This window comes from Mycolicibacter heraklionensis, assembly GCF_001021505.1.
Taxonomy (GTDB): Bacteria; Actinomycetota; Actinomycetes; order Mycobacteriales; family Mycobacteriaceae; genus Mycobacterium; species Mycobacterium heraklionense.
In genome coordinates, this window is the sequence record NZ_LDPO01000017.1 from 1 (window position 1) to 113112 (window position 113112).

Here is a 113112-nt window from a genome sequence, read left to right on the forward strand (position 1 = left end):
CCACCATTGCCGCCCAGATCATCCAGGCTCACCCCACCCGCGCCACCGCCACCACCGGCGCCACCGGTGCCACCCACACCACCAGCACCACCCACACCACCGATACCCAACACCCACCCGGCCGCGCCACCGGCACCACCATTGCCACCCAAGCCACCGACCAGGCCATCACCACCAGCGGTGCCATTGAGCGCCCCCACCACCCCATCAACACCCGCTACACCCGCGGCACCGACCGCGCCCGCACCCCCAGCACCCCCCGCACCACCGAACCCCAACAGGCTGACCACATCACCACCGGCACCACCATTACCGCCGGCCAGCAACGCATCAACCGAGGCCCCACCCGCACCACCGGCGCCACCATCACCGAACAACCAACCACCCACACCACCAGCGCCACCATCACCACCCTCAACACCGGCACCACCGGCGCCACCATTGCCGAACATGCCCGCAGCGCCACCCACACCACCCACACCACCAGCGACCCCGGCCACCCCCGCAGCACCGACACCACCATCACCAAACAAAAACCCGCCATCACCCAGATTGCCGAACCACCCCAACGACCCGAACAACGAGTCATTGGCCCCGGTGAACCCATCAACACCGTTACCGATCAACTCCCGACCGAACAAGTCCACAAACGGCTGGTTGATCAAGTCCAAAAACTGCTGATTACCAGCAATAAAATCCTGCGTCAGGTCATACAGCGGCAGATACAGATCCTCGTGATAGAACGACGCCACCGCCACATCGAACTGCTCAAACGCATCAACAATGAACCCACCATCAGCCGCACCCGGCTCCGCCCACCCCACCCACAACGCCGAACCCGGATCCGACAACTCCGACCAAAACACCGGATCCAACAAATCAAAACCATCCGCCGACGCCACCGGCACCGACCCCACCCCAAACCCCAAAAACGCCGCCACAACACTCGACGCCCCCACCACACGCCGACCACGAGGCGAACGAACAGCGTCACCGCACACGTGCTGGCCCTGCGATCGACCATTGCTCTTGCTGTTGCGCTGACGAGTCACGTCGTACCTGCTCCCGGATGGCGTGTCCTCTACCTGAGGATGCGGAAAGATTCCGCGAAGACGGAAGTTACCGACGAGTACTGGAGCCCGCCACTCGAAACGGGAGAGAAGTGTCCTGCCGTGGAAAAAACATGACCGAAATAGCCCTAAAAGACCAGGTCGCGTTCACTTGGCAAATGAAGTCCATCACAATAGACCGCAAAAGTGAGGTTTATCATAGGTTTACTAACGGAATCATCGATTTGCCCTAAGAGGTGCCGGGCACGCAGGTAGTCAATCCTTCGACGGAAGCGTAATGGGGTAGACACCGGCCGCCACACCCGGTAAGTGGTTCGCGACTTTTTTCCACTTCTCTGTCATCTCCGCCACCACGGGTTTCAGGCGGCGCTCCAGCCAAAAGGTGACGTTTCGGCCGGTCGCTGCCCCGCCGACCAGATAGCCGACTAGCACGCCCAGGCGCCGCCCACACACGACTCTCAGGTCCGATGGGCCCCGCCCCGACGTAGGTGGGTCGAAGACGGCTCGAGGGCAGGCCGATCGCGTGCCCCTTGATGCGAAAGCCCGCCAAAGCCCCTAAGGTGTCTGCGCCACGACGTCGGGAAGGCCATCGCCCACGTCCCGTCGTGTCAGCGGTTCGTCACCATCGCGTGCAGCTCGTCGAGAGACCACGGCGAAAAGCGCTGGTGATCGCGATACCCCAGCACCGCGGGGACCGGCCGCTCGAAACGGCCCAGGAAGCCTCCCGAAGCCAGGAACACCGACCCGCTCACCCCGACAGACAAGTCACTGGCCAGGTAGGCGTACAGCGGGGCGACGTAATCGGCGGGGGCCGGGTCCAGCGACGCCCGCATGCTGACCTCATCCAACAGGCCCCTGGCGTTCAGGTCACGGATGTGTTTCTCATACTCATCGCCGGTGGACAACCGTGTCTTCGCGCCGGGACAGACGACGTTCGCCCGCACCCCGTAGGGCGCGAGCTCGGCGGCCACCGCCACCGTCAGGCCATTAATCGCACCCTTGCCGGCGGGATAACCGGTACCGCCGTAATCGCCCAGGAATGCCACCGAACCGCTGTTGACGATCGAGCCGCGGCGTTGCTCGGCCATGATCGGGGCGGCCGCCCGGCACGTCTGAAAAGCCGTGCCCAAATGTGCGTCGAGCAGGTTCTGGAATTGCTCGGTGGAGACCGACAGGATCGAGGAGCCGGGCGGCTCGGCGACGCCGGCGCAGTTGATCAGCACATCGACGCTGCCGTACTCGTCCCGGCAGGCCTGGACCAGCGCCACGGCGGTCGCCTCGACATGGGCGGCGCCGGCCAGACCGATCGCCCGCCCACCCGAGCCGGTGATCACCTCGACGGTGTCGTCCACCGCATCCGGGTCCCGGCCATTCACCACCACCCCGGCTCCGGACGCCGCCAGCAATTCAGCCACCGCTCGGCCGATGCCCCGGCTGCCGCCGACCACGACGGCGGCCCGTCCCGCGAGCGAGTCCGGCACGCGGTCGCCGGTCACTCGCCCTTCTGCTTATCCAGCACGGCCGCCACGTTGGCCTTCTTGTCCTCCGACTTACCCTCGGCGGCGGCCTTGTTGCGCTTGGCTATTACCTTTTCCACCACGGCATTCAGCCCTGATCCGCGCGGGAAACCGACGTAGTGGGTGATGAAGATGGCCATCTCGCGCAGCTCGTCCTCGGTAAGCTCGCCGTTGTGCAGCGCGGCGTTGACCTGGATCTCGGCCAGGTCCTTCTCCCCGACTGCGGTCACCACCGTCAGCGTCATCAGGCGCTTGTCGCGCATGGAAAGCCCCGGGCGGCTCCAGATTCGGCCGAACAAGTGATCGGCGGTCAGCGCGAAGTACTCACCCGGCATGTCGGGCATCTCCCAGGCATAGACCTCGTTCATCTTGGCCAGCCCGGTACGGCGCAGTTCGTCCATCAGATCTCTCCTAGTCCTTGGAGTGCGGAACGCCCAGGCCGGCGGCGAGTTCGGCCAGCGCAACCCGGGCAAGCGGAAGGTCGACACCGGTAGCCTGGCCCAATCCCAGTGCCAGGCTGAGGTCTTTCTCCCCAAGCCCGCGCGTGTGGGTGAAGGCGTTGTACAGGAAGTGGTCGGGCGCCAGCGGTGCGGTCGAGTCCAGCAGCATGATCGCGCCGGGACCACCGGTGAGCGCATCGGTGTGACGCACCACCCGGCCCAGCGCCTGCAGGTCGAGTCCGGCCGCCTCGGCCAACTTCATGGCTTCACCGGCCGCTGCATAGGCGGTGAACGTCAACATGTTGCGCGCCAACTTCATTCGCGTTCCGGCGCCAGGTTCCCCGGCGTGGATCACCAATGATGCCCACCGCTTGAATGCCGGCTTGATCTGCTCGTAGACGGCGCGATCGGCGCCGACCATGGTTGCCAGTTGGCCCTTCTCGGCCGCCCCGGCACCACCGCTGACCGGTGCGTCGACGACGTGAATGCCCTGGCCCTTGAGTTCCTCGGCCAGCTCAGCGGCCGTGGTATCGGCGATCGTCGAGTGGATCGCGATGACGGTGCCCGGCTTGGCCGTGGGAACCAGTTCGGCGACCACCTGGCGGACCTGGGCGTCGTCGAGCACCGTGATGCTGATGATATCGGCGCTCGCACCGACCTCGGCAACGCTGCCGGCGACACCGGCCCCGGCCTCAGCCAGTGGCGTCATCGCCTCGGTCCGCAGGTCGAAAATCGTTACGCCGCCAGGCCAGTCGACCAAACGCTTGGCCATCGGCGCACCCATGTTTCCCAGACCGATGTAGCCCAGGCGGGGAGCTTCCTCGGACGTGCTCATGAGCGGATGATCTGTCCGCCGTCGACGTTGAAGATCTGGCCGGTGATCCACGACGCCTGGTCTGACAGTAGGAACAAGCACATCGGGACGAGATCTTCCGGCGTGCCCATGCGGGCCAACGGCAGCTGCTGCACCATCTGCTTCACGATGGCCTGCGGGGTGGTGACCCGGTTGGCCTCGGTGTCGATCGGCCCGGGCGCGATCGCATTGATCCGGATGTTGCGCCAGCCCAGTTCGCGGGAGAGCTGCTGGGTCAGGCCATTGACCCCGACCTTGGCCAGACCGTAGAAATTTGAGTACACCCATGCCGCGGTGGAGGATTGGTTGACGATCGCGCCACCACCGCGCTTGGTCATGTGCTCGTAAACCGCCCGGGTGCAGATCAGTGCGCCGTCGAGATTCACTCGCATGAACTTCTCGTAGTAGTCCCATGGCACGGTCAGCAGGCCGTCGAGCTTCATCCCACCGAAGATCGCGGCGTTGTTGACCAGGTAGTCGATTCCGCCGAACTCGGCGACGGCCGCATCCGCCATGGCCTGCGCCGACTCGAGGTCTGAGACGTCGACCGGCACCGCGATCGCCTTGCCGCCGTCAGCGACGATCTGGTCGGCGACGGTCTTGGCGCCATCGATGTTGATGTCAGCGACCACCACCGCGGCGCCGTCGGCGGCCAGAGCCTGGGCGTAGGCCTGCCCGATCCCGCCACCGGAGCCGGTGACGATAGCCACCTTGCCGTCGAATTGACCCATCTGTTTGTTCTCCTTGATCCGGTGATTGTCCTCAGTTGGCTGCTGTCGCAATGGCTTTGATTTCCAGGTACTCCTCGAACCCGGCGATGCCCATCTCGCGGCCGTTGCCGGACTGCTTGTACCCGCCGAACGGCATATCCGCGGCGTACCAGACTCCGCCGTTGACGTTGACGGTGCCGGCCCGCAGCCGCGCCGCGACCCCCGCTGCCCGCTCGGGGTCGGCGCCGTAGACGGTGCCGGACAGCCCGTAGGGCGAGTCGTTGGCGATGCGCACCGCGTCGTCGTCGCCGTCATGCGGGATCACGGTGAGCACGGGCCCGAAGATCTCCTCGCGGGCCACCCGCGCCTCATTGGTCAGCCCGGAGATCACCGTGGGTTCGATGAAGAAACCGGCGGGCTGGTCAGCCGGGCGACCACCACCGCACGCGAACTCGCCGCCCTCGGCGATCGCCAGATCCAGGTAGCTCTGCACCCGGTCGCGCTGGCGCGCCGAGATCACCGGGCCGCAGATGGTGCCGGGCTTGGACGGGTCGCCGGGCTTGATCGAGCCCATGGTGCCGGCGGCGATGGCGACCGCCTCGTCGTAGCGGGCTCGCGGCACCACCAGCCGGGTGGTGATCGCGCAGCCCTGCCCGGCGTGCAGGCAGACCGAGAACCCGGCGACCGAGCAGGCCGCGGCCAGGTCGGCGTCGTCGAGCACCAGGAAGGCGGACTTGCCCCCCAGCTCCAGGAACACCTTCTTGATGGTGGCGGCGGCGTCCGCCATCACGCTGCGGCCGGTGGCGGTCGAGCCGGTGAACGAAACCAAGTCCACCCGAGGGTCTTTAGCCAGCATGGCGCCCAGCGCATGGTCGGTCGAGGTGACGATGTTGACCACGCCCGGTGGAATGTCGGTGTGTTCGGCGATCAGCTCGCCGAGCACCGCGGCGACCCATGGGGTGTCGGGTGCGGGCTTGAGCACGACGGTGTTGCCGGCGGCCAGCGCCGGGCCTAGCTTGGCCAGGTTGATCTGGTGCGGAAAGTTCCACGGGGTGATGGCGCCCACGACGCCCACCGCCTCCCGCACCACCGAGCGCCGAGTGGGAATGCCCATTGGCGAGGCAAGGCCGAGATCCTGTGTCCACTCGTAGTTTTCGGCGGTGTCCGCGGCGAAACTGAGGTCGTTGATCGGCCCTTCCAACTGCGCCCCGGCGGTCAGCATCCGGGGCGCGCCCACGTCGGCGATGGTCAGATCGCGAAGCTCCTCGACATGCTCGCGCATCGCGTCACGCAGCTGACGTACGCAGCGCACCCGCAGTTCGGTGTTGGTCGACCAGCCGGTCTCATCGAAGGCCCGCCGCGCCGCGCCGATGGCGCGATCCATGTCGGCGGTGTCGGCATTGGCCGCTTCACCGAGCACCTCTTCGGTGGCCGGGTTGACGGTGGCGAAGCCGCCGGCTCCGCCCGAGGTCAGCTTGCCGTCGATAAGCAGCCGGCTCACGCCGTCGGCCAGTAACGCCATCAGTCACTCCCAGAGCTTGGTCGCAGTCCCCCGTGAAGAAACACTGCGAAAATGGACACTTGTCCGTTATCACCGGCTCGAACCCTAGACCCACAGTCGGCGCCCCCGCAACCCTCCCAGCCTGAAACCCTTGTTTCCCTGGGGACTTGCCTAACAAATCCACCTTCAGCTACGTTGGACACGTGTCCAGCGAATCGGTGGCGGCAGTCACAGTGACTGATCCGGCCCCACGCAACCGGCGCCAGGAGGAGACCTTCCGCAAGGTGCTGCGTGCCGGCGTCGAGATGCTGCGGGAAACGTCCTACGCAGACTTGACCGTCCGCGCGGTCGCCGCGCGCGCCAAGGTCGCCCCGGCCACCGCCTACACCTACTTCTCGTCCAAGAACCATCTGATCGCCGAGGTGTACCTGGACCTGGTGCGCCAGGTCCCGTACTTCACCGACGTCAACGAGCCGATGCCGAGTCGGGTCAACCAGGCACTACGGCACCTGGCACTGGTGGTCGCCGACGAACCTGAGGTCGCCGCGGCCTGCACGGCGGCGCTGCTCAGCGGCAACAGCGACCCAGCGGTCCGCGCGGTGCGCGATCGGATCGGCGCGGAGATCCACCGCCGCATCACCTCGGCGTTCGGCCCGGACGCGGAGCCGGAGAAGGTCTCCGCCCTGGAGATGACCTTCTTCGGCGCTCTGGTCAACGCCGGCAGCGGCGCCTTCACCTACCACCAGATCACCGATCGGCTGGCCTACGTGGTCAGCCTGATCCTGGAATCAGGAGCATCGCGATGAGCCTGCAGACGGCCCCACCGGGCCTCAACCCGTACGACTACGACTTCCACGAGGACCCGTTCCCGTATTACCGGCGGCTACGCGACGAGGCCCCGGTCTATCACAACGAAGAGCTCAACTTCTGGGCGATCTCGCGCCACCAGGATGTGCTGCACGGGTTCCGCAACAGCGAAGCGCTGTCCAACCGGGACGGGGTGTCCCTGGACCCGGTCTCCCGCGGCCCGCATGCCCAGCTGGTGATGTCGTTCCTGGCCATGGATGACCCACAGCATCTGCGGCTTCGCACCCTGGTGTCCAAGGGCTTCACCCCGCGCCGGATCCGCGAGCTCGAACCGCAGGTGGTGCGGCTGGCGCGCCAGCACCTGCACAACGCGATCCAGCCCGGCGCCGACGGCACCTGCTCGTTCGACTTCATCAACGACTTCGCCGGCAAGCTGCCGATGGACGTCATCTCCGAGCTGATGGGCGTGCCGGAGGCCGACCGGGCGCGGATCCGGGAGCTGGCCGACGGGGTGCTGCACCGCGAGGACGGCGTGACAGATGTCCCGCAGTCGGCGATTCAGGCGTCGATGGACCTGATGACCTACTACAACGAGATGATCGCCGGCTTCAAGAAGAACCCGGCCGACAATCTGACCTCGGCGCTGCTGGAGACCGAGGTCGACGGGGACCGGCTCGGCGACCAGGAGATTCTGGCGTTCTTGTTCCTGATGGTGATTGCCGGCAACGAAACCACCACCAAGCTGCTGGGCAGTTCCATCTACTGGGGCCACCGCAACCGCGACCAGCTGGCGCCGCTGTACGCCGACCGCTCCAGGATCCCGCTGTGGGTCGAGGAGACACTGCGCTACGACACCCCCAGCCAGATCCTGGCGCGCACCGTCGCGCAGGACTACACCCTGCATGGCACCACCATCCCGGCCGACTCGGTGGTACTGCTGCTGCCCGGTTCCGGAAACCGCGACGAGCGGGTCTTCGATGACCCCGACGCGTTCCAGATCGGACGCGACATCGGCTCCAAGCTGCTCAGTTTCGGCAGCGGCGCGCACTTCTGCCTCGGCGCGCACCTGGCCCGGATGGAGGCCCGGGTGGCGCTCGACGAACTGTTCAGCCGGATCAGCGACTACCAGGTCGACGAGGCCAATGCCGTGCGGGTGCATTCATCCAACGTGCGCGGCTTCGCCAACCTCCCGATCACCGTCAAGGAGGCATAAATGCCACGTTTTGACCCATCACCGGCCCGGCGGCCCGCCATCGTGGCGGGCGCGTCCTCGGGTATCGGCGCCGCCACCGCAGAGGAGTTGGCGCGCCGCGGATTCCCGGTCGCGCTCGGCGCGCGGCGCACCGACCGGCTCACCGACCTGGTCAGCAAGATCCGTGACAACGGCGGCGAAGCGGTGGCATTCAGCCTGGACGTGACCGACGCCGACTCCGTCAAATCCTTTGTGGCGCAGAGTATCGACGCGCTGGGCGAGATCGAGTTGCTGGTCTCCGGTGCTGGCGACATGAACCCCGGACGCATTCACGAGCTGCCCACCGAGGCGTTCAACGATCAGATCCAGGTCCATCTGATCGGCGCCAACCGGCTGGCCACCGCGGTGCTGCCGGACATGGTCGCCCGCCAGCGCGGGGACGTGATCTTCGTCGGCTCCGATGTGGCGTTGCAGCAGCGCCCGCATATGGGCGCCTACGGCGCGGCCAAAGCCGCGCTGGTCGCGATGGTGCGCAACCTGCGAATGGAGTTGGAAGGCACCGGGGTACGCGCCTCCATCGTCCACCCCGGTCCGACCCTGACCGAGATGGGCTGGAAGCTGTCGGCCGAGCAGGTGGGGCCGATGCTGGAGGACTGGGCCAAATGGGGTCAGGCTCGGCACAGCTACTTTCTTCGTCCGCAAGACCTGGCTCGCGCCATCGCGTTCGTCGCCGAGACTCCGCGCGGCGCACACATCGTCGACATGGAGGTGCAGCCCGAGGCCCCGCTGCGCGACACCGCCTCCGATCGCCAACACCTGCAATTGGGTGAGGAAGGAATGCCGTCATGAGCGTCACGACTGAGGTTCCCCGGGTCTCCGGGGGCGAGGCCGAGCACGGCCACCTCGAGGAGTTCCGCACCGACCCGATCGCGTTGATGCAGCGCGTGCGCGACGAGTGCGGCGACGTCGGCTGGTTCGACCTTGCCGGCCGCAAGGTGGTGCTGCTGACCGGCGCCGAAGCCAACGAGTTCTTCTTCCGGTCCTCCGACGACGACCTCGATCAGGCCGCGGCCTACCCGTTCATGACCCCGATCTTCGGCAACGGCGTGGTGTTCGATGCGTCGCCGGAACGGCGTGCGGAGATGTTGCACAACACCGCCCTTCGCGGCGAGCACATGAAACGGCACGCCAGCACCATCGAGCACGAGGTGCGGCAGATGATCGCAGGCTGGGGCGATGAGGGCGAGATCGACCTGTTGGAGTTCTTCGCCGAGCTGACCATCTATACCTCGACGGCCTGCCTGATCGGCAAGAAGTTCCGCGACGAGCTGGACGGCCGGTTCGCCGCGGCCTACTACGATCTGGAGAACGGCACCGATCCCCTGTGCTACGTGGATCCGTACCTGCCGATCGAGAGCTTCCGCCGCCGCGACGAGGCCCGCGTCAAGCTGGTCGAACTGGTGCAGGGCATCATGAACGGCCGAATCGCCAACCCGGAGACCGACAAGCGGCGCCGGGACATGATCGACGTGATGGTGACGATCCCCGACGATAACGGCAACCCGCGGTTCTCCGCGGACGAGATCACCGGGATGATCATCTCGCTGATGTTCGCCGGACATCACACCAGCTCGGGGACTTCCGCATGGACGCTGATCGAGCTGTTGCGCCATCCGGACGCCCAGGCCGCGGTAATCAAGGAGCTCGACGAGCTCTATGCCGACGGCGACGAGGTGAGTTTCCATGCGCTGCGCCAGATCCCGAATCTGGAGAACGTACTCAAGGAGACGCTGCGACTGCACCCGCCGCTGATCGTCCTGATGCGGGTGGCCCAGGACGAGTTCGAGGTCTGCGGCTACCCGATCCACAAGGGAGACATGGTGGCGGCCTCACCGGCGGTCTCCAACCGGATCCCGGAAGACTTCCCTGAGCCGAACGCCTTCGTGCCGGAGCGCTACAACGAGCCGCGCGAGGAAGACGTCATCCACCGCTGGACGTGGATCCCGTTCGGCGCCGGCCGGCACCGCTGCGTGGGGGCGGCGTTCGCCACCATGCAGATCAAGGCGATCTTCTCGGTCCTGCTGCGCGAGTACGAGTTCGAGATGGCACAGCCACCCGAGACCTACCGCAATGACCATTCCAAGATGGTCGTGCAGCTGGCCCGGCCGGCCAAAGTCCGCTACCGCCGGCGCAGCAAGTAGGGAATCGGCAAATGGGTAGCTACAGGGTGAAGGTGGACCTGGACCTGTGCCAGGGCCACGCCATGTGTGAGCTGGAGGCACCCGACTACTTCCAGGTGCCCAAGCACGGCAAGGTCGAGATCCTCGACTCCGAGCCGCCCGACTCCGACCGCCGCCAGATCGAGTTGGCGGTGCGGTCCTGCCCGACCCGAGCTCTGTCCATCGAAGAGAAACAGGATTGAACCATGCCCTCTTTTCCCCGCGAACAACTCGAAGAATGGGTCGAGCGCTGGCTGCAGGCCAATCGCGACGCCGAAGCGGCCGGCGACTGGCGGCCACTGGCTGACTTCTACGCCGACGACGCCACCTACGGCTGGAATATCGGCCCCAAAGAGGACGTCATGTGCGTCGGGATCGACGAGATCCGCGACATCGCCCTGGGACTGGAGATGGAGGGGCTGGACAACTGGCAGTACCCGTACCAAAAGGTGCTCATCGACGACAAGCAGGGCGAGATCGTCGGCTTCTGGAAGCAGGTCGCGACCGACGCCGACGGTGCCCAGTCGGAGATCTACGGTATCGGCGGCAGCTGGTTTCGACTGAACGCCGAGGCCAAGATCGAATGGCAGCGTGACTTCTTCGACTTCGGTCACGTCCAGAAGCTCTACCTGGATCTGATGACCGCCGGCAAGCTCTCCAGCGGAATGCAGAAGCGCATCGAGCGCAGCCTGGCCGGCGAGAAGCTCCCCGGCTACTACCCGCTGGGCAAGTCTCCGGTTCCCCTCTGGTAGCACACAACTCACTTCCAGGAGAACTCGTGGCCATACGCGTCGCCCTGATCGGCACCGGCAATGCCGGGCGCATCGCCCTGCGCGGGCTGATCACCAATCCCGCCTATGAGCTCACCGGCGTGTGGGTCTCGACAGCAGCCAAGGTGGGCCAAGATGCCGGCGAGCTCGCCGGTCTCGACGTCCACACCGGCATCGCCGCCACCGACGACTTCGAGGCGATCATCGCCGCCTTGCCCGAGGCCGCGGTCTACTGCGCGATGGGCGACACCCGGCTGCCCAACGCGCTCAAGGACGTCTGCCGACTGTTGGCCGCCGGCATCAACGTCATTGGGACCGCCCCGGGCGTGCTGCAATATCCCTGGGGTGTCATCCCGGATAAGTTCATCGCGCCTATCGAAGACGCGGCCCGACAGGGCAATTCGACGGTCTACGTCAACGGTGTCGATCCCGGCTTCGTGACCGATCTGGTGCCGCTGGCATTCGCCAGCACCTGCGAGCGCATCGAGCAGATCCGCTGCCTGGAGATCGCCGACTACGCGACCTACGACGGGGCCGAAGTCATGTTCGACGTGATGGGCTTCGGTAATTCCCTCGACGAGGTGCCGATGCTGTTGCAGCCCGGCATCTTGAGCATCGCGTGGGGTGCGACGATCCGCGAGCTGGCCGCCGGCCTGGGGGTGACGTTGGATGCCATCACCGACGCCAGCGAACGCGAACCCGCCCCGGAGGCCTTCGATATCGCCGCCGGACATATCCCCCAGGGCGGTGTCGCCGCACTCAAATTCGAGATCAACGGCATCGTCGACGGCAAGCCGCTGATCGTGGTCGAGCACGTCACCCGGCTGCGCAGCGACCTGCGGCCGGACTGGGCGCAGCCGGCACAGCCGGGTGGCTCCTATCGGCTGGAGATCACCGGCGAACCGTCCTACGCCGTCGATATCTGCCCGACCAGCCGGCACGGTGATCACAACTACGCCGCGATCGCCGTTGGTGTGGGCCGTGTCGTCAACGCGATTCCTGCCGTGGTCGCAGCACCGGCGGGCATCGTCACGACCCTCGATCTGCCGTTGGTCGGCGCGCCTGCCGTCATCGCGGGAACCGGCGACTGAGGCACCGAAGACAACCACCATTGGACTGAAAGGCGGAATGCGGATGGGGCGTGTAGACGGAAAGGTAGCTCTGATCAGCGGGGGCGCACGCGGCATGGGCGCGGCGGACGCCCGGATGTTGGTCGGCGAGGGCGCCAAAGTGGTCATCGGCGACGTGCTGGACACCGAAGGCGCAGCGCTCGCGGCGGAACTCGGTGACGCCGCGCGGTATGTGCATCTCGACGTCCGGGACCCGGAGCAGTGGACTGCCGCGGTGACAACCGCGGTTGAGACGTTCGGGAAGCTGAACGTATTGGTCAACAACGCCGGGACCGTCGCGCTGGGGCCGCTGCGCAAGTTCGATCTGGACCAGTGGCACAACGTCATCGACGTGAACCTCAACGGCACATTCCTGGGAATGCGGGCCTCCATCGATTCGATGATCGCCGCCGGCGGCGGGTCCATCATCAATGTGTCCTCGATCGAGGGTCTGCGCGGGGCGCCGATGGTGCACCCCTACGTGGCCTCGAAATGGGCGGTGCGCGGACTGACGAAATCCGCCGCTCTCGAACTGGCGCGCCACAACATTCGGGTCAACTCGCTGCACCCCGGTTTCATCCGTACCCCGATGACCGAGCATCTGCCCGAGGACATGGTGACGATCCCGCTGGGCCGGCCCGGCACATCCGAGGAAGTCGCCACCTTTGTGGTGTTTTTGGCCAGTGACGAGTCCTCCTACGCCACGGGCTCGGAGTTCGTCATGGACGGCGGTCTGGTCACCGATGTTCCGCACAAGACCGGTTGACACCTGGTCATACACCTAGCCATCATGTGTATGTCCGAGCGAGGTTCGTGTTCCAGCGACAACCAAAGGTGTTCGTCTTGACATCAACGCAATCAGCTTGTCCGTTCGGTTCAGGTTTCGACTTCACCGACCCGGATGTCCTGCTGCACGGCATGCCGATCACCGAGTTCGCCGAGCTGCGCAAGACGGCACCGGTCTGGTGGAACGAACAGCCGTCGCACAGCAACATCTTTGATGACGGCGGCTACTGGGTCATCAGCAAACACCAACACATCAAAGAGATCTCACGCGACAACGACGTGTGGTCGACCAATGCCAAGGGTGCGGTCATGCGGCTGCCCGACGGCATCACCGCCGACCAGTTGGACTTGACCAAAGCGTTGTTGATCAACCACGACCCGCCCGAGCACACTCGGCTGCGCAAGTTGGTGTCGCGGCTGTTCACGCCGCGGTCCGTCGCTGCGCTGGAGGAGAAACTGGCCCAGTCCGCCCGCGAGATCGTCGCCGCGGCGGCCGAGAAGGACAGCGGCAATTTCGTCGACGACATCGCGATGCGACTACCGCTCTTGGCGATCGCTGACCTGCTCGGGGTTCCCGAGGCCGATCGGGAGAAGCTGTTTCACTGGACCAACTCGATCATGAACACCGATGACCCGGATTTCGACTCCGATCCGGCGATGGCCAACGCCGAGTTGATGGGCTATGCCTACACCATGGCCGAGCAGCGGCGGCGCTGCCCGGCCGACGACATCGTCACCCGCCTCGTCCAGGCTGACATCGACGGCGAATCGCTCGGCGAAACCGAGTTCGCGTTCTTCGTCATCCTGCTGGCGGTGGCGGGCAACGAGACCACCCGCAACGCCATGACGCACGGCATCAACGCGTTCGCGGAGAACCCCGATCAGTGGGAGCTCTACAAGCGGCAGCGGCCCGAGACCGCTGTCGACGAGATCGTGCGCTGGGCGACCCCGGTGCACTGCTTCCAGCGCACCGCCAAGGTCGACACCGAGATCGGCGGGGTGGCCATCGGCAAAGGGCAGCGGGTCGGGTTGTTCTACAGCTCGGCCAACTACGACGAAGAGGTCTTCGACCGGCCGTTCAGTTTCGACATCCTGCGCGACCCCAACCCGCACCTGGCGTTCGGCGGGCAGGGCACCCACTACTGCATCGGCGCCAACTTGGCCCGGATGGAGATCCGGCTGATTTTCGACGAAATCGCCAACCAGCTCCCGGATATCGCGAAGCTGGCCGAGCCACAACGACTGCGGTCCGGCTGGATCAACGGTGTCAAGGATCTGCAGGTCGCCTACCACGGCTGAGCCGTCGGCGGCGCGGCCAGGCGGTGTGGGCGCAGGGGTTCGAAAGAACCTTCCCGCCGCCCGGTAGCGGGCTATAGGCTCCGAGCAGGGGACTGCCGGACGTCCGGAAATTCAAGAGGAAAGCAGGTTTGCGGTGAAGACAAAGGGTGCGTTGCTCTGGGAGTTCAACAAACCGTGGTCGGTCGAGGAGATCGAGATCGGTGACCCCCAGAAAGACGAGGTCAAGATTCAGATGGAGGCGGCGGGCATGTGCCACTCCGACCACCACCTGATGACCGGCAGCATCCCCATGGCCGGCTTCCCGGTCCTCGGCGGACACGAGGGCGCCGGCATCGTCACCGAAGTCGGCCCCGGGGTAGAGAACATCGCCCCCGGCGACCACGTGGTGCTGTCCTTCATCCCGTCCTGCGGCAGCTGTCCGACCTGTCAGTCCGGACTGCGTAACCTGTGCGACCTGGGCGCCGGACTGCTCAACGGGGTGGCCGTCAGCGACGGCACCTTCCGCGTCACCGCCCGCGGCGAGGGCGTCTACCCGATGACACTGCTCGGTACTTTCTCGCCGTGGATGGTGGTGCACAAGTCCTCGGTGGTGAAGATCGACCCGTCGATTCCGTTCGAGGTGGCGTGCTTGGTCGGCTGCGGTGTCACCACCGGCTACGGGTCCGCTGTCCGCAGCGCCGACATCCGCCCGGGCGAGGACGTCGCGATCGTCGGTGTCGGCGGGGTGGGTATGTCGGCATTGCAGGGCGCGGTCAACGCCGGCGCCCGCAACATCTTCGTCATCGACCCGGTGGACTGGAAGCGCGACCAGGCGCTGAAGTTCGGTGCCACCCACGTCTACCCGGACATCTTCGCCGCGATGGGCGGCATGATGGAGGTCACCGCCGGCCTGATGGCCCGCAAGGTGATCGTCACCGTCGGCGAGGTGCACGGCGCCGACGTCGACAACTACATGATCTTGACCGCCAAGGGCGGCACCTGCGTGCTCACCGCGATGGGGTCCATGCTGGAGAACCAGGTCACGCTCAACCTGGCGATGCTGACGTTGCTGCAGAAGAACCTGCAGGGCACCATCTTCGGCGGCGGAAACCCGCAGTACGACATCCCCCAGCTGCTGTCGATGTACAAGGTCGGCAAGCTGAACCTCGATGACATGGTGACCCGCCAGTACAAGCTGGAGCAGATCAACGAGGGCTATCAGGACATGCTGGACGGCAAGAACATTCGCGGCATCATCCGCTACACCGACGCGGACCGCTAGCGCGGCGGAGCCGGGCGAAGCGGGTCCGCGTTACAGCACAGCGGATCGCTAGCGCGGCGGAGCCGCGTGCCGGTTGGCTCTGCGCTGAGGGCGAAGAAGTGCGAGAAGCACCCGCCCTCAGCGCAGAGTCAACGAAAGATTAGGCGGGCCGGAACACCAGACTGGCCTTGAGCTTGGTCTTGTTGCCGACCATGCCCAGAAAGTTCCCTTCCACGGCGAACTGTTTACGGGTGACGGTGGTCTCGGTGGTCAGTCGTACACCGCCGTCGTCGAGTGGTGACACCTCGACCTTCAGCGGCAACGGTCCGGTGATGCCCTTGACGGTCAGTTCGGCGTCCAGCCGCGCGACATCGCCGCCGGCCGGCTCCCCACCGCTGACCACGACGGTGATGTCGGGGTAATGGTCGGTGTTGAAGAAGTTCGATCGGCGCAGGTCGTGGTCACGGGTGCCCAAGCCGGTGTTGATCGAGGCGGCCTTGATATCGACCCTGCCGGACACCGTCTTGTCGTCCTTGATCTCGCCGCTGCCGGTGAATTCGGTGAACGCGCCCCGAACTTTCAGCGCGCCCCACATGGTCCCGTTCTCGAATCGGATGCTGGACTGCCCAGGATCCAGATTCCAGGTTCCGACCGCCTTAGGACTGCTGAGAAATGTTGCGACAGATGACATCTCATCTCCTCCGCCTCCGGCGTGGCAAGCCCGCACGATGGGTATCAGCTCGTCCTCGATAATACGCAGCAGCGCCCGTTTAATCTGGCACTCGGCGCATATGCTGAACCCCATGACCACCGTGTTCACCAAAATCATCAACCGGGAGCTGCCGGGTCGGTTCGTCTACGAGGACGACGACGTCGTCGCCTTCTTGACCATCGAGCCGATGACCCAGGGCCACACGCTGGTGGTGCCCCGCGCCGAGCTCGACCAGTGGCAGGACATCGACGGCGCCGTCTTCGCCCAGGTGATGGCGGTGGCGCAGAAGATCGGCAAAGCGGTGTGCCGAGCGTTCGACACCGAGCGCGCGGGCGTGATCATCGCCGGCCTGGAAGTTCCACACCTGCATGTCCACGTCTTTCCGACCCGCAGCCTGTCCGACTTCGGCTTCGCCGGTGTGGATCGCAACCCGTCAGCGGAATCGCTGGACGAGGCGCAGGCCAAGATCAAGGCCGCCCTGGCCGAACTAGGCTGAGGCTCAGACGATCTCAGCGGGCAGCTCGGCGGAGCGAGCCGAGGTGTCGGCAAGACGCGGCAGCGAGACCCGGAACGTGCACCCCTGACCCGGCGGAGAGCTGACGGTCACGGAGCCGTGGTGCGCCCGGGTCAGCGAGTCAACGATCGACAGCCCCAATCCGGTGCCACCGCTGGCCCGCGCCCGCGACGAGTCGGTCCGGAAGAACCGCTCGAAAACCCGCTCCACATCCTGCTCGCTCATTCCGGGGCCCTGGTCGACGACCTCGAGGATCGCGTCGTCGCCCTCCGTGCCGACCCGCACGGTGATCGCGGTCCCGTCCGGAGTGTGTTGCAGCGCATTGGAGACCAGATTGCTCAGCACCTGCCGCAGCCGGGCTTCGTCGCCGAGCACCTCCGGGGTTCCCGGGCCGTCGAAGACCTCGAGTTCGACGGCGCGATTCGGTGCGGTGGCCCGGGCGTCGTGCACCGCGTCGGTGGCCAACACCAACAGGTCGACCCAGTGCCGCTCCAGCGGACGCTGAGCATCGGTTCTGGCCAACAGCAGCAGGTCCTCGACGAGCAGACCCATCCGGCGGGCTTCGCTTTCGATGCGCGACATCAGCAACTCCACATCGCGGGCCGCACCCTGCCGGTACAGCTCGGCGAAGCCGCGAATCGTGGTCAGCGGGGTGCGCAGCTCGTGGCTGGCATCGGTGATGAACCGCCGCATCCGCTCTTCGGAGATGCGTGCGCTCTCGGCCGAGGCCGCCGAGGAGGCCACCGCCTCCTGGATCTGCGCCAACATGCCGTTGAGCGCCAACGTGAGCCGTCCGACTTCGGTACGTGGATCACGTTCAGGCACACGGCTGTCCAACTGACCGGCGGCGATGGCCGCCGCGGTCCGTTCGACCTCGGCCAGCGGCCGCAGGCTGCGGTTGACCACCACATAGCCGGCGGCGCCCAGTACCAACAGCACCCCGACGCCGATCGTCACCCGCCACCAGGCCAGGTAGCGCAGCGTGGCCCGGGGATCGGACAGGTCCCTGGCGACGGTGATCAGCCTGCCGTTCTCGCCGTGCACCGACAACGCCCGCCACTGCACGCCCGACCCGTCGACCGAGCCGATCGTGATCGGCACCGATCCCACGTCGTTGTCCGGCGGCAGCAACGGCTCGGCGTTCTGGTCATTGACGACGGTCCAGATGCTGCCGTCGGGGTCGACGTCGCGGACGTAGAAGCTGGTCGGCGGCCGACCGGGATTGGGGTCCTCCCCCTCCCTCGACGGCAGCCGCCCGCGCTGTTCCAGGGCCCAGCCGTGGGCGGCGTCGATGAGCGTGGCGTCGATCCTGCCGATCAGGCGGTGCCGCAAAATCGTGGTCACGGCGTAGCCCTGCGCCAGCAACCCGATGGCAACCATGGCCAGGGTCGCAGCGACCAGGCTGACTTTCAGCGGCAAGATGTCCCGAAGGGGTTTGACCATCCCCATGTGCGTCGACCTATAACCCGTTTCCGGCCTTCACCGGCCACAGTCGTTCGTCGCGGTTTGCTCTCATCGCGGCTCGCGCAACACATAACCCACCCCGCGCAGCGTGTGCAGGAGGCGCTTTTCGCCGGTGTCGATCTTGCGCCGGAGGTAGGAGACATAGGACTCCACCACGTTCACGTCGCCGCCGAAGTCGTAGCGCCAGACGTGGTCGAGGATCTTCGGCTTGCTCAGTACCGTGCCGGCATTGATCACAAAGTACCGCAGCAAGGTGAACTCGGTGGGCGACAACGACACCGGTTGGCCGGACTTCCACACTTCGTGGGTGTCCTCGTCGAGTTCGATGTCGGCGAACGTCAGCCGCGAGTTGCGCGGTTCCTGGGCGCCCTTGCCCGCCCGACGCAGGATGACGCGCAGCCGGGCCACCACCTCCTCCAAGCTGAACGGCTTGGTCACGTAGTCGTCGCCGCCCAGCGTCAGCCCGGTGATCTTGTCCTGCAGTGAGTCGCGGGCGGTCAAGAACAGCGCCGGCGCGTCGATGCCGTCGGCGCGCAGCCGGCGCAGCACCCCGAATCCGTCCATGCCCGGCATCATCACGTCGAGGATCACCGCGTCCGGCCGGACCTCACGCGCGCGGTCCAGCGCCGCCGGCCCGCTGGAGGCGGTGTAGACCTCGAAACCCTGGAATTTCAGGCTGACCGACAACAGTTCGACGATGTTTGTCTCGTCATCGACGACGAGAACTCGGGCCTCCGGTGCGGCGTCTTGCGCGGCTGTTGCTCCCATAGCGTCAATTCCCTCGCGGCCTGGTGAAAATGACCTGGATATTGGCTGTACGTTTGTTGTCAATCAAACTAGCTGATACCCGCTCCGAACGACCCCTAGACTGGCCTGGTGAGCCTGGTCAAACAGCTGATTGCCGTGTCCACCGCTCCGGCGCGCATCGGTCTGTCGATCGCCGACGCCAGTCTCGGCGTCGCCACGACGGCGCTCGGGCTGGCTCGCCAGGCCCTCGGCGAGGCCGGTAAGCAGGGCTCGAACAGCTCCATGGCGCACATGCTGGGCTTGGACGACACCATCGCCCGAGCCAACCGGCTGGCCAAGTTGATGGACGACGACGCACCGCTGGGGCGTGCGCTGGCACCGGGCGGCCCGGTAGACCGGCTGCTGGCTCCGGGCGGCCTGGTCGACCAGCTGACCGGACCAGGCGGGGTCGTTGACCGGCTCACCGCCGAGGGCGGCGGGCTGCAGCGGGCCCTGCAGCCCGGCGGCCTGGTCGATCAGCTGACCGACGAAGACGGGCTGATCGAACGACTGCTGTCCGAGGACGGGTTGGCCGACCGGTTGCTGTCCGAGGGCGGGCTGATCGACAAGCTGACGGCCCGTAACGGGCCCCTGGAGCAGCTCGCCGGTCTCGCCGACACCCTGGGGCGGCTGGCCCCCGGCATGGAGGCTCTGGAGCCGGCGATCGAGACCCTGCAGGAAGCGGTGATCGCGCTGACCCTGGTGGTCAATCCGCTGAGCAACATCGCCGAACGCATCCCGCTGCTGCCGCGCCGGTCCAGCCGGCGCTCTTCGCCGCGGACGGTGCGCTCCCAACGGGTGATCGACCAGGATCCGACCGATCCGCAGAGTTGAGGCCGCTGGCCGCTAAGCTGGCAGCGCTAGATCCGCCTCCTTAGCTCAGTGGCAGAGCAGCGCTCTTGTAAAGCGCAGGTCGTCAGTTCAATCCTGACAGGGGGCTCCACCACTGACCAAGCGCTGACTAGTCGCGAGTCAGGTACTCCAGCACCACGCGGGTGAAGGCGTCCTTGGCCTCGATCATGGTCCAGTGCCCGCAGTTGGGGAACACGTGCACCTCGGCGTTGGGGATAGTCCGCATCGGGATCAGCGCCATGTCCAGCGGGCTCACCCGGTCGTCGCGGCCCCAGGTGACCAGTGTCGGCGCCTTCAGCCGGTGCATCATCGCCCACGGCAGCGGCCCCTTGGACGCCTGCATCATCTTCACCATGCCTGCGAAGGCTTCCTTGCCGTACATCCGCCGGGCGCTGGCCAGGGTGTCGGGGTCGGTGGCCAGTGCCCACCGCTCCTCGATCAGTTCTTCGGTGATCACCGACGGGTCGTAGACCATCGAGTGCAGCCAGCGCACCAGTGCGTCGCGGCTGGGGTTGTCGACGAAGTCCTGCAGCAACCGGATGCCCTCGGCCGGTCCCGGGCTGAGCAGGTTGGTGCCGATGCCGCCGATGGTCACCAGCCTGCTCACCTTGTCGGGGTTGCCGATCGCGTAGCCGATGCCGACGCCGCCGCCCATCGAGTTGCCCACGATGCTGAACTGGTCCAGCCCCAGCGCTTCGGCGAAGGCCGGCACCGCGCCGAACGCGGTCACCATGGGATGCCCGCCGAAGTCGTCGCTGACCCCGAACCCCGGGAATTCCAGCACCAGGCAGCGGAAGTGCTCGGCGAAGGCGGGCAGCACGCCACGGTAGTTGCGCCATCCGGTCACACCCGGCCCAGAGCCGTGCAGCATCAGCAGCGTCGGTCCGTCACCGGCTTCGTGGTAGCGCAGGACCCCTTGCTCGGTGGTCACCTCGCGCAGGGTCTCGTCGTGGCTCAACTCGGCCGGCATGTGTCTCCTCAAAGATCCCGAAACTCTTTAGACACGCTAACGCCGGACGCTGCCCGTCGCGGTGCCGGGGTCGGGGTCGGGGTCGGGGTCGGTACCTTGCCCGCGCTGGCCCCGCCGTCGACGGCCAGCTCGGCTCCGGTCATATACGCCGAGGCGTCCGAGGCCAAGAAGGCGACCACGTCGGCGACTTCGGAGGGCATTCCGATGCGGGTCAGCGGCGCTGCCGGATGCCGGCCCGGGCCGGGCCGGATGCCCAGATGCGCGACCATCGGGGTGTCGATCATGCCGGGATGCACCGAGTTGACTCGAATTCCGTAGGGCCCCAACTCGATTGCAGCGACCTTTGTCATGCCGCGCAGCCCCCACTTCGATGCCCCGTAGGCGCTGTAGCCGGCCAGGCCCTGCAACCCGGCCTGCGACGACACATTGATCACCGACCCTCCGCCGCTCGCCCGCATCGGCTCCACCACCGCCTTGACGCCCAGAAACGCCCCGATGAGGTTGACCCGCAGCATCGCCTTGAAGCCGGCGGCGGACTGCTCGACGAGCGGAACCGACTGGCAGATAGCGGCATTGTTGACCAGTACGTCCAGGCGCCCGAACTCGCTGACCGCCGTCTCGACCACGGTCTCCCACCCGGCCTCGTCCCCGACGTCGTGCCGCACGAACCGGGCCCCGAGTTCGGTGGCCACACGCTCCCCCTCCTCCAGCACATCGGTCAGCACCACTTGAGCGCCCAGCGAGGTGAACAGCCGGGCCTCAGCGGCGCCCTGCCCGCGCGCCGCCCCGGTGATGATCGCGACTTTGCCCTTCAGATCCACCAACGTCATCTCCTCAGACCGTCTTCACGTCGAGGCCGGTGATCAGGACTTCACTGAGCCGGCGGGGGATTTCGGTGAGCGTCGCGGTCACCACGATCTGGCGCGGCAGGTTCACATACTTGCGGCGCCGCTCGACGGCATCGGCGACCGCGTTGGCCACGAACACCGGATCCAGTGCTTCCCGCGGCTGCATCCGCCACCGCTCGAAGCGCTCGATCACCCGACGCGTCGGGCCGAATTCACGGATGTTGTCGATCATGTCGGTCTTGACCGACCCGAGCTGAACCAGCGTGGTGCCGACCGGGGTACCGCGCAGTTCCTGGCGCAGTCCGTGGGTGAACTGGCTCAGACCGGCCTTCGAGGTGCCGTACAGGGTGAGGCCCGGCGTGATGCTCAGCGCGCCCATCGACGACACGTTGACGATGTGGCCCCGACCGCGAGACACCAGCCGCGGCATGAGCGAACGGCTCAGCTCCATCGGCGCAGCCAGGTTGACCTGCAACACTTCTCGCACCGACTGCGCCGAGGTGTCGGGCAGCAGACCGACGTGGTCCAGGCCGGCGTTGTTGATCAGCACGTCCACCGGCCCGTCGGATTCCACCCGCTCGATCAAGGTCTCCACGGCCGCGGGGTCGGACAGGTCGGTCGGGTAGGCCTTGCCGTCGAGCTCCTTGGCCAGGATCTCCAGGGCCGCACCATCGCGTGCCACCAGCGCGACGTCGGCGCCGCGCTCGGCTGCCACCTGGGCGATGCTCCTGCCCAGACCACGGCTGGCGCCGGTGATCAAGACCCGAGCGTTCCTCAGTTGCATGGTGATCCTTCCGGTAGGGCCGCACGGAGCACCGCGCAGACGTCGTCGCTGGCCTGAGCGGCGAAGGGCAGATGGTCCGCCAGGTTGAAGAAGCCGTGGAAGCCCTGCTCGTAGCGCGTGACGCTGGCCGCAACACCCGCGTCCTCAAGTCGCCGGGCGTACTCCTCGCCCTCGGAACACAGTGGGTCCAATGCGCCGGTGACGACGTGGGCCGGCGGCAGGCCGGTGAAGTCGCCGAGGATCGGTGAGGCCAGCACGTCGGTTCGGTCGCCGTCGCGGCCCAGGTACTGCTCGGTGAACCACTGCATGTGGGCCGCGGTGAGGGTCCCGTTGGGGGCAGGTCGGTCACCGGATGCCGGCGCTTGCTTGCGTCGCTGGTCGACGACGGGATAGATGAGCAACTGGAACGCGATCGCCGGCCCGCCGCGGTCCCGGGCGAGCATGGCGACCACCGCGGCGAGGTTGCCTCCGGCGCTGTCACCGGCGACCACCAACCGCGCCGGATCGCCGCCGAGCTCGGCGAGGTGGGCGGCCACCCACTGCGTGGCCGCCCAGGCGTCATCGATCGCGGCGGGGAACGGCGATTCGGGCGCCAGCCGGTAGTCGACCGACACCACGATCGCCCCGACGCCGTTGGCGAGCCGGCGACAGCAGGAGTCGTGCGAGTCGAGGTCGCACAGCACGAAGCCGCCGCCGTGGAAGTAGACCAGCACCGGCAGCTTCTCGCGGGGCGTGCCCGGGTCGAGGGGGAAGTAGATGCGCACCTGCATCGGGCCGGCGGGGCCGGGTATGTGGCGCTCGTCGACCCAGCCCACCGGGACGGGTCTGGCCGGGCGCCGGCTGGCTTTCAGGCTGGCCCGCACCTGGACCGCGTTGCCGTCACCGGCCGCGATGGATGCGAAGGCCGCGCTCATCCGGTCGGCCAGCTCGGTCTGCATCGAGGCGATATCGCTCACGCAGCGCAACGTAGGACGTCGGCGCCGCCGGCAAATCCCGATGTCCCACTGTGTGAGACAACGTGTCGGGCCGGGCACACCGCAGGCATAGAAGTGAACCGGACCACATCACTGCGATAGCGAGTGGAGCGACATATGCGGCGCCTGACCGGCGAGGACAACAGCTTTCTGGCGTGGGAGAACGCCGCTCAACCGCAGCACACCATCAAGGTGATGGTGCTCGACCCGAGCCAGGGACACAGCCAGCAGCCACTCACCTTCGATGCGGTCCGGGCCATGGTTCCGGCCCTGGTCGAGCGGGTCGAGCCGCTGCAGTGGCAGCTGCTGATGCCCCGGTTGCGGCTCGGCCGGCCCTGGTGGGTGGCCCGGCCTCACATCGACGTCGATCACCACGTCCAGCGGGTCACCCTCGCCGCGCCCGGTGGTGATCACGAACTGGCGACCGCGATCGACGCGATCTTCCACGACCGGCTCGATCGCAGCCGCCCGGCCTGGCAACTGTTCTACGTCGACGGCCTGGCCGACGGCAGGATCGCGTTGATCTGGAAGATCCACCATGCCGTCGCCGACGGGACGGCTTCGCTGCGCATCCTGGAGGCCCTCTGCGGCACGGACATGACCGCGTCGAATCCCCGGCGCGACGAGCGGCGGCCGGCGCCGTGGCACTGGCTGCCGATGGTGGCGCGCCATCAGCTCGCCGCAGCGGTCGGCCTGCCGCGGGTGGTGGCCCGCACCGTCGCGGTGAGCCGGGTCATCCTGGCGCGCCGCCGCGCCGGTAAGCCGGGCTACGCCGCCGCGTTTGCCGCACCCGGGGCTCGCTTCAACGCGCCGCTGACCGCGGAGCGACGCTTTGCCTTCCGCGGCTGCGACATGACCGTCATCAAGCAGGTCGCTCGGGCCTGCGGCGTGACGGTCAACGACGTGTTCCTCGCGGTCTGCAGTGGGGCGTTGCGCGGCTACCTCGACCGGCACGGCGAACTGACCGAGGAAGCCCTCACCGCGGTGGTGCCGGTGTCGATGCGCCCGCCGGAGGGCGACCCCTGGGGCAACAAGGTGGCCCGGTGGAACGTCGCGCTGGCCACCGACATCGCCGATCCGCTTGAGCGGCTGACCGCGATCGCCGCGGCGACTCGGACCGCCCGCGAGGTCCAGGCCGAACGCGACCTATGGCTGCAGCACGACTGGATGGAGTACTGGCCGCTGTTCTGGTTCTACTCGCGCGCCCTGCCGCTGATCGGTGAGCGAACCACCCACCGGCCGACGTTCAGCCTGATCGCGTCGAATATGCGAGGGCCACAACAGCTTTGCTTCGGCGGTGCGCCGGTCGAACGATTGATCTCATCAGGCCCGCTGGTGTTCCCGATGGGGTTGAACTTCACCGGGTGGAGCTACGAGGGCCAGCTGACGATCGGGGTGCTGAGCTGTGCGGCGCACCTGCCCGACCCCTGGCAGATCGCCGACGGCCTGCCCGCGGCACTGGCCGAGCTGGCGAGTGCGGCCTCAGCGGTCGAGGTCGTCGAGCAGTCGCAGTGCCAGCCGGCATCCGGTGTGGACGTCACGCCACAAGCGGGCGACCGGGTCTGAGGCGTCCAGCGCGTGGCCGCGGCTGCTGCCCAGCACGCGGTCGGCGGCGTCACGCGCCCGGACGGCGGCCTGGCGCTGCGCCCGCGCCGCGGCCCGCGGGTCCTGGGACAGCGACGCGACGATCTGCAGCGTGGCCGCGTCGATATCGGCGGCAGCCCGGGCCGCCTGCCGGGTCGACACCGTCAGGTCGTCGGCCTCCGCGCTGCCGTAGGAGGCGGCCAGCTTCTCCCGAACCTGGGCGACGTGCGCCTGCCACAGCCCGTCGGCGGCACCGGCCACCGCGGCGGCTGCGGCCGCACCGGTGACCACGACGGCACCGTCGTCGCGCGTCGCGAAGACCCGCTCACCGGCGATCGGCAGCGCCGAGACCGCCACGTCGGCCAGACCGGCCGCGGACATGCCGGCCGGTGTGGAGGGCGCCGACACCGTCACGTCGGCGCGTGGAACCAGCACCAGACGGTCACCGTCTGCGGGCAGCAGCAGCCAGTCCGCGGTGTCGGCGCCGGTGACGTCGCACCAGCGCCCGTTCAGCCGCTCATCCTCCAGCCGGCCGCCCGGGCCGAAGCCCACCGCCACCCCCTCACCACCCTCGACACCCCAGATGTCGGCCGCGTTGGCCATGGCGGCGCGCCAACCTTGCGACCCGTCGCGGGCGGCCAGGGCCGCCACCTCCGCGACGAATTCCTCGACGGACATCGCCTGGCCGCCGCATCGCCTGGGCTGCCGCATCGCACCCATGGATATCTCCTCGCTGACGCAGGCCCAGCACCACAATGAATGCTAACGACGAAGGGCGGTGCGGATGGCCGAGAACGTCTCGGCGGCGGTACGGCCGCTGCTGCCGGCGATCGCCGCGGCCGCCGCAACGGTCGACCGGGACGGTGCGGTGGCATCCGATACCGTCGCGGCCCTGCGCGATGCGGGCGTGTTCGCGCTGCTGCAACCCGAGGACTTCGGCGGGCACCAGTCGGAACCGGAAACCTATCTGACTGTTGCGCAAGCGATCTCGGCGGCCTGCACCTCGACCGGATGGCTGGCCGCGGCGCTGGCGGTCAACTCCTGGCACCTGGCCTTGTTCGACGTTGCGGCCCAGCGAGATGTCTGGGGTGACGATCCGGGCGCGCTGATCTGTTCGGCCTACGCTCCCACCGGCCGCCTGGAGCGGGTGGGCGACGGTTTCCGGCTGTCGGGGCGGTGGAGCCGCTGCGCGGGGGTGCAGCACACCTCGTGGCTTATCGCCGGCGCGCTGGTGGTCGGGGCGGACGGCGCCGCGGAGGACTTCACGGTGGCACTGGTGCCCCGCGAGCACTACACCGTCGAACCGACCTGGAACAGCTTGGGGCTGCGCGGGATCGGCGCACACGACGTGGTGGTGTCCGGTGCTCCGGTACCGGCCCGGCACTGCTTCGGCTGGGTCAGTGACGCACAGCGGGCCACACTTGCACCGCTGTACCGCCTCCCCCAGCCCACGCTGTACACCCACGCCGGCACCGCACCGCTGCTCGGCGCCGCCGCAGCGGTGCTCGACGCACACCGCGATCAGATGACCAACCCGCTGGGTGAACTCGCCATGGCCGCTGCGGGACTGGAGGTGTCCACGCTGCAGATCCATCGCAACCTGGCCGATCTCGGCGAATGCGCTCGGGCGGGCACCGTCCCCGACGCCGAGCTGATGCTGCGGGCACGCCGCGACCAGGTGCTGGCATTCGAGCGGGCGATGCAGGCGGTCAAGCGCTGCGTCGAGCAGGCCGGCGCCGCTGCGGATGCCCGGCTGGACCGGGTCTGGCGCGACATGCAGACCGCGCGGCTACATGCCGCCAACGACGTCGAGCGGGTGTTGACCGCGGTGGGACAGTTCGCCTTCGGGCTGCCCGTCGACGACCTCATCCTGTGAGGCGGTCAGACCCAGGCGTCGGCGGAGATGGTGCGCAACACCCGCGACAGCATGCTGTCGGTCTCGGCCTCGCGCTGCTGACCGTCGGCCGGGGTGGAACCGCTCAACTCGTGGGAGATCCGGCCCGCGGCGCGCATGACGAACGGCGCGGTGCGCTGCAGCCGGTGCATCGGGACCGCGCCCGTCAGCGACAAGCCGGCGATCAGACCCTCGCCCGCTCGGATCGGCGCGGCGACACTGGACAGGCCGACCGCCAGTTCCTCGGTGTCGTAGGCCAGCCCGTGCCGGCTGCGGATCCGAGCCAGTTCGCGGTGCAGGGTGGCCCGGTCGCCGATGGTGGCCCGGGTCCGTTTGGGCAGCCGGTCGCCGACGAGCGCATCCACATCCTCGGCCGGCAGTTGCGCCAGCAGCGCCTTGCCCAGCGCGCTCGCGTACGCCGGCGTGCGTCCAGCCACCCGGGTCGGTACCAGTGCGCCGCCGTCGCCGGCGACCTTGTCGAGGTAGACCACATCGGCGCCGAGCAGCACCCCGAGGTGCACCACCAGCCTGGTGTCAGAGTGCAGGCGAGCCAGGGTCGGCGAGGCCACGCCCCGCAGTTCGGCATGCTCGACGATCTGCGACACCGGCAACGGTGAGGAGGCCATGCCGTAGCCGTCGGGCCGATGCCGCACCAGACCGGCCGACTCCAGCTGGGTCAGGATTCGATGCACCGACGATCGCGGCAGCCCGGTGCGGGCCACCACCTGGTCGAGGCGCAGCCGTTTGCCGGGCTCGTCGAACAGGTTGATGATCAGCGCCACCCGCGCCACCATCGACGTCGCGTCCATACGAGGGCATTATCCGCGCGACGTCACTGCCCCATCACGTATTTCACGGTGGGTCCCGCGGTCCAGCCGCCGTCGACGGCGATCTCCGCGCCGGTGATGTAGGCGGCCTCGTCGGACAGCAGGAAGCTGACGGCACCGGTGATCTCCTCGGGCAGGCCCACGCGGCCCATCGGGGTGTTCGGATAGTGCCCCTCCCCGGGCTGGATGCCGATCTGTGCGGTCATCGGGGTGTAGGTCATGCCGGGATGCACCGAGTTGACCCGGATCTTCTCGCCGGCCAGTTCGACCGCCGCGATCTTCGACAGGCCGCGCACTCCCCACTTGGAGGCGCCGTACCCGGCGGTCAGCGCCAGGCCCATCAGCCCGGCGGCCGACGAGATGTTGACGATCGAGCCGCCACCGGCGACCCGCAGCGGCGCGATGACGGCTTGGATGCCGTTGAACACCCCCACCAGGTTGACCTCCAGCACGCTGCGGAAGTGCGCGACGGGCTCGTGCTCGACGAGTTGCCCGGTCGCCACACCGGCGTTGTTGACCAGCCCGGTCAGCCCGCCGAACTCGGTGACCGCCGACTGCACCGCGGCTTCCCAGTCGGCCGGGTCGGTGACGTCGAGGTGGACATAGCGCCCGGCGTCGCCGAGTTCGGCGGCGAGCCGTGCCCCGTCGTCGTCGAGGAGGTCGCCGACCACCACCCGGCCACCGCCGGCCACGACGTGCTGAGCGAACGCGGCACCCAGGCCGCGTGCACCGCCGGTGATGAGGACGACTTTGCCCGCCAGTCGGGCCGTGTTGGTGAGCATGGCCATAGCTTCGGGGCGCGAGCGCCGCACGTCACAGCCTGTCCCACCCAGCGGGACAGCCGGTGGGTGGGGCCGGTGAGGCTTCCTAGCATCGCCGGTCATGGAGACGAACGTGGATGTGGTGGTGGTCGGGGCGGGCTTCGCCGGCCTCTACGCGCTGCACCGCCTGCGCGGTGACGGGTTGAGCGTGCGGGTGTTCGAGGCCGCCGACGGCGTGGGTGGAGTCTGGTACTGGAACCGCTACCCCGGCGCCCGCTGCGACGTCGAAAGCGTGGACTACTCCTACTCCTTCGACTCCCAGCTGGAGCAGGACTGGGACTGGACCGAGAAGTACGCCACCGGGCCGGAGATCCTGCGCTACCTCAATCACGTCGCCGACCGCTTCGACCTGCGACGCGACATCTCGTTCGGGACGCGGGTGACCAGCATGGTCCTCGACGAGGCCACCTTGGCCTGGCAGGTCCGCACCGACACGGGCGAGGTGGTGACCGCCCGGTTCTGCGTGCTCGCGGTCGGGCCGCTGTCCAATGCCAATATCCCGGCGATCGACGGGCTGGAGTCGTTCGCCGGCGAGACCTATCACACGGCGCATTGGCCGCACGGCGGCGTGGACTTCACCGGCAAGCGGGTCGGGGTGATCGGCACCGGTTCCTCGGGCATTCAGGTGATCCCGCCGATCGCCGCGCAGGCGAGCCGCTTGGAGGTGTTTCAGCGCACCGCCAACTACAGCATTCCGGCCGGGAACACGCCGCTGGACGAGGCCACCCGCACGGCGCAGAAGGCCGGCTACCCCGAACGCCGGAGGCTGTCGCGGGCCAGCGGCGGCGGCTCGCCGCATGAGCCGCACCCGTGCTCGGCGCTTGAGCTGAGCGCCGAGGAGCGCGACGCCGCCTACGAGCGCCGCTGGCAACTCGGCGGGGTGCTGTTCTCCAAGACCTTCCCCGATCAGCTGGTCACACTGGCGGCCAACGACACGGCACGCCTGTTCTGGGAGAACAAGATTCGCGCGATCGTCGATGACCCGGAGACCGCGGAGCTGCTGATCCCCAAGGACCATCCGATCGGCGCCAAGCGAATCTGCACCGACGACAACTACTTTGAGACCTTCAACCGCGACCACGTGCATCTGGTGAACCTGCGCACCACCCCGATCGAGCGGATCGACGAACGCGGCATCTGCACCACCGAGGCGCACCACGACCTGGACGTCCTGGTCTTCGCGACCGGCTTCGACGCCATGACCGGGTCGGTCGCCAAGATCGACATCGTCGGGCGCGAAGGCGTGACACTCAACGACGCCTGGGCCGGTGGGCCACTCACCTACCTGGGGTTGAGCGTCCCGGGATTCCCCAACCTGTTCAACATGACCGGCCCGGGCAGTCCGTCGGTGCTGGCCAACATGGTGTTGCACTCCGAACTGCATGTCGACTGGGTTGCCGAGGCGATCGCCTACCTGGACGCGCACGGCGCGGCCGCCTTGGAGGCCCGCCCCGACGCGGCCGCCGACTGGGGCGCCGAGTGCGCGCAGCGGGCAGCAGAAACCCTGATGACGCAGGCGAATTCGTGGTATCTGGGCGCCAACATCGCCGGTCGGCCGCGCGTTTTCATGCCGTTCGTCGGCGGCTTCGGCACCTACGGCGCGATCATCGCCGACGTGGCCGCCGCGGGCTACAAGGGTTTCGACATAGTCGGAACCAGGTAGCCGGACCACCCCTCAAGCGTCACGGCCAGAGCTTCCCCCGACACCACTCCGCGGCAGCGGCCGCAGCGAGGTCGACGGTGCGCGAGTGCATCCCGTTCCACCAGTGCAGCTCGACGTCCGTGCCGCGTGCGCGGTGCGACCGGGCCAGGCGGTGGGTGAGCCAGAAGGGCGCCACCTCATCGAACCGGCCGGCATCGACGCGCAGCGGAACGCCGGCGGGCAGACGCAGGTCGGCCACCTCGTCGGCCCGGAACGAGTCGAGCAGGTGCTTGCGCACCTCGGTGCCCCGCGGCCCCAGCAGGGCGCGGGGCGCGAGCCCGCCGAAGGAATCCCGTTCGCACAGCTCGTTCAGGCTGCGCTCGCCCAGGTGCGGCCACAGGGCCAGCGCCTCGCGGCTCAGCCCGCCGCTGTCCAACAGCGTCCGCAACGGCTCCGTCGTCGTCGCCGCGCCGTCGATCATCAGGGCGATCAGCGCCGTCACCACCTGGAATCCGGGCAGCACGACCGGCAGTCGCAGGGCCGCCCCGATCGTCTGGCCCATCCGGGTCACGGGCGTGAAGGCCACCACGGCGCGCAGGTCGAACCCCTCGACGGGTCCGCCGGCGACGGCGTGCAACGCGGCGAGCGACCCCTCGGAGTGGCCGGCGCTGATCCACCGACCGTCCAGCGGCCATCGCTCGCGGGACCACATCAGCAGGTCACGCACGCTGCGCCCGAGGGAGGCGCCGCGCAGGTACGGGTGCGGGCCCGGGCTGCCCAGGCCCTCGTAGTCCGGTTGCAGGACCACCGCGCCGGCGGCGGCCAGCCGCGAGACGAACGCATCACCCTGGTGGATGCGGCGCGACTCGGGATGGCCCGTCGTGGCCAGGCTCGGCGCGGCCCGGTCCGAACCACCGGTCGTCATGTGGCCGTACGTCACGACCGGCCAGCCGGATGCCGGCGGCGGGCCGTCCGGCAACCACACCAGTCCGGTCTGCGTCATCGGTTCGCCGTCGATCGACGTCGACCCGAACTCCACCGGGTCGACGATCACCAGCGGCCCCGCGGGAGGAGCCGACGTAGGCGCCGCGGGACGAAGCCGATCCGGCCCGCCGGCCGGTGGTCGGCGGCGTCGATGAGGTCGACGAACGCCCGGCCCACGGCCTCGAGTTGGTCGACGTCCACCTGCTCGATGGTGTCGGCATCGTCGTAGAGGTACAAGGGGCCCGAGACCAGACTGATGGTGGGCACGCCCGCCGCGAGGGTGAACGAGGCGTCGGTGGGGATGCCGCCGGCGAGGAACTCCGGGACCGTCGCGTTCAGCACCGAGGTGGAGTGCAGCCCGCGGCGGCGGATGGTGCGAACCAACTGCCACTTCAACGCGGGTCCGACGTTCTCGAAGAAGGCACGCGGCTCGGTGTCGCGCAGCGTCTCGAACCCGCCGTCGGCGCCGACGCGAGACCGCAGGCCCACGTGCTCGACCGTGAGATTGAGTGCCAGCGGGAACGGGCTCTGCGGGTCGAGGGCGTACTGGCGGGCGAAGCGTCGGTGGGCCTGGTAGCCGGTGAAGTGGGTGTCGAAAGTGACGAACATCAAAGTCTTCTCGCGGGGGCCGTGGCGTCGGGCGCGAGCGACCTCCTCCTCGGCAATGGCGATGACCTCGGCGGTGCCGCTGGCGTCCTCGACGGCGCCGGGACCGACCGAGTCGTGGTGGGACTGCACCATGATCGTCTCGGCGGAGCGGCCCCTCAGGATGCCGACGACCGTCGACGACCGGACGCGTTCGCGGGTCGAGTCGAGGGTGAGCGTCGCGCGCGGGTCCTCGCGCAACAGGGTGCGCAGGCGCGCGCCGCCGGCACGGGTGACCCAGACACCCGGCAGTTCCATGAGCGCGCGTCGGTAGTACTCGTTGTGGTAGGCCAGTGACTCCGGGTACTCGGCCAGCACGCCGATCACGCCGACGGCACCCGCTGCCTTCGCCTCCGTCATGACCCGGGTCAGCGTCGTCAGGTAGGGGTTGCGCGAGGTGAGCACCTCGCGGCGCAGCATCCGCCGACCGGGGTCGTGGATGTACTCGGTGAGCGGCAACAGGCTGGCCGCGCTCATGGTGAACCGCAGGTCGAACAGCACGAGGCGTCCCCGCACGTCGTGGCGTGCGACCCGGCCGGAGCGTGCGTCGACGACCTCGGCGGTGAGCCCGTCGGGTCCGGTCGACCACGCCCCCACGGCGTCGTGGGCCGGCAACTGGCAGTGCAGCACGGGTGCGGCGGGCACCTCCTGGTGACCGACGCGCACGCCCACGCGCGACGCCTGCCACCGGAAGGACTCGTCCGGCTCGATCCAGACTTCGTCGAGGCCGGCGGCGGTCAGCCGGTCGCGCACGTACTCGGCCGCGGCGACGCCGCCCGGGGTGCCGGTGGCGCGGGGGGCGAGGTCGACGAGGTCGGCGATGGTGGCGACGAGTTCGTCGGTGCGGATCACGTTGCGACCTTAAATTGATCCAACGCTTTTCCCTGCAACTATGCGCCTTTCTGACAGGCAAATGATCACTAGTACAGGATTCCGCTATTCTCAGGCTGGTGAATGGGCCCTTGCCTGCGGCGTGGCAGCCCCCCGACCCCCTGGCCGAGATCGACCTCGCCCTCGTTCACGCCCTCCAGGTGTGGCCGCGGGCTCCCTGGCGTGCGATCGGGGCGGCCCTCGGCGTCGACCCCGCGACCGCAGCGCGCCGATGGCAACGACTCGTCGACGACCGACTCGCGTGGCTCGTCGTCCGGCCGAGCGCGCAGCAGTTGGCCCCCGATCGCGACGCGACGCTGGTCCGCCTGGCGTGCCGCCCGGGCTCAGCGGCGGCGGTGGCGACCGGGATCGCCGAACGCGAGGACGTCCTGGCCGTCGACGTGCTGGCGGGAGCCGACGCCGTCGCCGCGATCGTGCTCGGCCGTGGCCTTGCTCCGCTGCACGACGAGGTCGAACGGCTTAGCGCCGCACATCACGACGTGACGACGACGCGCGTGGCCTTCCTCAGCGCCGTGCACCACGAGGACGCCCAATGGCGGCTTCGGGTGCTGTCCCCAGGCCAGCAGGCCCGCCTCGCGCGCCCCCAGACGGACACGGCCGACCGCGGGCGGCCACCACGTCCCGAGGTCGTCGCCGACCTGACCGCCGCCCTCGCCGAAGATGCCCGGATGAGTCTGGCTGACCTCGGCGGACGCCTGGGCACCTCCGAAGTCACCGCCCGGCGACTGCTCGACCGGGCGCTGCGGACCCATTCGATCCGGTTGGGCTGTGACGTCGTGGCGCCGGCGGTGGGCGCGGGACGGGCCGTTCTGCTCGAGGTCGAGGTCGACGATCCGCACGCCGCCGGGCGGGCGATCGCCGCACTGTCGCCCGTGCTGCGCTGTGCCACGGTCGTCGGTCCGGCGAACCTCGTGCTGGTGGCGCGATTCGTATCGCTGGCCAACCTGGCGGGGTTCGAGTCCGCGGCGGCCGCCGTGGCTCCCGGCTGGCGGGTCCGCGACCGCGCCACCATCACCCACGCGGTGAAGCGTCAGGGTCGGCTACTCGATCCGGACGGCCGAGTGCGCAGCGACTGACCTTCACCTGACGCGTCTTGGCAAACGACCTCATCCGCAACAGGTAACGCACGACACGCCGTACCGGCACGGCGGTCGGCCAGTCGTCGGCACGGAAGTAGGCGTCCGTGCCACCGTCGACGAAGATCACGCTGCCGCACAGGAACTCCGCGGCGTCCGAGAGCATGAACAGCATCCAGTCGGCCAGTTGGCCTGGGTCGCCGAAACCTCCCACCGGCACCGGGAAGCTGCGGACGGCTTTCTCCTGCCCCGGGGTGGCGAGCTGCTTTTCCAGCAGCGGCGTCATGATCGCACCCGGCGCCAGCGCGTTGAGCCGGATACCCGCGCCCGCCCACGACGGCTCGACCGCATGCCGGCGCACCCAGCGCGACACCGCGATCTTGGAAGCCGCATACGCGAGTGAAGGCGCACCCGGTCCGAACAGGCCCAGCCGCCGCGCCGCCTTGGCCGCCTTGCCGGCCAGCAAGGCCCGCACCGCGGACCGCGGCACCGCCGGGACCGTGGTGGTCGAATTGCTGGCAATGACCACGACTTTGGCGCGCTCAGCGGCCGCGAGCGCCGGGCGCCACGCCTGAAGCAGGTCGACCACCCCAAAGTAGTTGATCTGCAGGATCAGCCGCGTCGCCTGCGGGGTGGGTCCGATGCCCGCCGCCAGCACCGCACCGTCCAGCCGGCCCCCGCCTAACGCCAGTACCTGCTCGGCTGCCGTGGATCGTCCGGTTGGGCTGGACAGGTCCGCAACGACTTCGGCGTCGCGCAGGTCGACCCCGATGACGGTGTGGCCGGCCGCCCGCAGTTTCTCCGCCGCCTGCCGGCCCATGCCCGACGCCGACCCGGTCACCGCATAGACGCCCACTAGGAGCCGACCACTCCGCGGAGCCCGTCGGCCCCGAACGCCGGCTCCAGCATGGACGAGAAGTCCGGGCCGCGGCGCAGCATCTGCCCGCCGTCGACGTTGATGACCTGACCGGTGATGTAACCGGCCGCGTCACTGAGCAGGAACAGCGCCAGGTTGGCGACGTCCTCGACCTCGCCGGGCCGCGGAAGCGGCGTCGAGACGCGGTAGTCCTCGCTCAGCTCGGGCGAGTCCAGGATCGGGGCGACCAGCTCGGTGCGGGTCAGGCCCGGGCGGATGCTGTTCACCCGCACCCAGGAGGCGCCCAGCTCGTCGGCGGCCAGCTGCATCATGTGGTCCAGCGCCGATTTGGTCGGGCCGTAGGCACCGAACCAGCGGTGGGTGTTGCTGGCCGCGATCGAGGAGATCCCGACGAACGAGCCCCCGCCGCCGCGCACCAGCGCCCGGCCGGCGTGCTTGAGAACGTACATGGTGCCGTTGACGTTGAGGTCGACGGTGCGCCGCCACAACTCCGAGTCGATCTGGGTGATCGGCCCGATGGTCTGCGAACCACCGGCGCAGTGCACCACGCCGTGCAACCGGCCGTGCTTGTCCACCGCGGCGTCGACGGCGGCGATCACGCTGTCCTCGTCGGTGACGTCGGTCGGCAGGTGACGGACCGTGCCGCCGAGCTCGGCGGCCACCTTCGCCAATCGATCGGCGTCTCGCCCGACGATGAGGACGTCGGCCCCGGCGGCAGCCAGCCCGGCGGCCACCGCCTTGCCGATGCCACTGCCACCGCCGGTGACCAGGTAGCTGCGGTCTTCAAAGGAAAGCTGCACACCGACCCCTCACATCGAAACTGAAACAGGTTCTACCTATGGAACCATGGCGCCCTCATCGCCCAACGTGCATTCAGCACGAAATTCGGGCCAAATTCCCGGGCCGAGTACACGTTCGGCGAAAGAGGGACGACCGAACAAGGCCGTTGGGCAAGGCGCCTAAGTCAGGGTTGGTCGCGGCGGGCCACGGCGGTGGGCCCGGCAGTACGCCAGTCCTCGACATCCGGCGGCAACCCCAACGGCGCCCGGTTTTCATTGTGAGCCGCCCAATGGGCGTGACCCAGTTGATGAATGTGGAAGCCGTGCCGCAGCGCCTCGGTGAAGCCCATCGCGTCGGCGGCGCCGTTCACCGAGTCCTTGATCAGCAGCGCGGCCATGGTCGGCAGCTTCGCGATGCGCCGGGCGAATTCCAGCGTCTGGTCCGCCAGCTCATCGGTCGGGAACACCTTCGACACCATGCCCAGCCGGTAGGCCTCGTCGGCGTCCAGCGAGTCCCCGGTGAGCAGCAGCTCCTTGGCCTTGCGGGGGCCGAATTCCCAAGGGTGGGCGTAGTACTCCACACCCGGCATGCCCAGCCGCACCCCGACCACGTCGGAGAACCGGGCGTTGTCGGCGGCCACGATCAGGTCGCAGGCCCAGATCAACATCAGGCCGGCCGAGATGGCGTTGCCCTGCACCTGCGCGATGGTGATCTTGCGCAGGTCCCGCCACCGGCAGGTGTTCTGGAAGAAGAAGTGCCACTCCTGCAGATACGTCTTCTCCACGATCGGCTCCCGGGTGGCGCCATGGGATCGGAACGTCGGGTGCTGCGCCGGTCCGGGGCGCCGCTCGAGCAAGGTGGCCTCGGACCCCAGGTCGTGGCCGGCCGAGAAGTTCTTGCCCCGCGCAGCCAGAATCACCACCCGGACGGTGTCATCGGCTTCGGCGCGGCCGAATGCCTCGTCGAGCTGCACCAGCAGGGTGCGATTCTGCGCGTTGTGCACGTCGGGGCGGTTCAGCCAGATCCGGGCGATGCGCCCGTTGTCGAGCGTTTCGTAGTCGACCAGGCGATCCGACGTGTCGCCGGCCTGATCCGATGCGGTGTCCGATGTGACCATTGCCTCCGCCCTCGTCGTATTCGCATCACAGGCTACGGCGGCAGGCCTGAGCTGCCCGAGCCAGGTGTGACACAGCGCGCACTTCGCTAGAGTCAAGTCATGCCTGCTAAATCCGAACCCGCCGACATCGAGGACGTGGAACCCCTGGCCGACAGCACCGCGCGCCAGGCCCGGCGAGTGGTTGCCGCCTACGCCGAGGACGCCGACGAGTGTCGGGTGTTCCTGTCCATGCTGGGAATCGGGCCCGCAACACCCGACAAGAACGGGGCGTAAATGCCGGAGTCGGGGGGCCCGGAACCGCCGATTGAGCCCGGAGAGTCCGATTTCGTCGTGGTGGCCAACCGGCTGCCGATCGACATCGAGGTACTCCCGGACGGCACGACGGCGTGGAAGCGCAGCCCCGGCGGATTGGTCACCGCGCTAGAGCCCCTGCTGCGTAAGCGCCGCGGCGCCTGGGTCGGCTGGCCCGGCAGCCAGGATGCGCCCGAAGGGCCGATCGACGTCGAAGACCTGCGGCTGCATCCGGTTCCGCTGGACGCCACCGATATCGCCGAGTACTACGAAGGCTTCTCCAACGCCACCCTGTGGCCGCTGTATCACGACGTGATCGTCAAACCGATCTACCACCGGCAGTGGTGGGACCGCTACGTCGACGTCAACCGCCGCTTCGCCGAGGCCGCGTCGCGAGCCGCCGCGCCGGGCGCCACGGTCTGGGTCCAGGACTATCAGCTGCAGCTGGTACCCAAGATGCTGCGGGATCTGCGGCCCGACCTGACCATCGGCTTTTTTCTGCACATCCCGTTCCCGCCGGTGGAGCTGTTCATGCAGCTGCCATGGCGCGCCGAGATCGTCGACGGCCTGCTCGGCGCCGACCTGGTCGGCTTTCACCTGGCCGGTGGCGCCCAGAACTTCTTGTTCTTGGCCCGCCATCTGGCCGGCGCCGTCACCTCGCGGGGTTCGGTGGGGGTGCGCAGCCGGTTCGGCGAGGTGCGGCTGACCGAGCGCACGGTACGCGTCGGGGCCTTCCCCATCTCGATCGACTCCGGCGAACTCGACCGCAAGGCGCGGGAACGCGGGATCCGGCGGCGCGCCAAGGAGATTCGGGCCGAACTGGGCCATCCTCGCAAGGTTCTGCTCGGCGTGGACCGCCTGGACTACACCAAGGGCATCGACGTCCGGCTCAAGGCGTTCAACGAACTGCTGGCCGAGGGACGTGCCAAGCGGGACGACACCGTGCTGGTGCAACTGGCGACCCCGAGCCGGGAACGGGTGGAGAGCTACCAAATCCTGCGCGACGACATCGAACGCCAAGTCGGCCATATCAACGGCGAGTACAGCGAGGTCGGCCATCCGGTGGTGCACTATCTGCACCGCCCGGTCCCGCGCGACGAGCTGATCGCATTCTTCGTGGCCAGCGACGTCATGCTGGTCACCCCGTTGCGCGACGGGATGAATCTGGTCGCCAAGGAATACGTGGCGTGCCGCAGTGACTTGGGCGGCGCCCTGGTCCTCAGCGAATTCACCGGCGCCGCAGCGGAATTGCGTCAAGCTTACCTGGTCAACCCACACGACCTCGAGTGCGTGAAGGACGTCATCGAGGCTGCGATCAACCAGACCCCGGAGGAAGGGCGCCGACGGATGCGGGCCCTGCGCCGTCAGGTGCTGGCCCACGACGTGGACCGCTGGGCCCGGTCCTTCCTCGGCGCGCTAGCCGACTCCGCGGAGTAGTAACTCAGCTACACAGGTGGACCGGGTTGTCCTGACAGGTCAGCGGGTAGTGGATGACCGGGTACGGCAGTGGCGACACGAACGTCAGCGTGAACGCGCGCTTCTCCAACCCGGGCTGCAGACCACACACCGCATTGTGCGCGGTGGTGTAGGTACCGCGGAGGGAGACGTCGAACTGGTACATCTCGTCGCTGCCGGCGGTGCTGCCGTCGGAGCACCGGGTGCCCGCCAGTAGCGGCGTCTTGTAGGTCCACTGGCCGTTGGCCAGCCGGTAGGCCCCGGCTTGTCCGGGCGGGCCGTTGCTCTCGACCTGCAGCTTGCAACCCACTGCCAAGTGCAGTGGCACCCGGCCATCGCCGACGGTGGGGACGCACAGCGGATAGATCTTCCAGGTCGCGGTCTTGGCACCGTCGTTGTAGGTGTAGATGCCCTCCAGCGTGCCTTCCGGAATCGCATCGTCGTCGGCGCCGGCCTGGACTGCCAGCCCGGTGGCCGCCGTCATCGCCGCAGCCAAGGCGACCAGACCACGAACGAGTTTCCCCATGGCGCTCATCCTTTCAGCTAGATCGGCACGATATTGCTGATCAGCCACTTGCGGTCGATCTTGCGGAAGTCGACCCGCAGCCGGCTGCCCTCGTAGTACTTCTCCTTGGACTTGCCCGTCACGGTGCGGTTGACGAACACCAGTACCGATCCCGAGGTCCGGCGCGCAGCCATGGCGCCGACGCCGACGACGTCGACCTGGTTCACCAACTGCTTCTCGCGGGCCTGCGGGATGATCTCGTTCACGGCACGAGCCTCGAATTCGCGGCGGTAATCCCCGGTGAACATCGGGTAGGTCTCGGTCAGGCTGCGCTCCACGGTCTTGTACTCATAACCGAGCACCTTCGGGATCTCGTCGGCGGTCAGCCTGACCAACTCCGAGCGCGCCGCCTGCTCTCCGCGCGTCTCGACTCTGCTCCAATACAGCGATCCCGCCGCGGCACCGAAACCCACGAACGCCGCGAGTACCCCGGCCAGGACCGCGAGCCATATCCACCGGCGCGTCATCGGCTGCCGTCCGGCCACTTGAGGTCGTAGGCCGTCATGTTGCCCGCGTCGTCTTCGTGCACGATCACCCGCAACGCGTAGGGCTGCGACGGCTTGTTGACGCCATCGACATCGGTGGCGGTAGCCCGCATCGCCACCAACACCGAAGCGTTCGCCGCGACATCGTCGACTCCTTCGAGAGCCGCGGCGTTGATGACGGCTTCCGAGCTGTGCTTGGTCTCGCGCAGCAACGCTTTGAGGTTCTCGGCGTTGGCGGCCATGGTGTCGCGCAGCGGGCCGCTGGTGCCCGCCACGAACAGGTCCACCTGATCACTGATGGTGTCGGGCGTATAGGTGTACATGTTCAGCACGGTCTGGACCGCGGTGTCGATGAATCGCTGGTCGCGCTGCTGCGCCGCGTCGGCATGCCGGTGTTGCACCCCGAGCGTGGCGACCAGCCCACCCAGCAGGACCGACGCCGCCAGTCCGACCGCACCCGCCAGCCGCGCGGTCTTGCGGGCGTTGGGCCGCCGCCGTGCGGGCGGTCCGGCCGGCCGGACCGCCCGCACGGCGGCGCGGCTCGGTGCCGGAATACGTACGGCGCTCGGCGTCGTTTCGCCGGCATCACCCGCTGGTCCCGCAGCCCGCGAGGCCCGGCGCCGGACCTTCGCGTCGTCGGGTCCGCTCACGTCTGCCTCGGCGCAAGCATCAGATCAGCCCAGTTCTCCGCGGGCAGCCACTTGTCCGAGCCGGAGACGAACACTCCGCTGTTGCCGGCCGGATCCACGAACTTTCCGGACCGGTCGTAGGTGCTGTACGCGACACCGTTTGCCTCGGCGGGCAACGGTCCCGGAGCGGGCGCGGGCGACGGTCCCGGCGCGGGGTCGCGGCCATAGGCGGGCAGGCCGCCGTTGCCCCCCGGGCTGGTCGGCATGTTCTGATCCGGCGGCGCGTAGTAAGGCCACGGCGCCGGCGGGTTGGGTCCGAGCTGATTCGGCGGGTACGGCAGCGGGAACGGCGGGTTGGGAGCCGGGCCGGGGCCCGCGGGCACGCCCGGCGGCAGCGCAACGACCGGCGGTCCCGGGTCGTAGTCCGCCGACGGCGGGATGTAGGGGAACTTGTTCATCGGCGTCAGCATCCGCGGATCGGTGATCGGAGTGTCATACGGGACGGGCGGCCCGCGCCACGCGTTGCTGCCGATCGGGACGAAGCCCCGCGGGTCGCGGCAGAGCTGGATGGTGGGCGCCCGCTTGCCGGGATATTCCATGCAGGGGTAGTTGCGGGCACCACGGACCGCGGTCGGATCGTTCTGCGCGGCCTTGCAGTACAGGTCCTTGGGCAGTTCCCGGACGGTTTCGTCGGCCGGTGTGCGCATTTCGGTGAACGGCAGGAAGCCGACCGTGCATGGCGGCGGGTCGTGCATGTCGATCTTGAAGTCCAGCTTCACGCCTTCATCCATCGGCACGCCGCCGGCGACGGTGATCAGTGCCGCCATCAGCGCGGGGAACACCACCAACGCCTGCTCAATGGAGTTACGGTATATGACCCCGACCCGACCGAAGTTGGCGATGCTGGCCGCCAGCGTGGGGAAGGACGCGCGGATTCCGTCAAAAGTGGTGTTGGCCTCGTCGGCGACGCTGGGCAGGGTCTGCAGCACCTCGCGGAGCTGCGGGTCGGCCTTGTGCACCTCGGTGGTGACCGCCGCCAGCGACCGTGCCAGTTTCCTGATGTCGTCACCGCTGCGGATCTGGGCGTCCAAGAAGGGCTCGACTTGGTCGACCAATGCCGAGGTCGCGTCGAAATTGGCGTTGGCCTCGTCGACCAGCTGCCGCGACGAGGCGATCATTCGCGCCAGCTCCTGCCCGGAGCCGTTGAACCCCTCGAACGCGCTGCGCAGCAGATCGCGAAGACGGCTGTTGGCGACGCTGTTGACCAGCGACTGCGCCTGGTCGAGCAGTCCGGCGATGTCCTGACCAATAGCGGTGCGGTCCTGGCCGATGCGCGCGCCGTTGCGCAACGCGCCTGCGGCCGCATCCCCGGCGGGTGGCACGAGGTCGATGTACTGCTCACCGATCGCGGACATGCTCTTGACGGTGGCGGTGACGTTCCCGGGGATCTTGGTACTGCTGTTGAGCCGCATTGCGGCGTCGACGCCGTGGTCGCTGAGTTGAACAGATTCCACCCGGCCCACCGTCACGCCGCGGTAAGTGACATTGGCGCTCTGGTAGATACCGCCGCCACCGATGAAGTCGGCGGTCACCTTGTAGGTGCCGATACCGATCCGGCTCGGCGCGTGCAGGTAGAGGATCGAGATGGCACCGACGGCCAGCACGGTGACCACGGCGAAGATCCCGAGTTGGATTCGAACGAGGCGGGTCAGCATCGCAGGTCATTCCTCATAGTGGGGAGCCGTTCCGGGCGGGATCTTGAACGGGTCGGCGGCCTGTCCGGACAGGTTCGCCATCTCTCCGATCAAGAAATCGGGCGGGTTCAGAACGTCGTGCATGTGCGGCATGTTCGGGTCGAAACCGCCGGTGGTGAACACGGTTTCGCCGAATCGACGCAGTGTCATGTCAAAGGTGACGTAGACGTTGAGGAAGTCGCCACGCACGGCGTTACGCAGATACATCGACGGGAACGGGAACGTCGGGATGAACGGGAACGCCGTCACCAACTCGTTGGCGTTGTCAGCGAACGCCTTGATGACCGGGTACAGGTCCTTGATGTCGGCGGCGAAGTCTTCCTTGGTCTCGCTCATGATCCGCGCTCCGACCACGGCCAGCCGCTGCAGCGCCCCGAACGCGTCGACGATGTTGCTGCGGTTGTCGTTGAGCACCGCCAATGCCGCGGGCATGGTGTCCAGCGCCCGCGCCAGGCTGGGAGCGCTACGGGCCAAGGTCGCCCCGACCCGGTTCAGCCCCTCAGCCGCCGCGACGATGTCGCGTGCCTGGCGGTCCAGCGAGGCGGTCAGTTCGGCCAGCCTCGGCACCAGCTCGGCAAAGGTACCGGCCCGGCCGGCGACCGCGGCGTGGGCCTCTTCGGTGATGTCTTGCACCGCACCGAGATTGCCCTGGTTGACCACCACACCCAACGACGACAGCACCTCTTCGGTGCTGGGGTAGCGCCCGGTCCGGCTGAGCGGAATCTCATCGCCTCGGGCGAGGGTGCCGACCGGAGGTTGGTCGGTCGGCTCGGCCAGCTCGATGTGCTGAGAACCCAGCAGCGAGGTCTGCGCGACGTTCGCGATGGCATTGGCCGGCAGGTGCACATTGCCGTCCAGCGACAGCTTGACCGCGGCGTAGAAGCTGCCGTCGGGCCGTTGCACGGCCCGAATCCCCGACACACTGCCGACCGTGACGTCATCGACCATCACCGGCGAGTTCTGCGGCAGCGTGGTGACGTCCGGCAGTTGCACCGTGATGCTGTAGGAGCCGCGACCATGGCCTGCGGTTCCCGGCATGTTCAGCGAGTTCAGCCCGCCGAACTGACAACCGGACAACACCAACGCCCCGGCACCGAGCACCGCACCGCGGCGGCCGACCCGGTGCAGCGCGCCGCCAAGAGACTTCACGCTCATCCGCCCTCCCGTGGTGCACCGGCACCGGGCTGAGCCGGACCCGTCGGGCCGGGCGCCTTGCCCAGCTGCCCCGGCGCGGGCGGCGGCAGGAACAGGGCCGCGACATCTTCGGTGCTCGGCGGCGTGACACCGGGAGCCGGCAGCCACTTCAGGTACGGCACCGGCGTCTGAGACTTCGCCTCGGTGGCCGGGGTGTCGTAGATGATCTGGCCCTTGTAGGCGGTGATCGAGTTGACCGGGTGGAACAAAAACGGGATAAAGTTCATAGACCAGCGCCGCATGACCGGTCCCATCCGCTCCTTGCAGATCTCCGCCCGCTTGAAGTTGTCGGGCACCGAACCGACGTCGAAGACGCCGCCGCAGATGAACTGCACCGGATTGGCGAAGTCGGGCAGCGACAGGAGCCCGCTCAAGGTCCCCTGCGCAGGATTGTAGATGTTGTAGAAGTTCACCAGGCCGTGCGGGGTGATGTGCAGCGCCTGTTCGAGGTTGTCGCTCTGGTCGGACAGCACCTTGGTGAACTCCGCCAGCTTATTGACCTGGGCGATCAACGCGTCATTGTTGTTGTGCAGGAAACCGCGAACGTCGCGCAGTGCCTGGCTCAGCGTGCCCAGCGTGACATCCAGGTCGACCGAACTCTCGGCCAGCACTGCCGACACCGCCGCGACATGGTCGGTGAACTGCACGATCTGCTCGTTGCTGCCGGAGAGCGCATCGACCAGTACCTGCAGGTTCTTCACGGTGCCGAACAGGTCGGTGCGCGAGTCCCCGAGGCGCCCGGTGATCGCCGACAGTTCACGCAGCGCGTTGCGGAACGAGTCGCCGTTGCCGTCGAAGGTGTCGGCGGCCTGGTTGACGAAGGCGCTCAGTGCCCCGTTGAGCTTGCCCTGCTCGGGTGCCAACTGGGAGCTGAGCTGGGTCAGCTCCTGCTTGACCTCGTCCCATTCGACCGGGACCGCGGTGCGGTCTTCACTCAGTACCGATCCGTCGGCGAGCTTGTCACCTTCGGTGTAGGCCGGGGCCAGCTGAATGACCCGCGCGGAGACGATGTTCGGTGCCATGAGCACCGCATGCACGTCGGCCGGCAGCGGCACATCCTTGCTCACCGACATGGTGATCTTGACGTTCTCGGCACGCGGCTCGATGGACTCGATGCGGCCGACCGGAACCCCGACCACCCGGACGTCGTCACCCGGGTAGAGGCCCACCGCCGAGGCGAAGTAGCCGGTGATGCGGTAGCTGCGCTGCGCGGGCAGCACCACGTATGCCGCGGCGGCCAACAGTACCGCCAGCAGGCCGGCGAGGACGAGGCGTGAAGTTCGGCGTGTCATGGTGACTTCGGCTTAATGATCGTGCGCTCGGAGATCATCCCGCGCAGGTAATCGGCCAAGCTGTCGGGCAGCTTGCCCGGCTGGAAGAACATGTCGACCATGACCTCCGACATCGTGGGCGGCGGTAGGCCGTACAGGTTGATCTGGAAGCCCGGACCCGAGGCCACCACCTCACCGAGTGTGGTGGCGTATCCGGGCAGCCGCTCCAGGGCGCCGGCGATCCGATCCTTGCGCTCGATCACGTTGTCCAGCACCAGGTTCAGCTTCTTCAAGGTCGGACCGATCCCTTTCTCGTTATCGGTCACGACTCCGGAAAGCTGTTGCGACACATCGTCGATGCCGCCGATCAGCGCGCCGAGCGCCTGCCGGCGCTCATCAAGCGCAGCGAAGAGCTGGTTACCGTCGAGCACCAGCCTGTTCACCTGGGCAGCGCGCTGGTTGAGCACACCGGTGACAACCTGGGCGTGCGACAACAACTGGCCCAACGCCTCATCGCGACGGTTGAGGCTGCGCGACAGGGAAGCCACCCCGTCCAGCGCTCCGCGCAGCTGCGGGGTCGCCTCGCGCATGGAGTCGGTGAGCACCTGCAGCGCTTCCTCGAAGCGCGGCTTGTCCAGATCGCGGACGTTGCCGCCGAGGTCCTGCAGTGCGTTGTTGAGGGTGTACGGGGCACGCGTGCGCTCGAGCGGGATCGAGGTCACCGAACCGCCGCCGGCAGGAGTGATCGACAGGGCCTTCTCACCCAGCACGGTGTCGGTGCGGATGGCGGCCAGCGACTGGTCCCCCACCCGGACCTTGCGGTCGACGGTGAAATCCACTTTCGCGCTGGCTCCGGCCAGTCCCACCGATTTGACCTTGCCCACCCGGATACCGGAGACCGTCACGTCGCTACCGGGGATGATGCCGCCGGCGTCGGCGAAGTAGGCGTGGTAGTTCTTGCCCTGGGGCCAGAACGGCAGGCTGGTGTAACCGAAGGACACCAAGACCAGGCATGCCACCAGTGCGATGCCCAACGTACCCGTGCGAACCGGGTTTACGCCGTCAATTTTTGACAGGAGAGCACCTCCCCTTGCTCGTGTCGTTCTGGCCGCCCATGGGCAAGGTGATGTCACTGCCGGCGGGGCCGTTGAGCTTCAGGGCGACGGTGCAGTAGTTGATGTTGAAGAAGGAGCCGTAGGCGCCAAGTGCGTTGAGCCGCAGGTAGTTCTCTTCCAGCGGGTCGATGACGTCGTTCAGCTCCTGCCTGCGCTTGTCCAGCACGGTGGCCAGCGGCCGCGCGTTCTCGAGCACGCCCTGCAGTGGCCGACGGGTGCGGCGCAGCGTGTCGGTGAGGTCGTTCTCCACCGAGGCCAGCGGCCCGATCGCGCCGGCGATCGCATCCTTGCCCAGGGCCAGGCCGGTGATCAGCTGCTGTAGCCGGTCGACGGTGGCGTCGAACTGTTCGCTCTTGTCGTCGACTGTGGTCAGCACCGTGTTCAGGTTGTTGATCACGTCGCCGATGAGCTGGTCGCGGGAGGCCAGCGTGGTGGTGAACGAGCTGGTGCTGGCCAGCATCTGCGACAGCGCACCGCCCTGGCCCTGCAGCAGCTCGATGAGGGCGTTGCTGATCTCGTTGATCTTTCCGCCGTCCAAGCCCTTGAGCAGCGGGCGCATCCCGCCCAACAGTGCATCCAGGTCCAGGGCGGGCTGAGTGTGGTCGCGGGCGATGGTGCCGCCGGGCGGCAGCTTGTGCAGTTCCCCGGCGCCCGAGGCGATCTCGAGATACCGGTCGCCGACCAGGTTTTCGTAGCGGATGAGCGCGCGGGTCGAGTCGTAGATCTGGTAGCGCTTGTCCACGTCGAAGGTGACACTGACGTTGTTGTCCGGCGTCAACTCGACGCGTTTCACCGTACCCACCGGAATACCGGCGATCCTCACGTCCTCGCCGCCTTTGAGCCGGGAAGCGCTGGCGAAATCGGCGTGGTAGGTGTGGTTCGAGGCAAACCGGAATTCGCCGAACACCACCACCAGACCGGCCGATACCAACAGCATGGCGACGGCGAAGATGGTGACCTTGACCAGGGTGCTGCGCGGACTCATCAGTATTCATCCCGTTCCGCGAAGGCGCCGTTGAAGAGGAACTGCGCGGTGGAGGGTGCGTCGAACTGGACCTCGGTGTTGGGCTGGAACGGGATGTAGGCGCTGTCGGTCACCAGGAACGGTGAGCGGAACCAGGAGCCGCCGTACTGCTTGCTGGGGATGTCCGGCAAGCCGCGGCAGTTCGGTCCGCCGGTCGCGTTGGCCACCGGTAGGCTCTCCGGGTAGGTGTAGGCCGGTACGCCCGGGATGAAGCTGGACTGCACATACAAAGCCGGCTTGGTGCCGCCCAGCGACGGACCGAATCGCTCCATGGCATTTTGAATTCCCTTGAACAGGCAGCCGAACTCCGGCGAGTATTCGGCGAGCAGGCTGGTCATGGCGCGGAAGCGCTGGATCCCGGCGATGAAGTCGTCGGCGGCCGGGGCGAAGGTGTCGTAGCCGTTGTTGGCCAGCCCGGTGGTCGCCAGCAATGCCTTGTTCAGGTTCTCCCGCTGATCGACCAGGGTCTTACTGATCGCCGGGACGTTGTCGATGGTCGTCGCCAGGTCCGGGGCGGCATCTCCGTAGATGTTGCCGACGACCGCGGTCTTGGCGAAGCCCGACTGCAACTGGGGCAGTTTCGGATTGAACTTTCCGAGGTAGCTGTTCAGCCCGGAGAGCAGCCCGCCCAGGTTGTCACCGTTGCCCCGCAGGCCCTCGGCCAGCGCGCTGACCGACCCGTTGAGCTGAACCGGGTCGATCTTGTCCAGCACGTCGGTCAGCTTCTGGAACAGGGTGTTGACTTCCAGCTGCACGTCGGATGCCTGCACGTTCGCGCCGTTGCGCAGCGTCGCACCCGAGGGCACCGGCGGCGGAACGAACTCCACCGACTTGGCCCCGAAGATGGTGTTGCCGGCGATATGCACCGCCGCGTTCGACGGGATCTGGCGCATCGCGGAGCTGTCGATGGCCAGGAACAGCTTGGCCTGGTCGCCGGAGTACTTGATCGACTTGACCTTGCCGACCTGAATACCGCGGTACTTGACCTTGGCGTCCTGTTCCATCACCAGGCCGGCGCGCGGCGAGGTGACGGTGACCTTATCGGTGGAGCTGAACACCGACACGTAGGACAGGTAGGTGAACACGGTGGCGGCAAGCAGGATCGCACCGAGGATTGCCGCAGCAAGCCTCACCTGGGTACGCGTCGATCCCGTTTGCACCTGTATTCCCTTGCTAGCCCGAGAGGTTGAAGTTGCCAGAGCCGCCGTAGACGGCAAGTGAAACGAACAGCGTAATGACGACCACCACGACCAACGACGTCCGCACGGCTTGACCGACCGCGATGCCTACCCCGACGGGGCCGCCGGCCGCGTTGAAGCCGTAGTTGGTGTGCACCAGCATCACCGCGACCGACATGATGATCGCCTGCAGGAAGGACCACAGTAGGTCGGTGGGGATCAGGAAGGTGTCGAAGTAGTGGTCATAGAGGCCCGGTGACTGCGAGTTGATGAACACCGTGGTGGACCGGGCGGCGAAGAAGGCGGCCAGCACCGACAGTGAGTACAGCGGGATGATCGCGATCAGGCCCGCCACCAGCCGAGTGGACACCAGATAGGACACCGCATGGACCGCCATCGACTCGACGGCGTCGATCTCCTCGGCGACACGCATGGCGCCGAGCTGGGCGGTGGTGCCGGCCCCGATGGTGGCGGCCAGCGCGATCCCCGCGACCACCGGCGCAACGATCCGCACGTTGAGGAACGCCGACAGGAAGCCGGTCAGCGCCTCGATGCCGATGTTGCCCAGCGAAGAGAAGCCCTGGACGGCGATAACTCCACCGGAGGCCAGGGTGAGGAAGGTGGCCACCCCGACCGTGCCGCCGATGATGGCCAGCGCGCCGGTACCCATGGTGATCTCGGCGATCAGCCGGACGGTTTCCTTGCGGTACCGGGTCAGCGCGTTGGGGACGTACCGGATCGATTCGGCGTAGAACAGGGCCTGCTCGCCGAAGGTGTCGACGGCCTTGGGCACCCCGCGGAACATCCGCCGGAACCGCAATGTGGCGTCGTAGCTCATGGCTCGACTCCCACTCGCTCGTTCTTCGCTTGCCGGAGCACTCGCGGGCTCATTTGACCAGCACCCGGACGCTGATCGCGGTCATGACGACGTTGATGACGAACAGACAAATAAAGGCGTAGACGACGGTCTCATTGACCGCGTTGCCTACGCCCTGGGGCCCGCCCTTGGCGGTCAGCCCGCGATAACACCCGATCAGACCGGCGGCCGTGCCGAACAGCAGCGCCTTGATCTCGGCCATCACCAGCTCGCCGAGCCCGGTGAGCACGGTCAGCCCGTTGATGAAGGCACCGGGATTGACGCCCTGCAGGAAGACCGAGAACACATAGCCGCCGACCAGGCCGATCGCACACACCAGCCCGTTGAGCAGCAAGGCGACGAACGTCGACGCCAGGGCCCGGGGCACCACCAATCGCTGGATCGGGTCGATACCGAGCACCCGCATCGCGTCGATCTCTTCGCGGATGGTCCGTGCGCCCAGGTCCGCGCAGATAGCGGTCGCGCCCGCGCCGGCCACCACCAGCACGGTGACGACCGGGCCCAACTGGGTGATGGTGCCGAACGCGGTTCCGGCACCGGACAAGTCGGCAGCGCCGATCTCGCGCAGCAGGATGTTGAGGGTGAAGGCCACCAGCACGGTGAAGGGGATCGCGACCAGCACTGTCGGCAACAGCGACACCCGGGCGATCATCCAGGTCTGGTCGAGGAACTCACGGTACTGGAAGGGCCGGCGGAACATCGCCCGAAAGGTCTCCAGGGACATCTCGACGAACCCGCCCACGGCCCGAGCCGGAACCGTGAGCTGTTCGATCAAGACACGTCCTTCCCTCAGGTCGGGCTTCCGGGGCATCGGTGGTCGCAAAACTGTATCCGGCAACCTCCTGCGACCGGCGTCATTCGTGCAATTCAGACGCCGCACTGCGTGAGCCGGATCATACTAACTAGAACACGTTCTCAGTGTCAAAGGACACGTTTCGGCGGGATTCCCGAGATATCCGCGCTGGTCACAGCGGATTGTGACCCACGTCTCGCTGTAACGCGTTCTAATTTTGTTCTAATCGCCGGACATCAGTTCGGACGCGGAGAACGTCCGGGCCGGGTCACGGCCGGCGAAGTAATTGGCCAGCGTGTCGGACAACACGGCTGGATCCCACGCCTGCCCGTCCGCGCCGAACTTCCGTTCCACGGTCGGCGCGGCCATCAGGGTTACCTCAGGTCCGTAGACCACAAAAACCTGACCGCTGACCGCAGCCGAGGCCGGCGATGCCAAGAACCGGACCAATGTCACCACGTGCTCGGGCGACAAAGGATCGACATCTCCCGCAGCGCCTTCCGGGGCCTCGCCGAATACATCGGCGGTCATCGCGGTGCGGGCCCGCGGGCAGATCGCGTTGGCAGTCACGCCGTAGCGGCTCAGCGCCCGGCTGGCCGAGAGCGTCAGCGCGGTGATCCCCGCCTTGGCCGCGCCATAGTTGGCCTGCCCGACCGGACCCATCAGGCCGGCCTCCGAGGAAGTGTTGATGATGCGGCCGTAAACGGTCCCATCGCTGTCCTTGGCCTTCTGCCGCCAGTAGGCGGCCGCGTTTCGGGTCAGCAGGAAATGTCCACGAAGGTGGACTGCGATCACGGCGTCGAAGTCGTCGTCGGACATGTTGAACAACATCCGGTCCCGGGTGATCCCGGCATTGTTGACGACGATGTTCAGCCCGCCCAGGCCGTCGGCGGTGCTGACGAGCTCGTCGGCGGTGGACCGCTGACTGATGTCACCGGCCACCGGCACACCCTTGCCGCCAGCCGCGGCGATCTCGTCGATGACGTCCGAGGACTCCAGCGCCGACGCGATGTCGTTGACGACCACCGTCGCCCCGGAGCGGGCCAACCCGATCGCCTCTGCTCGGCCCAGGCCGGCGGCCGCGCCGGTCACCACTGCGACCTTGCCGGTCAGGTCGATCGCGTTGTCAGTCATGTACGCCGCTCCTTTACGTCACCGGCGCACTCGTCGTCACCGGCGGTTATGAATACCTCTAGTCGTTGCCAGTGGGAGGCTAGTCGTCGACGCGGCGCAGCGCGGCCCGCGGGCACTCGGCGATGGCCTGCTCGGCGTGGGCTTCCCGGTCGGCCGGGACCGGAGCGAATTTGACCTCTGCCTGCTCGTCGTCGTTGAGATCGAACAGCTCGGGGTCGATTCCGACGCAAATCGCGTTGCCCTCGCAACGATCCAGATCTACTTCAACTCGCATGACATTCTCCTGTAAAAACCGTGCGCCGGCGGAGCATTTCCGACCGTCGTCGTCAACTAGTGTCACCATACGATCCGACAGCTTTCACACACGAGGCGCTAGGGCCGTTGGACCCCGGGACTAGAACGTGTTACAACGGGCTGTCGAACAGAATCTTATCGTGACACCGATCACCAGCGAAGGACTCCCCTGATGCAGATCAGCTACACGCCGGCACAAGAAGAGCTGCGCAGCGAACTGAGGTCCTACTTCACCACGCTGATGACGCCAGAGCGCCGCGAGGCTCTGAGCTCGACGCAGGGCGAGTACGGCACCGGCAACGTCTACCGCGAGACCGTCGCCCAGATGGGGCACGACGGTTGGCTGACGCTGAGCTGGCCGAAGGAGTACGGCGGCCAGGCACGCTCGACGATGGATCAGCTGATCTTCACCGACGAGGCCGCGGTCGCCGGCGCCCCGGTGCCGTTTCTGACCATCAACAGCGTCGCGCCGACGATCATGGCTTTCGGCACCGAAGAGCAGAAGAAGTTCTTCCTGCCCAAGATCGCCGCCGGCGAGCTGCACTTCGCGATCGGCTACTCGGAACCGGGCGCGGGCACCGACCTGGCCTCGCTGCGCACCACCGCGGTACGTGACGGCGACGAGTACGTCATCAACGGCCAGAAGATGTGGACGTCGCTGATCGCCTACGCCGACTACGTGTGGCTGGCGGCCCGGACGAACCCGGAGGCCAAGAAGCACCGCGGCATCTCGATGCTGATCGTGCCCACCAGCGCCGAGGGTTTCTCCTGGACCCCGGTACACACCATGGCCGGCCCGGACACCAGCGCCACCTATTACCAGGACGTGCGGGTGCCGGTGACCAACCTGGTCGGCGAGGAGCACGCGGGCTGGAAGCTGGTGACCAACCAGCTCAACCACGAGCGCGTTGCCCTGGTGTCGGCCCAGCCGATCTTCCTGGCGCTCCAGGAGGTCCGGGAGTGGGCACAGAACACCAAGGACATCCACGGCAACCGGGTCATCGACTCGCAGTGGGTGCAGCTCAACCTGGCCCGGGTGCTGGCCAAGGTCGAAGTGCTCAAGCTGATCAACTGGGAGCTGGCCTCCGCCGACAAGTCCGCCCCGTCCCCGGCGGACGCGTCGGCGGCCAAGGTGTTCGGCACCGAGTTGGCCACCGAGGCCTACCGCCTGTTGATGGAGGTGCTCGGCACCGCCGCCACGGTGCGCCAGGATTCCCCCGGCGCGCTGCTGCGCGGTCGGGTGGAACGGATGCACCGGGCGTGCTTGATCCTGACGTTCGGCGGCGGCACCAACGAGGTGCAGCGCGACATCATCGGCATGGTGGCCCTGGGCCTGCCCCGTAACCGCTGACCTAATACCCCAAAGACTTTGGAGGCAAGTACTCATGGACTTCACCACTACCGAAGCATCTGACGACCTCTCGGGCCTGGTCGGCACCATCGTGGACGCGGTGTGCACGCCGGAGCACCAGCGTGAGCTGGACGCGTTGGACGGGCGCTTCGACACCGAGCTGTGGCGCAAACTCATCGACGCCGACGTGGTGTCCAGCGCGGCGAGCGAGTCGCTGGGCGGCGGCGGGTTCGGCGTGCTGGAGCAGACGTCGATCCTGACCGCACTCGGCCGTCAGCTTGCCGCGGTGCCCTACCTGGAGTCGGTGGTGCTGGCCGCCGGGGCGCTGGCGAAGTTCGGCTCCGCGGAGCTGCAGCAGGCCTGGGGCGCCCCGGCCGTGGCCGGCGAGAAGATACTCACCGCCGCCCTCGACGGCGACATGGGCGAGGGCCCGGTCCGGGCGGCCACCACCGACGGCGGCTTCCGCCTCACCGGCACCCGCACCCAGGTCGGCTTCGCCTCGGTGGCTGACGCCTTCCTGGTGGCGGCCGAAACCGATTCGGGCGCAGCGGTGTTCCTGGTCGCTGCCGCCGATCCCGGAGTGACGGTGACGTCGCTGGCCACCACCGGGCGGGGCAGCGTGGGCCACCTGGAGCTGTCCGGGGTCAAGGTGGAGGCCGGTCGCCTGGTCGGCGGCGCCGAGGTGCTCGACCACCTGACCAGCGTGGCGGCGTTGGGCCACAGCGCCTACCAGTTGGGGGTGCTGGAGCGCGGCCTGGCCCTGACCGCGGAATACGCCCGCGAGCGCGAGCAGTTCGACAAGCCGATCGGCAGCTTCCAGGCCGTGTCGCAGCGGCTGGCCGACGGCTACATCGACGTCAAGGGGCTGCGGCTCACGCTGACTCAGGCGGCGTGGCGGGTCAGTGAGGGTCTGCCGGCGACCACCCAGGTGGCCACCGCCGCATTCTGGGCAGCCGAGGCCGGACACCGGGTGGCGCACAGCATCGTTCACATTCACGGCGGGGTCGGCATCGACATCGACCACCCGATCCACCGCTACTTCCTGGCCGCCAAGCAGACCGAGTTCGCGCTCGGCGGCGCCACCGGTCAGCTGCTGGCGATCGGCCGGGAACTGGCCGAGACGCCGGCGTAGTTGGCCAGGCGGGACGCTTCAGCGGTTCAGCGCATCCCCGAACGTCACCTTGAACCCGGGAATGTCCGTCAGCGGCACGGTGGCGTCATAGGTGCGCTGGTAGCCGGTGGAGCTGATCTTCCAGCCGTCGGCGGTTCGTCGGTAGGTGTCGTGATAGAACGCGGCACCGATCAGCATCAGGTTGTAGTCGGGCATGATCACCCGGTCCTGCAGATACCAGATGCCGGTGGCACTGTCCGGGCCGGTGAGGGTGATCTCGGGGTGGTTGACCCGGTGCTCGCTGATCAGGTTCCCCGGCAGGGAGGTCCGCATGAACTCCACCAGCGAGTCGCGGTCGCTGAAGGTGTGATCGCTGCCCATCGACTTGCCGTAGTCGGCGGTGACGTCTTCAGTCAGCGTGGCCGCGAAGTCGTCCCAGTGCTTGGTGTCCAGCGCCCGCAGGTAGCGGTACTTGACTTGCTTGATGGCGTCAATGGCCTCGAAATCAGTCACCGCCCTATTGCAGCACTAATCTGACCACCATGTCAGCACCGACCCTCGTAGACGAACAGTCCACCGTCACAGCACTGCTGGCGCGGGTGGCCGAGGCGGACGACCGCGGTGTCTTCTACGAGGACACCTTCGTCAGCTGGCGCGACCACATCGCCGCGGGAGCCCGGCTCGGCGCCGCGCTGCGAGCCCGCCTCGATCCGGACAAGCCGCCGCATGTCGGTGTGCTGCTGGGCAATACGCCGTTCTTCTCGACAATGCTGGTGGCGGCCGCGCTGACCGGGATCGTGCCGGTGGGCTTGAACCCCACCCGCCGGGGCGCCGCCCTGGAGCGCGATGTGGCCCACGCGGACTGTCAGCTGGTGCTGGCCGACAACACCGCCGACGTCACGATCCCCGGCATGATCGATGTCGAATCACCCTCGTGGGCTGCGGAATTGGCCGGCTATGACGACACCTCGGTGACATTCCGGGACGCCGATCCCGACGAGCTGTTCATGCTGATTTTCACCTCGGGCACCAGCGGCGACCCGAAGGCGGTGCGCTGCACCCAGTGGAAGGCGGCGTTCCCGGGGGTGATGCTCTCGCAGCGCTTCGGGTTGGGGCCGTCGGACGTCTGCTATCTGTCGATGCCGCTGTTTCACTCCAACGCGGTGATGGCGGGCTGGTCAGTGGCGGTGGCCGCCGGCGCGTCGATCGCGTTGCGCCGCAAATTCTCCGCCTCCGGGTTCATTCCCGATGTGCGCCGCTTCGGCGCGACCTACGCCAACTACGTGGGCAAGCCGCTGTCCTACGTGCTGGCCACTCCGGCCCAGCCCGACGACGCCGACAACCCGCTGCGACTGCTCTACGGCAACGAGGGTGCGCCCCGGGACCTGGAGCGGTTCGCGACTCGGTTCGGGTGCACCGTGATCGACGCCTTCGGCTCCACCGAGGGCGGGGTGGCGATCGGCCGCACGCCGGACACCCCGGCCGGCGCGCTGGGACCGCTGATCGACGGGAACACCATCATCGACGTCGAGACGGGTGAAGAGTGCCCGCCCGGCGTGGTCGGGGAGTTGGTGAATGCCAGTGGGCGCGGCCAATTCCGCGGCTACTACCGCGATCCCGAGGCCGAGGCGCAACGGATGGCCGGCGGGATCTACCACTCCGGCGACCTGGCCTACCGTGACGAGGCCGGCTACGCCTACTTCGCCGGCCGGCTCGGCGACTGGATGCGAGTGGACGGCGAGAACCTGGGCACCGCACCGATCGAGCGGATCCTGCTGCGCCACAACGCCGTCGCCCAAGCAGCGGTATATCCCATCCCAGACCCCACGGTGGGCGATCAGGTGATGGCCGCGCTGGTGCTGGCCCGCGGGGCGTCGTTCGACCCCGACGACTTCCGTGCCTTCCTGGCCGAACAGCCCGACCTGGGACCCAAACAGTGGCCGTCCTATGTGCGGGTGGCCGCCGAGCTGCCGCGCACTGAGACGTTCAAGGTACTCAAGCGGGTGCTGTCCGCCGAGGGCACCGAGTGCGCCGATCCGGTGTACCGGATCGCCCGGTAGCCCGGCAGTCCAACGCTGCCGCCGGCCGGGTCAGGAGATGACGTCCCAGCCTTGGCTCGGATCGCCATTGCAGTAGCGAGCGGAGACCCACGTCCCTGGCCCCGGCACACCCAGGACTGTGAGGCAATACCAGCCCGTGTCATTTTTGACCTGGCCGCTGGGGTCGATGTTCCAATTCTGCGGCCACATTCCAGCACACGGTCCGAGGTGCGCGAACGCAAGGTCGCTCGCCGGATTTGCCGTCTGATTTGCCGCCGGGTTTATCAGGCATCCCCCGGGGAAGGCCACGTTCTGCAGTTGCCTGCCGTTGAGGTCCCAGCGCTGGGAGTCCGAACCATCGCACGGGTTGACCACCACCGCGGCGAAATAGCTTCCGCTGGGGGCGTCCAGACAGAAATCGCCCAGCCGGCTGCTCAACCCGATCGGGCCGTCAGCGGCCGCCACACCGGCGATTCGCACCGCGACGCACAGCACCATGCTGACCACGACAAGGGCCCGGCCGAAACCGCCCAGCAACCGCAATCGACGCATCGTTCGCTCCATCTTCTCCACCCCGTGTGATTCAGCCACTCCTACCACCATGGCCGCGGACGATGAGCCGCAAATGGCGAATTCGCCACTCCGGTGGCGCACCGTGTGGCCACCACCGTTTCGAACCCTCGGCACGCAATACTGAATCAATGCCTGCCGCCCGCCGCGTGCTCGTCGCAGTCCTGGCCGCCGCCCTCGCCTTACCCCTGGCCCTGGCCTCCCCCGCCTCCGCCGAGCCCCTGCAAGCCAGCTTCGCGCAGCTGGCCAACACCATCCCGGGCAACGTCGGCATCGCCTATGCCCCGGTCGGCCAGAACCAGGTGGGCACGCTCGGGTCCCTGCAGAACGGCGTCGCCTGGTCGACCATCAAGGTGCCGCTGGCGATCGCGGCGCTGCACGCCAACCGCCCGAACGCCCAAGAGCTGGCCGCCAAGGCCGTCACGGCATCCGACAACGACGCCGCCGAGCAGTTGTGGTCCTCGCTGGGGCCGGCGCCGCAGGCCGCCCAACAGGTGCAGGCCGTGCTGCGGGCCGGCGGCGACACCGGCACCGCGGTCGAATCCCGGCGACTCCGGCCTGAGTTCAGCGCGTTCGGCCAGACCCAGTGGCCGCTGAACCGCCAGGCCGTGTTCGCCGCCCACCTGCCGTGCATGCCCGCTGCCGCACCCGTCTACAGCTTGATGAAGAACACGGTTCCCGATCAGCGCTGGGGCCTGGCCAGCATCGGCGCCCCGACCAAGGGCGGCTGGGGTCCGGGCCAGGGCGGCGGCTACCTGGTGCGGCAGTTCGGCATCGTGCACGCACCGGCCGGCGACCTAGCGGTGGCGCTGGCCGCCGAACCCAAAGACGGCAGCTTCGGATCCGGGATCGCGGCGCTCAACCAGATGACCCAGTGGCTCAGTGCCCATGCCGCCGAGCTACCGGGTGGCCGCTGCGCGGGGTAGGTTGGCCGCTAGCCACGTGTTACCCGCGAGTAGGAGACACCCATGCCCGCCCCATCCGCCGCAGACTTCGACCGGCTGCGTCAACTGTCCGCCATCGCCGACATCGACGCGCGGCAGTCGAAGACCATCGACGAGGTCTTCACCGGTAAGCCGCTGACCACCATCCCGGTCGGCAACGCCGAGGACGTGACGGCGGCGTTCGCCAAGGCCCGCGAGGCCCAGCGCACCTGGGCGGCGCGCAGCGTCAAGGAGCGCAGCGCGATCATCGAGCGCTACCGCGATCTGGTGATCGCCAACCGGGACTTCCTGATGGACGTCTGCCAGGCCGAAACCGGCAAGGCGCGGTCAGCGGCCCAGGAGGAGATCCTCGACATCATGCTCAACGCGCGCTACTACGCGCGCCAGGCCACCAAGTTACTGGCTTCCAAGCGGGTTCCGGGGCTGCTGCCCGGCATCGTCAAGACCGTGATCAACCACCACCCCAAGGGTGTGGTGGGCGTGATCGCGCCGTGGAACTACCCGATGACCCTGTCGATCTCCGACGCCATCCCCGCCCTGCTGGCGGGCAACGCGGTGGTGGTCAAGCCGGACAGCCAGACCCCGTACTGCACGCTGGCCAACGCCGAACTGCTGTATCAGGCCGGCCTGCCGCGCGAGTTGTTCGCGGTGGTGCCCGGCCCGGGATCGGTGGTCGGCACCGCGATCGTGCAGCAGTGCGACTACCTGATGTTCACCGGCTCCAGCGCCACCGGCCGCACCCTGGCCGAGCAGTGCGGTTCCCGGCTGATCGGCTTCTCCGCCGAACTGGGCGGCAAGAACCCGATGATCGTCACCAAGGGCGCCAACCTGTCCGAAGTCGCCAAGGCCGCCACCCGCGCCTGTTTCTCCAACGCCGGGCAGTTGTGCATCTCGATCGAGCGGATCTACGTCGAGCGCGACGTCGCCGAGGAGTTCGCCGCGAAGTTCGCCGAGCAGGTGCGCGCCATGAAGCTCTCGGCCGCGTATGACTTCACCGCCGATATGGGCAGCTTGATCTCCGAAGACCAGATCAAGACCGTCTCCAACCACGTCGACGACGCAAAGGCCAAGGGCGCCAAGGTGATCGCCGGTGGAAACGCCCGCCCGGACATCGGGCCGCTGTTCTACGAGCCGACGGTGCTGACCGACGTCACCGACGAGATGGAGTGCGGACGCAACGAGACGTTCGGCCCGGTCGTCTCCATCTACCCCGTCGACAGCGTCGACGAGGCGATCGCCAAGGCCAACGACACCGAATACGGGCTCAACGCCAGCGTGTGGGCCGCGAGCAAGTCCCAGGGTGAGGCGATCGCCGCGCGCATCAACTCCGGCACGGTCAACGTCGACGAGGGCTACGCGCTGGCCTTCGGCAGCACCGCCGCGCCGATGGGCGGCATGAAGGCCTCCGGGGTGGGCCGTCGCCACGGCGCCGACGGAATCCTCAAGTACACCGAGTCGCAGACGGTCTCCACCGCCCGGATCCTGAATCTGGATCCGCCGCTGGGCATTTCGGCCCCGGTGTGGCAGAAGCTGCTGACCCCGATGATCCGCGCGGTGCAGGCGCTGCCCGGCCGGTAGCGCTCAGCGCCGGCCGGTGCGGTTCTTCCCCCGGTCGATGTCGCGCTCCAGCTCGGCCAGTGCGGGCTCGATCGCGTCGGCCATCTTGTGGATGTCCTCGGCGACTTCCGGGGTGGTCACGAACCCGAAGTCCAGGTGGTCGCGGTAGGAGAAGCAGGTGATGTTCAGCGCCACGTCCATCACCGGCGGGCCGAGCGGCACCAGCGACTCCAGTTCCGCGCCGGCCATGTAGATCGGAATCGGCGGGCCCGGCACGTTGGAGACGACGAGGTTGATCGGAGCCAGCCGATTCGACAGCCCGGTCGCGGTGTAGGCACGGGCGGCCAGCTGCAGCAGCCCCGGCGGGGTGGTGTCGGTCAGTCCCATGATCTGGTGCGCCGACAGCGCCTTGGCCATCTGCTTGGCGCTCTGGGTGCTGGCGTGAATCGTCTTGAGCCGCTGGGCCGCTCCCTCGATGTCGGTCGCCATCGATACCGTCATCGAGCTGACCTTGTTGCCGACCTCGCCCTGGCTCTCCTCGGTGCGGGTCGATACCGGGATCTGGGCGACAAGCGGCTTGTCTGGCAGTTCCCCGCGCTCGCGCAGGTACTCACGGACGGCGCCGGCGACCATGGCGAGCACGACATCGTTGAGCTTCACCCCGTAGGCGTCCTTGACGGCCTTGATCCGGGCCAGCTCGATGCGAGTGGCGCTGATCCGCCGGTGCGGCGACACGCTGGCGTTGAACCGGGTCACCGGGGCGTCGAAGTAACGCGGTGGTTTGCGGGGCAGCCCCAGTCCCACGGTGGCGATCTGCTGGCGAACGGTCTGCTGCAGCAGCCGGCCGATGCGGTACGGCGTCTTCACCGCGACGTTGACCAACTCCTCGACGATACGGCGCTCGTAGCTGGGCATGGCGGAGCCATTGGATGACCCGATCGCCTCCGGGTCCGGCGGCCGTGGCTCAGGGGTGACGTCCAACATGATCTCGAACAGTCCCGCGCCGGACACGCCGTCGACGATCGCGTGATGCATCTTGGTCAGGGTCGCGACCCGGCCGCCGTTGACGCCTTCGATCACCCACATCTCCCACAGCGGGCGCGACCGATCCAACTTGTAGGACATCAGCCGTCCCACGAGCTCCTCGACCTCGCGCCGCCCGCCCGGGGCGGGAACGCCGATGCGACGCAGGTGGAAGTCGATGTCGAGATTCTCGTCCTCCACGAACCACGGCCGGTCCAGCCCCAGCGGAGCAGGGGTGACCCGCCAACGCAGCTGCGGCAATTGCGGTAATCGCTCGATCAGAAGCTGGCGAACCCGCTCGAAGCTGTAGTTCGGCGCATTGGTGGTGTCGCAGATCGCCAACCCACCGATGTGCATGTGCCAGCCCGCCGTTTCGGCGGACCAGAACGCCGCGTCGACGCCCGAAAGTCGCTGCATCGACAGAGACTAGCCCGGACACCGGTTCGCCGGGAGCGGCTCACCGTCAAAAGATTCGGTGAATCTAGCTCTCGGCCGCCACATGCTTCGCGTGCACCTCGTCGGCGGGGCGGGCTTCGGTCTGCTCCTTGGCCCAGCGGTAGTCGGGTTTGCCGGCCGGAGAACGTTTGACCTCGTCGACGAACCACAGACTGCGGGGCACCTTGTAGCCGGCGATCTCGGTGCGCGCGCAGGCGTTGATCTCATCCAGCGAGGGCCGGGCGTCGCCGCGCGCCTGAACCACCGCGGCCACATGCTGGCCGTAGCGGGGGTCGGGCACCCCGACCACCAGTGCGTCGAAGACGTCGGGGTGGGTCTTGAGGGCGGCCTCGACCTCCTCGGGGTAGATCTTCTCGCCACCGGAGTTGATCGACACCGACCCACGGCCCAGCATGGTCACGGTGCCGTCGGCCTCGACCTGCGCGAAGTCGCCGGGGATCGCGTAACGCACGCCGTTGATGGTGCGGAACGTCTCGGCGGTCTTCTTCTCGTCCTTGTAGTAGCCGACCGGGATGTGGCCGCGCTTGGCTATGATGCCACGCACGCCGGAGCCGGGCTGGACCTCGTTGCCGTCCTCGTCGAGCACCACGGTGGTCTTGTCGATGGTGACCCGGGGGCCGCCGGTGTGCGCTTCACCCTTGGCGACGATGCTGGTGCCGCCGAAACCGGTCTCGCTCGACCCGATGGAGTCGGTGATGATCCGATTGGGCAGCAGCTCCAGCAGGCGTTCCTTGATGCTCGGGCTGAACAGCGCCGCGGTGGATGCCAGCAGGAACAGCGACGACAGGTCGTACTCGTTACCGGCATCCTGATGGGCCAACAGCGCGTCCAGCAGCGGGCGCGCCATCGCGTCCCCGGTGAAGAACAGCAGGTTGACCTTGTGGTCGTGGATGGTGCGCCACACCTGATCGGCGTCGAATTCCGGTGCCAGCACCACGGTTTGGCCGCTGAACAGCGACATCCAGGTCGCCGACTGGGTGGCGCCGTGGATCATCGGCGGGATCGGGTGGCGGACCATCGGCGGGTTGGCGGCGGCCTGCTTGGCCAGGTCGTACTCGTCGGCGATCGGCTCACCGGTGGCGAAGTCGGTGCCGCCGAACAGCACCCGGTAGATGTCCTCGTGGCGCCACATCACGCCCTTGGGGAACCCGGTGGTGCCGCCGGTGTAGAGCAGGTAGATGTCGTCGGCGCTGCGCGGCCCGAAGTCACGCTCCGGCGATCCCTGCGCCAGGGCGGCCTCGAACTCCACGCCGCCGTAGCGCTGGTAGTCCAGATCGGAGCCGTCCTCGACCACCAGGATGGTCTTGACGTTCGGGGTGTCGGGCAGCACGTTGGCCACTCGGTCGGCGTACTGGCGCTCGTGCACCAGCGCAACCATGTCCGAGTTGTCGAACAGGTAGCGCAGTTCGCCCTCGACGTAGCGGAAGTTGACGTTGACCAGGATGGCGCCGGCCTTGATGATGCCGAGCATCGCGACGACGATCTCGTTGCGATTGCGGCAGTACAGGCCGACCTTGTCGTCCTTCTTGACGCCCTGGTCGATCAGGTAATGGGCCAGCCGGTTGGCCTTCTCCTCCAGCTGCGCATAGGTCAGCTGGTCAGGCCCACAGATCAGGGCAACCCGATCCGGTACGGCGTCGATGGCGTGTTCGGCTAAGTCGGCGATGTTGAGAGCCACAACACACAAACTAGAACGTGTTACATTTCGATTTCAAGTCGAGGTTCCCACCCGGAAAGGCGGACGCCGGTGAGCGAGTCGTCAGAACAGCCCCACGCCCTCATTGAGCAGCGCGGACACACCCTGATCCTGACCCTGAACCGGCCAGAGGCCCGCAACGCGCTCTCCGGCGAAATGCTGGCGATCATGGTCGAGGCCTGGGACCGTGTCGACAACGACGACGAGATCCGCTCGTGCATCCTGACCGGCGCCGGTGGTTATTTCTGCGCGGGCATGGACCTCAAGGCGGCCAACAAGAAGGCGCCGGGCGACTCCTTCAAAGACGGCAGCTACGACCCGTCGCGTATCGACGGCCTGCTCAAGGGCCGCCGGCTGACCAAGCCGTTGATCGCCGCGGTGGAAGGCCCGGCCATCGCCGGGGGCACCGAGATCCTGCAGGGCACCGACATCCGCATCGCCGGTGAAAGCGCCAAGTTCGGGATCTCCGAGGCCAAGTGGAGCTTGTACCCGATGGGCGGCTCCGCGGTGCGGCTGGTTCGCCAGATTCCCTACACCATGGCCTGTGACCTGCTGTTCACCGGTCGGCACATCACTGCCGCCGAGGCGCTCGACATGGGCCTGATCGGCCACGTGGTGCCGGACGGTCAGGCGCTGACCAAGGCGTTGGAGATCGCCGAGCAGATCAACAACAACGGGCCGCTGGCGGTGCAGGCCATGCTGCGCACCATCCACGAGACCGAGGGCCTGCACGAGAACGACGCCTTCAAGATCGATACCAAGATCGGCATCAAGGTGTTCTTGAGCGAGGACGCCAAGGAAGGCCCGCGGGCGTTCGCCGAGAAGCGCAAGCCGGAGTTCAAGAACCGCTGATGCGCGTCGCAGTCACCGGCGGCACCGGCTACCTCGGCGCCCACACTGTCAAGACACTGCTGGAAGCCGGACACTCGGTACGGCTGCTGGTCGCCCCGGGCTGCGCTGACGAGCCCGTCATTCCCCGGCTGCGCGACCTGGGCGCACTGGAGGTGCTCGACGGCGACATCCGCGACACCGCGGTGGTGACCGCACTGCTGGACGGCTGCGACTCGGTGCTGCACGCCGCCGGGGTGGTCGGGACCAACGACCGCCAGGAAAAGTTGATGTGGGACATCAACGCCCACGCCACCGAGGCGATCCTGACCCGTGCCGTGGCCGCCGGTCTGGACCCGGTGGTGTCGGTCAGCAGCTACAGCGCGCTCTTTCCGCCGCCGAACGGGATCATCGGCCCTGATTCGCCCACGGTGCCCGGGCGCAGCGCGTACGCCCGCACCAAGGCCTACGGCGAGCGGGTGGCCCGCCGGCTGCAGGACGAGGGCGCCCCGGTCGTGGTCACCTATCCCTCCAGCGTGGTCGGCCCGGCGTTTCACACCGCGCCCGGCGTCACCGAACGGGGCTGGGCGCCGATCGTCAAGTATCGGGTGGCGCCGGTGGTGCGCGGCGGCATGGCGATGGTCGACGTGCGCGACATCGGGCTGGTGCACGAGGCGCTGATGCGGCCCGGCCGCGGTCCGCACCGCTACCTGTGCGGCGGGATCATGGTCAGCTTCGACGAGATGATCGCCGCGGTGGAACAGGGCCTGGGCAAGCCGGTGCGGCGAATCCCTATTGCTCCCAGCGTTTTCAAGGGCATCGGGCGGGTCAGCGACCTGGCCAGCAAGCTGCTGCCGCTGCCCGAGTCGCTGAGCTACGAGGCGGCCTGGCTGCTGACCTCGGCCACCCCGACCGACGACTCGGCCACGCTGGCCGATCTGGGCCTGGCCTGGCGGTCACCGACCGAGGCGATCATCGAGTCGCTGCGGGTCCCTGCGACGCCTCCCTGCTCGCCGAACGTGTAATCAGCCCGCCTTTTCGGGAGGGCGAATTTCTCGGTCCGAGTACACGCTGGGCGTGAAGGTCGCGTCAGGCCAGCACCGGCTTGCTCGGGGTGAACACCACCGGCATCGACTCGAGGCCACTGACGAAGTTCGCCGGACGCAGCGGCAACGTGTCGTCGGAAGCCAGCCGCAGATCGGGGAGCCGTTGCAGGATCCGCTGCGTCATCAGCCGCAACTCCAGCCGGGCCAGCTGGTTGCCCAGGCAGAAGTGCGTGCCAAAGCCGAATGCCACGTGACTGTTGGGGTCTCGGGTGATGTCAAAGCGTTCCGGCTCGTCGAACACCGACTCGTCGAAGTTGGCCGACTCGAACAGCAGCAGCATCTTCTCGCCCTCGCGCAGCTGCGTGCCGTGGAACTCCGTGTCTTGGGTCAGGGTGCGGCACATGTTCTTCACCGGCGAGGTCCACCGCAGCATCTCCTCGATTGCCACCGGCACCCGATCGGGATCGCGCTGCAGCAGATCCCACTGGTCGCGGTGGCGCAGCAGCTGCGCCGTGCCGCCGGACAGGGTGTGCCGGGTGGTCTCGTCACCGCCGATCAGGATCAACAGCGTCTCGAAGATGATCTCGTCGTCGGTCATCTGTGCGCCGTCCACCTCGGCGTTGACCAGCACGGAGAACAGGTCGTCGGTGGGCTCGGCCCGACGTTTCGTGATGGTGTTCCTGGTGAATTCGGTCCAGCCGGCGAACGCCGCCATGACCGCCTGAGCCGTCGCCGATTCCGGATCGAGGTGTGAGCTCAGCCCAGCCACCAGGTCGTCTGACCACCGCAGCAGCATCGATCGTTCTTCGGGCAGCACCCCGAGCATGTCACCGATCACCGCCATCGGAAGCGGCGCGGCGATGTCGCGCACGAAGTCGCATTCGCCGCGCTCGCACACCGCGTCGATCAGGGTGTCGCACAGCGTTTCGATGGAGGGCAGCTGGGCATGCACGCGTTTGCGGGTGAATCCGGCGTTGACCAGCTTGCGGCGCAACAGGTGCGCGGGGTCGTCCATGTCGATCATGTACGGGAAGCCCGGCTGGTCGGGACGGATGCCGCCGGCGTTGGAGAACACCTCGGGTGTGCGTTCAGCGTCGATCACCGCCTGGTAGGTCGACGCCGCGGCCAGCCCATTGCGGTCCCGGAACACCGGCTCGTATGTGCGCATCCACCGGTAGGCGGCGCGCGCAGCACCGCCGTCGGCGTAGAACGTGCCGTCGGTCAGATCGATGTCCGGCTTGGTGGTCGGCTTCGCTTCGGCCATTACCTCGGTCATTGGCGTCCTCCGGATTACAGTGGGAGCCATGGCTCTTTCACAGCACACCATCGCTGGCACTGTGCTTACCATGCCCGTCCGCATCCGTCACGCGGATGTACATTCCGCGATGTTTTCGGTGCCCGCGGACGCCGCACAGGCGATGATCGACTACAGCGGCCTGCAGGTCTTCCAGCAGCAGCCGGGACGCGCCGTGGTCAACCTGATGCTGGCCCGCTACATCGACGGCGACCTGGGCCGCTACCTGGAGTTCGGCACCGCGGTGATGGTCAACCCGCCGGGCACCGAGGCGCGCGGCTGGCGAGCACTGGGCGCCGCGGGCGCGTTCATCCACCACCTACCGGTCGACCAGGAGTTCACCCTCGAGGCCGGACGCACCATCTGGGGATTCCCGAAGATCATGGCGGACTTCACCGTTCGCGACGGCCGGCAGTTGGGTTTCGACGTCGCCGCGGACGGCCAGCACATCGCCACCATGGAATTCGGTCGCGGGCTGCCGGTTCCGGGGCCGCTCACGTCGCGGCCCCGGGTGCTCCAAGCGTTCAGCCACCTCGACGGCGTTACCCGCCAAGTGCCTTGGGAGATGCGGATTTCGAAGGTGCGCGGGTCGCTGGGCGGTACCACGTTGCGGCTGGGCACCCACCCGTACGCGCGTGAGCTGGCCGCGCTGGGCCTGCCCAAGCGGCCGATGATGTCGTCGACCGTGGGCCGCGTCGAGATGACCTTCGGCGACGCGCAGGTGGTGGGGGGTTAGATCTTGGCGGCCCGCCTCTCCCATTACGGGTCGCGCAGTTCCGCTTGTACAGCTTGCCGTTGGGGTCGCTGGGGGTCTCAGCGATGGAGCCACCCATCTGCATATAGGCGGTGCCGCGATGCCACCAGGTGCTGCCGTCAGGGTCCGGGTGGGCGTCCACGGGGGCTGACCATCGCCCGGGGTTGAGGTTCTGACTGAATTGTCGGCGACGCAAGCACGCGGTTACCGTTCTCGGCGTGCCCGAAGAACGCGGTGCGTTCGCCGATGCTGCGCGGAAGCGCGAAACGCAACTGGCGCAACGGCTGGCGTCATCCGTGGCAGCAGATCAGGAGTTCGAGGCGCTGCTGCGCGGCGCCGTGCAGCACAACCGCGAGTACCGGCAGCGTCTTGATGCCATCGAAGCAGAGGTCAGGCAGGCCGCCGCCACCTGGCGGGGCCTGGACACTCCCGCGGGTGCTCGCCAGTTCCAGCAGTTCTTGACCGGCAAAGCCCGCGAGATCTACAAGATCGTTGCCGACGGCCTTGCCGACAGTCGAGCCAGGTCCCAGGCGGTGCAGGCGCTCGGTGGGCGCTACACGGTCGAGGGCGGGTTGCGCCGGGCGCCGACCGACGGCTCGGACCCCACGGTGCACTTGGCCGGCTGGGGTCGGCCCTTGAGTCCGCCGCCCAAAGGCCCAGCGAATCCGAGCGCGTTCGACGATCTGCTGCGGGCCAACGACCAGGCGGTGCTCGACGCGATGGCACGCGTGCGGGCCGCCCGAAAGGCGCTCGACGACGCTGCCGGCAAGGCCTATGCCCACGGCGCCGGCAGCGATGAGGCCCAACAGGCGATGACCCGACTGCCGGCATTGAAGAAGAACCTCGCCGACGCCCTTGATGAGTTGGGCAAAATCCCCGACTACTCCACCATCGACCCCGCCTCGGTGCACCTCGGCCCGGACGGAGCCTTGTCGTTCACCTATACCCTTGCGGGCCAGAAGATGGTGGTGACCGGGGCGCTCGAGAACGGCACCGGCGAAATCTACGACCAGGGCGCCAGCAACGGCAGCGGCGCCTACTTCACCTACCACGACGGGAAATTGGCCACCTCCCGATTCCTCGATCCCGGCCGTGTCACCCCCGATGACGCACTGCTGCAGAACGTCATCTTCACCGCGGTCGGCGCCGGACCCGCGATGAGCGCAGGCAAGGCCGGTGTCGAAGCCGGGTGGCAGGGCATGCGGTCATTGTTTGCCCGCGAAGCCCTTGAAGCCGGCGGCGGTGCAGCCACTGGCCTGACCGCTGACAACGTGCTGCCGCGGGCGATCGCCCAAGCAGAAATCCGCGCCCAAGCCGCCGCGGATGACCTCGCCATCCGCCACCCCCACACCACGGTTACCGCCGGCGGCGACCACATCCCACCCCTCACGACAGCCGAACACGGCCCGCCGGCCGTCACTCACGAGCACCCGCTGCCGGACACCGGTCCACACCTTCCTCATCCACTGCCGTCCGAACCGATGTCGTCGTGGCCCGCATTCACGCTGGAGAACCCCCTCGATCACATGAGTCCGCAGCTGCGAATCTTGTCCGAGCAGCACCTCACTGGCAGCGGCGAAACTGTGCTCGGACCGTTTCAGCCAACTGTGGGACCGTCCTACATCGAGGTCGCACAGGAACGCGGCGCCAGCTACTTTGACATCGGGCAACAAGCATGGAATGCAGCCCCCGAGACCGAACGGCTCGCCGCAAACCAACATGTACTTGATATCGCAATCACCAATCGCGATCGAATTACGCTATCAGTACCATTTCGCATGATCCGGCAAGACAGTTACACTGGGGCCGAGATCAGGTATCTCGAATCCCACGGATACGTCCGCAGCGGCAATACCTTGGTTCCGCCAGTCCTAGGGAGTGGGTAAGATGACGCGATTACTCGAATTATTCCTGAAGTATCTCCAAGTGTTGTATTTGGACCCAAAATATCGGATCACCAACTCCACAACCACCGGCTCGCGCACAGAGAATGCGTCGCTGCGAATGACCGGCGACACCACCAGCTGGCAGCTAATAAATGATAGAGGGCAGATTTACGTAGCGGTCGCCCCAACCCGGCTGGATACTGTCGAGAATTGGTTCAGACTCACAATCATCCAACAATATCTTGACGGAGTGGAAGAACATACCACGGTGCTCACCGACGAGCTTGCGGCTTGGCTGAGCGACAATATCAGCCGAGTGGAAGCACTGTTCGATGATTCGATTGTAGAAGCTTCCTGCAAAGCCCTGATCGCCCTGGAAGAATTGAAGGCCACTGAACTATTTGGACCACCCTAAAGGTTGAGACTTACAACGGAGTTCTCCCGAATCAAATGGATTCCGTCAAGTGGAGGTCATTGGAATGAAGACCCTTTTGGAATATTTCCTGTAACATTTTGAGGCGTTGTATCTCGACCCTCAATACCACATTACCAATTCCAGCAGTCGCGGCCTTCCCACGATCGATGCCTCCCTGAGCTGACGGGACCGACCCTAAGTTGGAATTTTGCCAATAACCGAGGGCAGATGGCGCTTACGGTAGCGCCTACGCAGCTAGCTACGCCCGAGAACTGGTTTTGGGTCTCCTTACTCAAGCAGTATGTCGACAACGAACCGGACATTCACTATCAGTCAGCGGCGGAAGAGATCGCTTGGGTGCGCGAAAATATGGGTGGGGTCGAGGAAATTTTTTCTAACACGTCGACACTCGATGAGACATGCAAAGAATTGCGAGCATTACGGCCATCCAACTCAGACCAGTATTGGTCACGCTGGCGTCAGCAGCAGGGGCTCAGTTAATTCCCTAATGAGGACCCTGTTGGAGTTCCATCTTCGGTGCCCTCTGAATCCCGATTATCGGCAACTGTTTCCGAGTCCCTATCGTCCGGGAGCATCTGGATGGCTTCGATGAGACTAGCGTGGTATCGCCAGCAGGGACGGCATCGTGGATCCGCAACGTTGTGAGGCGCATTGAGGATCCGTTCGCAGAGCCATTGGTAGGCCAGTCATGCAAGGCGCTTTCCGCGCTGGAGGAAGCAAACGCGTTGAAGTATTGGGGCCCACCGAGGTAGTTCCCCGGCCGGATCAATAATCCCTAGCTGCCCCCTAGATCTTGGCGTCCCGCCCCTCCCAGTACGGGTCGCGCAGCTTGCGCTTATACAGCTTGCCGTTGGGGTCGCGGGGCATCTCGGCGATGTAGTCGATCGACTTAGGCAGCTTGAACTTCGCCAGCCGCGCCGCCGCGTACTCCATCAGCTCGGCGGTCAGCGCGTCATCGCCCACCACGCCGTCGGCGGGCTGCACGACGGCCTTGATCGCCTCGCCCCAGTCCTCGTCGGGCACCCCGAACACCGCGACGTCGAGCACCTTCGGGTGAATGATCAGCTCGTTCTCGATTTCGGCCGGGTAGACGTTGACCCCGCCGGAGATGATCATGTTGGTCTTGCGGTCCTGCAGGTACAGGTAGCCGTCCTCGTCGAGGTAGCCGACGTCGCCGACGGTGAACAGGTCACCGGCGCGGTTTTCGGCGGTCTTCTTTTCGTCATTGTGGTAGGCGAAGGTGGAGCCGCCCATCTGCATGTAGACGGTGCCGACCTCACCGGCCGGCAGCTCGTTGCCGTCGTCGTCGAGCACCTTGACCACCGAATACGGCCAGGCCTTGCCCACCGAACCGGGGTGGGTCAGCCACTCGGCGCCGCTGATCTTGGTGCCGCCGCCCTCGGTGGCGGCGTAGTACTCGGTGATCACCGGGCCCCACCAGTCAAGCATCTGACGCTTGACCTCGGGCGGACACGGCGCAGCGCCGTGGATGATGTTGCGCAACGAGGACACGTCGTAGCGCTCGCGCACCTCGGCGGGCAGCGCCAAAAGCCGACGGAATTGGGTCGGCACCATGTGACTGTGGGTGACCTTGTGCTGCTCGATCAGCGCCAGCATCTCTTCGGGGTCCCACTTGTCCATCAGCACCACCTTGTGGCCCAGCTGGATGGAGATCGATGAGAAGTTCAGCACGGCAGTGTGATACAGCGGCGAACCACAGATGTGTACGTGGTTGTCGAACGGCAACAGGTCATAGAGCGCGAAGAAGCCGGCCGAGGCGACCGGAACCGCGTCGGGGTCTGCGCCGGTCAGCGGGCGCTTGACGCCCTTGGGCTTACCGGTGGTACCGGAGGTGTAGAGCATCGCGGCGCCCATGGTGCGCACGTCGGGCCGGGTCGCCGGCTCGTCGGCGCCCAAAGCGGACAGCGGGGTGAACCCCTCGATGTCGCCGACGGCGAACCGCCCCTGCGCGGGCAGGCCGGCCTCGTCCGCGGCGATCTTGGACGCTTCAGCGAAACGTTCATGAGCGACAACAACTTTCGCGCCACTGTCGGAAAGGATGTAGCCGATCTCCGGACCGGTCAAGTGCCAGTTGATGGCCACGATGTAGAGCCCGGTCTGCATGGCGGCGAAGTACACCGCGAGCGTGTCGACGATGTTCGGCAGCACCATCACCAGCACGTCGCCGGGCTCCAGACCCATCGCCTGCAGGCCGCGGCCGTAGCGGTCGGCGCGAGCAGCCAGTTCCCCGTAGGTCAGCTGACCACCGTGGACGTCGACCACGGCGACGGCGTCGGGGGTGTCACGGGCAATGTTCCACAGGCCGGCTTCACTCATTCGGCCAATCTAGAACGCGTTCTAGTCTGCCCGCAAGGTGGGACCAGCGCCGCGCGCCGAACCGAACTAAACCAGCGAGGCCAGCTGCTGAATCTGCTCGGCGCTGCGTCCGGTGACCACCATCGTGGTGACGCCGGCGGCCTCCCACACCTTGATCTGCTTACGGACGTAGTCGACGTCGCCCACGATCGCGGCGTCGTCCACCAGCTCGTCGGGGATGATCTCGCCGGCCTTGTCCTTTTGTCCGCTGCGGAACAACTTGGTCACGTCGTCGACAACCTCGCCGTAGCCCATCCGGCGGTAGACCTCGGCGTGGAAGTTGGTGTCCTCGGAACCCATGCCGCCCATGTAGAGCGCCAGGTAGGGCTTCATCGCCGCGAACGCCGCGGCACGGTCGGAGGTGATGACGATATTGGCCGTCGCGCAGATCTCGAAGTCTTCGCGGGTGCGCCGCGCTCCGGGCCGCGCGAAGCCCTCGTCGAGCCATTCGTTGTACATGTCGGCCAGCCGCGGGGCGTAGAAGATCGGCAGCCAGCCGTCGGCGATCTCGGCGGCCAGCGCGATGTTCTTCGGGCCTTCGGCGCCGAGCATCACCGGGATGTCGGCCCGACGCGGGTGGGTGATCGGCTTGAGCGCCTTACCGAGCCCGGTGCTGCCCTCACCGCTGATCGGCAGCGGGTAGTGCGGGCCGGCGCTGGTCACCGGGGCCTCGCGGGCCCACACCTGACGCAGGATGTCGATGTACTCGCGGGTGCGGGCCAGTGGTTTGCCGAAGCGCTGGCCGTACCAGCCCTCCACCACCTGCGGCCCGGACACACCCAGGCCCAGGATGTGGCGGCCACCGGAGAGGTGGTCCAACGTCAAGGCGGCCATCGCGCAGGCCGTGGGGGTCCGTGCCGACAGCTGCACCACCGAGGTCCCCAGCCGAACCCGTGACGTCGACGAGCCCCACCAGGCCAGCGGTGTGTAGGCGTCCGAACCCCATGCCTCGGCGGTGAAAACCGAGTCGAAGCCTGCGTCCTCGGCCGCGGCTACCAGTTCAGCGTGGTTGGTCGGCGGCTGCGCGCCCCAATATCCGAGTTGCAGTCCCAGCTTCATCCTTGGCTCCTCGCTTGCCTGCTTGCCACCATTGTTAGAACCTGTTCTACTCGATGCCGTGACTGCCAGCCAAAGCAACCGCGCGCAGATCGATGAGCATGAGCCACCCCTCTCTGCGCCGCTGAAGTTGTCCTTCGACTACACACGTTCAGTCGGCCCCGTTCTCGGCGCGTTCTTCACCGCGCTGCGTGAGCGCCGCATCGTCGGCGTACGTGGTTCCGACGGTCGGGTGTACGTGCCGCCGGCCGAGTATGACCCGGTCAGCTACGCACCGCTCACCGAGATCGTACCGGTGGCCAGTGTCGGGACCGTGGTGTCGTGGTCTTGGCAGCCGGCCCCGCTGGAGGGCCAACCGCTGGACACCCCATTCGCCTGGGCGCTGATCAAACTTGACGGTGCCGACGTGCCGTTGCTACACGCGGTGGCGGCCGAAAGCCCCGACGCCATCAGCACCGGCACACGGGTGCACGCGCACTGGGCCGACGAAACCGTCGGCGCCATCACCGATATCGCCTACTTCGCGATCGGCGAGGAGGCCGAGCCGGTAGCCGACACCACCGACGAGCGGGACCCGGTCACCATGGTGGTGGTTCCGACCAGCATCGAGATCCAGCACAGTGCCTCGCGCCCGGAGAGCGCTTACCTGCTGGCACTGCAGGAAGGCAAGCTGCTCGGCGCCCGTACCGGCGAAACCGGCAAGGTGTATTTCCCTGCGCGCGAAGCCGACCCAGCCACCGGCTTGCAATTGGACAACTTCGTCGAGCTGCCCGACAAGGGCACGGTGACCACGTTCGCCATCATCAACATCCCGTTCGCCGGGCAGCGCATCAAGCCGCCGTACGTGGCCGCCTATGTGCTGCTCGACGGCGCCGACATCCCCTTCCTGCACTTGGTGTCTGACATCGACGCACACGAGGTGCGGATGGGTATGCGCGTCGAGGCGGTGTGGAAGCCCCGCGAGGAGTGGGGTCTGGGCATCGACAACATCGAATACTTCCGGCCCACCGGCGAACCGGACGCCGACTACGACACCTACAAACACCACCTGTGAGGGGCAGCATGACGCAACGCGATGTCGCGGTGGTGGGCTTCGCCCACGCCCCGCACGTTCGCCGCACCGACGGCACCACCAACGGCGTCGAGATGTTGATGCCGTGTTTCGCTCAGTTGTACTCCGAGCTGGGAATTGCCCAGACCGACATCGGCTTCTGGTGCTCCGGTTCCTCGGACTACCTTGCCGGACGGGCCTTCTCGTTCATCTCGGCGATCGACTCGATCGGCGCGGTTCCGCCGATCAACGAGTCCCATGTGGAGATGGACGGTGCGTGGGCGCTGTATGAGGCCTACATCAAGGTGTTGACCGGCGAAGTCGACACCGCGCTGGCCTACGGCTTCGGCAAGTCCTCGGCCGGCCAGCTGCGCCGGATCCTGGCCCTGCAGACCGACCCCTATACCGTCGCGCCGCTGTGGCCGGACTCGGTCTCGATCGCAGCACTGCAGGCCCGGCTCGGCTTGGACGGCGGCCAGTGGACGCCCGAGCAGATGGCCCGGGTGGCGCTGGACTCGTTCGCGGTCACCGACCGGGTGGATTCGGTGGAGTCATCCGCCAACCTCGACGAACTGCTGGAGCGGCCGTTCTTCGCCGACCCGCTGCGCCGGCACGACATCGCGCCGATCACCGACGGCGCCGCCGCGATCGTCCTGGCCGCCGGCGACAAGGCCCGCGAACTGTGCGAAAACCCCGCTTGGATCACCGGTTTCGAGCACCGTATCGAGTCGCCGGTGCTGGGCAGCCGGGATCTGACCCGCTCCCCGTCGACCACCGTCTCGACGCGCGCCGCCACCGGTGATGACATGCCCGCGGTGGACGTCGCCGAGATCCACGCGCCGTTCACCCATCAGCATCTGATCCTGACCAAGGCGATGCGGTTGCCGTCGAAGACGAAGGTGAACCCGTCCGGTGGTGCCCTAGCGGCCAATCCGATGTTCGTCGCGGGCCTGGAGCGCATCGGCTTTGCGGCCCAACACATCTTCAATGGTTCGGCGGGTCGGGTGCTGGCGCATGCCACCAGCGGCCCAGCGCTGCAACAGAACCTGGTCGCGGTGATGGAAGGACGCAACTGATGGGCCAACTCGCTGCGGTGCTGGGCACCGGGCAGACCAAGTACGTCGCCAAGCGCCAGGACGTCTCGATGAACGGCCTGGTGCGTGAGGCCATCGACCGCGCGCTGGCCGATTCGGGCTCCACGTTCGACGACATCGACGCGGTGGTGGTCGGTAAGGCACCGGACTTCTTCGAGGGCGTGATGATGCCGGAGCTGTTCATGGCCGACGCCGTGGGCGCCACTGGCAAGCCGCTGATCCGGGTGCACACCGCCGGTTCGGTGGGTGGGTCGACCGCGGTCGTGGCGGCCAGCCTGGTGAAGTCCGGCAAGTACCGGCGAGTGCTGGCGATGGCCTGGGAGAAGCAGTCGGAGTCCAACGCCATGTGGGCGCTGAGCATCCCGGTGCCGTTCACCAAGCCGGTCGGGGCCGGCGCCGGCGGCTATTTCGCCCCGCACGTGCGTGCCTACATCCGCCGTTCCGGAGCGCCGAACGACATCGGCGCGATGGTCGCGGTCAAGGACCGGCTCAACGGCGCCCGCAACCCGCTGGCGCACCTACACCAGCCCGACATCACCGTGGAGAAGGTGATGGCGTCCCAAATGCTGTGGGACCCGATCCGTTTCGACGAGACCTGCCCGTCCTCGGACGGTGCTTGCGCGATCGTGATCGGAGACGAGGCCGCCGCACAGGCCCGGATCGACGCGGGCGAGCCGGTGGCCTGGATCCACGCCACAGCGCTGCGCACCGAGCCGTTGGCGTACTCCGGGCGCGACCAGGTCAATCCGCAGGCCGGCCGGGACGCCGCTGCCGCGCTGTGGAAGGAAGCCGGGATCACCAGCCCGATCGACGAGATCGACGCCGCGGAGATCTACGTGCCGTTCTCCTGGTTCGAGCCGATGTGGCTGGAGAACCTGGGCTTCGCCGCGCCCGGTGAGGGTTGGAAGCTCACCCAGGCCGGCGAGACCGCGATCGGCGGGAAGCTGCCGGTGAACGCCTCGGGCGGGGTGCTGTCGTCCAACCCGATCGGTGCCTCGGGCATGATCCGGTTTGCCGAGTCGGCAATCCAGGTGATGGGCAAGGCCGGCGACCACCAGGTGCCGAACGCCCGTAAAGCGCTGGGCCACGCTTACGGCGGCGGCTCGCAGTACTACTCGATGTGGGTGGTCTCCTCTGACAAGCCAGCCGACAAGCCCGCCAACTGAGAGGACGACCCGCATGAACGCAGATCACCCCGCCCACGTCGCCGGTAAGCGCTCCCGTGACGCGGTAGCAGCCCGCGACAAGGAAGCCTGGCTGGCCAACTTCGCCGACGACGCGATCGTGCAAGACCCGATCGGGCCGTCGCACTTCGACCCGGAAGGCAAGGGTCACCGCGGCCGTGACGAGATCTCGGCGTTCTGGGACAAGGCGATCGCCCCGACCGACAAGATCGAATTCAACTTCTCCGACAACTTCCAGTGCGGCGATGAAGAGGCCAACACCGGCAACATCACCATCACCATGGGCGGCCACCAGATCGTCACCGAGGGTGTGTTCACCTACCGGGCCAACGAAAAGGGTGAACTGGTCGCGCTGCGGGCCTACTGGGAACTGGACCGGGCTGCGGCGACGGCGAAGCCGGTTTGATCAGTCCAGCGCCAGCACGTCCCGCAGCGCCTCATCGACGGCCTGCATCTCCCCTGTAGCGAGCCGTCCAACGAACTCTCCGTGACACTGCTGCGGATCGATCACGGTGAGCTGCTCGACCGTCACACGCGTTCTGGTGCCGTCGATCTCGATCTCCGGCCGAAACGATGCCGCACGCCGGCCCGTCGACGTCGGCGCGACAACCCACGTGGACAGCGGCAGATCGTCGGACTGTACGACGACCGCGTAGCGGGGACCAGACCGCTCATGACCATGGACGTTCTTGGGCGCCTCCAGGCGATACAGGTCACCACGCACGGATGGGTTAGACAAGCCCCACAGGCTGGCCGAATGATTGAAATTCAGCCACCGTCGCGCCGGCCGACTCGAAAAGCTCGCCAATTTTTTTGACATCATCGGGCGTAACCGGTGCCTTAATTGCCTTCTCATACGCGCAAGATTGGGCAATCACAGCCGCTTCAATGCCGCAGCCGAATTCCGATTCTGCGCCATATAATCCGGATTTATCTCCATAGTTATACGGGACACCTGCAGTGTAGAGGCCATCTCTGGTCATAAAGCTACTCGGCGATACATCTTTTCCGACGACCCAGACAACTTTCCCGCCTCGCTCCTCAACCTGTGGACGATGAAAAGAACCCGGCTGACTATCATCGATGATAACCTTCCCGCTCAAGTCAATTGGCCGCCCGAGGCGTTGCTCTTCTGCGCAAAGATCAATTACAGATGTGATCGCCGAGACAATAATATTTGAAGCCTCAAGCACATCGATCACGCCGTCGTGGATCTGGACATTTAGGGTCGATTCATCGTCCAAAATATCGCGTAATCTACTAACCCGCGTATCAAAAGTATGGATCCTCACATCGGGAAGTACATGCCGTATTGTTGATATGGTTGACCAGCCGATAGATCCCGCTCCACCAATTACGCCTATCACACCGTCGAATTTTGCACCGATCGACGGAACTTCGAGAACTTTCCGTACGGTCTCCGCAATTAAATGCACCGTACCACCATGGCCTGTAGTTGTGGTCCGCTGGTCAGCACCTTCTATTCCAGTCAGAAGGCTTCCGAATTTTGTAATCTGCGGCAACAGCGCTCCGAGCCCTATGACTGATGCACCCAGTCCATGGTGTGAAAACCTTACAGACGCTTCGAGCGCTTTATACCCGACCGCCAAACGGTCGGCCTCGTTCACGATGTCGACATTCATGTCTTGATACAACGGAGCTATGACGAGCGCTCCCCGCTCTGCAGCCTTATCGCTTCTCGTGTATGTATCAGAGATGAACGGGGGCAATCCAAATTGACTACGCATACGCATCTCCGGCGAGACGTAGAAATTACTTGTCGCGAGCGGAAAATGATAACGGGATTCGCTTTCATATTCATCGTTATCTGCTTTGTGCGCACGCCTTGTGACCATAAATACACGCTCGACACTTTCGATGCCAGATGTACCATTAAAGTTCCTATAGATATCGTCAATAAGAGCCGCACCCGTTTCATACGCGCGGTGAACGAAGACAGGATCAGCGTCTGTCTCGGCCAAAATCGCATCTCGCAATTGAACCATGCGAAAATGGGAAGCCTTCTCCGAAAACTCGCAGAATTCGGGCACTCCCGTCCAAGGACCGCCCAGAGACTGAAGATGTCGATCGAGTTGCAAGCTCTGACTTGTCATATACGCTCCTTTATTACATGAGTTATCGCAGCCGTGATGACAGTCGCGGATAGCATCGCGGCATGCTTTTTACCAAGCTCGTTCCCGGCAGCTAGGAATTTTGCGTGGAGAAATTGGTACGAAGGCGTCGACTTCCGTTCCGATTTCCTCGCTTTTTCCGTCGGACCTCAGCGAAACCGCAAAGACGCTGTCGATCGGGCCACCCGGGACATCCTCGACCGGCGCCGTATACGCCCGGAACGCCGCCTCGGCGAATCGACAACTGCCCTCGTAGGCATCGTGAACGGCACCGGGGTGTGAATTGGTCGTCGTGGTTATCGGATCATCAAGTTGCCCGAATACCCGTCGGGGAACCATCTGCCCGTAGTCACGCGGTCCTACCAAGACCCGCCCTTGGACTCCAAACAGGCCGCCAACGCGGCACGTTCTTGGGAGTGCGCATGTTGCTATGAACTCCTCATTTGTCCCGCACGATCATTCGATCTCTGGGTCATCACGCCGAAGTGGCGGCGAATTGTCTTCCGCTGCAACAATTCCCGCGATGCCATCACTGAGTAGCGCCACCCCCCTCAGCACATGCATGTACAGCCTCAGCCCGAAGTCGCGAATATCAAGCCACGGAAACACGCCACCCCCTCGCCCGGCATGCGAGACAGACGAGCCGCGTCACGCGGTTCCCTACTGCTGGCCCCGCGCCTGGCGCAGCTGATGTGCGCGAATCTCGGCCTCTTCGGCCGCAACGCGCTTCTTCTCCGCACGCTTCTTGACGTCTTGGTAGATGAAGGCCCCGCTTGCAAACAGCCCGAGAACGGCGAGCACATAGAAGATGGCCGAGCCGGTGCCCATACCGATTAGGAAGAGAAAGAGACTCCCCGGGATCAGTAGGGCGGCCTGCGCCCGCGTCTTGTCTTTCCGTGAAAACTGCGGGTCCAGTAAGCCCATGGCTTGATTTCTCCTCTTCAGGTAGTCAACAGTCGTCTAGAGATGCCGAAAAGTGCACTGCGGTCCTGAGGCTAACACGAACAGCCATCTATAGATGGTCGACCTGGCGGATTGGCCTCGGCATGTTTCGGGGGTGCCAGAGTCCGCCATTGAACGCGAGCTGGCCGAGGCTCTGGGTCGGACATTGGCGGAATTGCGCCAAGAGCGAGGCTTGACACAGGAGACTGTCGCCGAGGCCGCGGGGATCAGCCGCAACCACTACCAACTGTTGGAATACGGACTAGGCAAACGCGACGGGCGAAAGCCCGCGAACCCACGCCTGTCGACACTGGTCGCGCTCAGCGAAGTCCTCGGCACCACGGTGCCTGCGTTGATCAACACGGTATTCCGGTCAAGCGCAGAACACCGCCAGACTGAAAGCTAGCGGGAAATCCCCACTGCCCCAGGCGATGCGGTCACAAGCCTGACCGCTCGGCCGCCCATGCAGCTCACTCCGGCGTAACCGGCTCCATGCCTTCGCGGTAACGCTGCGCGAGATCCCGGTAGTACGGCGGATTGGCGTTAATCCACACCTCGGCGCCGGTTCCCGCGATCGGGCCCTTGACCACGGCGGGTGAGCCGGTCACCAGTACTCCGTCGGGGATCTTGGTCCCGGCGAGCACCATCGCGCCGGCCGCGACCAGGGTGCGGCTGCCGATCACCGCGCCGTCGAGCACGGTGGCGTGGTTGCCGATCAGCGCCTCTGCACCGATGTTGGCCCCGTGAATCAGACACATGTGGGCGATCGTCGCCCCCGGGCCGATGTCCACCGGCACCCCCGGCGGCACGTGCAGCACCGAGCCGTCCTGCACGTTGGCACCCTCGCGCACCACGATGGGGGCGTCGTCGGCACGCAAGATGGCGCCGAACCACACGGAGGCTCCGGCTTCGATGGTGACGTCACCGATCAGCGTGGCGGTGGGAGCGACGAAGGCGGTGGGGTCGATCCGGGGCGAGCGACCATTGAAGGAGAACAGCTGCATCGTCCACATATACCAGGGACCAAAGACCCCGAACCAGCAGGGTTTATTGCGCAAACAGGTGTCAAAACTGTAACGTGTTCTAGTTAGAAGCAGAGGGTTGGAGGCAACAGGTGAGCACTGACAACGCCGAGGTCGGCGTCCGCCACATCGATACCGGCACGCTGCCGGATCGCTACGCCCGGGGCTGGCACTGCCTGGGCCCGGTGAAGGACTTCCGGGACGGCAAGCCGCACTCCATCCACGCGTTCGGTGCCAAACTGGTGGTGTTCGCCGACTCGCGCGGTGACCTGCACGTGCTCGACGCCTACTGCCGCCACATGGGCGGCGACCTGAGCCGCGGCGAGATCAAGGGCGACGAGGTCGCCTGCCCGTTCCACGACTGGCGTTGGGGCGGCGACGGCCGCTGCAAGCTGGTGCCCTACTCCAAGCGGACTCCGCGGGTTGCCCGCACCCAGTCCTTCCCGACCGACGTGCGCGGCGGGCTGCTGTTCATCTACAACGACCCGGAGGGCAACCCGCCGCCGGACGAGGTGCGGATCCCGGAGATCCCGGAGTGGTCCAGCGGCGAGTGGACCGACTGGCGCTGGAACTCCATGGTGATCGACTCCAACTGCCGCGACATCATCGACAACGTCACCGACTTCGCGCACTTCTTCTACATCCACTACGGCCTGCCCACCTCGTTCAAGAACGTCTTCGAGGGGCATATCGCCTCGCAGTACCTGCACAATGTCGGGCGTTCCGACGTTCCCGGGCTGGGCACCAGCTACGGCGGTTCGGAATTGGACTCCGAGGCTTCCTACTTCGGTCCGTCGTTCATGATCAACTGGCTGCACAACAGCTACAACGGTTTCAAGGCCGAGTCGATCCTGATCAACTGCCACTACCCGATCAGCCAGGACCAGTTCCGGCTGATGTGGGGCGTGATCGTGCAGAAGCCCAAGGGCCTCGACGACGCGACGACCGAGAAGATCGCCGATGCCATGACCGACGGCGTCAGCAAGGGCTTCCTGCAGGACGTCGAGATCTGGACGCACAAGAGCCGCATCGAGAACCCGCTGCTGGTCGAGGAAGACGGGGCGGTCTACCAGCTGCGCCGCTGGTACTCGCAGTTCTACGTCGACGCCGCCGACGTCACCCCGGAGATGACCGATCGCTTTGAGATCGAGATCGACGCGACGGTGGCCAACGAGAAGTGGAACGCCGAAGTCGCCGAGAACCTGCGGGTACAGGCCGAGGAAAAGCACGCAGCGAAAGCCGCCGAAACCGTTAACGCAGAGTAGGTCTGGCATCATGGCCCGCGAGGTTCCCGACGCCGGCGAGCTGGCCCGGTCCATGCTGATGTTCTACGGCCCGCACGACGACCACGGCGAGCACGGCGACTCCCCCGACGACGGGCCCGACACCCGTTACTCGCGGCAACCGCTGTTTCCGGTCGACCCGGAACGCTACGAGGCGATTCGTGCTGCGACCGAACGGGATACCGACCGCTATCTGCATTCGGGCCTGATGCCGGTGGAGTGTCGGCACTGCACCGCCACCGTCGAGGTGAAGAAGCTGGGCCCCGGATACACCTCGGTGCAATGGAATTCGGCAGCGGTCAAGCAGTGCGCGTACTTCGCCGCCGAACGCGAGGCCGGTCACACCAGCAGCCGTAGCCGCGGCTGCCCGAAGCTGGCGAAGAGCATTTCGCACGCGGTCGCCGAGGGCCACCTGGAGGAGCGATCCAGCGCTCCCCCACCCGGCGACGGCATCGACTGAGCCCCACCTACGCGAGCGTGCGTGTCCCCGGCCGCACGCTCGGCGTGTTGACCGGGGACACGCACGCTCGCGGGGAAAGACACCCGGTCACAGGCCGGCGAAGCGCTCCCGGACCTGCTCGGCGGTCAACCCGTAATCGGCCAGCGAGTACTCGTGCTTGGGCGCGCGCGGGCCGGTCTTGCTGGCGGCGTAGTCGTCGGCCATGGCCTGGCGTGCCTCGTCGGAGAGCGGCAGGCCGAAGCGTTCGTAGATGCCGGCCGCGGTGGCCAGCGGGTCGGCGACGAACTCCTGGTAATCGATGTCGCAGAACTGCGCCTGGTCATATTGCGCGCGTTGGGTGTTGAACAGCTCCAAGCCGCGGGCCCAGGTTTCCATCTCGTCGGCACCGATCTGCGCGCCGACGAAGGTGTTCGACTGTCCTTCGGTGGTGTGTTGGGCCAGTGAGCACATCGACGCGAGGATGGTCTCCACCGGCCGGTGGCACTGCACGATGAGCGCGTCGGGATAGACGGCCATGATCGCATCCAGCGCGAACAGGTGACTGGGGTTCTTGAGCACCCACCGCTTGCCCGGGTCGTTGAGCCCGATCAGTTGCAGATTGCGGCGGTGCCGCCGGTACGCCGGGGTCCAGTCCTGCTCGGAGAGCCAGCGCGAATAGGTCGGCAGGTGCGCCAGCGTCTCGTAGGACACCGAGTGCAGCGACTGGCGCAGCAGCTGCCAGCACTCCTCCAAACCATCAGCGGTCATGAAGTGCAGCCCGGTGTAGTCCGGGTTCTCATCGTGGTGCCGGGCGAACTGCGCCTGCATCTGCTGGAAAACCGGGTTGCTGTCCCAGGTTTCGCGTGGTGGCCGAGGCTGCGGGAACTCCGCCAGCCACATCTCCAACCCCTGGTGCGCCGGGTCGGCACCCAGCAGCCGGTGCAGCGCCGTTGTTCCCGTGCGGGGCAGCCCGGTGACGAAGACCGGCCGCTCGACGGCGATCTCGGTGTACTCGGGGTGCGCATTCCAGCCGGCCTGCGACAACAGCCGGGCCACCAGCGCACCGCGCAGGAAGAACCGGTTCATCTTGCTGCCCAGCTCAGTGAGGTCGGCCTCGGTGCGGTAGGAGTCCAGCAGCACGCCGAGCGCTTCGCGGTAGTTGTCGTCGTCGGGGCCGAAGTCGTCCAGACCCACCATCTTGGTGGCCGAGGCGTGCAGGTCCTCAACGGTGCCAACGTCAGTACGGGCGGTCATCAGTTGTGGTACTCCCCGCAGTTCACGTCGAGAACCTGGCCGCTGATGCCGCTGGCCAGATCACTGGCCAGGAACAGCACCGCCGATGCCACCTCGTCCTCGGTGGGCAGCCGCTTCAGGTCGGAGTTCGCGGCGGTAGCGGCGTAGATCTGCTCGACGGTGGTGCCGTACTTTCCGGCCTGGTGGGTGAAGTAGCTCTGCAAGGTGTCGCCCCAGATGTAGCCGGGCGCAACGGAGTTGACTCGGATACCCTGCTCACCCAGTTCGGACGCCAACGACTGCGACATCGCCAGCAGCGCGGCTTTGGCCATCTTGTAGGCGCCGTACTTGGGCTGCGAGTGCCGGATCACCATCGAGTTCAAGTTGACGATCGAGCCGTTGGCCGCGGCCAAAGCCGGCGTGAAGCCCTGGGTCAGGCGCAGCGCGCCGAGCCCGCTGAGCTCTATGGCGTCGCGAATGTGCTGAAACGTGGTCTGCGCCAACGGCTTCATCGACGGCACCCGGAAGGCGTTGTTGATCAACACGTCGATGTGGTCGAACTCCGCTGAGGCCGCCTCAACCAGGTGCGCGACCTGGTCGTCATCGGTGATGTCGGCCGGGACCACCAGGGCGCGACGCCCGGCGGCCCTGACCTGCTTGGCCACCTCCTCGAGGCGATCCGCGCTGCGCGCGACCAGCACCAGGTCGGCGCCCTCGGCGGCGAACCGATTGGCCATCGTGCTGCCGAGGCCAGGCCCGACACCACTGATCACCACGACTTTGCCGTCCAGCATTCCGGCCATATTCACCCCAGCATTCTGTTAGCGATTTGCTGCTGCCGCAGCGCGATACGCGCGCGCCAGTCTTCTTGGGAAATCTTGTTGTGGTCGTAGAACGGCAGTGCGGCCTGCACCGCGTCGACGTCGATGAGCTCGACGGTGGGGCCGTCCGCCTCGGTCAGCTGCCGCGATACCCGCTGCCAGCGGAACTGCAGGAAGCCGCGCCGATGTCCCAGGGTCTCGACCCAGTTGGTCACCCCGGGGTCGGTGTCGGAGACCACGATCCGGATCTTGCCGTCCGGATCGACTTGCGCCTGAGTGCCGTTCAGCGATGTCTGGTGGTTGATGTAGTCCAGCGAGATGTACCACAGGCTGCCCAACTGGAAACCCAGATACGGCGCATCCGTCACCGGCAGGGTGATGACCAGCGCCTGGCCGGGCTCAAGCTCGTAGTGCCCGGCCGACGAGTATTGGGTCGCCAGACCGCCCGGCGTGAGCCGCGGCGCCACCATGGTGTTGACCGGCAGATTGAGATAGAACCACTGCGGGAACGCCAGCCAGGTCTTGACCCGGTTGATCAGCTGCTTTCCCGCTGCCGCGTAACGCTTCTCGATCAGCTGACGGGTCAGCGGCGGCGGCGCGGTGCCTTCGGTGTCGGTCCGGGCGATCGAGAGCGTGCCACGACGGGCGGCCCAGTCGTTGTAGACCTCGCGGATCACCAGTTGCGCCGGCGTCTTCGGCTGGAAGCGCCAGGTGAAGGTGCCGTCGCCGGCCACATCGAGCTCGCGGTCGTCGAAGGCCGCCTCACTGGCCGGGACGTTGTCATCGGTGTATTCACCGCCGAGCAGTTGGAAACTCAGGTCGGTCGTGGTTCCCCGGGTGCCACTCACCACGTAGTCGTTGCCGGGGCGCACCACGGTGCCGAAGTACAGCGTGTCGGGGTTGTCCAACCCCATCTTGGTGAACGGCCCGGTGCCCGACAGCAGGAACGGGTGGTCGCGTTCGCTGTTGAAGGCGGCGTGCACACACGCCTCGACACCGCCTGCCAGGTATTGCAGGCCCTCGAGCAGGTCAGCCTCGGTCTCGATGTGCGGGGCCGCGGCAACCAGCTTCTCCGCCTCGGCGATCGCGGCCGAAAGGGGTTCGGAGTACATCGCTGCAGCACCTCTCAGATCATTTATCGGTCCAATATTGGACCGAGATGGTAGATATCTCGAACCGACTTTAGACGGTCGCGGTAGCATGCTGCAATGGCTGTGCCTGGAGCAGCGGCGTCCGAACAAACGCCAGACCAACAAGTCGTGCGGTCGTCCCCGCCGACCGAGCGGGTGGTGACGGTTCTGGACTTTCTGGCCCGCCACCCCGACCAAGGCTTCGGCCTCTCCGAGCTGGCCCGCCGCACCGGGCTGGCCAAGCCCACCTGCCTGGGCATCGCCAACGCCCTGGCCGACGCCGGCTACCTGACCCGGGACGATCCCGACAAGACCTACCGGCTCGGGCCGGGCCTGATCTCGCTCGGCCGCGCCGCTCAGCAGGCGCTGCGGGTCGGCCCCGAGGCACGCGAGCAACTGCGACGGCTTTCCGCGGATTTCGCCACCTCCGTTGCGCTGAGCGCGGTGGTCGACGACCGGATCACGGTGCTGGAGCTGGTCGCGGCACCCAACGCGCATCTGGGCGTTCAGGCCGGCCAGAGTTATCCGTTCGCTCCGCCGGTCGGGTTGATGTTCGTGCTCTGGGACGACCACGCGTTGGCGGACTGGCTGGCCCGTCAGCCCACCATCCCGCTGCGGTCGGAGAGCGAGCGACTGCAGCGCGTCATCGACGAATGTCGCGCCGACGGCTACCTGGTCGAGCGACTGACACCGGGCGGCCAACGGCTCTACGGGTTGATGGCGGGCCTGTCCAGCGATCTGCCCGACGAGCTGCGGGCCCTGCTGGGCGAGCTGGTCTCCGACATCGGCGAGCGGGTGTATCTGCGTGGCGAAGCCGGCGGGCGGAGGCGCCACGACATCAGCGTGATCTCCGCACCGGTCTACGACCACCACCAACGCCAAGCGATGGTGGTGTCGCTGCACGCCCAGCGAGCACTGACCGACGCCGAGATCACCAAGTGGGCGCGCGGGCTGCTGCGGACCGCCGAAGCGCTCACCGCGCAACTCGGCGGAAGCAAGCCCGCACCGCTGTTAGGTTCGGCGCCATGACACTGTCGGTCGCCGAGAGACTAGAGCTGTCCGAGCTCGTGCACCGCTACGCCGGCTACGTCGACGCGCGACGATTCGATGAGGTGGCCGAATTGTTCACCGCCGACGCCGAACTGGTGCTGCCGGATCCGCCGCATCACCTGGAGCCGTGCGTGCGCCACCGCGGCCACGCCGGCGTGCGAGAAGCGATGTCGGCCCTGGGCGCGGTGACCCGCACCCACCACGGCATCGTCGGCGAGGTCTACACCGCCGCGACGGCTGACGTGGCGACCGGAGAGATCACCGGGGTCGCGCATCATTGGATCGAGCACGGCGGCAAGCTGACCGACCACGTCTGGTACCTGCGCTACCGCGATGCCTATCACCGCGTCGGGCAGGGCTGGCGGATCGCGCAGCGTGCGCTGACCATCGACGCGATCGAGTCCCGATCGGCGCGCCAGGTGCGCTCATGACGTCAGCCCAGAAGCCTCAGATCTCTTTTCAGCTGAAGACTTTCACCGACGACCCCGGCCACAACTGGGGCACCACCCTGGCGCTGGGCGCTGCGATGGACGCCGCGGGCGTGGATCGTGTCGTGGTCTCCGATCACGTGGTGTTCGGCGAGAACCCCGACGCCTACGCCGACCCCCGGCTCGGTGGCATCGCCGGCGGCCGCCAGCCGACCGGTCCCGACGGTCAGTGGCTGGACCCGGTGATCGTGCTGACCGCGCTGGCCGCAACCACCACCCGCATCCGCTTGGGCACTGCGGTGTTGCTGGCGGCACTGCGCCGACCGGCGGTGCTGGCCAAGGAGCTGGCCACCCTGGACGTGCTGTCGGGAGGACGGCTGGATCTCGGCGTGGGCGTCGGCTGGCAGCGCGAGGAGTACGAGGCCGCCGGACTGCCGTTCGAGCGCCGCGGGCGACTCCTGGACCACACCCTGGAGGTGTGCCAGACCCTGTGGACTCGGCAGCGCAGTAGCTACGCGTCCCCGGAGTTGTCTTTCGAGAACATTCACCAGATGCCCAAACCCGTTACGCCCGGCGGGGTTCCGATCTGGGTGAGTGGCACCGTCAACGACGCGGTGGCGCGCCGGCTGGCCCGGTTCGGCTCCGGCTGGATCCCGTGGGGCCCTGCCATGCGCGACCCGGCCGGCGCCATCGCGGCCATGAAGGACCGCGTCGCCGCACTCGGCGGCGATCCGACCGGCCTGCAGGTGCTGGGCCACGCCACCACCGCCAAGAAGCCGGACGGCTCACTGGACACCGACGCCACCGCCGCCTCCGCGCCGGCGCTGGTGGCCGCCGGGGTCACCGATGTGCGGGTCACCTGCTCGCTGCCGAAGGACATCGGCCGGGCCACTGATCTGCTTCGCGAACTCGTCGAGGCGTTCCGCGCCGCAACCGGTTAAGGAGACATCGATGGAAAAGGTCATGATCGTCGCGCGGACAGCCGATTTCAGCGACCAATGGTGCCAGAAACTGCGCGGTCCGATCGCGGCGAAGCTGCTGGATCTGGGGCTGCCGGGCGTCGTGGTCAACGTACGCGACGAGCCGGTGCGCGATTCCATGATGACCCTGACGACGCTGGATCCGCCGGCAGCGGCCATCATCAGCCTGTGGACCCAGCAGTACTACGGTGAAGCGACCCGCACCGCCATCGCACTGATCGAAGCCGAATCTGATTCGGCGGCAGCGTATCTGGTGACCGAATCGATGCCCATGCCACCGCCGGATCTCGGCGAGGGCCGCCGCACCCGGGGTCTGGCCAATGTGGCGTTACTGCGCCGGCCGGCCGATTTGGACGAGGCGACCTGGCTGCACCGCTGGCACATCGACCACACCCAGGTCGCCACCGACACCCAGGCGACCTTCGGCTACACCCAGAATGTGGTGATCCGCCCGCTCACCGCGGACGCACCCCGCATCGACGCCATTGTCGAGGAGCTGTTCCCCGACGAGGCGGTGTCAGACCCGTACGCGTTCTACGGCGCGGCCGACCAGGCCGACCTCACCGACCGGGTGAGCCGGATGATCGCCAGCGTCAGCGCGTTCGGCGCGCACCTGAACATCGACACGGTGCCCACCAGCCGCTATGTGTTCCGGTCGCCGTTCCTCACACACACTGCTGGGACAGCGTGATCAGGGCCTGCCGCACGTCGGGGTGCCGTTGCAGGTAGGACAGCACCGGATCCGGCGCTCCCGGGTCTTCCTGCTTCCCCCGATGCGACAGGTTGTTCTTGACGTCGGGATGCCGCTTCAAGTACGAGTCGACGGAGTTGCCGACGGTCTGGTCGCACTGCTGCGGTGCGGCGTTGGCCACCGGTGTCAGTACCCCGGCCACGCTCAGCAAGCCGACCGCGATCGCTCGAGTAATACCGCTCATCACTCGACGGTACCCGCGTTTCAGTTCACGCTGGCCAGGGCGAACGGCAGGACCTGCGGCGCACCGGCAGCACGCAACACCCGGGCCGCCATCGTCAGCGTCCACCCGGTGTCGGTCACGTCGTCGACCAACAGCACCGGGCCGATATCGACCGGTAGTTCCGCCGGCGGCAGCCAGCAACCCTGCAAGGCGGCGACCCGATAGGCGGAGTTCGCGGCGGTCGCCGCCCTCCGCCCAGGCGCGTACCGCAAGGTGTCCAAGCGGGTCAGACGGCCCAGCTCGGCCAGCCGGTCGGTCAGCGAACCGATCAACACCGGGTGCGTCGCCGAATCCAGGCCCAGCACCGCGGTCGGCCGCTGCCGCCACTCCCAGCCGGCAAGCACACTCACGGCCGCGCGCACCACCTCCTCGGGCACCTCGCCGTCCGGCTCGTCGAGCAGCCGCCGCAGCCGCGCACCCCAGCCCAGATCGGTGAGCCGGCCGATGACCCGGCCCGGCTCCGGCCCGTCGGTGATCCGGCCGGACAGTTCGACGCCGAGCTGCGCCAGGCCCGACGGCCACTGCCGCCGCGGCGTGATCTCCACGCCGGGACGCATCAGCCGCTCCCGGGTGGCCGCGGCAGCGGCGGGATCCACCGCGGCGTCAAACCGCGACCCGGCGCAGTTGTCGCACCGCCCGCAACGCTCCCCCGCCTGCAGCTCGGGGTCATTGAGCTGGGCACGCAGGAAACTCATCCGGCAGCCGTCGGTGGCCTGGTAGTCCAGCATCGCCTGCTGCTCGGCCCGGCGCAGCTCATCGAGTTTGCGGTAACGCTGCTCGTCGTAGCTCCACTGGGCGCCGGTGCCCAGCCAGCCGCCCTTGACTCGGCGCACCGCGCCGTCGACGTCGAGGACTTTGAGCACCATCTCCAACCGCGACCGGTTCAGGTCGACCCGGGCTTCCAGCGCCGGCGTCGACAGTGGCTGATCGGGCGACAGTTCGCCGATCACCTTGCGCACCAAGGACTCCGCGGGGAAGGCCAGTGATGCGAAGTAGCGCCAGATGTCCTGGTCCTCGGTGCCGGGCAGCAGGATCACCTCGGCGCTGGCCGTGGCGCGCCCGGCCCGACCGACCTGCTGGTAGTAGGCGATCGGCGAGGACGGCGCACCCAGGTGCACGACGAATCCCAGGTCGGGCTTGTCGAATCCCATGCCCAGCGCCGACGTGGCGATCAGCGCTTTGACCCGATTGGCCAGCAGATCGGCCTCGAGTTGCTCGCGATCGGCCGCGTCGGTCGAACCGGTGTAGGCGGCCACCGCGAACCCCTGAGCACGCAGGTCGGCGGCCACATCGTGGGCTTGGGCCACGGTGAGCGTGTAGACGATGCCGGAGCCGGGCAGCTGCTGAAGGTGCGCGCCGATCCAGGCGGCCCGCTGCGCCGGACCGCCGGCGGCCACCACCGACATCCGCAACGACTCGCGGTCCAGGCCACCGCGCAGCACCAGGGTGTCGCCACCGCCGACCCCGAGCTGGCCGGCGACATCGGCGACCACCCGGTCATTGGCGGTCGCCGTGGTCGCCAGCACCGGGATGTCGGCGCCGAGCTCGGCGATCAGCGTGCGGATACGCCGGTAGTCCGGCCGGAAATCATGCCCCCAGTCCGACACGCAGTGCGCCTCGTCGACCACGACCAGCCCGGCCCGGGCCGCCAGCGCCGGCAGCACCTCATCGCGGAAGTCGGGGTTATTGAGCCGCTCCGGGCTGACCAGCAGCACGTCCAGCTCGCCCGCGGTCACCCGGCGTTGCACGTCGGCCCACTCGGTCACGTTGGACGAGTTGATGGTGGCCGCGTGCACGCCGGCCCGCTCCGCGGCCGCGACCTGGTTGCGCATCAACGCCAGCAGCGGCGAGACGATCACCGTCGGACCGTACCCACCCGCACGCAGCAGCTTCGCCGCGATGAAGTACACCGCCGACTTGCCCCAGCCGGTGCGCTGCACCACCAGTGCGCGGCGGCGCCCAACGACCAGCGCCTCGATCGCGGCCCACTGGTCGTCGCGCAGCAGCGCCTGCGGTCCGGCCAGCTGTTCCAGAATCGCCTGGGCGTCGGCGCGCGTCGAGCTCACAGCCCCATCGTGCCGGACCGCCCCGACAACCGGTTACTTCGCAGCCCGCTCCCGCTGGATCTCCAGCGCGATGTCGATGAGCTGGTCCTCCTGGCCGCCGATCAGCTTGCGCTGCCCGGCCCGGTGCAGCAGCTCGTGGGCGGGCACGCCGTAGCGCTCGCCCTGGCGCACCGCGTGCTTGAGGAAGCTGGAGTACACCCCGGAGTAGCCCATGATCAGCGCGTTGCGGTCCAGCACGCACTCGGCCGGCATGGCCGGGCGCACCACCTCCTCGGCGGCGTCGGCGATGTCGAAGAAGTCGATGCCGGTCTTGATCCCGACCTTGTCGAACACCCCGATCAGCGCCTCGACCGGGGCGTTGCCGGCGCCCGCGCCGAACCGGCGCACCGAGCCGTCGATCTGCTTGGCCCCGGCCCGCACCGCCTCCAGGGAGTTGGCGACGCCGAGCCCGAGGTTCTCATGGCCGTGGAAGCCCACCTGGGCGTCGTCACCGAGCTCGGCGACCAGCGCGGCCACCCGATCCCGGACGCCTTCGAGCACCAGCGCGCCGGCGGAGTCCACCACGTACACGCACTGGCAGCCGGCGTCAGCCATGATGCGGGCCTGGCCGGCCAGCTTCTCCGGGGAGACGGTGTGGGCCATCATCAAGAACCCGACGGTCTCCAGGCCCAGCTCCCGGGCCAAGCCGAAGTGCTGGATGGAGACGTCGGCCTCGGTGCAGTGGGTGGCGATCCGGCAGATCTCGCCGCCGTTGCCCTGCGCCTCCTTCATGTCTTCCTTGGTGGCCACGCCGGGCAACATCAGGAAGGCGATCTTGGCGTCCTTGGCGGTCTGCGCCGCGAGCTTGATCAGCTCCTGGTCGGGCGTCTTGGAGAACCCGTAGTTGAAGCTCGACCCGCCCAGCCCGTCGCCGTGGGTCACCTCGATCACCGGCACGCCGGCGGCGTCGATCGCGGCGACGATCGCCGAAACCTCCTCGGGGGTGAACTGGTGGCGCTTGTGGTGCGAACCGTCCCGCAGCGAGGTGTCGGTGATCCGCACATCGAAGATGTGGTCGCTCATTTCGCTCCTCCAGCCTTTGCTGCCGCCATCTCGCGGGCGATCTCCTCGCCGACCTTGGTGGCCGCGGCGGTCATGATGTCCAGGTTGCCCGCATAGGGCGGCAGGTAATCGCCGGCGCCCTCGACTTCGACGAACGTGGTGACCACCGCGCGCCCACCGGAGTTCAGCGACGGCTCGTCGAACTGCGGCTCGTTGAGCAGCCGGTAGCCCGGCACGTAGGTCTGCACCTGTTCCACCACGGACAGGATCGACTTGGTGATCGCGTCGCGGTCAACGTCCTCGGGGATCTGGCAGAAGATGGTGTCGCGCATGATCATCGGCGGGTCGGCCGGGTTCAGGATGATGATCGCCTTGCCCTTTTGCGCGCCGCCGATAGTCTCCACCCCACGAGAGGTGGTCTTGGTGAACTCGTCAATGTTGGCCCGGGTGCCCGGTCCGGCCGAGACGCTGGCGACGCTGGCCACGATCTCCGCATACGGCACGGTGCCGCCCTGCTCTTTGACCGCGCGGGTGACCGCGTACACGATCGGGATGGTGGCCTGGCCACCGCAGGTGATCATGTTGACGTTCGGCGCGTCGACGTGTTCGTGCAGGTTTGCCGGCGGGATCACCGCCGGGCCCACCGCGGCCGGGGTCAGGTCGATGGCCCGGATACCGGCGGCCTCGTACTTGGGCGCGTACGCCTTGTGCACGTAGGCGCTGGTGGCCTCGAAGACGAAGTCCGGCTTCTCATCCAGGGCGAGCAGCCAGTCCGCCCCCTCGGCGGAGGTCTCCAGGCCCAGCTTGCGGGCTCGGGCCAGACCCTCGCTGTCCGGGTCGATGCCGATCATCCAGCGCGGCTCCAGCCACTCCGAACGCAGCAGTTTGTACAGCAGGTCGGTGCTGATGTTGCCCGACCCGACGATCGCGACTGAGGCTTTGGCAGCCATGAACGCTCCTCTATTCGAATCTATTCGAAAACCAGCCGGACTGAACCCAGCCCGGAAAACTCGGCGACACAGTCGTCCCCGGCGTGTACGTCGATGGCCCGGGTCGCGGTGCCCGGCAAGACAATGTCGCCTGCCTTCAACCGCACCCCAAAGCTTTCCACCTTGCGAGCCAGCCAGGCCACCGCGGTGACCGGGTTGCCCAGCACCGCGTCACTGCGGCCTTGGGCGACCACCTCGCCGTTCTTGGTCAGCGCCGCATCGATGTTCTTGATATCGATGTCACCCGGCTTGACCCGCTGCTTGCCCAGCACGAATCCCGCCGACGAGGCGTTGTCGGCGATGGTGTCGCAGAGTTTGATCTTCCAGTCGCTGATCCGGCTGTCGATCAATTCGATCGCCGGGGCGAAGGCCTCGGTGGCGGCCAGCACGTCCTCCTCGGTGCAGTCCGCGCCCGGCAGATCCTCGGCCAGAATGAACGCCACTTCCACCTCGACCCGCGGGTAGAGGTAGTTCGACGCCTTGACCGGCTTGTCCTCGAACACCTGCATCTCGTTGAGCAGGTGGCCGTAGTCCGGTTCGTCGACGCCCATCATCTGCTGCATCGCCTCGCTGGACAGGCCGACCTTGTGTCCCACGACGCGGGCTCCCTCGGCGATCCGCTGGCGAATGTTGATCAGCTGGATCTCATAGGCGTCGACGACGTCAATGCCGGGCTGAGCCGCCGTCAACGGAGAGATCGGAACCCGACTCCGCTCCGCTTGCGCCAACTCGGCAGCGAGTTCCTCACGGATCTGGGCGCTGAGCATCTTCGATGGTCCCCTCGGGTGGTGTTGAGCGGGTGAAAACGTGCCGTTCAGCGGCAATTCTATAACGTGTTCTAAAACGCCAACACTGAGACGAGGCCGTAGCCCCGTAGCGACCCGGACGTGATCTGTACCCGTCAGGATCTGCCGATGGAACAACTGTCAGGACAACAGTCCACTTTGTGAAACCCTCGGAGGCGGCGTGCGGTCGATGGCCATCATGACCAGTATCGCCCTGGCCGCCGTAGCGATCGCGACCGTCCCACCCCCGGCAGCGCTGCCGGACGCCGGCGAGCTGAGCTTTGCCGGCCCCGGATTCACCGTGCGCGTCAATCAGACACCATTTGCCATGCAGGTGCTCAACTCCTCTGGTCAACCGGTTTTGACGCAGGTGCCCAGCAACGGTGGGCCGCGACTGGTCAAGAACGAAGCCCAGAAGCCGCTGGGTGTGACCCCTTCCGAGTGGCTGTTTCCCACCCGGTACACGCCATTCACCTTCACCGTGGGTACGTCCTCGGCGACCCCGTTTCTCATCAGCCCGTTGTGGGTGGGTGACCTATGGGAGGCCTCCAGCTGCGGGATGCAGTACGCGGCCACCGGAGTGCTTTCCACTCGCCCCTTGCCGCAGGGCCTGGAGCTGACGCTCAGTACCGACGACCCGTCGGGTCGGACCCTGGGGGTGACGCTCAGCGAGGACTCCGGCCGGCTGCGGGTGTCGGTCATCCCCAGCAGCACCCAGGGCATCGTCGCGATGGGAGACAGTTTCGCGTCGCCGACCGGTGAGCGGTTCGCCGGCTTCGGCGGCCTGCACAACGGACTGGATCAGCATGGGGGCCGATTCACCAACTGGGTGCAGGAGGCCAACGTCGGCGCCGGGCCATTGGCACCGGTGTTCAATGTCCTGATGGCCAGCTCCGGCGGCCCGCACTATCTGTTCCCCGGCGGTCCGAGGGCCGCCTACTACGTGCAACCACAGTTCACCTCCACCGCGGGCTACGGCTTCCTACTGGCCCAGACCGAGCTGGCCGACTGGCATCTGGACTCCGATCGCCCCGACGCCTGGCACGTCAACGTCGCCGCCGCGCACCTGGACTATGAGGTCGCCGTCGGCGACCCGGGACAGGTGATCAGTGCACTCAGCGCGGCCAACGGCCGCCATCGCGTCCCGCCGGCATGGGCGCTGGGCACCCAGTTGGACCGCCGCATCGTGACCGGGCAGACCGGGGACGACTACGCGGCGGTCGTCCGCAGCGACCTGGCCAACATCGTGGCCTACAACCTGCCGATCACCGCCTACCGCCCCGAGGCCTGGATGACCCTGGACCCGGCGGTCCTACGCCAACTGATCAGCGAATTCGGTTCGCACGGTATTCACGTGCTGCTCTACACCCGCAGCTTCGTCAGCATGGATCCGCTGCGCAACACCTCCCCGGCGGACTACCGGTACGCGGTGGCCAACAACTACGTGGCGACCCACGCCAATGGCAAGCCCTACATCGTCGGCTCCCCCAACCAAGCGCTCGGCGGACAGGCCGCCGTCATCGACTTCACCAACCCGGCCGCCAAAGCCTGGTTTCAACGCACCGTGATCGAGGAGTTGGAGACCGGGGCGGACGGTTTCATGAGCGATTTCGGCGAACAGACCCTGCCCGACATGCATTTCGCCAACGGGCAGACCGGGGCCACCATGCACAACGCCTACCCCGCGCTGTACCAGCAGGCCGTCCGCGAAGCGGTGGAGTCCTTCGAGCAGTCACATCCGGGCCGCCACATCTGGTTCTACAACCGCGCGGGCTATACCGGGTCGACCGGCTTCGAAGGTGGCAACTTCCCGGGCGACGAGAGCACCGACTTCTCGGTGGCCTCTGGCCTGGCCGCACTCATCCCGGACATGCTCAACCGGGGCCTGGCCGGCGCCTATGGCTATGGCACCGACATCGGCGGTTACCAGGACCTGCTGGCCGGCCCCACTCCCAAGGAGCTGTTCGTGCGGTGGTCTCAGATGGCTGCCCTGTCACCGATCATGCGGGTACACGGGGCGCACTCGGGCACCCACATGCCGTGGGACTACGACCAGGAGACGTTGGACACCTTCCGGCAGCTCGCCGAGCTGCGCCAGCGGGCCATCCCGTTGATCTCCGCCACCTGGGCCACCGCGGCCAGCACGGGCGTGCCGCTGTCCCGGCCGGTATGGCTGGCCGCACCCGACGACCCCCGGGCATGGGCGGCCGACCAGGAATGGATGATCGGGTCCGACGTCCTGGTCGCCCCGGTCGTCACCCAGGGCGCCACCTCGCGGAAGGTCTATTTCCCGCCCGGTTGCTGGACACGGAAAGACAGCGATGGAAGCTACACCGGCCCCTCCGAGGCCACCGTGGCAGCGCCGCTCACAGACCTGCCCTACTTCGCCCGCTGCAACACCGGCGGCTTCTGATCACCGACCGCCGGTGTAGTCGACGTTCCAGTGCTTGACGGCGTTGAGCCAGCCCGAACGCAGTCGCTGCGGGCGGTCCAGGGGCTTGAGGTCGGGGATGTTGTCGGCGATCGCGTTGAAGATGCAACCGATGGTCATCCGCGCCAGATGTGTGCCGATGCAGTAGTGCGCACCGGTGCCGCCGAATCCGACATGCGGGTTGGGGTCACGCAGGATGTTGAACTCCTGCGGCTTGTCGAACACCGCCTCGTCGAAGTTGGCCGCCCGGTAGAACATCACCACCCGCTGACCTTTCTTGATTAACGTGCCGTTCAGGTTGTGATCGCGGGTCGCGGTGCGCTGGAACGACGTCACCGGAGTGGCCCAGCGCACCACCTCGTCAGCGGTGGTCTCCGGGCGCTCCTTCTTGAACAGCTCCCATTGGTCGGGATGTTCGGTGAACGCCATCATTCCCTGGGTGATCGAGTTGCGGGTGGTCTCACTGCCGGCCACCGCCAGCAGGATGATGAAGTAGCCCAACTCGTCGTCGTTGAGCTTCTCGCCGTCGAGATCCGCCTCGACCAGCGTCGTCACGATGTCATGGCCGGGGTTCTGCCGCTTCATCTCGGCCAGCTTGAGCCCGTAGGTGATGATCTCGATCGCGGAATTGGCGGGGTCGTAGTGCGCGAACTCGGGGTCGTCATACGAGGTCATCTGGTTGGTCCAGTCGAACAGCTTGCCGCGATCCTCCTGCGGCACTCCCATCAGCCCCGCGATCGCCTGCAGCGGCAGCTCGGCGGCCACCTCCACCACGAAGTCCCCGGTACCCCGAGCCAGTGCCTCCTTGGTGATCGCCTGCGCCCTGGCCTGCAAGTCATCGTGCAGCGGCAGGATGTGCCGCGGGGTGAAGCCCCGCGAAATGATCCGGCGCTGCCGGGTGTGCTTCGGGGCGTCCTGATTCAGCATCAGGATCCGCTGCGCGTCGAGCTGTTCACGGGTTGTTTCGTCGTGGAACCTGGGGATGGCACCGTTCATCTCGCTGGAGAACACGTCGTCGAGGCGCGAGATCTCTTTGACGTCCTCATGCCGGGTGATCGCCCAGTAGCCGCCGTCCTTGAATCCGCCGCTCTTGTCGTCGGGTTGCTCGATCCACTTGATCGGCTCGCTGCGCCGCAGTTCGGCGAATTCCGCGTCGGGCAGTCGCTCGGCATAGATATCCGGGTCGGTGAGGTCGAAACCGGCCGGAAGGCTAGTGGTTGACGAGAGAGTAGGGCTGGCCACGATGAGGACTCCTCACTACTGAACCGTTGGCAAACACGATACGTTCTCGTGTCAGTAAAGCATGCCCTCACCTGAGACGAAAGGGCAGAAAGGCCCTCCGTCGAAGGCAAAACTGAAACACGTTCTACCGTGTCATGATGCCGGTCTGACCTGGCCGGAACCGATCGGTTATCAGCAGGGTAGAGAACGGTTATCCGGGACGCGCCCGAGCAAAACACCCGGCCAACTGGCGCCCGGGCGGGGCAATTCTATAACGTGTTCTACATGGCCGAACAGGAGTACGACGTCGTCGTGGTCGGAAGCGGCGGCGCCGGGATGGTCGCCGCCCTCACTGCCGCCCACCAGGGACTGTCCACCATCGTCATCGAGAAAGCCGCCCACTACGGCGGTTCGACCGCTCGCTCCGGTGGCGGCGTGTGGATCCCCAACAACGAGGTGCTGCGGCGCGCGGGCGTCAAGGATGACGCCCAAGCCGCTCGCACCTATCTGCACACCATTATCGGGGACGTGGTTCCGGCCGAGAAGATCGACACCTACCTGCAGCGCGGGCCGGAGATGTTGTCGTTCGTGCTGAAGAACTCGCCACTGAAGATGTGCTGGGTTCCCGGTTACGCCGACTACTACCCCGAGCAGCCGGGCGGCAAGCCCACCGGCCGCTCGATCGAGCCCAAGCCGTTCAACGCCAAGAAGCTGGGCGCCGACATGAACGGCCTGGAGCCGGCCTACGGCAAGGTGCCGCTGAACGTCGTTGTCATGCAGCAGGACTACGTCCGGCTCAACCAGCTCAAGCGCCACCCGCGCGGCGTGCTGCGCAGCCTGAAGGTGGGCGCCCGCACCATGTGGGCCCAGGCCACCGGCAAGAACTTGGTCGGCATGGGCCGCGCACTGATCGCGCCGCTGCGCATCGGCCTGCAAAGGGCCGGGGTTCCGGTGCAGCTCAACACCGCGTTGACCGACCTCTATGTGGAAGACGGCGTGGTCCGCGGTGTCTACGTCCGTGAAGCGGGCGAGTCCGAATCGAGTGAGCCGCGGCTGATCCGCGCGCGGCGCGGGGTCATCCTGGCCAGCGGCGGATTCGAGCACAACGAGCAGATGCGGGTGAAGTACCAGCGCGCCCCGATCACCACCGAGTGGACGGTGGGCGCGAAGGCCAACACCGGCGAGGGCATCCTGGCCGGCGAGAAGCTCGGTGCCGCACTCGACATCATGGAGGACTCCTGGTGGGGCCCGACGGTGCCGCTGCCGGGATCGCCGTGGTTCGCGCTCTCGGAGCGCAACTCGCCCGGGTCGATCATCGTGAACATGGCCGGCAAGCGGTTCATGAACGAGTCGATGCCCTACGTCGAGGCCTGCCACCACATGTATGGCGGCCAATACGGCCAGGGCCCCGGCCCCGGTGAGAACATCCCGGCCTGGCTGATCTTCGACCAGCGCTACCGCAACAACTACATCTTCGCGGGATTGCAGCCGGGCCAAAAGATCCCGAAGAAGTGGCTGGAGTCCGGGGTGATCGTGTCCGCCGACACCCTGGACGAGCTGGCGGCCAAGACCGGCGTGCCGGCCGCCGCACTGGCCGCCACCGTCGAGCGGTTCAACGAGTTCGCCCGCACCGGCGTGGACGAGGACTTCCACCGCGGCGAGAGCGCCTACGACCGCTACTACGGCGACCCGACCAACAAGCCGAACCCCAACCTGGGCCAGATCGCACAGGGCCCGTTCTACGCGGCCAAGATGGTGCCGGGCGACCTGGGCACCAAGGGCGGCATCCGCACCGACGTGAACGGCCGGGCGCTGCGTGACGACGGCAGCGTGATCGCGGGGCTGTACGCGGCAGGAAACGTGAGTGCCCCCGTGATGGGCCACACCTATCCGGGTCCGGGCGGCACCATCGGACCCGCCATGACGTTCGGCTACCTGGCCGCCCTCGACATCGCCGGCTCACAGTCCGGGAGGGCCTAAGACATGCCGATCGATCTGAAAGCGGCACTCGGCGCCGAGTTCGGCGCTACTGAATTCTCCTGGACCGCAACAAATGTGCAGCTCTATAACCTGGCGCTGGGCGCCGGGTCGGACCCGATGGACCCGCGTGAGCTGAGCTATGTGGTGGACGGCAAGCCGCAGGTGCTGCCGACCTTCGGCTGCGTCGCAGCGTCGTTCAACGAGGTGGACCCGCCGAAGGTGAGCTGGCCCGGTGTCGAGATCGACCTGGCCAAGATCCTGCACGCCTCGGAGAAGGTGACCGTGCCCGCGCCGCTGCCGCCGTCCGGCAGCGCCCGCGCGATCAGCCGCATCGTCGAGGTGTGGGACAAGGGCAAAGCCGCGGTGGTGGTGCTGGAGACCTCGGTGACCAGCACCGACGGCACGCCGCTGTGGACGCAGCACCGGTCCATCTTCGCCCGCGGCGAGGGTGGCTTCGGCGGTGAGCGCGGTCCGTCCACCTCGAGCGAACTACCGGACCGGGCACCGGATTTCGAGATCGACATCCCGGTGTCCCCGCAGCAGGCACTGCTGTACCGGCTCTGCGGCGACCGCAACCCGTTGCATTCGGACCCGGCCTTTGCGGCGGCGGCGGGCTTCGACCGGCCGATCCTGCACGGGCTGTGCACCTACGGTATGACCTGCAAGGCAGCGGTGGACACCGCGCTGGACGGTGACGCCGGCGCGGTTCGCTCCTTCGGCGCCCGGTTCGCCGGCGTGGTCTTCCCGGGCGAGACCCTGCGGGCCCGGCTGTGGAAAGACGGCGACCGACTGGTGGGCAATGTGGTGGCACCCTCGCGTGAGGACGCCGCCATCCTCAACGATGTGGAGCTTGTTTCGGCCTAGTTAGACCCCCGGCTCCCCAGCCGGCCACCCGCGCGTGGCACCTAATTGAAAATGACTTTCATCTTCGATATGGTGGGCGCCATGACAGCGCCGGTATGGATGGCCTCTCCCCCAGAGGTGCATTCGGCGGCGCTGAGCAGCGGCCCGGGACCGGGTCCACTGTTGTCTGCCGCCGGCGCGTGGTCATCACTGAGCCTTGAATACACCGCGATCGCAGAGGCGCTGCGGGACGTGCTGGGAGCCACCCAGGCAGCGTCGTGGCAGGGGCCCAGCGCCGAGCGTTATCTCGCCGCACATCTGCCGTACCTGGCCTGGTTGGCGACGGCCAGCGCCGACAGCGCCGCGCGGGCATCCCGGCACGAAACGGCGGCCGCCGCCTACGTCAGTGCGTTGGCAGCCATGCCGACCATGCCCGAGCTGGCAGCCAACCACGCCATCCACGGAGTCTTGGTCGCTACCAACTTCTTTGGTATCAACACCATCCCGATCGCGCTCAACGAAGCCGACTATGTCCGGATGTGGATCCAGGCCGCCACCACGATGGCGACCTACGAAGCCGTCTCCGGCGCAGCGGTGGCGTCGGCCCCGCAGCTCGCCGCGGCACCGCCGATCGTCAACCATGACGAGGCCGGCCATGATCATGACCACGACGATGACGACCACGACCACGACCACGACCACGACCACGACCACGACGACGGCATCCACGACGGCGACCTGGACCCGACCGACCCGGAGTGGTGGAAGGACGTCTTCGGCGAAATGGGCGAGTGGACCGAGCTCATCATCAACGACTTGCTGACCAATCCGGCCGCGCTCCTGACCGATCTCCCAGTCATCATGGCCGATCTGACCTTCCACGCCAGCCAGCTTGCCGCCACGCTGAGCCAATTCGCGCCCGCTCTGCTCCAGCCCGCACTGGCCCTGGCGATCGGCAACCTGGGGTGGGCAGCCGGCCTGGCCGGCCTGGCCGGAATTCAGCCTGCCCCATCCGTTCTGGCCGCCGAGGCCCCGCCCGCCGAAGGGCCCATGCCCTCGGTGGGCTCCGCGAACACGTCCACCACCGTGGCCAATACGGCTGCGGCACCGGCGACCGCGGGCTCGGTGTCGGCGCCGGCGACCAGCGCGGCACCGGCTTCCGCGCCGCCTGCGGCTCCCCCAGCCAGCGGCAGCCCAGCGTTCTTCCCCCCGTACGTGATCGGGCCTCCCGGCGCCACCGGCCAGATCAGCGCGGTGGCCCGCCGCTACGCCGTGAAGAAGGCGGCGGCCCCGGATGTGGCCGCCGAATCGGAGGCTGCGGCTGCGGCCGCACGGGATCGGTCTCGCGCTCGCCGACGCCGAGCTGCGCGCGGGCACGCGGACGAGTTCATCTATGTGTACGCCGACGACGACCCGCACCTGGGACCCGATACCTCGACCCGGGCTTCCGACAGGAGCGCCGGCGCTCTGGGTTTCGCCGGGGCGCAAGCCCAGCCGGATCGGCCCGCGGCGGGTTTGGCCACGTTGGCCGGCAGCGGTTTGAGCGATGGGCCAACCCTTCCGCTGTTGCCCGAGAGCTGGAGCGAGCACACCGACGGCTGAACGAAGCCGGTCAGGGGATATCGGGCAGCAGGTTGGCCAGGTCTTCCAGCGCGCCCGGGAACAGGTTCACCAGATTGATCAGGTTGAGCCCCACCGCCTCCACGACGGGCGCGACGATGCCGAAGCCGATTCCGAGCGGCAGCAGTGCGGTGGCAGCCGCCAGCGCCTCTCCGATTCCGCCCAGGAGATTGCCGTCCGCGGCCTCTTGCGCGAGGTAGCTGATGGCGACCGACGGCAAGGTGGTGAGCAGCGCGTTGAACGTGTCGGCGATCGGGAGCAGGGCCGCGTAGTCGTTCGACACGTTGGCGATGAGGGCGTTGAAGATCTCCATGGGCGGCGAGTCAATCGTCACGCCCGAAATCGAGCCCGGGACAGCGTTGTTGAGCAGGTTCAGACCCACCTGCACCATCTCACCCCACGTCGGGGTCGGGTTGCCGACGGTGCCGCCGACCACCCGGTACGCCGTCTCCAGCAGCCCCTGCAGCGCCGGCGTGTCGAGGACCGACGTGGGCTGGTAGGTCGCCGGGTCTTGCAGATCCCGGATGGCATCGTTGATTCCCTGTTGCACGCCGTTGCCCAGCGCGGTGGCGACCTCGGCCCAGTCGAGATTGGTCGGGAACAGGCCGAAAGTGGTTGGCGCACTGGCATCGGTGACCTCGCACCAGGCTTCGGTGATGCAGCCGTAGCCCAGGTTCACCAGTATCGAGGTGGCGGGTTCCAGGAGGTCGTAGAGGGGCTTTCCCAGGACCGGCAGAAACTGCAGCGGGGCCAGTAGCGGTAGGGTCTCCGCGGGAATCATGTAGTAGTTGGTCAAGCTGTCGGCCGCCGTGGGCAGTTGGATCGCATCCTGGATCTGCTCGGCCTCCAGGCCCAGATATGCGCCGTGCGAGAAGCCCATGCCGAGAAAGGCGTTGAGGTCGGCGAGGAAGTTGATCGGGTAGCGCGGAAAGTCGGCGAAGCCGTCGTATTCGATCGTGTAGATGTTCGTCGGGTAGAGGTCGGCCGGTGTCGCGCCGCTGAACGTGAGGCCGAAGCTGGGGATGGTGGGGCTGGCGCCGTCGATCGGGACGTTGAAGCGCTCCAGGATGCCCCCGTCTGGATTGGCAGGGTTACCGAGCATGACGAAGTGCACGTAGTCACTGGGCACGCCTTGCGCGGCAAGCAGTTTCATCGCTTCTGTCTCGACGACAGCGCCCTGGGAGTAGCCGAACACCACGACGGGGTTTGCGGCGTCGACGTGGCCGCCGGCGATCTGCTGCGCGATCGCGGTCGCCAGGACTTGCCCGCCCTGGGCGAATGACTCGTCGGTGGTCAGGTTCTTCACGCCGGTCAGCGGCCACAACGACTCGGGGGTGACGACAGCTTGGGTGGTGCCGCCGAAACCGCGTGGTGCCAGGTAGTACGTTTCGGCGGCGTCCACGTAACCGGCGGGGGGAATGGGCAGGCCGCTGGCGCCCACGATCAGCGCGGTGCCGTTGCCGAGCGGAGAGTCCGCGGTATTACCGCTGGCCAGCCGGACCGCACGCGCCTGCAGGTCGGGTGCCGACGAACCCGCCGGCGGAGCCCCGATCAGGCCGCCGCCCACGATCACCACGCCGGTGGCGAGGCAGCTGCCCAACGACCGGATCATCGCGACCTCCTTGCCGGAGCACTTCGCCTACCGTTCACCGACGAATAGAACGGCACCGTAGCATTGCTGACGAGGCGAATGCAACGGTGGCGTAAACTTTGGATCGTTATGGACTCGACTCGGCCGCGGCGCAAGTACTCGCCACGCCTGACACGGGACGAGCGCCGTGCGCAGGCGTTGGACGCGGCATTAGAGGTCCTCGGCGGGTGCGACTTGCACGAGTTGAGCATGGCGGCGGTCGCGGCCGCCGCCGGTGTCGCAAAGCCGGTGCTGTACACGGCATTTAGTACCCGAGCAGAGCTGGTCGACGCGTTGTTGGAACGAGAACGCGATCGCGGCATTGCCGAGGTTCGTGCGGCCATGCCCGATGACCTCAGCACGCTGGGGCCGACCGGCGCCTACACCGCGACCATCGGGGCGTTCCTGCAGGCCGTGCTGAACAACCCGACCGGGTGGCGGCTGATCCTCACCATTCCGGACAGCGCGCCCCGCGACTACCGCGACTCACTGCGCAGCGCCCGGTCTGCGGTCCTGGGCCAGTCCGAGGAACTCGCCCGCGCCGGGGCCGCCTTCATGCCGCAGTTGGCCCGCCTGGATCCGGTCCTGCTGGGCCACACCATGTTGTCCTTCGCCGAGATGCTGGGGCGGCTCGCCGCACGCGACCCGCAGACCTACCCGCGCGAGCGCCTCGAAGGCTTCGTCACCGCCATGCTGTCGATGGTGGCCGACGATACGGGACCGGCTAACCCAGGATCAGACCCGACGTAGGCACCCCGGTGCCGGCGGTCACCAGCACGTGCTCGACGCCATCGACCTGGTTGACCGAGGTGCCGCGCAGCTGGCGAACGCCCTCGGCGATGCCGTTCATGCCGTGCACATACGCCTCGCCGAGCTGGCCGCCGTGGGTGTTGATCGGCAGCCGGCCGCCCAGCTCGATGGCGCCGCCGGCGATGAAGTCCTTGGCCTCCCCCTTGCCGCAGAATCCCAACTCCTCCAACTGGATCAGCGTGTAGGGGGTGAAGTGGTCGTAGAGCACCGCGGTCTGGATGTCGGCAGGTGTCAGGCCCGACTGCGCCCACAGCTGCTTGCCCACCAGGCCCATCTCGGGCAGCCCGAGCTCCTCCCGGTAGTAGGAGTACATGGTGAACTGGTCGGCCCCGGCGCCCTGCGCTGCCGCCTCGATGATCGCGGGGCGATGCTTGAGGTCGCGGGCCCGCTCCGGTGTGGTGACAACGATCGCCACCCCGCCGTCGGTCTCCTGGCAGCAGTCCAGCAACCGCAACGGCTCGGCGATCCACCGCGAATTCTGGTGATCCTCAATGGTGATCGGCTTGCCGTAGAAGTGCGCCTTGGGGTTGGTCGCCGCGTGCTTGCGGTCGGCCACCGACACCACACCGAAATCCGCACTGGTGGCGCCGTATTCGTGCATGTAACGCTGGGCGATCATCGCCACCGATGCCGCCGGAGTGCTCAAACCGTGCGGATAGGACCAGCTGTACTCCACACCGCGGGAGTCGGCGTTGATCGTCAAGCCGGTCATCACCTGGCCGAACCGGAACTCCGAGCGCTCATTAAAAGCCCGGTACGCCACAACGACTTCAGCGACTCCGGTCGCAACCGCCAAGGCGGCCTGCTGCACGGTCGCCGCGGCCGCACCGCCGCCGTAACCGATCTGGGAGAAGAACGTCAGGTCGCCGATCCCGGTGGCGCGCGCGACGGCGGTCTCCAGGTTGGAGTCCATGGTGAAGGTGACCAGGCCGTCGACGTCGGAGGGCTTCAGACCCGCATCGTCGAGGGCATCGAGCACCGCCTCGGCGGCCAGACGCAGTTCGCTGCGCCCGGATTCCTTGGAGAAGTCGGTCGCACCGATTCCGGCGATAGCCGCCTGTGCTGAAAGCATGCCGGGCATTAACGCTCCCCGAGGGTGAGAGTGGCGGTGGCGATGACGTGGTCGCCCAGACTGTTGTTGCCCACAACTTTCACCGTGACCAGGCCTTCTTCGACCGCGGTCACTTCACCGGCGAAGGTGACGGTGTCGTAGGCGTACCACGGCACGCCCAGCCGCAGCGCGATCGAGCGGATCACCGCGTTGGATCCGGCCCAGTCGGTGAGGTAGCGCTGCACCAGGCCGGTGTCGGTGAGGATGTTGACGAAGATGTCCTTGGAGCCCTTGGCCTGCGCCTTGTCCCGGTCGTGGTGCACGTCCTGGTAGTCGCGGGTGGCGATCGCCGTGGAGACGACGAACGTCGGGTCACCGTAGATCTTCAGCTCGGGCAGCTTGGTGCCCACGTCGACAGTCGGAGCGCTCATGCCCCGTCTCCTTCCACAGGCTCCCAGGCGTACAAGGTCCAGGCCGGACCGGCATCGCTGGCCGGAAAATCGAGGTAGGTTGCGCGAACCGGCATTCCGATCTTTACCGCGGCCGCGTCGGCGCCGCGGAGTTCACCGAGCATCCGCACGCCCTCTTCGAGCTCGACCAGCGCGATCACGAATGGCAGGCTGCGGCCGGGGACCTTGGGCGCGTGGTGCACCACGTAGCTGAACACCGTTCCCCTGCCGCTGGAAACGACATAGTCGGTGGTCTCGGTCTTGTCCTTCCAGACCGCCGGCACCGGCGGATGCTGCAGACTGCCGTCCGGGCGGAGCTGGATGCGCAGCTCGTGTGCGGCCACCCCGTCCCAGAAGTACTTGGAGTCCCTCGACCATGACGGGCGCATCATCTTGTCGGGGTCGAGATCCTCGGGCACAGCCGCAGCCGGCGCGGAGCCTTGACCCCCCTTTTCCGCGGGCAGGAACTTCAGGATGCGCCAGACCATGTCGGCGACGTTTTCTTCACCGACCCACCAGCGGATCTTCTGGGTGACGAAGTACCCCTCACCCAAACCGGTCTGCTTGGGACCCACGATGTCGGTCACCTCGGCGGTGACACTGACCTCTTCGCCGAGGCGCAGGTAGCGGTGGTAGGTCTGCTCGCAGTTGGTGGCCACCACTCCGACGTAGCCTGCGCCGTCGAACAGTTCCATGACCTTGCCGAGCGGGTCGTCGGCGGGGCGCTCCGCACCCAGGCCCATCATCGTCCACACCTGGATCATGGCCGGCGGAGCGACAATTCCGGGGTGCCCGGCCGCCCGCGCCGCCGCCTCGTCGGTGTAGATCGGGTTGGCGTCGCCGATCGCATCGACCCAGTGCCGAATCATCGGCTGGTTCACCGGATCCCGACTGGTCCGCGGCTTGCTGCGGCCGGACGCCAGTATCTGCTCGATCCCGGAGGAAAGGTCGCTCATCTGTCTCCTCGACTCATCGTGGCACCCGCGGAACCTTGAGGCCGGAGGCGGCGATCATCTCGCGCATCACCTCGTTGACTCCCCCGCCGAATGTGATGACGAGGTTGCGCTTGGCCATCTTGTCCAGCCAGATCAGAAGTTCTGCGGTCTCCGGATCGGCCGGGTTGCCGTACTTGCCGACGATCTCCTCAGCGAGGCGGCTGACTTCCTGGATGCGCTCGGTGGAGAACACCTTGGTGGCCGCAGCATCGGCGACGGCGATGGTCTCGCCGGAGGAAGCCACCTGCCAGTTCAGCAACTCGTTGATCCGCCAGATCGACTTGATCTGTCCCAACAGCCGTTGGACGTCGTGGTGCTCGATCGGCGTGACGCCGTCCGAACCGGGCTTCGAAGCCCAGGTGCGCACCTGGTCATAGATGCCGGCGACACGCCCCGCCGGGCCCAGGCCGACCCGTTCGTGGTTGAGCTGGGTGGTGATCAGCTTCCAGCCGCCATTCTCCTCACCCACCAGCATGTCCGCGGGCACGTGCACGTCGTTGTAGTACGTCGCGTTCGTGTGATGCGCCCCGTCGGACAAGATGATCGGAGTCCAGGAGTAGCCGGGATCTTTGGTGTCGACGATCAGGATCGAGATGCCCTTGTGCTTGGCAGCGGTCGGGTCGGTCCGGCAGGCCAGCCAGATGTAGTCGGCGTCATGTGCGCCGGTGGTCCACATCTTCTGGCCGTTGACGATGTATTCGTCACCGTGCCTGACCGCCGTGGTGCGCAGCGAGGCGAGGTCGGTGCCGGCGTCGGGCTCGGAGTAGCCGATTGCGAAATGCACGTCGCCGGACAGAATTCCGGGCAGGAACTTCTTCTTCTGTTCCTCGGTGCCCAGCGCCTGCAGCGTCGGGCCCACGGTCTGCAACGTGACCATCGGCAACGGGATGTCCGCCCGATTGGCCTCGTTGATGAAGATCTGCTGCTCGACCGGGCCGAATCCCAGGCCGCCGTACTCCTTGGGCCAACCGACACCGAGCTTGCCGTCGCTGCCCATCCGCTTGATCACCGCACGGTAGGCCTCGTTGTGCCGATCGGACTCCATCGCCGCGGCCTCTTCGGGCGTGATGAGGGTCGAGAAGTACTCTCGGAGTTCGGCTTGCAGCGCGCGCTGCTCGGGCGTCAGGTCGATGAACATTACGCTCCCACCAAATCGAGGCGATGCGACGGACCGCCCAACAGCCGAGTCAGATCCTTGATCGAGGAGTAGTAGCGGTCCATCGGATAGGTGATGTCCATACCCATGCCGCCGTGCAGGTGATGGCAGAGCCGCATGGCCGGCGCGGCCTGCGCGGTGAGCCAATATCCCAGAATGTTCAGATCCTCGTCGGCGTCAAGCCCTTGCGCCAGCCGCCACAGTGCCGAGGTCGACAGCAAAGAGATTGTCCGCGAGGCGATGTAGACCTCGGAAAGCTGTGCGGCCACGGTCTGGAATGTCGACAGCGGGCGGCCGAATTGTTCACGGGCCGCCACGTAGTCCGCCGTCAGACGCAGCGCGCCGGCTACCAGCCCGGCCGCGAAGGCCCCGGTGGCCGCCAGCGCCAACTGGTTGACCCGCCGCGCGGTGGCCCCGTCGAGCACATCGGCGGCCTCGATCGCGACGTCGGCGAACGTCACCACATACTCGTCGGACCCATTCGAGGTGGGGGTCTTGGTGACCGTCACGCCGTCGGCGGTGGGAGAAACGACCACCACGGCCTGGTCAGCGGTGACGATCAACCAGGCCGCCGTCTCGGCGTAAGGCACACCGGTCTTGGTGCCGTTGAGCTTTCCGTCCGCGTACGTGGTGTTGGGGTGTTCGGGCAGCTGGCGCCCCGGCTCGTTGAGTGCAGCCGACAGCAGCGCACCGGCGGGCACACCCGACAGGTACCGGTCCTGCTGAGCATCCGACGCCAGCTCCAGCAGCGGTATCAGACCAAGACCCAAGGTGGCCAGCGCCGGCCCGACAGCGCCGTGACGCCCGATCTCGGTGAGTGCGGTCGCCAGCTCGCTCAGACCCAGGCCGTCACCACCGAGCCGCTCAGGCACCCCCAACGCCGCAACACCCCCGGAAACGAGTGCATCCCAACTGTTTTCGCGGTCCAGGACAGAAGTCACCACATCAGCGACAGCCTGTTGCTCCGGGTTCGGTGTGAAATCCACCCGAATCCTCCTTGATTCGTCTACGCCGTCAGTGAGCTCAGTGCGCGACCGGGCACGCGCCCGAGTAATCGACCGGCCAGTGCTTGATGCCGTTGAGCCAGCCGGACTTCAACCGCTCCGGCTCGCCCATCGGCTTCAGGTCGGGCATGTGGTCGGCAACCGCGTTGAAGATCAGGTTGATGGTCAGGCGGGCCAGGTTGGCGCCGATGCAGTAGTGCGCCCCGGTGCCGCCGAAGCCGACGTGCGGGTTCGGGTCACGAAGGATGTTGAAGGTGAACGGGTCATCGAACACCTCCTCGTCGAAGTTGGCCGAACGGTAGGACATCACCACCCGGTCGCCGGCCTTGATCTTGACGCCGGAGATCTCGGTGTCTTGGTTGGCGGTCCGCTGGAATGCCGAAACCGGTGTGGCCCAACGGATGATCTCGTCCACGGCGGTCTGCGGACGCTCCCGCTTGAACAGCTCCCACTGGTCGGGGTTCTGCGAGAACGCGACCATGCCGTGCGTGATCGAGTTGCGGCTGGTCTCATTGCCGGCCACAGCCAGCATGACCACGAAGAAACCGAACTCGTCGTCGCTGAGCTTCTCACCGTCGACGTCGGCCTGAATCAGCTTGGTGACGATGTCGTCGGTGGGGTTCACGCCCCGCTCCTCGGCCATCTTCATGGCGTAGCTGATGACCTCGAACGACGACATCGCCGGGTCGACGTCGGCGTACTCGGGGTCTTCACCGGCGGTCATCTCGTTGGACCAGCGAAACAACTTGCCCCGATCGTCCTGGGGCACACCGAGCAGTTCGGCGATGGCCTGCAGGGGCAGCTCACAGGACACCTGCTCGACGAAGTCGCCGGTGTTGGCCGCCGCAGCGGTCTCGGCAATGTTCTGCGCCCGCGCCCTCAGTTCGTCCTCGAGCCGTGAGAGGGCGCGCGGGGTGAAGCCGCGGGAGATGATCTTGCGCAGCCGGGTGTGGTGCGGCGCATCCATGTTGAGCAGGACGGCGCGCTGCAGGTCGACTTGCTCGCGGGTCATGGACTGCGGCCAGACCGGGATCGCGCCGTTCATCGCACTGGAGAAGACCTCGCTGCGCAGCGAGACGTCCTTGACGTCTTTGTGCTTGGTCACCAGCCAGTAGCCCTTGTCGCCGAAGCCTCCGGTACCGCCGGGAACGTCGACCCAGTGCACCGGCTCCGCCTTGCGCAGCTCGGCGAGCTCCTTGACCGGTAGGCCTCGAAGGTTCAGCTCGGAGTCGAGGAGGTCTAAGTCGTTGGGGACGGGGCAGCCCATGTGTCTACTCCTAGGGTGTCTGTTAGTGGGTTCGACGACGTTTGAACGACAGAGCCTGAACAACGCCGTCTAGTGCCGGATTGCCACCATTGAAACACGGCCCGACCGCAGATCAAAGGCAGTGCCGCATCGTCGCTTGTCAGACTAATGAAACGTGTTCTAGCCTGGCCGCATGGGTAATCCTGTCATCGTCGAGGCCACACGCAGCCCCATTGGTAAACGTAACGGCTGGTTGTCCGGCCTGCACGCCACCGAACTGCTCGGGGCGGTGCAGAAGGCACTGATCACCAAGGCCGGCATCGACGCGGGCGACGTCGAGCAGGTCATCGGCGGCTGCGTCACCCAGTTCGGCGAGCAGGGCAACAACGTCACCCGGCAGTCCTGGCTGGTGGCCGGGCTGCCCGAGCACGTCGGCGCCACCAGCGTCGACTGCCAGTGCGGCAGTGCGCAGCAGGCCAACCACCTGATCGCCGGCCTCATCTCGGTCGGTGCCATCGACGTCGGCATCGCCTGCGGCATCGAGGCGATGAGCCGCGTTCCCCTCGGCGCGAACGGCGGCGGTGCCCGCGCAGCATCCTGGGACATCGACCTGCCCAACCAGTTCGAGGCGGCCGAGCGGATCGCCAAGCGCCGGGGCATCACCCGCGCCGACGTCGACGCGCTCGGGCTGCGGTCGCAGCAGCTGGCCAAGCAGGCCTGGGCGCAGGGCCGGTTCGACCGGGAGATCTCCCCGATCGAGGCCCCGGTGATCGACGAGAACAAGCAGCCCACCGCTGAGCTGAACATCGTCAGCCGCGACCAGGGCCTTCGTGACACCACGGCCGAGGGCCTTGCGGCGCTGAACCCGGTGATGGAGGGCGGCATCCACACCGCCGGTACCTCGTCGCAGATCTCCGACGGCGCGGCCGCGGTGCTGTGGATGGACGAGGAGAAGGCCAAGGCGCTGGGTCTGAAGCCGCGGGCCCGGATCATCAGCCAGGCCAACGTCGGCGCCGAGACCTACTACCACCTGGACGGCCCGGTGCAGTCCACCGCCCGGGTGCTGGAGAAGGCCGGGATGAAGATCGGTGACATCGACCTGGTCGAGATCAACGAGGCGTTCGCCTCGGTGGTGCTGTCGTGGGCCGCGGTGCACAAGCCGGACATGGACCGAGTCAACGTCAACGGCGGGGCGATCGCGCTGGGGCACCCGGTGGGGTCCACCGGCAGCCGGCTGATCACCACCGCGCTGCACGAGCTGGAGCGCACCGACAAGTCGACCGCACTGATCACCATGTGTGCCGGCGGGGCGCTGTCCACCGGCACCATCATCGAGCGCATCTAGTGGCCCGCAAATGACTCCAGTTCCGGAGACCGACCGCATCGCGGCGGCGCAGGCCTACATCGACGCGCTGGTCAGTCATGACGCCTCGGCGGTCCGGTTCGCACCCGGCTGCGTCCGCATCGAGGTCGGGCTCAAGACCGGTTTCTCGGGAAATCATCTGCGCCGCAGCCTCAACCGCGGGCCGCAGTTCCGGTTGATCTCGGCGGCCACGCTGCCGAAATACAGCATCGACGGCGACGACGTGCGGGCGGTCTACGACATCATCACCAAGCCGTCCCTGTTCGGCATCCGGGTCTGCTCGCATGTCGACGAGGTCTTCCGGATCCCCGCTGACAGCCCGGACGGTAGTGCGGTGATCCACCACATCCGCGCGGGGATTCGTCCGTTCATCCACCGTTAGAGTGAGCCCGTGAGCAACCCAGACACACCAGAAAAGCCGAAGGCACTGGATTCGCCCGTCACCGGGACGGTGATCAAGTGGATGTCGCGGGCCAACACCTGGGCCTACAAGGCGACCGGCGGCCGGGTCGGCAGTAAGTGGCGGATGGGCACCAAGCATTTCGGCGACCTTCCCGAGGTGGGCATCCTCACCACCACCGGCCGCAAGACCGGGCAGCCGCGTGAGTCCCCGCTGTTGTTCCTGCGCGAAGGTGACCGGGTGATCCTGGTGGCTTCCCAGGGCGGGCGCGCCACCAACCCGATGTGGTATCTGAACTTGAAAGCCAACCCGCAGGTGTCATTCCGGATCCGCAACGAGGTGCTGACGCTGCGTGCCCGGGACGCCAGTGAGGCGGAGCGGGCCGCCTACTGGCCCAAGCTCGACGCGATGTACCCCGACTTCGCCAATTACCGAGCTTGGACCGATCGGGAGATCCCGATCGTCATCTGCGAGCCCTAGGGCCCTCCGGTGATCCGCGATTTGCGGCGCCTGCGGTACGGGGCAGTGGCTCTTCCTGCGGTCGTCGTGTTCTTCGCAGCGCCGGCGGCGTGGGCTGCCGAATCGATCACGCTGGAGTTCGTGCGGCACGGACAAGCCGGCGACAACCTGGTGATCAACAACGAGGTGCCCGGTCCCCCGCTCACCGAACTCGGTCAACAGCAGGCGCAGACCGTCGCCGATCTTCTGGCCGATGACGGCATCACTGGCATCTACTCCTCGATCATGACCCGCGCGCACGAGACGGCGGATCCCTTGGCGGAGCTACTGGGCCTGCCCGTGCATGAGCTGGCTGGACTCAACGAGATCGACGCCGGTTTACTCGCGGATCTGCCGGTGAACGTCGGCGGCCTGCCGTTCGGGGCGGTGCTGTACGCCGCGGCACCGATGCTGTGGGCGTTCGGTCTGTATTTCGTTCCGCAGCTGGGTTCCTCGGATTTCAACGGGATGGTGTTCCAGGATCGTTTCTCCGACGCGGTGGCCGCAATCTATGCCGGCAGCGAAGGCGGCGATACCGATGCGGTGTTCGCCCACGAGGGGTCGATCGTGTTCTGGACGTTGATGAACGTCGACAACCCCGATTTCGGCATCATCCTCAACGAAGCGCTGACCACGGGTGAGCTGCTGCCCTTCACCGGTGTCATCGAAGTCCGGGGCAACCCGGAGGACGGCTGGACACTGGTCAGCTGGGACGGGCAGCCGGTGGCCGAAGATCCGGGACTGCTCACCGAGCTCTTCGTCGATGTGCGCGACGTGATCACCGCGCCGCAGATGGCGCTCTTCCACATCTGGGAGGCTCTGCTCAGCGGGGACCCGACGGTATTTTTCGATGCGATCCAGGCCGGTGCCGACGACGTCGGCACGGCGGCTCTGCAATTCCCGGTCGAGGTGTGGAACGACCTGCTCGGCGCGTTCTGATCTGACCAGCCAACGGGAGAGAGCCCCGCACACACCAGGTGGGCGGGGCTCTCCCTGTCGAGACGCTTAGGGCGTCTTGCTGCCGTTCGCGCCGGTCGCGCCGGTCGCGCCGTTGGTGGCACCGGTGCCACCCGTGGCGCCGGCACCGCCGTTGATCTGACCGGCATTGGCGCCGATGGATCCCGGACCGGTCGGCAGGGCCGGGGTGACGACGGTGCCGCCAGTCCCGCCGGTACCGCCGACACCGACGGTGGTGCCGTTGCCACCGTTGCCGCCGGCGCCACCCTTACCACCCGACACGTTGTTGACCGCACCGGAGGAGCTGGTGGTTCCGTTGCTGATCGAGCCCGGGGGAGTCCCCTTGCCGGTCCAGCCCCAGCGGATGTTGCTGCCGTCACCGCCCTTGCCACCGGCGCCGCCGTCACCGCCGGTGCTGCCGGTCCCGACGCCAGCGCCGCCGTTGCCGCCCTTACCGCCCGCACCGCCGTTGGAGCCGGCCGCGTACTGATCGCTGCCGCCCATACCGCCGGCACCGCCCTTGCCGCCGACGAATCCGGTACCACCGTTGCCACCGGCACCACCGGTACCGGTGACGGTGATCGGGGTACCTGCCTTAGAGGCGTTTCCAGCGGTGTCGACGTAGGCCAGCGGCTGGATGTTTCCACTGCTGCCGCCCTTGCCGCCGGCACCGCCGTCGCCGCCGTTACCGGCTTGGCCAGCAGCCCCTTGGGCGGTGCCGGCACCGGCCGTGCCGCCGTTACCGCCGACGCCGCCGGCGCCACCGTTGGCACCGGTGCCGATGTTGTGACCTTGGAGCGGGTAGCCATCGTCGCCGTGGGTGGTGTAGCCGCCGTTGCCGCCATCGTTGCCGGCGCCACCCTTGCCGCCGTTGCCTCCGTTGGAGCCCACGCCGGTGGTGCCACCGCCGGCCCCACCGGCGCCACCGTTACCTCCGGTGCCACCGGCGCCACCCACGGTTCCGTTGCTGGCGGCCTCGTTGAACTCCGGGGACGCAACCCCGTCGGTGCCGCGACCGCCGTTGCCGGCGTCGCCGCCGTTGCCGGCCACACCGCCGTTGCTGTCGGCACCCGCCGTTCCGTTGGCCGCGCTACCGCCGGCCGCGCCGTTGCCGGCATTGCCGCCGGTCCCGCCGTTGCCGCCCTTACCGCCGGCCGCCGTGGCGTTGGCTCCGGTACCGCCGTTGCCGCCGCTGCCGGCCTTACCGGCATTGCCACCGGTGTCGGTGACGCCCGCACCGGCCTTGCCGCCGTCGCCGGCGTTGCCGCCGTTGCCGCCGGCGGAGCCGTTGGAGCCGGCCGTGGTCGCGTTGGCGCCGGTGCCACCGTTGCCGCCGCTACCACCGGCACCGCCGTTGCCGAGCGCCCCGGCTGCACCGCCCTTACCGCCGGCACCACCGTTTTGGCCGACGCCGCTGGCCAGTGTGGTGCCGGTGCCGCCGTCGCCGCCCTTACCACCATTGCCACCGGCAGTACCGGCCACACCCGCCTGGCCACTGGCGGCCGACTGGCCGCCACCGCTGTCGCCACCGGCACCCGCGGTGCCCGCAGCGCCCCGGTTACCACCGGTACCACCGGCACCACCGACGCCCGCCGTCGCCCCGGTGCCGCCACCAAGGCCCTTACCGCCGGCGCCACCGTTACCGGCGTTGCCGCCGCTGCCGGCGTTACCACCGACACCACCAACACCGTGGTGGTTGGCCGTGCCATTGCTGGCGGTACCGCTCGCACCGCCGGCGCCACCAGCGCCACCGTTGCCGCCCTTGCCGCCGCTCGTG

The 113112-nt window shown here is 67.1% G+C and carries 109 protein-coding genes, 1 tRNA gene and 1 pseudogene (1 of these 111 only partly in view); 49 read left to right on the forward strand and 62 right to left on the reverse strand.

All coding sequences use genetic code 11. The features are described from left to right. The 6 genes and pseudogenes from ABW16_RS26495 to ABW16_RS17795 form a co-directional block, all read right to left on the reverse strand. Positions 1-866: pseudogene (locus tag ABW16_RS26495) on the reverse strand (hypothetical protein); the annotation flags it as partial. An 812-nt stretch (positions 867-1678) separates the two neighbouring features. Then, on the reverse strand, positions 1679-2566 hold the full coding sequence (locus ABW16_RS17775) for an SDR family NAD(P)-dependent oxidoreductase (RefSeq protein ID WP_047320524.1): 888 nt from the start codon (positions 2564-2566) through the stop codon (positions 1679-1681). Continuing rightward, positions 2563-2988 (reverse strand): carboxymuconolactone decarboxylase family protein, encoded by a 426-nt coding sequence (locus ABW16_RS17780; protein WP_047320525.1) that lies wholly within the window; start codon positions 2986-2988, stop codon positions 2563-2565. Before ABW16_RS17780 ends, ABW16_RS17775 begins: the two co-directional genes overlap by 4 nt. Before the next feature lie 10 nt (positions 2989-2998). Then, entirely contained in the window at positions 2999-3862 is an 864-nt protein-coding gene (locus ABW16_RS17785) for an NAD(P)-dependent oxidoreductase (RefSeq protein WP_047320526.1), read from the reverse strand. Beyond that, a complete protein-coding gene (locus tag ABW16_RS17790; RefSeq protein ID WP_047320606.1) occupies positions 3859-4611 on the reverse strand; it encodes an SDR family oxidoreductase in 753 nt (250 codons plus the stop codon). Before ABW16_RS17790 ends, ABW16_RS17785 begins: the two co-directional genes overlap by 4 nt. Positions 4612-4642: 31 nt before the next feature. Further along, on the reverse strand, positions 4643-6112 hold the full coding sequence (locus ABW16_RS17795; protein WP_047320527.1) for an aldehyde dehydrogenase: 1470 nt from the start codon (positions 6110-6112) through the stop codon (positions 4643-4645). A gap of 182 nt (positions 6113-6294) precedes the next feature. On the opposite strand from ABW16_RS17795, the gene ABW16_RS17800 reads away from it, so the two are divergent. The 10 genes from ABW16_RS17800 to ABW16_RS17845 all read left to right on the forward strand — a co-directional run bounded on the left by ABW16_RS17800 (position 6295) and on the right by ABW16_RS17845 (position 15534). Then, a complete protein-coding gene (locus tag ABW16_RS17800; RefSeq protein WP_047320528.1) occupies positions 6295-6897 on the forward strand; it encodes a TetR/AcrR family transcriptional regulator in 603 nt (200 codons plus the stop codon). Continuing rightward, complete coding sequence (locus ABW16_RS17805) at positions 6894-8111, forward strand: cytochrome P450 (protein WP_047320529.1); 1218 nt, start codon at positions 6894-6896, stop codon at positions 8109-8111. Before ABW16_RS17800 ends, ABW16_RS17805 begins: the two co-directional genes overlap by 4 nt. Next, positions 8112-8939 carry an SDR family oxidoreductase gene (locus ABW16_RS17810; RefSeq protein ID WP_047320530.1) on the forward strand — a complete coding sequence of 276 codons (828 nt, stop codon included), beginning with the start codon at positions 8112-8114 and terminating at the stop codon, positions 8937-8939. After that, positions 8936-10291: a cytochrome P450 gene (locus tag ABW16_RS17815; RefSeq protein ID WP_047320531.1), complete on the forward strand. Its 1356-nt coding sequence runs from the start codon at positions 8936-8938 to the stop codon at positions 10289-10291. Before ABW16_RS17810 ends, ABW16_RS17815 begins: the two co-directional genes overlap by 4 nt. A gap of 11 nt (positions 10292-10302) precedes the next feature. Next, entirely contained in the window at positions 10303-10512 is a 210-nt protein-coding gene (locus ABW16_RS17820; protein ID WP_047320532.1) for a ferredoxin, read from the forward strand. Positions 10513-10515: 3 nt separating this feature from the next. After that, positions 10516-11061: a nuclear transport factor 2-like protein gene (locus ABW16_RS17825; RefSeq protein ID WP_047320533.1), complete on the forward strand. Its 546-nt coding sequence runs from the start codon at positions 10516-10518 to the stop codon at positions 11059-11061. 26 nt (positions 11062-11087) lie between these two features. Further along, on the forward strand, positions 11088-12170 hold the full coding sequence (locus ABW16_RS17830; protein WP_047320534.1) for an NAD(P)H-dependent amine dehydrogenase family protein: 1083 nt from the start codon (positions 11088-11090) through the stop codon (positions 12168-12170). A 43-nt stretch (positions 12171-12213) separates the two neighbouring features. After that, complete coding sequence (locus ABW16_RS17835) at positions 12214-12954, forward strand: glucose 1-dehydrogenase (protein ID WP_047320607.1); 741 nt, start codon at positions 12214-12216, stop codon at positions 12952-12954. A 77-nt stretch (positions 12955-13031) separates the two neighbouring features. Next, positions 13032-14273, forward strand: a complete 1242-nt coding sequence (locus ABW16_RS17840; RefSeq protein ID WP_047320608.1) for a cytochrome P450 — start codon at positions 13032-13034, stop codon at positions 14271-14273. Positions 14274-14406: 133 nt separating this feature from the next. Next, entirely contained in the window at positions 14407-15534 is a 1128-nt protein-coding gene (locus ABW16_RS17845) for an NDMA-dependent alcohol dehydrogenase (protein WP_047320535.1), read from the forward strand. A gap of 139 nt (positions 15535-15673) precedes the next feature. Here the strand turns inward: ABW16_RS17845 and ABW16_RS17850 are convergent, their stop codons facing one another. Continuing rightward, positions 15674-16204 carry a YceI family protein gene (locus tag ABW16_RS17850; RefSeq protein ID WP_047320609.1) on the reverse strand — a complete coding sequence of 177 codons (531 nt, stop codon included), beginning with the start codon at positions 16202-16204 and terminating at the stop codon, positions 15674-15676. Between the two features lie 112 nt (positions 16205-16316). Here ABW16_RS17850 and ABW16_RS17855 point away from each other — a divergent pair, with 112 nt between their 5' ends. Then, on the forward strand, positions 16317-16721 hold the full coding sequence (locus tag ABW16_RS17855) for an HIT family protein (protein ID WP_047320610.1): 405 nt from the start codon (positions 16317-16319) through the stop codon (positions 16719-16721). 3 nt (positions 16722-16724) lie between these two features. Here ABW16_RS17855 and ABW16_RS17860 read toward each other — a convergent pair whose 3' ends face one another. Continuing rightward, complete coding sequence (locus tag ABW16_RS17860; RefSeq protein WP_412178215.1) at positions 16725-18188, reverse strand: sensor histidine kinase; 1464 nt, start codon at positions 18186-18188, stop codon at positions 16725-16727. Between the two features lie 63 nt (positions 18189-18251). After that, positions 18252-18971, reverse strand: coding sequence for a response regulator transcription factor (locus tag ABW16_RS17865; protein ID WP_047320536.1), 720 nt, complete (start codon positions 18969-18971; stop codon positions 18252-18254). 108 nt (positions 18972-19079) lie between these two features. On the opposite strand from ABW16_RS17865, the gene ABW16_RS17870 reads away from it, so the two are divergent. Then, on the forward strand, positions 19080-19823 hold the full coding sequence (locus ABW16_RS17870; protein WP_047320537.1) for a hypothetical protein: 744 nt from the start codon (positions 19080-19082) through the stop codon (positions 19821-19823). A gap of 34 nt (positions 19824-19857) precedes the next feature. After that, positions 19858-19932 (forward strand) — tRNA-Thr (locus ABW16_RS17875). Positions 19933-19950: 18 nt separating this feature from the next. Here the strand turns inward: ABW16_RS17875 and ABW16_RS17880 are convergent. Genes ABW16_RS17880 through ABW16_RS17895 form a run of 4 tightly spaced genes read right to left on the reverse strand, consistent with a single transcriptional unit; the run spans position 19951 to position 23399 of the window. Then, on the reverse strand, positions 19951-20811 hold the full coding sequence (locus ABW16_RS17880) for an alpha/beta fold hydrolase (protein ID WP_047320538.1): 861 nt from the start codon (positions 20809-20811) through the stop codon (positions 19951-19953). Positions 20812-20819: 8 nt separating this feature from the next. Next, positions 20820-21641, reverse strand: coding sequence for a glucose 1-dehydrogenase (locus ABW16_RS17885; RefSeq protein ID WP_082134181.1), 822 nt, complete (start codon positions 21639-21641; stop codon positions 20820-20822). Positions 21642-21645: 4 nt separating this feature from the next. Further along, positions 21646-22443: an SDR family NAD(P)-dependent oxidoreductase gene (locus tag ABW16_RS17890; protein ID WP_047320539.1), complete on the reverse strand. Its 798-nt coding sequence runs from the start codon at positions 22441-22443 to the stop codon at positions 21646-21648. Beyond that, complete coding sequence (locus ABW16_RS17895) at positions 22434-23399, reverse strand: alpha/beta hydrolase (protein WP_233424805.1); 966 nt, start codon at positions 23397-23399, stop codon at positions 22434-22436. Before ABW16_RS17895 ends, ABW16_RS17890 begins: the two co-directional genes overlap by 10 nt. A gap of 135 nt (positions 23400-23534) precedes the next feature. Between ABW16_RS17895 and ABW16_RS17900 the strand changes: the two genes are divergently transcribed. Further along, a complete protein-coding gene (locus ABW16_RS17900) occupies positions 23535-24983 on the forward strand; it encodes a wax ester/triacylglycerol synthase family O-acyltransferase (RefSeq protein WP_047320540.1) in 1449 nt (482 codons plus the stop codon). Here ABW16_RS17900 and ABW16_RS17905 read toward each other — a convergent pair. Beyond that, complete coding sequence (locus tag ABW16_RS17905) at positions 24900-25721, reverse strand: acyl-CoA dehydrogenase family protein (protein WP_082134182.1); 822 nt, start codon at positions 25719-25721, stop codon at positions 24900-24902. The genes ABW16_RS17900 and ABW16_RS17905 overlap by 84 nt on opposite strands. Before the next feature lie 64 nt (positions 25722-25785). Between ABW16_RS17905 and ABW16_RS17910 the strand changes: the two genes are divergently transcribed. Then, the gene (locus tag ABW16_RS17910; protein WP_047320542.1) at positions 25786-26877 is read left to right on the forward strand and encodes an acyl-CoA dehydrogenase family protein; all 1092 of its coding nucleotides are present in this window, start codon (positions 25786-25788) and stop codon (positions 26875-26877) included. 5 nt (positions 26878-26882) lie between these two features. Here ABW16_RS17910 and ABW16_RS17915 read toward each other — a convergent pair whose 3' ends face one another. After that, positions 26883-27704, reverse strand: a complete 822-nt coding sequence (locus ABW16_RS17915) for an IclR family transcriptional regulator (protein ID WP_047320543.1) — start codon at positions 27702-27704, stop codon at positions 26883-26885. 23 nt (positions 27705-27727) lie between these two features. After that, complete coding sequence (locus ABW16_RS17920; RefSeq protein ID WP_047320614.1) at positions 27728-28504, reverse strand: SDR family oxidoreductase; 777 nt, start codon at positions 28502-28504, stop codon at positions 27728-27730. A 100-nt stretch (positions 28505-28604) separates the two neighbouring features. Between ABW16_RS17920 and ABW16_RS17925 the strand changes: the two genes are divergently transcribed. Continuing rightward, on the forward strand, positions 28605-30206 hold the full coding sequence (locus ABW16_RS17925) for a flavin-containing monooxygenase (RefSeq protein ID WP_047320544.1): 1602 nt from the start codon (positions 28605-28607) through the stop codon (positions 30204-30206). 19 nt (positions 30207-30225) lie between these two features. Here the strand turns inward: ABW16_RS17925 and ABW16_RS17930 are convergent, their stop codons facing one another. Both ABW16_RS17930 and ABW16_RS17935 read right to left on the reverse strand, forming a co-directional pair. Continuing rightward, a complete protein-coding gene (locus tag ABW16_RS17930) occupies positions 30226-31239 on the reverse strand; it encodes an alpha/beta hydrolase family protein (RefSeq protein WP_052956968.1) in 1014 nt (337 codons plus the stop codon). Next, the gene (locus tag ABW16_RS17935; protein WP_052956969.1) at positions 31236-32666 is read right to left on the reverse strand and encodes a M28 family peptidase; all 1431 of its coding nucleotides are present in this window, start codon (positions 32664-32666) and stop codon (positions 31236-31238) included. The genes ABW16_RS17930 and ABW16_RS17935 overlap by 4 nt, the downstream gene beginning before the upstream one ends. Positions 32667-32764: 98 nt before the next feature. Between ABW16_RS17935 and ABW16_RS26790 the strand changes: the two genes are divergently transcribed. Then, positions 32765-33781 carry an Lrp/AsnC family transcriptional regulator gene (locus ABW16_RS26790; RefSeq protein ID WP_082134183.1) on the forward strand — a complete coding sequence of 339 codons (1017 nt, stop codon included), beginning with the start codon at positions 32765-32767 and terminating at the stop codon, positions 33779-33781. On the opposite strand, the gene ABW16_RS17945 is transcribed toward ABW16_RS26790, so the two are convergent. The 3 genes from ABW16_RS17945 to ABW16_RS17955 form a co-directional block, all read right to left on the reverse strand. Then, positions 33717-34637 carry an SDR family oxidoreductase gene (locus ABW16_RS17945; protein ID WP_082134184.1) on the reverse strand — a complete coding sequence of 307 codons (921 nt, stop codon included), beginning with the start codon at positions 34635-34637 and terminating at the stop codon, positions 33717-33719. The genes ABW16_RS26790 and ABW16_RS17945 overlap by 65 nt on opposite strands. Continuing rightward, positions 34637-35458 carry an SDR family oxidoreductase gene (locus tag ABW16_RS17950; RefSeq protein ID WP_047320546.1) on the reverse strand — a complete coding sequence of 274 codons (822 nt, stop codon included), beginning with the start codon at positions 35456-35458 and terminating at the stop codon, positions 34637-34639. The genes ABW16_RS17945 and ABW16_RS17950 overlap by 1 nt, the downstream gene beginning before the upstream one ends. A gap of 164 nt (positions 35459-35622) precedes the next feature. Beyond that, positions 35623-36555: an enoyl-CoA hydratase gene (locus tag ABW16_RS17955; protein ID WP_047320547.1), complete on the reverse strand. Its 933-nt coding sequence runs from the start codon at positions 36553-36555 to the stop codon at positions 35623-35625. Positions 36556-36654: 99 nt separating this feature from the next. Between ABW16_RS17955 and ABW16_RS26795 the strand changes: the two genes are divergently transcribed. Further along, positions 36655-36828, forward strand: a complete 174-nt coding sequence (locus ABW16_RS26795; RefSeq protein ID WP_164517933.1) for a hypothetical protein — start codon at positions 36655-36657, stop codon at positions 36826-36828. Continuing rightward, on the forward strand, positions 36829-38283 hold the full coding sequence (locus tag ABW16_RS17960) for an alpha,alpha-trehalose-phosphate synthase (UDP-forming) (protein ID WP_047320548.1): 1455 nt from the start codon (positions 36829-36831) through the stop codon (positions 38281-38283). It abuts the gene before it with no gap. A gap of 4 nt (positions 38284-38287) precedes the next feature. Here ABW16_RS17960 and ABW16_RS17965 read toward each other — a convergent pair whose 3' ends face one another. The 13 genes from ABW16_RS17965 to ABW16_RS18025 all read right to left on the reverse strand — a co-directional run bounded on the left by ABW16_RS17965 (position 38288) and on the right by ABW16_RS18025 (position 50594). Further along, a complete protein-coding gene (locus ABW16_RS17965) occupies positions 38288-38827 on the reverse strand; it encodes a hypothetical protein (protein WP_047320618.1) in 540 nt (179 codons plus the stop codon). A gap of 17 nt (positions 38828-38844) precedes the next feature. Further along, on the reverse strand, positions 38845-39333 hold the full coding sequence (locus ABW16_RS17970; protein WP_047320619.1) for a hypothetical protein: 489 nt from the start codon (positions 39331-39333) through the stop codon (positions 38845-38847). Continuing rightward, on the reverse strand, positions 39330-40001 hold the full coding sequence (locus ABW16_RS17975) for a hypothetical protein (protein ID WP_047320549.1): 672 nt from the start codon (positions 39999-40001) through the stop codon (positions 39330-39332). Before ABW16_RS17975 ends, ABW16_RS17970 begins: the two co-directional genes overlap by 4 nt. Next, the gene (locus ABW16_RS17980; RefSeq protein ID WP_047320550.1) at positions 39998-41695 is read right to left on the reverse strand and encodes an MCE family protein; all 1698 of its coding nucleotides are present in this window, start codon (positions 41693-41695) and stop codon (positions 39998-40000) included. The genes ABW16_RS17975 and ABW16_RS17980 overlap by 4 nt, the downstream gene beginning before the upstream one ends. 6 nt (positions 41696-41701) lie before the next feature. Beyond that, positions 41702-42889, reverse strand: coding sequence for an MCE family protein (locus ABW16_RS17985; RefSeq protein WP_047320551.1), 1188 nt, complete (start codon positions 42887-42889; stop codon positions 41702-41704). Further along, positions 42886-44220: an MCE family protein gene (locus tag ABW16_RS17990; protein WP_047320552.1), complete on the reverse strand. Its 1335-nt coding sequence runs from the start codon at positions 44218-44220 to the stop codon at positions 42886-42888. The genes ABW16_RS17985 and ABW16_RS17990 overlap by 4 nt, the downstream gene beginning before the upstream one ends. Then, positions 44217-45275: a virulence factor Mce family protein gene (locus ABW16_RS17995; protein ID WP_047320620.1), complete on the reverse strand. Its 1059-nt coding sequence runs from the start codon at positions 45273-45275 to the stop codon at positions 44217-44219. The genes ABW16_RS17990 and ABW16_RS17995 overlap by 4 nt, the downstream gene beginning before the upstream one ends. Beyond that, complete coding sequence (locus ABW16_RS18000) at positions 45262-46299, reverse strand: MCE family protein (RefSeq protein ID WP_047320553.1); 1038 nt, start codon at positions 46297-46299, stop codon at positions 45262-45264. The genes ABW16_RS17995 and ABW16_RS18000 overlap by 14 nt, the downstream gene beginning before the upstream one ends. Further along, on the reverse strand, positions 46299-47471 hold the full coding sequence (locus tag ABW16_RS18005; protein ID WP_047320554.1) for an MCE family protein: 1173 nt from the start codon (positions 47469-47471) through the stop codon (positions 46299-46301). Before ABW16_RS18005 ends, ABW16_RS18000 begins: the two co-directional genes overlap by 1 nt. Positions 47472-47511: 40 nt before the next feature. After that, the gene (locus ABW16_RS18010) at positions 47512-48354 is read right to left on the reverse strand and encodes an MlaE family ABC transporter permease (RefSeq protein ID WP_047320555.1); all 843 of its coding nucleotides are present in this window, start codon (positions 48352-48354) and stop codon (positions 47512-47514) included. A gap of 49 nt (positions 48355-48403) precedes the next feature. Further along, positions 48404-49168, reverse strand: coding sequence for an MlaE family ABC transporter permease (locus tag ABW16_RS18015; protein WP_046286802.1), 765 nt, complete (start codon positions 49166-49168; stop codon positions 48404-48406). A 240-nt stretch (positions 49169-49408) separates the two neighbouring features. Next, positions 49409-50320 (reverse strand): 3-oxoacyl-ACP reductase, encoded by a 912-nt coding sequence (locus tag ABW16_RS18020; protein ID WP_047320556.1) that lies wholly within the window; start codon positions 50318-50320, stop codon positions 49409-49411. Positions 50321-50399: 79 nt separating this feature from the next. Then, positions 50400-50594 (reverse strand): ferredoxin, encoded by a 195-nt coding sequence (locus tag ABW16_RS18025; RefSeq protein WP_047320557.1) that lies wholly within the window; start codon positions 50592-50594, stop codon positions 50400-50402. Positions 50595-50786: 192 nt separating this feature from the next. Here ABW16_RS18025 and ABW16_RS18030 point away from each other — a divergent pair, with 192 nt between their 5' ends. Continuing rightward, positions 50787-51965, forward strand: coding sequence for an acyl-CoA dehydrogenase family protein (locus tag ABW16_RS18030; protein ID WP_047320558.1), 1179 nt, complete (start codon positions 50787-50789; stop codon positions 51963-51965). Positions 51966-51999: 34 nt separating this feature from the next. Then, a complete protein-coding gene (locus tag ABW16_RS18035; RefSeq protein ID WP_047320559.1) occupies positions 52000-53097 on the forward strand; it encodes an acyl-CoA dehydrogenase family protein in 1098 nt (365 codons plus the stop codon). 18 nt (positions 53098-53115) lie between these two features. On the opposite strand, the gene ABW16_RS18040 is transcribed toward ABW16_RS18035, so the two are convergent. Next, positions 53116-53589 (reverse strand): nuclear transport factor 2 family protein, encoded by a 474-nt coding sequence (locus ABW16_RS18040; protein ID WP_047320560.1) that lies wholly within the window; start codon positions 53587-53589, stop codon positions 53116-53118. A 29-nt stretch (positions 53590-53618) separates the two neighbouring features. Between ABW16_RS18040 and fadD17 the strand changes: the two genes are divergently transcribed. Further along, positions 53619-55136, forward strand: coding sequence for a long-chain-fatty-acid--CoA ligase FadD17 (gene fadD17 / locus ABW16_RS18045; protein WP_047320561.1), 1518 nt, complete (start codon positions 53619-53621; stop codon positions 55134-55136). Between the two features lie 30 nt (positions 55137-55166). On the opposite strand, the gene ABW16_RS18050 is transcribed toward fadD17, so the two are convergent. Next, positions 55167-55667, reverse strand: a complete 501-nt coding sequence (locus tag ABW16_RS18050; protein ID WP_047320621.1) for an Rv1419 family lectin — start codon at positions 55665-55667, stop codon at positions 55167-55169. A 149-nt stretch (positions 55668-55816) separates the two neighbouring features. Between ABW16_RS18050 and ABW16_RS18055 the strand changes: the two genes are divergently transcribed. Beyond that, the gene (locus ABW16_RS18055) at positions 55817-56611 is read left to right on the forward strand and encodes a serine hydrolase (RefSeq protein ID WP_233424806.1); all 795 of its coding nucleotides are present in this window, start codon (positions 55817-55819) and stop codon (positions 56609-56611) included. Between the two features lie 42 nt (positions 56612-56653). Next, the gene (locus ABW16_RS18060) at positions 56654-58207 is read left to right on the forward strand and encodes a succinic semialdehyde dehydrogenase (RefSeq protein WP_047320562.1); all 1554 of its coding nucleotides are present in this window, start codon (positions 56654-56656) and stop codon (positions 58205-58207) included. 3 nt (positions 58208-58210) lie between these two features. Here the strand turns inward: ABW16_RS18060 and ABW16_RS18065 are convergent, their stop codons facing one another. Continuing rightward, positions 58211-59626: a WS/DGAT/MGAT family O-acyltransferase gene (locus ABW16_RS18065; RefSeq protein ID WP_047320563.1), complete on the reverse strand. Its 1416-nt coding sequence runs from the start codon at positions 59624-59626 to the stop codon at positions 58211-58213. Between the two features lie 64 nt (positions 59627-59690). Beyond that, the gene (locus ABW16_RS18070) at positions 59691-61352 is read right to left on the reverse strand and encodes an acyl-CoA synthetase (RefSeq protein ID WP_200900681.1); all 1662 of its coding nucleotides are present in this window, start codon (positions 61350-61352) and stop codon (positions 59691-59693) included. Between the two features lie 60 nt (positions 61353-61412). Between ABW16_RS18070 and ABW16_RS18075 the strand changes: the two genes are divergently transcribed. Both ABW16_RS18075 and ABW16_RS18080 read left to right on the forward strand, forming a co-directional pair. Further along, positions 61413-62213 (forward strand): crotonase/enoyl-CoA hydratase family protein, encoded by an 801-nt coding sequence (locus ABW16_RS18075; protein ID WP_047320565.1) that lies wholly within the window; start codon positions 61413-61415, stop codon positions 62211-62213. Continuing rightward, positions 62213-63214, forward strand: coding sequence for an NAD-dependent epimerase/dehydratase family protein (locus tag ABW16_RS18080; protein WP_047320566.1), 1002 nt, complete (start codon positions 62213-62215; stop codon positions 63212-63214). Before ABW16_RS18075 ends, ABW16_RS18080 begins: the two co-directional genes overlap by 1 nt. Positions 63215-63278: 64 nt before the next feature. Here ABW16_RS18080 and ABW16_RS18085 read toward each other — a convergent pair whose 3' ends face one another. After that, positions 63279-64511, reverse strand: coding sequence for a cytochrome P450 (locus ABW16_RS18085; RefSeq protein WP_109519655.1), 1233 nt, complete (start codon positions 64509-64511; stop codon positions 63279-63281). 28 nt (positions 64512-64539) lie between these two features. Between ABW16_RS18085 and ABW16_RS18090 the strand changes: the two genes are divergently transcribed. From ABW16_RS18090 to ABW16_RS18100, 3 genes are all read left to right on the forward strand, one after another. Then, positions 64540-65265 carry an acetoacetate decarboxylase family protein gene (locus ABW16_RS18090; RefSeq protein ID WP_109519656.1) on the forward strand — a complete coding sequence of 242 codons (726 nt, stop codon included), beginning with the start codon at positions 64540-64542 and terminating at the stop codon, positions 65263-65265. Between the two features lie 236 nt (positions 65266-65501). Then, positions 65502-67169: a DUF4226 domain-containing protein gene (locus ABW16_RS18095; protein ID WP_052956971.1), complete on the forward strand. Its 1668-nt coding sequence runs from the start codon at positions 65502-65504 to the stop codon at positions 67167-67169. A 1-nt stretch (position 67170) separates the two neighbouring features. After that, positions 67171-67584, forward strand: coding sequence for a hypothetical protein (locus tag ABW16_RS18100; RefSeq protein ID WP_047320568.1), 414 nt, complete (start codon positions 67171-67173; stop codon positions 67582-67584). An 807-nt stretch (positions 67585-68391) separates the two neighbouring features. Here ABW16_RS18100 and ABW16_RS18105 read toward each other — a convergent pair. Continuing rightward, positions 68392-69942 carry an acyl-CoA synthetase gene (locus tag ABW16_RS18105; protein ID WP_047320569.1) on the reverse strand — a complete coding sequence of 517 codons (1551 nt, stop codon included), beginning with the start codon at positions 69940-69942 and terminating at the stop codon, positions 68392-68394. Positions 69943-70008: 66 nt separating this feature from the next. After that, positions 70009-71040 (reverse strand): LLM class F420-dependent oxidoreductase, encoded by a 1032-nt coding sequence (locus ABW16_RS18110; protein ID WP_047320570.1) that lies wholly within the window; start codon positions 71038-71040, stop codon positions 70009-70011. Positions 71041-71098: 58 nt separating this feature from the next. Here ABW16_RS18110 and ABW16_RS18115 point away from each other — a divergent pair, with 58 nt between their 5' ends. The 4 genes from ABW16_RS18115 to ABW16_RS18130 are packed head-to-tail and all read left to right on the forward strand — an operon-like array spanning position 71099 to position 74772. Continuing rightward, on the forward strand, positions 71099-72091 hold the full coding sequence (locus ABW16_RS18115; protein ID WP_047320571.1) for a Zn-ribbon domain-containing OB-fold protein: 993 nt from the start codon (positions 71099-71101) through the stop codon (positions 72089-72091). Positions 72092-72099: 8 nt separating this feature from the next. Beyond that, complete coding sequence (locus ABW16_RS18120; protein ID WP_047320625.1) at positions 72100-73164, forward strand: thiolase domain-containing protein; 1065 nt, start codon at positions 72100-72102, stop codon at positions 73162-73164. Next, the gene (locus ABW16_RS18125) at positions 73164-74348 is read left to right on the forward strand and encodes a thiolase domain-containing protein (protein WP_047320572.1); all 1185 of its coding nucleotides are present in this window, start codon (positions 73164-73166) and stop codon (positions 74346-74348) included. Before ABW16_RS18120 ends, ABW16_RS18125 begins: the two co-directional genes overlap by 1 nt. A 13-nt stretch (positions 74349-74361) precedes the next feature. Beyond that, the gene (locus ABW16_RS18130; protein WP_047320573.1) at positions 74362-74772 is read left to right on the forward strand and encodes a nuclear transport factor 2 family protein; all 411 of its coding nucleotides are present in this window, start codon (positions 74362-74364) and stop codon (positions 74770-74772) included. Here ABW16_RS18130 and ABW16_RS18135 read toward each other — a convergent pair whose 3' ends face one another. The 3 genes from ABW16_RS18135 to ABW16_RS18140 all read right to left on the reverse strand — a co-directional run bounded on the left by ABW16_RS18135 (position 74773) and on the right by ABW16_RS18140 (position 77422). Next, positions 74773-75105, reverse strand: coding sequence for a type II toxin-antitoxin system PemK/MazF family toxin (locus ABW16_RS18135; RefSeq protein ID WP_230987254.1), 333 nt, complete (start codon positions 75103-75105; stop codon positions 74773-74775). Then, on the reverse strand, positions 75098-76480 hold the full coding sequence (locus tag ABW16_RS26075; RefSeq protein ID WP_131721518.1) for a hypothetical protein: 1383 nt from the start codon (positions 76478-76480) through the stop codon (positions 75098-75100). Before ABW16_RS26075 ends, ABW16_RS18135 begins: the two co-directional genes overlap by 8 nt. Before the next feature lie 678 nt (positions 76481-77158). Next, positions 77159-77422: a hypothetical protein gene (locus ABW16_RS18140; protein WP_047320575.1), complete on the reverse strand. Its 264-nt coding sequence runs from the start codon at positions 77420-77422 to the stop codon at positions 77159-77161. Between the two features lie 94 nt (positions 77423-77516). On the opposite strand from ABW16_RS18140, the gene ABW16_RS18145 reads away from it, so the two are divergent. Next, positions 77517-77846 carry a helix-turn-helix domain-containing protein gene (locus ABW16_RS18145; protein ID WP_082134185.1) on the forward strand — a complete coding sequence of 110 codons (330 nt, stop codon included), beginning with the start codon at positions 77517-77519 and terminating at the stop codon, positions 77844-77846. A 64-nt stretch (positions 77847-77910) separates the two neighbouring features. Here ABW16_RS18145 and ABW16_RS18150 read toward each other — a convergent pair whose 3' ends face one another. Next, positions 77911-78444, reverse strand: a complete 534-nt coding sequence (locus ABW16_RS18150; RefSeq protein WP_047320577.1) for a gamma carbonic anhydrase family protein — start codon at positions 78442-78444, stop codon at positions 77911-77913. 110 nt (positions 78445-78554) lie between these two features. Here ABW16_RS18150 and ABW16_RS18155 point away from each other — a divergent pair, with 110 nt between their 5' ends. Next, positions 78555-79727, forward strand: a complete 1173-nt coding sequence (locus tag ABW16_RS18155; protein ID WP_047320578.1) for a Rieske 2Fe-2S domain-containing protein — start codon at positions 78555-78557, stop codon at positions 79725-79727. A gap of 10 nt (positions 79728-79737) precedes the next feature. Then, a complete protein-coding gene (locus ABW16_RS18160; RefSeq protein WP_047320579.1) occupies positions 79738-80205 on the forward strand; it encodes a hypothetical protein in 468 nt (155 codons plus the stop codon). Between the two features lie 87 nt (positions 80206-80292). Here the strand turns inward: ABW16_RS18160 and ABW16_RS18165 are convergent, their stop codons facing one another. Genes ABW16_RS18165 through ABW16_RS18175 form a run of 3 tightly spaced genes read right to left on the reverse strand, consistent with a single transcriptional unit; the run spans position 80293 to position 83350 of the window. Next, on the reverse strand, positions 80293-81438 hold the full coding sequence (locus ABW16_RS18165; RefSeq protein ID WP_047320580.1) for a sulfotransferase family protein: 1146 nt from the start codon (positions 81436-81438) through the stop codon (positions 80293-80295). Further along, positions 81438-82220 carry an SDR family oxidoreductase gene (locus ABW16_RS18170; RefSeq protein WP_047320581.1) on the reverse strand — a complete coding sequence of 261 codons (783 nt, stop codon included), beginning with the start codon at positions 82218-82220 and terminating at the stop codon, positions 81438-81440. The genes ABW16_RS18165 and ABW16_RS18170 overlap by 1 nt, the downstream gene beginning before the upstream one ends. 2 nt (positions 82221-82222) lie before the next feature. Then, positions 82223-83350: a hypothetical protein gene (locus ABW16_RS18175; protein ID WP_047320582.1), complete on the reverse strand. Its 1128-nt coding sequence runs from the start codon at positions 83348-83350 to the stop codon at positions 82223-82225. A 96-nt stretch (positions 83351-83446) separates the two neighbouring features. Between ABW16_RS18175 and ABW16_RS18180 the strand changes: the two genes are divergently transcribed. The 4 genes from ABW16_RS18180 to ABW16_RS18195 are packed head-to-tail and all read left to right on the forward strand — an operon-like array spanning position 83447 to position 86517. Further along, positions 83447-84397, forward strand: coding sequence for an IclR family transcriptional regulator (locus ABW16_RS18180; RefSeq protein WP_047320583.1), 951 nt, complete (start codon positions 83447-83449; stop codon positions 84395-84397). After that, entirely contained in the window at positions 84394-84849 is a 456-nt protein-coding gene (locus ABW16_RS18185) for a nuclear transport factor 2 family protein (protein WP_047320584.1), read from the forward strand. The genes ABW16_RS18180 and ABW16_RS18185 overlap by 4 nt, the downstream gene beginning before the upstream one ends. Then, the gene (locus tag ABW16_RS18190) at positions 84846-85787 is read left to right on the forward strand and encodes a TIGR03619 family F420-dependent LLM class oxidoreductase (protein ID WP_047320585.1); all 942 of its coding nucleotides are present in this window, start codon (positions 84846-84848) and stop codon (positions 85785-85787) included. Before ABW16_RS18185 ends, ABW16_RS18190 begins: the two co-directional genes overlap by 4 nt. A gap of 10 nt (positions 85788-85797) precedes the next feature. Continuing rightward, positions 85798-86517, forward strand: coding sequence for an EthD domain-containing protein (locus ABW16_RS18195; protein WP_047320586.1), 720 nt, complete (start codon positions 85798-85800; stop codon positions 86515-86517). Here ABW16_RS18195 and ABW16_RS18200 read toward each other — a convergent pair. The 5 genes from ABW16_RS18200 to ABW16_RS18220 are packed head-to-tail and all read right to left on the reverse strand — an operon-like array spanning position 86492 to position 91663. Beyond that, positions 86492-86761 (reverse strand): heme-binding protein, encoded by a 270-nt coding sequence (locus ABW16_RS18200; RefSeq protein ID WP_047320587.1) that lies wholly within the window; start codon positions 86759-86761, stop codon positions 86492-86494. The two genes, ABW16_RS18195 and ABW16_RS18200, sit on opposite strands and share 26 nt — an antisense overlap. Before the next feature lie 20 nt (positions 86762-86781). Continuing rightward, on the reverse strand, positions 86782-88866 hold the full coding sequence (locus tag ABW16_RS18205) for a RecQ family ATP-dependent DNA helicase (protein WP_047320588.1): 2085 nt from the start codon (positions 88864-88866) through the stop codon (positions 86782-86784). A 33-nt stretch (positions 88867-88899) separates the two neighbouring features. Continuing rightward, positions 88900-89928: a 4-hydroxy-2-oxovalerate aldolase gene (gene dmpG, locus ABW16_RS18210; protein WP_047320589.1), complete on the reverse strand. Its 1029-nt coding sequence runs from the start codon at positions 89926-89928 to the stop codon at positions 88900-88902. Continuing rightward, positions 89925-90857, reverse strand: coding sequence for an acetaldehyde dehydrogenase (acetylating) (locus ABW16_RS18215; RefSeq protein ID WP_047320590.1), 933 nt, complete (start codon positions 90855-90857; stop codon positions 89925-89927). The genes dmpG and ABW16_RS18215 overlap by 4 nt, the downstream gene beginning before the upstream one ends. Before the next feature lie 20 nt (positions 90858-90877). Then, on the reverse strand, positions 90878-91663 hold the full coding sequence (locus tag ABW16_RS18220; protein ID WP_047320591.1) for a 2-keto-4-pentenoate hydratase: 786 nt from the start codon (positions 91661-91663) through the stop codon (positions 90878-90880). Positions 91664-91880: 217 nt separating this feature from the next. Between ABW16_RS18220 and ABW16_RS18225 the strand changes: the two genes are divergently transcribed. Then, positions 91881-94094 (forward strand): TIM-barrel domain-containing protein, encoded by a 2214-nt coding sequence (locus ABW16_RS18225; protein ID WP_157864257.1) that lies wholly within the window; start codon positions 91881-91883, stop codon positions 94092-94094. On the opposite strand, the gene ABW16_RS18230 is transcribed toward ABW16_RS18225, so the two are convergent. Next, entirely contained in the window at positions 94095-95354 is a 1260-nt protein-coding gene (locus tag ABW16_RS18230) for a cytochrome P450 (protein WP_047320593.1), read from the reverse strand. It lies immediately after the preceding gene. Between the two features lie 255 nt (positions 95355-95609). Between ABW16_RS18230 and kstD the strand changes: the two genes are divergently transcribed. The 3 genes from kstD (at position 95610) to ABW16_RS18245 (ending at position 99758) form a co-directional block, all read left to right on the forward strand. After that, a complete protein-coding gene (kstD, locus tag ABW16_RS18235; protein ID WP_200900682.1) occupies positions 95610-97313 on the forward strand; it encodes a 3-oxosteroid 1-dehydrogenase in 1704 nt (567 codons plus the stop codon). A gap of 3 nt (positions 97314-97316) precedes the next feature. Then, a complete protein-coding gene (locus ABW16_RS18240) occupies positions 97317-98177 on the forward strand; it encodes a MaoC/PaaZ C-terminal domain-containing protein (RefSeq protein ID WP_047320594.1) in 861 nt (286 codons plus the stop codon). Between the two features lie 81 nt (positions 98178-98258). After that, entirely contained in the window at positions 98259-99758 is a 1500-nt protein-coding gene (locus tag ABW16_RS18245) for a PPE family protein (protein WP_047320627.1), read from the forward strand. 10 nt (positions 99759-99768) lie between these two features. On the opposite strand, the gene ABW16_RS18250 is transcribed toward ABW16_RS18245, so the two are convergent. After that, a complete protein-coding gene (locus ABW16_RS18250; RefSeq protein ID WP_047320595.1) occupies positions 99769-101388 on the reverse strand; it encodes a PE-PPE domain-containing protein in 1620 nt (539 codons plus the stop codon). 108 nt (positions 101389-101496) lie between these two features. Between ABW16_RS18250 and ABW16_RS18255 the strand changes: the two genes are divergently transcribed. After that, entirely contained in the window at positions 101497-102156 is a 660-nt protein-coding gene (locus ABW16_RS18255; RefSeq protein ID WP_047320596.1) for a TetR/AcrR family transcriptional regulator, read from the forward strand. Here the strand turns inward: ABW16_RS18255 and ABW16_RS18260 are convergent. From ABW16_RS18260 to ABW16_RS18285, 6 genes are read right to left on the reverse strand one after another with little or no spacing between them, the layout of a single operon-like run. After that, entirely contained in the window at positions 102131-103288 is a 1158-nt protein-coding gene (locus ABW16_RS18260; RefSeq protein ID WP_047320628.1) for a lipid-transfer protein, read from the reverse strand. The two genes, ABW16_RS18255 and ABW16_RS18260, sit on opposite strands and share 26 nt — an antisense overlap. Before the next feature lie 8 nt (positions 103289-103296). Next, on the reverse strand, positions 103297-103698 hold the full coding sequence (locus tag ABW16_RS18265; RefSeq protein ID WP_047320597.1) for a MaoC family dehydratase: 402 nt from the start codon (positions 103696-103698) through the stop codon (positions 103297-103299). Next, positions 103695-104672, reverse strand: coding sequence for a bifunctional MaoC family dehydratase N-terminal/OB-fold nucleic acid binding domain-containing protein (locus ABW16_RS18270; protein ID WP_047320598.1), 978 nt, complete (start codon positions 104670-104672; stop codon positions 103695-103697). Before ABW16_RS18270 ends, ABW16_RS18265 begins: the two co-directional genes overlap by 4 nt. A gap of 13 nt (positions 104673-104685) precedes the next feature. Continuing rightward, the gene (fadE29, locus tag ABW16_RS18275; protein ID WP_047320599.1) at positions 104686-105849 is read right to left on the reverse strand and encodes an acyl-CoA dehydrogenase FadE29; all 1164 of its coding nucleotides are present in this window, start codon (positions 105847-105849) and stop codon (positions 104686-104688) included. Continuing rightward, a complete protein-coding gene (locus tag ABW16_RS18280) occupies positions 105849-106853 on the reverse strand; it encodes an acyl-CoA dehydrogenase family protein (protein WP_047320600.1) in 1005 nt (334 codons plus the stop codon). The genes fadE29 and ABW16_RS18280 overlap by 1 nt, the downstream gene beginning before the upstream one ends. Positions 106854-106890: 37 nt before the next feature. Next, a complete protein-coding gene (locus ABW16_RS18285) occupies positions 106891-108138 on the reverse strand; it encodes a cytochrome P450 (protein WP_047320601.1) in 1248 nt (415 codons plus the stop codon). Between the two features lie 172 nt (positions 108139-108310). Here ABW16_RS18285 and ABW16_RS18290 point away from each other — a divergent pair, with 172 nt between their 5' ends. The 4 genes from ABW16_RS18290 to ABW16_RS18305 are packed head-to-tail and all read left to right on the forward strand — an operon-like array spanning position 108311 to position 111317. Then, positions 108311-109462, forward strand: coding sequence for a steroid 3-ketoacyl-CoA thiolase (locus ABW16_RS18290; protein ID WP_047320602.1), 1152 nt, complete (start codon positions 108311-108313; stop codon positions 109460-109462). A 10-nt stretch (positions 109463-109472) separates the two neighbouring features. Then, positions 109473-109862: a hypothetical protein gene (locus ABW16_RS18295; protein ID WP_047320603.1), complete on the forward strand. Its 390-nt coding sequence runs from the start codon at positions 109473-109475 to the stop codon at positions 109860-109862. A 9-nt stretch (positions 109863-109871) separates the two neighbouring features. Next, positions 109872-110360, forward strand: a complete 489-nt coding sequence (locus tag ABW16_RS18300; protein WP_047320604.1) for a nitroreductase family deazaflavin-dependent oxidoreductase — start codon at positions 109872-109874, stop codon at positions 110358-110360. A 45-nt stretch (positions 110361-110405) separates the two neighbouring features. Next, entirely contained in the window at positions 110406-111317 is a 912-nt protein-coding gene (locus ABW16_RS18305; protein WP_157864258.1) for a histidine phosphatase family protein, read from the forward strand. A gap of 66 nt (positions 111318-111383) precedes the next feature. On the opposite strand, the gene ABW16_RS27830 is transcribed toward ABW16_RS18305, so the two are convergent. Continuing rightward, positions 111384-113112, reverse strand: the final stretch of a protein-coding gene (locus ABW16_RS27830) for a hypothetical protein (protein ID WP_052956973.1). The gene runs 6914 nt beyond the window's last position; the window shows 1729 of its 8643 coding nt (coding positions 6915-8643); its start codon lies beyond the right edge, outside the window — the gene reads right to left on this strand; the stop codon is at positions 111384-111386.

What these genes read in the sequence shown, in the direction of transcription:
- ABW16_RS17810 (WP_047320530.1), top strand. Translation starts at nt 8,112, where the DNA reads ATGCCACGTTTTGACCCATCACCGGCCCGGCGGCCCGCCATCGTGGCG.
- ABW16_RS17985 (WP_047320551.1), bottom strand. Translation starts at nt 42,889, where the DNA reads ATGAGCGTGAAGTCTCTTGGCGGCGCGCTGCACCGGGTCGGCCGCCGC.
- ABW16_RS17905 (WP_082134182.1), bottom strand. Translation starts at nt 25,721, where the DNA reads ATGGGTGCGATGCGGCAGCCCAGGCGATGCGGCGGCCAGGCGATGTCC.
- ABW16_RS17955 (WP_047320547.1), bottom strand. Translation starts at nt 36,555, where the DNA reads ATGGTCACATCGGACACCGCATCGGATCAGGCCGGCGACACGTCGGAT.
- ABW16_RS17835 (WP_047320607.1), top strand. Translation starts at nt 12,214, where the DNA reads ATGGGGCGTGTAGACGGAAAGGTAGCTCTGATCAGCGGGGGCGCACGC.
- ABW16_RS18050 (WP_047320621.1), bottom strand. Translation starts at nt 55,667, where the DNA reads ATGCGTCGATTGCGGTTGCTGGGCGGTTTCGGCCGGGCCCTTGTCGTG.
- ABW16_RS26795 (WP_164517933.1), top strand. Translation starts at nt 36,655, where the DNA reads ATGCCTGCTAAATCCGAACCCGCCGACATCGAGGACGTGGAACCCCTG.
- ABW16_RS18165 (WP_047320580.1), bottom strand. Translation starts at nt 81,438, where the DNA reads ATGACCGCCCGTACTGACGTTGGCACCGTTGAGGACCTGCACGCCTCG.
- ABW16_RS17970 (WP_047320619.1), bottom strand. Translation starts at nt 39,333, where the DNA reads ATGACGCGCCGGTGGATATGGCTCGCGGTCCTGGCCGGGGTACTCGCG.
- ABW16_RS18125 (WP_047320572.1), top strand. Translation starts at nt 73,164, where the DNA reads ATGGGCCAACTCGCTGCGGTGCTGGGCACCGGGCAGACCAAGTACGTC.
- ABW16_RS17910 (WP_047320542.1), top strand. Translation starts at nt 25,786, where the DNA reads ATGGCCGAGAACGTCTCGGCGGCGGTACGGCCGCTGCTGCCGGCGATC.
- ABW16_RS18145 (WP_082134185.1), top strand. Translation starts at nt 77,517, where the DNA reads ATGGTCGACCTGGCGGATTGGCCTCGGCATGTTTCGGGGGTGCCAGAG.
- ABW16_RS18290 (WP_047320602.1), top strand. Translation starts at nt 108,311, where the DNA reads ATGGGTAATCCTGTCATCGTCGAGGCCACACGCAGCCCCATTGGTAAA.
- ABW16_RS17865 (WP_047320536.1), bottom strand. Translation starts at nt 18,971, where the DNA reads ATGGGAGCAACAGCCGCGCAAGACGCCGCACCGGAGGCCCGAGTTCTC.
- ABW16_RS17795 (WP_047320527.1), bottom strand. Translation starts at nt 6,112, where the DNA reads ATGGCGTTACTGGCCGACGGCGTGAGCCGGCTGCTTATCGACGGCAAG.
- ABW16_RS17965 (WP_047320618.1), bottom strand. Translation starts at nt 38,827, where the DNA reads ATGGGGAAACTCGTTCGTGGTCTGGTCGCCTTGGCTGCGGCGATGACG.
- ABW16_RS18140 (WP_047320575.1), bottom strand. Translation starts at nt 77,422, where the DNA reads ATGGGCTTACTGGACCCGCAGTTTTCACGGAAAGACAAGACGCGGGCG.
- ABW16_RS18035 (WP_047320559.1), top strand. Translation starts at nt 52,000, where the DNA reads ATGGACTTCACCACTACCGAAGCATCTGACGACCTCTCGGGCCTGGTC.
- ABW16_RS18190 (WP_047320585.1), top strand. Translation starts at nt 84,846, where the DNA reads ATGACGTCAGCCCAGAAGCCTCAGATCTCTTTTCAGCTGAAGACTTTC.
- ABW16_RS18285 (WP_047320601.1), bottom strand. Translation starts at nt 108,138, where the DNA reads ATGGGCTGCCCCGTCCCCAACGACTTAGACCTCCTCGACTCCGAGCTG.
- ABW16_RS18175 (WP_047320582.1), bottom strand. Translation starts at nt 83,350, where the DNA reads ATGTACTCCGAACCCCTTTCGGCCGCGATCGCCGAGGCGGAGAAGCTG.
- ABW16_RS18150 (WP_047320577.1), bottom strand. Translation starts at nt 78,444, where the DNA reads ATGCAGCTGTTCTCCTTCAATGGTCGCTCGCCCCGGATCGACCCCACC.
- ABW16_RS17990 (WP_047320552.1), bottom strand. Translation starts at nt 44,220, where the DNA reads ATGACACGCCGAACTTCACGCCTCGTCCTCGCCGGCCTGCTGGCGGTA.
- ABW16_RS18105 (WP_047320569.1), bottom strand. Translation starts at nt 69,942, where the DNA reads ATGAGTGAAGCCGGCCTGTGGAACATTGCCCGTGACACCCCCGACGCC.
- ABW16_RS18110 (WP_047320570.1), bottom strand. Translation starts at nt 71,040, where the DNA reads ATGAAGCTGGGACTGCAACTCGGATATTGGGGCGCGCAGCCGCCGACC.
- ABW16_RS18245 (WP_047320627.1), top strand. Translation starts at nt 98,259, where the DNA reads ATGACAGCGCCGGTATGGATGGCCTCTCCCCCAGAGGTGCATTCGGCG.
- ABW16_RS18055 (WP_233424806.1), top strand. Translation starts at nt 55,817, where the DNA reads ATGCCTGCCGCCCGCCGCGTGCTCGTCGCAGTCCTGGCCGCCGCCCTC.
- ABW16_RS17790 (WP_047320606.1), bottom strand. Translation starts at nt 4,611, where the DNA reads ATGGGTCAATTCGACGGCAAGGTGGCTATCGTCACCGGCTCCGGTGGC.
- ABW16_RS17880 (WP_047320538.1), bottom strand. Translation starts at nt 20,811, where the DNA reads ATGCCGGCCGAGTTGAGCCACGACGAGACCCTGCGCGAGGTGACCACC.
- ABW16_RS18080 (WP_047320566.1), top strand. Translation starts at nt 62,213, where the DNA reads ATGCGCGTCGCAGTCACCGGCGGCACCGGCTACCTCGGCGCCCACACT.
- ABW16_RS18010 (WP_047320555.1), bottom strand. Translation starts at nt 48,354, where the DNA reads ATGAGCTACGACGCCACATTGCGGTTCCGGCGGATGTTCCGCGGGGTG.
- ABW16_RS18170 (WP_047320581.1), bottom strand. Translation starts at nt 82,220, where the DNA reads ATGGCCGGAATGCTGGACGGCAAAGTCGTGGTGATCAGTGGTGTCGGG.
- ABW16_RS17900 (WP_047320540.1), top strand. Translation starts at nt 23,535, where the DNA reads ATGCGGCGCCTGACCGGCGAGGACAACAGCTTTCTGGCGTGGGAGAAC.
- ABW16_RS18250 (WP_047320595.1), bottom strand. Translation starts at nt 101,388, where the DNA reads ATGATCCGGTCGTTGGGCAGCTGCCTCGCCACCGGCGTGGTGATCGTG.
- ABW16_RS17960 (WP_047320548.1), top strand. Translation starts at nt 36,829, where the DNA reads ATGCCGGAGTCGGGGGGCCCGGAACCGCCGATTGAGCCCGGAGAGTCC.
- ABW16_RS17825 (WP_047320533.1), top strand. Translation starts at nt 10,516, where the DNA reads ATGCCCTCTTTTCCCCGCGAACAACTCGAAGAATGGGTCGAGCGCTGG.
- ABW16_RS18020 (WP_047320556.1), bottom strand. Translation starts at nt 50,320, where the DNA reads ATGACTGACAACGCGATCGACCTGACCGGCAAGGTCGCAGTGGTGACC.
- ABW16_RS18065 (WP_047320563.1), bottom strand. Translation starts at nt 59,626, where the DNA reads ATGCAGCGACTTTCGGGCGTCGACGCGGCGTTCTGGTCCGCCGAAACG.
- ABW16_RS18200 (WP_047320587.1), bottom strand. Translation starts at nt 86,761, where the DNA reads ATGAGCGGTATTACTCGAGCGATCGCGGTCGGCTTGCTGAGCGTGGCC.
- ABW16_RS18085 (WP_109519655.1), bottom strand. Translation starts at nt 64,511, where the DNA reads ATGACCGAGGTAATGGCCGAAGCGAAGCCGACCACCAAGCCGGACATC.
- ABW16_RS17785 (WP_047320526.1), bottom strand. Translation starts at nt 3,862, where the DNA reads ATGAGCACGTCCGAGGAAGCTCCCCGCCTGGGCTACATCGGTCTGGGA.
- ABW16_RS18030 (WP_047320558.1), top strand. Translation starts at nt 50,787, where the DNA reads ATGCAGATCAGCTACACGCCGGCACAAGAAGAGCTGCGCAGCGAACTG.
- ABW16_RS17805 (WP_047320529.1), top strand. Translation starts at nt 6,894, where the DNA reads ATGAGCCTGCAGACGGCCCCACCGGGCCTCAACCCGTACGACTACGAC.
- ABW16_RS18215 (WP_047320590.1), bottom strand. Translation starts at nt 90,857, where the DNA reads ATGGCTGCCAAAGCCTCAGTCGCGATCGTCGGGTCGGGCAACATCAGC.
- ABW16_RS18090 (WP_109519656.1), top strand. Translation starts at nt 64,540, where the DNA reads ATGGCTCTTTCACAGCACACCATCGCTGGCACTGTGCTTACCATGCCC.
- ABW16_RS18265 (WP_047320597.1), bottom strand. Translation starts at nt 103,698, where the DNA reads ATGAGCGCTCCGACTGTCGACGTGGGCACCAAGCTGCCCGAGCTGAAG.
- fadE29 (WP_047320599.1), bottom strand. Translation starts at nt 105,849, where the DNA reads ATGTTCATCGACCTGACGCCCGAGCAGCGCGCGCTGCAAGCCGAACTC.
- ABW16_RS17780 (WP_047320525.1), bottom strand. Translation starts at nt 2,988, where the DNA reads ATGGACGAACTGCGCCGTACCGGGCTGGCCAAGATGAACGAGGTCTAT.
- dmpG (WP_047320589.1), bottom strand. Translation starts at nt 89,928, where the DNA reads ATGAGCGACCACATCTTCGATGTGCGGATCACCGACACCTCGCTGCGG.
- ABW16_RS17820 (WP_047320532.1), top strand. Translation starts at nt 10,303, where the DNA reads ATGGGTAGCTACAGGGTGAAGGTGGACCTGGACCTGTGCCAGGGCCAC.
- ABW16_RS18130 (WP_047320573.1), top strand. Translation starts at nt 74,362, where the DNA reads ATGAACGCAGATCACCCCGCCCACGTCGCCGGTAAGCGCTCCCGTGAC.
- ABW16_RS18255 (WP_047320596.1), top strand. Translation starts at nt 101,497, where the DNA reads ATGGACTCGACTCGGCCGCGGCGCAAGTACTCGCCACGCCTGACACGG.
- ABW16_RS17885 (WP_082134181.1), bottom strand. Translation starts at nt 21,641, where the DNA reads ATGACGTTGGTGGATCTGAAGGGCAAAGTCGCGATCATCACCGGGGCG.
- ABW16_RS18185 (WP_047320584.1), top strand. Translation starts at nt 84,394, where the DNA reads ATGACACTGTCGGTCGCCGAGAGACTAGAGCTGTCCGAGCTCGTGCAC.
- ABW16_RS18295 (WP_047320603.1), top strand. Translation starts at nt 109,473, where the DNA reads ATGACTCCAGTTCCGGAGACCGACCGCATCGCGGCGGCGCAGGCCTAC.
- ABW16_RS18270 (WP_047320598.1), bottom strand. Translation starts at nt 104,672, where the DNA reads ATGAGCGACCTTTCCTCCGGGATCGAGCAGATACTGGCGTCCGGCCGC.
- ABW16_RS18260 (WP_047320628.1), bottom strand. Translation starts at nt 103,288, where the DNA reads ATGCTTTCAGCACAGGCGGCTATCGCCGGAATCGGTGCGACCGACTTC.
- ABW16_RS17855 (WP_047320610.1), top strand. Translation starts at nt 16,317, where the DNA reads ATGACCACCGTGTTCACCAAAATCATCAACCGGGAGCTGCCGGGTCGG.
- ABW16_RS17850 (WP_047320609.1), bottom strand. Translation starts at nt 16,204, where the DNA reads ATGTCATCTGTCGCAACATTTCTCAGCAGTCCTAAGGCGGTCGGAACC.
- ABW16_RS18120 (WP_047320625.1), top strand. Translation starts at nt 72,100, where the DNA reads ATGACGCAACGCGATGTCGCGGTGGTGGGCTTCGCCCACGCCCCGCAC.
- ABW16_RS17920 (WP_047320614.1), bottom strand. Translation starts at nt 28,504, where the DNA reads ATGCTCACCAACACGGCCCGACTGGCGGGCAAAGTCGTCCTCATCACC.
- fadD17 (WP_047320561.1), top strand. Translation starts at nt 53,619, where the DNA reads ATGTCAGCACCGACCCTCGTAGACGAACAGTCCACCGTCACAGCACTG.
- ABW16_RS17915 (WP_047320543.1), bottom strand. Translation starts at nt 27,704, where the DNA reads ATGGACGCGACGTCGATGGTGGCGCGGGTGGCGCTGATCATCAACCTG.
- ABW16_RS18025 (WP_047320557.1), bottom strand. Translation starts at nt 50,594, where the DNA reads ATGCGAGTTGAAGTAGATCTGGATCGTTGCGAGGGCAACGCGATTTGC.
- ABW16_RS17925 (WP_047320544.1), top strand. Translation starts at nt 28,605, where the DNA reads ATGGAGACGAACGTGGATGTGGTGGTGGTCGGGGCGGGCTTCGCCGGC.
- ABW16_RS18220 (WP_047320591.1), bottom strand. Translation starts at nt 91,663, where the DNA reads ATGCTCAGCGCCCAGATCCGTGAGGAACTCGCTGCCGAGTTGGCGCAA.
- ABW16_RS18195 (WP_047320586.1), top strand. Translation starts at nt 85,798, where the DNA reads ATGGAAAAGGTCATGATCGTCGCGCGGACAGCCGATTTCAGCGACCAA.
- ABW16_RS18240 (WP_047320594.1), top strand. Translation starts at nt 97,317, where the DNA reads ATGCCGATCGATCTGAAAGCGGCACTCGGCGCCGAGTTCGGCGCTACT.
- ABW16_RS17980 (WP_047320550.1), bottom strand. Translation starts at nt 41,695, where the DNA reads ATGCTGACCCGCCTCGTTCGAATCCAACTCGGGATCTTCGCCGTGGTC.
- ABW16_RS18180 (WP_047320583.1), top strand. Translation starts at nt 83,447, where the DNA reads ATGGCTGTGCCTGGAGCAGCGGCGTCCGAACAAACGCCAGACCAACAA.
- ABW16_RS18160 (WP_047320579.1), top strand. Translation starts at nt 79,738, where the DNA reads ATGGCCCGCGAGGTTCCCGACGCCGGCGAGCTGGCCCGGTCCATGCTG.
- ABW16_RS18100 (WP_047320568.1), top strand. Translation starts at nt 67,171, where the DNA reads ATGACGCGATTACTCGAATTATTCCTGAAGTATCTCCAAGTGTTGTAT.
- ABW16_RS18225 (WP_157864257.1), top strand. Translation starts at nt 91,881, where the DNA reads ATGACCAGTATCGCCCTGGCCGCCGTAGCGATCGCGACCGTCCCACCC.
- ABW16_RS18060 (WP_047320562.1), top strand. Translation starts at nt 56,654, where the DNA reads ATGCCCGCCCCATCCGCCGCAGACTTCGACCGGCTGCGTCAACTGTCC.
- ABW16_RS26075 (WP_131721518.1), bottom strand. Translation starts at nt 76,480, where the DNA reads ATGACAAGTCAGAGCTTGCAACTCGATCGACATCTTCAGTCTCTGGGC.
- ABW16_RS17890 (WP_047320539.1), bottom strand. Translation starts at nt 22,443, where the DNA reads ATGCAACTGAGGAACGCTCGGGTCTTGATCACCGGCGCCAGCCGTGGT.
- ABW16_RS18000 (WP_047320553.1), bottom strand. Translation starts at nt 46,299, where the DNA reads ATGAGTCCGCGCAGCACCCTGGTCAAGGTCACCATCTTCGCCGTCGCC.
- ABW16_RS17815 (WP_047320531.1), top strand. Translation starts at nt 8,936, where the DNA reads ATGAGCGTCACGACTGAGGTTCCCCGGGTCTCCGGGGGCGAGGCCGAG.
- ABW16_RS17860 (WP_412178215.1), bottom strand. Translation starts at nt 18,188, where the DNA reads ATGGGGATGGTCAAACCCCTTCGGGACATCTTGCCGCTGAAAGTCAGC.